Genomic DNA, 113,148 nt, shown 5'->3' with positions numbered 1-113,148 from the left:
CTGCCCTGTAGGCGGGGGTGTCTTCAATTGGAGTTATTATTAAAAGCTTTCCGTCTTTCGTTTTAGTTATCTGAATTCCCAGTCCTCCAAACTCTCCACTTGTCTCTATCTGGAACTCTTTAAGCTGGTCGGGAGTAAACAGGGTGCAGTGTGGGTCTAACTTGTTAAACATTCCCTTAATTGCCCCTTCAAACAGAACTTTTGGGCTCTTCTCCTCTACGTATCTCTCCTTTACAAGCTGGTAGGCTTCCATAAAGAGCCTTATGTATTTCAGTTCACCTTCAGAGGAACTCTGTTTAACTGTGGCGGAGATGGAGCTCTTCCCAACAAGGAAGATGAATAGAAAAAGAGTTAGAAAAAAGATGGCTTTTTTAAACCCTGTTCTCATCTTTTCCTCGCAAGAACTTTTTTAACTTTTTCTTCTATTCCCTTTTCGTTTAATCCGAAGTAGTGGAGGAGCTCCCATCCTTTCCCGGAACGGCCGAAGACGTCTGGAGTTCCCAACCTCTCCATAGGAACGGGACAGTTCTCAACCAAGACTTCTGCCACGGCGGAACCCAATCCCCCTATGATAGAGTGCTCCTCTGCTGTTACAACGGCTCCTGTTTTTGAAGCAGATTTTACTACAAGGTCAACGTCTATCGGTTTAACAGTCGGCATGTGTATCACTTCTACAGATATTCCTTCCCTTTCTAAATTTTCGGCAGCCAAAAGGGCAAAAGAGGTCATAACGCCGTTTGCTATAACAGTTACGTCCTCTCCTTCAACCAAAACATGTCCCTTTCCTACCTCAAATTTGTAGCTCTCGTCAAATATCCTTGGGAACTTCTCCCTTGTTAACCTCACGTAGAAAGGTCCCTTTGTGTATGCAATCTTCCTTATGACCTGTCTTGTTTCTATATCGTCGGCCGGAACGATAACCCTCATGTTAGGGATGTTCCTCATGTTTGCAACGTCTTCCAGAGCCTGGTGGCTCGCTCCATCCTCTCCGACAGTTACCCCTCCGTGGGTGCACACGATTTTCACGTTTAAGTTTGGGTAACAGATAGTCTGTCTAACAGCCTCCCACGCTCTCCCGGTTCCAAATATTGCAAAGGTACTGACGAAGGGAATCTTTCCCGTTGTTGCAAGCCCTGCGGCTGCGTTCATCATATCAATTTCTGCTATTCCAAAGTTGAAAAACCTTTCAGGGAAAACTTTTGCAAACTTTGCAGTCTTCGTTGAGCCCGAAAGGTCTGCGTCTAAAACGACTATCCTTTCATCCTCTCTTCCAAGCTCAACCAAGGTCTCTCCGTAAGCGTCCCTGAGGCTTACTTTCTCCATAACAGTCCTCCTTAAACTGCCTCTCCTAACTCTTTCAATGCCTCTTTCAGTAAATCCGGCGGGAGAGCCTTTCCGTGCCACTCCGCCCTGTTCTCCATAAACGAAACTCCCTTACCTTTAACAGTCTTTGCAACTATCATTGTAGGTTTAAACTTTACTCTGTCTGCTTCATCTAAGGCCTCTTTAATCTCCTTAAAGTCGTGGCCGTTTATCTCAATAACGTGCCAGCCAAAGGCTTTCCACTTCTCAACTGCTGGGTATATGGACATTACCTCATCAACGGGGCCGTCTATCTGAAGGTTGTTGTTATCAAGGATTACGACCAGGTTGTCAAGGTTGTAATGGGAAGCTGCCATGCTTGCTTCCCATACGCTTCCCTCTTGAGCCTCTCCGTCTCCAATCATGCAGTAGACTTTACTGTCGCTCTTATCAAGTTTTAGCCCTAAAGCCATTCCGACGGCTGCCCCGATTCCGTGGCCTAAAGAACCGGTGCTTATCTCTATTCCGGGAGTTTTATGCATGTCTGGATGCCCCTGAAGGTCTCCGTCAATTTTCCTGAACTCGTGGAGCTTCTCAAGTGGAAAATAGCCAGTTCTTGCAAGGACTGAGTAAAGAGCCGGGCAGACGTGACCTTTAGAGAGGACGAACCTGTCCCTCTTCTCCCACTTTGGGTTCTCTGGGTTGTGCCTCATCTTGTAGTAGTAGAGGGTTACTATGATGTCTGCGGCAGACATCGCTCCGCCGGGATGACCGGACTGGGCTTCAGACGTCATCTTCAGTATATCTTTTCTTACTTCCCTTGCTATAGCCCTTAAGGTTACTTCGTCTATTTCTCTACTCCTTTCTAAGAAAAAGGAGGGTTCAAACCTAACCATTTTAAACCTCCAATCTTAAAAGCCTTCTTCCTCTTTGATTTTTTCAACCTCTTTTTCTACCTGTTCTCTGGCGGTTCCGCCCGTTATGTTTCTGCTGTTTATAGAACCTTCAACGCTCATAAGGTTTAAAACGTCCTTGTCAAACTTGTCGGAGAATTTCTTAAACTCGTCAAGGGTTAAGTCTTCAAGGCCTTTACTGTTGTCTAAGCAGTAAGAGACCAACTCTCCAACGATTCTGTGGGCTTCTCTGAAGGGAACGCCCTTCTTTGCAAGGTAGTCTGCAACGTCTGTGGCAAGTGAGAATCCTTTTTTGGCCTGTTCTCTCATCCTTTCCTTTTTAGGTTTCATTCCTTCTACGATGAGGGCGTTAACCTTGAGGGAGAGTTTTACTGTGTCTATGGCGTCAAACAGAGGCTCTTTGTCCTCTTGAAGGTCTCTGTTATACGTGAGAGGAAGGCCTTTTAGAACAGTTAGTATTGCAACTAAATCTCCGTAGACCCTTCCGGTTTTTCCTCTTGTTAGCTCTGAAACGTCGGGGTTTTTCTTCTGGGGCATTATTGAACTTCCGGTGCAGAAGGCGTCGGGGAGCTCTATAAAACCGAACTCCTCCGTTGACCAGAGAACAAGCTCCTCAGAGAGCCTTGATAGGTGCATCATAACCATTGCACAGTTGAAAATCGTTTCTACTACAAAGTCCCTGTCGCTAACTGCATCCATGCTGTTTCTCGTTACTCCGTCAAAGCCAAGAAGCCTTGCTGTAAACTCCCTGTCGAGAGGGTAACTGGTTCCTGCAAGTGCTGCAGAGCCAAGTGGAGAGACGTTTACCCTTTTTAGAGTGTCTTTGAATCGCTCCTCATCCCTCTTAAACATCCAGTAATAGGCTAACATGTGGTGAGAGTAGAGAACTGGCTGGGCTATCTGAAGGTGGGTGTATCCGGGCATAACAACATCTAAGTTCTCCTTTGCCTGTTTCCAGAAGGCCCTTCTGAGGTTTTTGAGGAGCTCCAAAATCTCCTCAATCTCCTTTCTAACGTAGAGCCTTACGTCGGTTACAACCTGATCGTTCCTTGATCTTCCTGTGTGGAGCTTCCCTCCAACGGGACCTACTATCTCCGTTAACCTCTTCTCAACGTTCATGTGGACGTCTTCAAGCTCCCTCTTCCACTCAAACCGGCCGCTCTCAACTTCCTTTAAGGTTTTATTTAAACCCTCTATAATCTTTTGAGCCTCTTCAGGTTTCAGGATTCTCTGTTTTTCAAGCATCTTTACGTGGGCAATGCTACCGGCTATGTCAAACGGGGCTAAACGATTGTCGTAGGAGACAGATTCTGTAAACTCCTCAACCAGCTCGTTCGTGCTTTCTTTAAACCGGCCTCCCCAGAGCTTCTTCTCAGACAACGTTCACCTCCTACTTGCCCAATTCTACCAGTAAAACTATAATTCCCTAAAGTTTTCAAGGAGGAAAATATGCTCGGCAAAGAGGTTAAGGAAGCCCTTACATTTGACGACGTCCTTTTAGTTCCAAACTACTCTGAAGTTCTTCCCACACAGGTAGACGTAAGAACAAAGCTGACGAAGAAGATAACCTTAAACATCCCTATAATGAGTGCTGCAATGGATACAGTTACAGAAGCCGAGCTTGCCATAGCGATTGCCCGTGAAGGGGGTATTGGGATAATTCACAAGAATATGTCAATAGAAGAGCAGGCAGAGGAAGTTGATAGAGTTAAAAGGTCTGAAAGCGGGATGATCGTTAAGCCTGTAACTGTCCGCCCAGACCAGACGATAGCGGAAGCTGAATCATTGATGAAAAAGTATAAGATTTCCGGCCTTCCCGTCGTTGATGAGAAGGGAAAACTCCTTGGAATAATAACCAACAGGGATATTAGGTTCGTTAAGAACTTTAGCAAGAAGATAAGAGAAGTAATGACAAAGGAGAACCTTATAACTGTTCCCGTTGGAACTACTTTAGAAGAAGCTAAGGAGATACTCCACAAGCACAAGATAGAGAAACTTCCCGTCGTTGATGAGAAAGGATACTTGAAGGGCTTAATTACGATAAAGGACATTGAGAAAAGGGAGAAGTACCCCAACGCCTGTAAGGATGAGCTAGGAAGGCTCAGAGTTGGGGCAGCAATTGGAGTTGGACCAGAAGCAATAAGAAGGGCAGAAGCCCTAATTGAAGCTGGAGCAGACGTAATCGTTGTTGATACCGCCCACGGCCACTCTAAGGGAGTTCTTGAGACTGTTGAGAAGCTCAAAGGACTCTTTCCAGAGGTTGACGTCATCGCAGGGAACGTTGCAACCCCTGAAGCAACTGAAGCCCTTATAAAGGCTGGAGCCGATGCCGTAAAGGTAGGAATAGGACCCGGTTCAATATGCACAACTAGAATCGTTGCAGGAGTGGGAGTTCCTCAGCTTACTGCCGTTGCCCAGTGTGCAGAAGTTGCAGACAAGTACGACATCTCGATCATTGCAGACGGTGGTATTAAGTTCTCCGGAGACATTGCAAAGGCTATAGGGGCAGGTGCAAGGGTCGTAATGATTGGAAGCCTCTTTGCAGGAACGAAAGAGGCTCCGGGAGAGGTGATTCTCTACCAGGGAAGGAGTTATAAGGTTTATAGGGGAATGGGCTCACTGGGAGCTATGAAGAAGGGAAGTAAGGACAGATACTTCCAGTCTGACGTTGAGGAGAAGAAGTTGGTTCCCGAAGGCATTGAGGGAATGGTTCCTTACAGGGGACCACTGGCCGATACAATTCATCAACTTGTAGGCGGTTTAAGGGCAGGAATGGGCTACTGCGGTGCTGCAAACATTGAAGAGATGAGAAAGAAGGCAAGGTTCGTTAAGATAACCTCTGCGGGGCTGAAAGAATCCCACGTCCACGACGTTATCATCACAAAAGAGGCTCCTAACTACTGGATTGAGAGGTAAGGGGGGATAACTCCACTCCCCGCAGTTCATTCTCTTATATTGCTTCTACGTCGCGAACTCCGTAGAGGGAAAGAGCTCCCAAGAACTCCTCGTTAAACCTGTGGCGCCACCTGTTCAGTGAAATCTGGAAGTTTGACGGCTTTTTGGGCTTGAAGAGGAGCTCCATTTCGGCCTCTTTGGGAGTTCTGTTTCCCTTTTTCTGGTTGCACTCTGAGCAGCAGGTTACCAAGTTCTCCCAAGTCCACTTTCCGCCCTTGCTCTTTGGAACGATGTGGTCAATGGTGGCTTCGTTGTCCTTAACTGTCTTGCCGCAGTAGGCACAGGTAAAGTTATCCCTGATGAACACGGCCCTTCTGGTTGGGGAGCTCTCCCAGTGGCGAATAAGAACGGGAATTCTTATTACTAAAGGGGCAGGGTAGTCCCGACTTGGAGAGTGTAGAGATACCGTTCTGTAGTGTTCAAGAACTTCACACTTGTTTAGAAGCTCAAGGAGAAAGGCCTTCTTGTGGGAGAAGATAGAAACCGGAAGGTAAGTCTTGTCAAGAACCAGCGTAGGATAGAGAACCAAAGGTGCCTCCTAAAACGGTTCCCCTCTATTTTTGTTTTTTATTTCTTAACATTCAAGTTGTTAACTTTACCTCTCCAGACTTTAACATAGTGTAGAGTTTAGTTCCCAGGTAACTTTCAAACTTCTTCCTCTCCTTTGCCAACCGGATGGCTTCCTTTAAGTAATCCTCTCTTAGTTTAAAGTTTGAGAAATCCTTTCTGTATTTCTTCTGAAGTTTTTCCAGTTTTTCTCTAAACCTCGTTTCAAAGTTCGGTTTTCCGTAGAAGTTTGAAAGCTCCTGAGAGAGTTCCAACAAATCCCTGTAGAGGGAAACCAGCTTCTTCAGTCTCTTCCGCTTTTTCTCTCGGAGCTCCCTGTTTAAAACAGAGCTGAACAGATCGTCTGCCTTCCCCTGGAGGAACAGGTTAAAGAGCTTGTGGTCAGGGATGTTGTGTAGGTATGTAAAGGCATAATGGTGTTTGTAATACCAGGGAGACTTCAGCTTAACAAATAGTGGGAAAGGTTCTCTTTGGGAAAAGTCCTTTAGAACGAACCCTTCTAATCCTTCTACTTTTTCAATTTTTTCCTTTAGCTTTTTTAAATTCCCAACTCTTTTTGGAGGTATTTTAAATCCCATTTCCTTTAGCTCTTCTTCTCTTTCCTCTAATAGATACTTTCCGGTTCTGTTATCCCTTACTTCCGTAAGTATCAGTTTTTCTCTGTCGTATGGAATTACGAGCTGGAACTGGGGTGAGATTAGCTCAAAGATTGGGGTGTAACCTTTGGAAAGGAGTTCCTTAACTGCTCTGTAGAGTTTCGGGTTTTTTAGAAGGAGCTCCTCTCCCTTTTCCGTTTGAGGGTTTGAGAAGGCTTTCTGTGTTAGGAGTTTAACCTCTCCATTTATAAGAACTGGGTGGAGCATTGTTCCGTCAAGCTTTTCACGTGCGATAAAGGTTCTGTTTTTAAGCTTTTCCTCTTCACTTTCCTCAGCCTCTCTTAAGTTGAAGAACTTGTGATAGGGGCGGGAGACAACTTCTCCCGTTTCTTTGCTAAACGTGATTCCTCGAAACTCCCTCTTTAATGGCGTATCAAAAACCGATGGAGCATTGTAACGGTAGGAAACTTTAACTAAATCCCCTTCACTTAAAACTTTAAAGAACCTGTTGTTTTCTACCTCTTTTAGGGCTTTATCTAAAGTGATTTTCAAGACTTAAGGAGCTCCAGAGCTTCTTTCAGGTTTACAGTCCCCTCGTAGAGAGCTTTACCAACAATTGCTCCAACAACGTTTTCTATTTGGGAAAGTTTAACTAAGTCCTCCACTTTTGCAACTCCTCCAGAGGCTATAACGGGGTGGGAAACTGAGAATGCGAACCTCTCAACCTCTTTAAAGTTTGGGCTCGTTAGTGTTCCATCCCTTGAGATGTCTGTATAGACGAATCCCCAAATGTCTAACTGGTCACTCTTTTTGGCAAGCTCAACTGCAGGAATTCCTGAGACTTCTGTCCAGCCCTTGGTCGTTGCTATTCCGTTTTTTGCATCTATTCCAACTATCAACTTACCAGGAAAGGCCTTAACCATCTCCTCAAAGAGTTCGGGTTTCTCAACAACAACTGTTCCGAGGATTACTCTATCAACTCCGGCTTTAAAGAGCTCTTCCAAAGCCTTCATCGTCCTGACGCCGCCGCCAAACTGAACGGGGATGGAGAGCTCCTCAACAATATCCTTAACTATCGGAAGGTTTTTAGGAATTCCCTCAAAGGCTCCATCGAGGTCAACAACGTGGAGGCGGGGAGCTCCCTCTTCCTCCCACATCTTCGCAACTTCAACGGGGTTTTCGTAGTAAACCTTCTCCTGGTCTGCCCTTCCTTGGTAGAGCCTGACGCACTTTCCACCCTTAATATCAACGGCCGGAATTACTTCAAACACGGTTCCTCCCTATCCTTCGGCAAGTGGATCGTTTAAGTAAGCAAAGAGTATTGCCAGAATAAACGGAAGAATAAGGAAAAAGACTTCTTTCATCTAAATTCCTAAAACATCAAACATCGTGTAGAGTCCCGGCTCCTTGCCGGCTACCCACTTTGCGGCAGTCAAAGCTCCCCTTGCAAAGGTCTCTCTGCTGGTTGCCCTGTGGGTGAGCTCTAACCTCTCTCCAAGGGTTGCAAAGTATACCGTGTGGTCTCCTACTACGTCTCCCATCCTTGCAGAGAGGACTCCTATCTCGTCCGGCTTTCTCTCACCTATTATGCCTTTCCTTCCGTAAACCGCAGACTTTTCAAGGTCAACCCCTAAGTTCTCTGCAACTATCTCTGCAAGTTTTACGGCGGTTCCTGAAGGGGCATCTTTCTTGAACCTGTGGTGAATCTCAAATATCTCAACGTCGTATCCCTTATCCTTTAGTGCCTTAGCAGCTTCAGCTACAAGCTTAAAGAGTAAGTTTACTCCAAGGCTCATGTTGGGAGAAAAAACAACTGGAACTTTTTTAGCCGTTTCCTCTATGAGCTTTCTTTGAGTTTCAGATAGTCCGGTTGTTCCGATAACTAAGGCTACTCCTAACTCTTTTGCCTCTTTAAGGAGTTTTTCAGTAGCTTCGGGAGTTGTAAAGTCTATAACTACGTCAGGTTTTTCAGGAATTTCTGAAATTGAAGAGTAGAACTTAACTCCGGGAGAAAACTCCTTTCCTATTAGCTCTGAATCCGGCCTTTCTGTTACTCCGGTTAGCTTAAAGTCTTTATCCTCAAGGGCTAACTTCCCTATTAATCTTCCCATTCTTCCGGCTGCGCCGGTTACCGCCAGCTTTACCATCCCTTACTCCTAACTGAGCTTTTTCTTCTGCTTTATCTCAAACCACTTAACAATGCCGTAGACGATGCCGAGGATGAGAATGAGAGCTCCGATCCCGAGCTTAAACTCTATGGGTTTTCCGTGTTCAAGGGAAACTACTAAAGCTTCCCTGATTGTTGCAGCTAAGGCAACGCTTACAAAGGCTGAAACTGCAAGCTCTCCTCCCAACATAAACTTGATTTCGCTGTTTAGGAGTTCCAACACCGTCCAGAGTATTAGCAGGTCTCCCATTGCAGCTATAAGACTGTGGGCGAGGTCTCCGTGGAAGAAGTGGACTACGTCCATCCCGAAGAGGAAGATAACGAAAATCGCAAGGGACATAAGACCTAATAGTATTGCTATGTCCATAAATACGGCAAACTTCTTGCTGAGCTTTATGGCTGCCCTTTCAACCTTTCCTGCTTCAAAGAAGGTGCGGAGCTCCGCGTCAACGTAGTAAGAAATGAGAACGTCCTCGTTAAGGGCAAGTATCTTCCTTAAAGACCTGTTTAAATCCTCAAGTCTTTCAAAGACTTCCTCTAAAACGAAACCTTCAAGGATTTCAGTCTTTGAAGGGTCGCAAAACTCTTTCTGTTCCTTCTTAAAGTCTTCAAAGAATACTTGTGCTTTATCTGAGAAAAACTGTGCAACTCTTCTACTGCAGAACCTACTGACAAAGTTCATTGCAACGATGATGTAGTGGGGTGGTATTCCCTCCTCAACGTGAACCTTCGCTATTCTCAGAAGGTATAACAGGTATTCAGAGTCGTATCTTCCAGAAAACAGCTTTTCATACCAGATTTTTATTGTCTGTTTTAACCTTTGAAGCTTACTTTCAGGGATGTACTCCTTTACGTCTTCAAACTTCATTAAGTTGTCGTAGAAAGCGTTTGCAAACTCTTCCTTGTAAGGGAGCAAGATGTTTCCTAAAAACCTTAAGTTTTTTATGTCTTTTTCCCTTATCTCAAAGTAGTCTAAGAGCCTTTCTAAGTCTCTGTAGTCAATCCCTAAGTGCATTACAGAACTCCAAACTCTTTTAAGGTTTTCTCAATTACCACCTCTTTCTCGGGGGTTGTCGGACACAAGGGTAGCCGAAACTCCTTCTCCATTCTTCCCATCATAGAGAGGGCGGTTTTAACGGGAATGGGGTTCGTATCTATGAACAACACTTTAGAGAGAGGGTAGAGCTCCCTGTGAATTTTGGAAGCTTTCTCAAAATCTCCAGAGGTGAATGCCTTGTACATCTCTACCATTCTGTTTGGAACGACGTTTGCCGTAACAGAGATTACTCCCTTTGCACCAACAGAAAGGAGAGGGAAGAAAGTTAGGTCGTCTCCCGAGAGGACTTCAATTTTGTCGCCGCACAGGTTGATTATCTCTGTTGTCACGTTTGTGCTTCCCGTTGCCTCTTTGATTGCAACGATGTTGTCTATTTCTGATAGCCTTGCAACTGTTTCAGGGAGCATGTTTACGCCTGTTCTACCGGGGACGTTGTAGAGGACTATCGGGATTGAGACGGCCTCTGCAACTGCTTTAAAGTGTCTGTATAGCCCCTCTTGGTTTGGCTTGTTGTAGTAGGGAGTTATGAGGAGAGCTCCGTCTGCCTTCACCTCTTCTGCAAACTTTGTGAGTCTTATGGCTTCAGATGTTGAGTTTGAACCTGTTCCAGCAATTACCTTAACTCTACCTTTCGCCTGTTCAATCGTTAGGGCTATAACCTCTTCGTGTTCTTCATATGAGAGTGTAGCGCTCTCTCCTGTCGTTCCACAGGGAACGATTCCGTCAACGCCGTTTTCAATGAGGAACTCTATGTGGTTTTTAAGGGCTTCTGTATCAACTTTTCCGTTTTTAAATGGGGTGGGGATTGCAACGTAGATTCCTTCAAACATCGTTCCTCCGTATCCTTTTAAAACCAGGAAGTATAATTCCTACTCCGTATTTTAACTGTTTTTCTGGAGGTATTTTATATGGAAAGGTGGAAAGGCATAATAGAGGAGTTTAGGGAGTTCCTTCCCGTTACAGATAAAACTCCCGTAGTAACCCTTTTAGAAGGTAACACTCCTCTAATAAAGGCAGATAACTTGGCAAAAGAGATTAAGCCGGGGATAGAGCTCTACCTCAAGTTTGAAGGTTTAAACCCGACGGGCTCTTTTAAGGACAGGGGAATGACAATGGCCGTCTCTAAGGCCGTTGAAGAAGGGGCAAAGGCTGTAATCTGTGCCTCTACGGGAAACACTTCTGCATCTGCTGCAGCCTACGCGGCAAAGGCCGGTTTAAAGGCTGTGGTCCTGATTCCTGAAGGGAAAATAGCTTTAGGAAAACTCTCTCAGGCAGTTATGTATGGGGCTGAGGTTATTCAGATAAAAGGAAACTTTGACGACGCTTTAGAGATAGTAAGAGAGATTGGAGCTGAATACCCGATAACTATTGTCAACTCAATAAACCCTTACAGGCTCCAGGGACAGAAGACTGCAGCCTTTGAAATATGCGAGCAGCTGGGGAGAGCTCCCGACTACCACTTTATTCCCGTCGGAAATGCAGGGAACATAACGGCATACTGGATGGGCTACAAGGAATACTACGAGGCCGAGAAGGTTGACTCAAAGCCCAAGATGTGCGGCTGGCAGGCTGCTGGGGCTGCTCCGATAGTTCTCGGCCACCCGGTTGAAAACCCTGAGACCATCGCAACCGCAATAAGGATTGGAAACCCTGCAAGCTGGAAGGGGGCGGTAAACGCTGCAAACGAGTCCGGCGGTTTTATAGACATGGTTACAGACGAGGAGATACTGGAGGCCTACAGGTTAGTTGCCAGAACAGAGGGGATATTCTGTGAGCCTGCCTCTGCGGCTTCTATTGCTGGGGTTATAAAGAGCGTTCGTGAAAAGGGAATGTTTGAGAAGGGAGACGTTGTCGTCTGCACTCTAACGGGGCACGGCCTTAAAGACCCGGATACTGCAATTTCAATGGGAGTTAAGCCGGTAACACTTCCTGCAGACAAAGATGAAATAGTTAAACACTTAGGGTTTTAAAGATGAGGTTAACTGAGATTCCGAAAGGTTTTAAGAGCCTCCTGCCAAACGAAGTTAAGAGAAGGTGGGAGCTCCTAAGGAGCGTTAAAGAGGTCGTTGAAAAGTGGGGATACGAACCGGTTTGGCCTCCGACAATTGAGTTTTTAGAGCTCTTCACCGCAGTTGATAGGAGCACAGAAGAGTTCGCCTTTAAGTTGGTTGACCGGTTTACCGGAAGGTTGATGGCAGTAAGGCCAGACTTTACTCCTCAAGTTGCAAGAATCGTTGCTTCGTCGTTTAAAGACGAGGAACCTCCCTTCCGTTTCTACTACACGGGAAAAGTTTTCAGGGATAGAAACGGAGACAGGGAGACTTACCAGTTTGGGATAGAGTTCCTTGGCGTTAAAGAGGTAGAAGCAGACGCAGAGGTTATTTCTGTAGTTGCAAACATTCTGAAAGAGCTTGGGCTTAAGTCTTTCCAGATAGACATAGGCCATACGGAGTTTTTGGAAGGCGTTATTCAGGAGCTCGGTGTAAAGGATAGGGAGAAGCTCTTAACCCTCTTAAAGCACAAAGATTTTTCTGGGATTGAACTCTTTTCAGAAAGTGAAGGAATAACGGGGGAGGCTAAGGAGAAGCTTTTTTCACTCCTGGAGCTCTACGGCAAAGAGGACGTTTTGGAGAGGGCAGGAGAGCTCTTTAAGAATGAAAAGTCAAGAAAAGCAGTGGAAGAGCTTAAGAGCGTTTACAAGATTCTAAAGAGCTACGGGTTTGAGGAGAGAGTGATATTTGACCTTTCAGAGAAGAGGGGAATGGACTACCACACGGGGATAACCTACGAGGTTTTCCATCCACTCTACGGCTTCTCTTTAGGAATGGGGGGAAGGTACGACCAGCTTACCGGGAAGTTCGGGTTAGAGCTCCCTGCAACGGGAATAGCCCTCAGCGTTGATGCGTTAGAGGAGCTCCTTGAGAAGAAGGGACTTTTAAAGGCTCCTAAAAAGAAGGACTTCTACATAGTTGACCTTAGCCCTGAAAAACACCTTGCCTACGAGGTTGCGAAAGAGCTCAGAGAGAAAGGTTTTTCCATTGCAAGAGACATCGTTAAAAGGGACTATCGGGAGTCTGTAGAGGTTGCGTTTAAGAAAGGGTACAAGTTCGTCTTGGTTCTAAACAGAGAGGAGGAACCTAAAAACCTTCTCTACACTTCACCTGAAGGCTTTTTTAAGCTTGAAGGGAAGGTTGCAGACGCCGTTTTAGAGCTAGTTTCAAGTATTTAGTATTATTCTGCCGCTAACTTTAGACGGAGGCGTTTAATGTCCACTCTTGCGATAGTTGGGACCCAGTGGGGAGACGAAGGAAAGGGAAAAATAGTTGACATCCTCTCTGAGAAGGCCGACTACATCGTTAGGTATCAGGGAGGAAACAACGCAGGTCATACAGTTGTTGTAAACGGAACCAAGTACGTTCTTCACCTCCTCCCGTCTGGAATCCTCCACGATGGAAAGAAGTGTGTTCTCGGAAACGGAATGGTCATAGACCTTGAGTCGCTATGGAACGAGGTTGAGTTCATAAAGAGGGTTGGGAAGAACCCGGAAGGTAGGCTCTTTGTAAGCGAGAGGGCCCACGTCATCTTTCCCTACCACAAGGAGCTTGACGCTGCTTCTGAAAAGTTAAAGGGAGATGGCTCAATAGGAACTACCCTAAAGGGAATTGGGCCTGCATACAGGGACAAGGCCGGAAGGGTAGGAATTAGAATTGCCGACCTTAAGGACGAGGAGACCTTTAAGGAAAAGCTTCGCTGGAACTTGAGGGAGAAGGAGTTAACTCTTAAGCACGTCTATAACTACCTGGTTTCCTTTGACTTTGACGAGGTTTACTCCCACACAATGAGGGTTTACGAAAAGGTTGCAGACTTTGTCTGTGATACGGTTTTTCTCTTAAACAGAGCGATTGATAGGGGAGAAAGGGTTCTCTTTGAGGGAGCTCAGGCGACACTCCTTGACATAGACGTTGGAACTTATCCGTTTGTAACCTCCTCAAACTCTTCAGCCCTTGGAATACCAGCAGGAACGGGAATCAGTCCCAAGAAGATTGATAGGGTCTATGGAATAGCAAAGGCCTATACAACGAGGGTTGGAGGAGGACCTTTTCCGACGGAACTTAAGGACAGCGTTGGGGAGCTCCTCAGGGCCCGCGGCCACGAATACGGTTCAACAACTGGAAGGCCGAGGCGCTGCGGCTGGTTAGACCTGTTTGCCGTTAAGTTCTCTGTTATGGTTAACGACTTAGACGGAGTTATCGTTACAAAACTTGACGTTTTAGATGCCTTTGATGAGATAAAGGTCTGCGTAGGATACGAACTTGACGGGGAGGTGATAGACCGCTTCCCTTCAACTGCTAAAGAGCTCTCAAGGGTTAAGCCTATCTACGAGACCCTCCCCGGCTGGAGGAGTGAGACGACCCACGTTAAGAGGTGGGAAGACCTGCCGAAAGAAGCTCAGAACTTCATAAGGTTTATTGAGGATTACTTAGGAGTTTCCGTTCCGATGGTCTCAACGGGACCTCAGAGGGACGAGACAATTACTTGCTGTGAAGTTTGGTAGCCTCTAAAACCTTAAACTTCCTTCCCATGTCAACTAAAAGCATTAAGGCCTGGGGAGCTTCCCCGGGCTCTAAATACCTCTCTATTCCGTTTTCAAGTAGAAAGGAGCTTTGTGGAGTTAACCTTTTAAATTTGAAACCTACCTTTTCAAGTAAAGAGCTCAAGTAGTCAAAGTCAACGAGAGCCGTTAAATCTGCTTTACCGGGGTATTTTAGGTATTCGTCGGTTAACCGGTTTTTCATAAAAGCTCGGAAGCTCTGCCTTCCTGAAATCTCACGGCACTTTCCGCCGTAGTCAAAGGTAATGAAAAAACCTCTCTTTAGTTTTTGAGAGAGCTCCTTCAGAAACCCTTCCCAACCTGTAAAGAGGCAGTATTCATCTCCTTCCTCTATAGTGCAAGGAATCTTCCCTCTGAACGGGACTAAATCTTCGTATAACTCTCCCCCTTTTTCTTTTATGACCACCTCGTAGAGTTCTCCCCTAATCTTTCTTATTCTCTTAAACGGGAAAGCGTCAAAGAACTCGTTTGAGATTACGATGCCTTCAAATGGAGAAATTTTGTCCAAACTTTTGATCCAGTTAACGCCTGTTAGCCAGTTAGGTTTTTCCCTTACCTCTAAAACTGTGTAGTTTTCGGGGCTTAAAGTTTCAAGGATGTCCTTTGCCAAGAAACCTTTACCGCCGCCGAGCTCCAAAACGTTTAAGGGGAGAGAGAGCTCTTTTCCTATCTTTTTCAGGTAGCTTGCAACCGTTTTCCCGAAGGCATCGGAAACTTCAGGGGCTGTTACAAAGTCCTCTCCCAAGTTTGGGCTCGTTCTTTTTTTTGTGTAGTAGCCCTCTTCTTTGTCGTAAAGGGAGATTTCAACGAATCTATCAAAAGATATATAACCTTTTTCTCCTATCTCGTTAATTATCTTTTCTTTCAGCATACTCTGTAAGTGGCTCCTTCCCTCTTTATAAGTTTTTCAAGCTCAAGTTTTGTGAGAATAACGAAAACTTCACTTGGAGTTTTCCCTGTTATCTGTGAAATTTGATCTGCAGTTAAGGGTCTTTCACAAATGAGGTTGTAAATCTCTTTAAATTCCTCGGGAATTTGTCTCTTATCATCTCTAATCTTTAACTGTGGAACTACCTCAAAAATTTCCTCAAAGTCAGTTAAGGGAGGAGCTCCCTCCTTTATCAGCCTGTTTGTTCCCCTGCTAAAGGGTGAGTCTATACTACCGGGAACGGCTAAAACCTCTTTTCCTTGGTCTAAAGCATAGCTGACGGTTATGAAAGTCCCGCTTTTCTCTGCTGCCTCAACGACTACGACACACTCAGAAAGTCCGCTTACTATTCTGTTTCTTCTGGGGAAGAACTCCTTCTTCGCCCTCGTTCCAAGTGGAAATTCAGAAATAACTGCCCCTCCAGATTCAATGATTTTCTCCGCCAAAGAATTGTTCTCCAGAGGGTAGATAAGGTCAACAGAGCTCCCCAAAACTGCTACGGTATTTCCGCCCCCTGAGAGAGCTCCCCTGTGGGCGGCACTGTCAATTCCGAGGGCAAGTCCACTTACAACCGTTATCCCCCTCTCAGATAAGAACTTTCCGAACCTAAAGGCAACGCTCCTTCCGTAGGAGGAACACCGCCTTGACCCTACGACTGCAACTGCCGGTTTTTCCTTCATCTCCCCCTTAACGTATAGAACTACTGGAGGCTGAGAGATGTCTAAAAGCTTTTTAGGGTAGTTTTTAGAGGTAAATGGAACGATTTTTACGCCTGACTTTTCTGCTTTTTTTACCTCTTCTTCAGCCCGTTTTAACTCCTCTGAGAGTTCTATCTTTTCCTCTCTAATACCTTCCTTTAGAGAGCCGTAGTTATCAATGAGCTTTTTTATCCTTTGGAACCCAAAGCCTTTTTTGAAAAAGAGTGCTAAAGTGAGAAGGAGCTCCATTAAATCAACCTTATGGCAGAGAGTGTTCTCTTGTCGGTTTTCTCCTTTCTGTAGGAGAAGAACCTGTCGTTGTTACACACGGAGCAGAGGTTTAAATCCTCAATTTCCGAAACTCCGGCGGCTTTCAGCTGTATCCTGTTGGCCTCTTTAAGGTCAAACAAGAACTTTCCCCCTTCTAATTCATAGAAGCACCTTTTATACTCTTTTGGAAAGAGTTTATACATGTCTTCCCCTACCTCGTAACAGTTCCTGCAGATTCCAACTCCCAAAATCGCCTTTTTCACCCTTGTAAACCTGTTTATGTAGGAAACTGCGTTGAAAGTTATACCTTTAAGGGTCCCTCTCCAGCCGGCGTGAACTACCCCTACGGCAGTTTCACCTATCAAGAAGATCGGAAGGCAGTCTGCCGTTAGAACTCCAATCCAGATGTTTTTTGTATCGGTTACAAGGCCGTCTGCTACGGGATTTTTTTTTGGAACTGATCCGACGAATACAACGTTTGCCTCATGAACCTGAACGGGAATTACTACTGGAAGTCCGTCTATTTCCTTTATGTCCCTGCCGTTTTGAGGTTTTTCGGATATGAATATTTCGTAGTTCATAGTGGTAGAATTTTAGCATGGCTGTTTTAGTTCTAAAGGTTGAAAAGAGAACAAGAAAAGTGCCTTCTCTTTACTTTCTTAAGCCTTCTGAACAGTTTCTCCTGTTTGAGGAAACGTTTCTTCAGACTCTCAACTCTTTAGACAGGAAAAGGATTACAAACAGAGCTCTCACTGAACTTGTAAACAGAAGGGGCTTGAAAAAGCTAAAAATTTTAAGGAAGGGATTTAAGAGGTTGGACGGAGCTCCCTTAAAAAAACGAAAGGCCGTTTACAACGCCTTTTACAGGGTTTTCCAGAGGCTCCAGTGGGCTCTTAACTCCGGAAGTGAAAAAGAGATTGAGCTTAAGGTTTGGCTCACTTCCTCTTTAGACTACCTGTGTGAACTCGTTGAAATTTTAGAGGAGATGGATGACTGAGGTTTCAAGTAGATGGGTTCTTCAGGAGGTCTTCGTTGACCCTTCTGTGGAAGGGGTCGGTGAGTGCACACTAAACCTCTCTGTTGCCTGTGACGTTTTGGAGAAGAAGGGGAACAGTTATAAAGTTGCCGTGGAGCTCTCCGGCTCTATCGTCGGAGACCGGTTTCAGGTTGCAAACGTTCGGTTTGTTAACGTTTCTGTGGTAAAGGCCAAACCGGGAACGAGAAGGGCAACGGTTCTAAAGAGGGTTGAGAAGGCAAAAGAAAGGGAGTTCTTGTCGTTCCTTCCTCTTTACCTGTTAAAGTCCGGAATCTTCCTGAAGGAAATTCACTATGAGCTGTAGCTGTAGGAAGGGAAAGAGACTCTCCTCAATCAGGAACAGGGAAATAGACGCTTTTTTGAGAACTCTCTCAAAGAACCCCAAAGCCTTTTCACTCCTTTTAGAGGTCGTTAACAGCTTCAGGCCAACAGACTCTCAGAGGGTTAAGGCAGAGAGGGTCTTCTTGGCCGTTAAGGATATGGTTGAGCTCGGGCTTGTAGACTTTTCCTCGGCTGAGAAAGTTCTGAAAGTTCTCCGTTCCTTCTTCCTCTCAGGAGATAGACAGAGGGGAGACCTTTTAGAGGTTTTGGTGTCAAAGCTTGGTCCTTTTGCCTTTGATGGAAGGTATAGAAGGGTCAACCAGTGTAAGGTCTTTAAGAAAAGTAGAAAGCTCTCAGACAAAGAGATTGACGTCGCCTTCTCTGGAAAGGAGGTTTTGGAGCTCCACGAGTGTAAGGCAAATATGGTTCGCCAGTGGAGAGACCCTTTAAGGAGGGGAAAAAGGGGAGGTAAGCTGAAGTTCCTTAACTCACTTTCAGTTGAGTGTAAGGACGGAAAAAAGGTAGTTCCCTGCTGTAGCGGATTAGACGGAGAGTTTGCTTGCCAGTATGTCCATATGGTTTTTAAGTTTTACAACTACCGACGGATTAAGGTTTTTGGAAGGGGGGAGCTCCTTGAAAAGTTCAAGAAAAAGTTCCGTGGCTAATCTGCTGGCTGACAAATAAATTTTCAGTTGAAACTACTTGGAGGCAAAACTTGAAAACGCTCACAGTGGAGTTAAACGACAGCCTTTTTGAACTGTTAGAGACTCTTTCAAGGAAAACAGGAAGTCCAAAAAGGGCAATTTTAGAGAGAGCTCTTCTCCTATACAAGAAGGAGCTTGAAAGACAGGAGATGTTAAAAAACCTTATTGAGTCTGCCGAGGAGCTTTCAAAAGACCCTGAAAACCTTGAAGAAATAAAAGAGCTTGAAGGCACTATAAACGATGGAATTGATTAGAGGTGGCATATACCTTGCCAAACTTAGCCCAACGAAAGGAGCGGAACCGGGGAAAGTTAGACCTGTAGTAATTGTTCAGAGACAGGAGATACTTAACGTTTACCCAACGGTTCTCGTTGCTCCCTTAACTTCAAACCTCAAGGGTAAGTATCCGATGAGGCTTTTCATTAAAGCGAGAGACCGTTTAGAAAAAGACTCTGCAATTATGATTGACCAGTTAAGAGCCATAGATAAAGGAAGGCTAATTCCCGACAGGATAACTTCCCTCTCTCAAGATGAGTTAGAGAAGCTGGAAAGGGCCATCTGTTTCTTCGTTGGAGCCGACCGAGAACTTTTTATCCTGTAAAGGTTAAAATTTCTCCTCAAAACTCCTTAAGGGGCTAACGTGGACACTAAACTACTTGAACTAATTGTTATATTTATCGTTGGATTTACAGTCTCAATGGTCTTTCTCTACTTTGTTTTGAAGAAACTCTAATTTAGGAGAGGTTATGGCCGCTAAGGACATTCACGAAAGTAAGATTCTCATTTTGGACTTTGGCTCCCAGTATACTCAGCTCATTGCAAGGAGGCTGAGGGAGAAGCACGTCTACTGTGAGATTCACCCCTACAACAAGCCGATTGAGAAGATTAAAGAGTTTAAGCCGAAGGGAATAATCCTATCCGGAGGGCCTGCAAGCGTTTACGCTCCAGGTTCTCCAAAAGTAAGTAAGGAAATATTTAACTTGGGAGTTCCTGTCCTCGGCATCTGCTACGGAATGCAGCTGATTACTTACCTCTTTGGAGGAGAAGTAGTTAGGGCAGAGAGACACGAGTATGGGAAGGCGGAGCTCCGTGTTTTAGACAACTCGGACCTCTTCTACGGTCTCCCAGAACGGTTTACTGTCTGGATGAGCCACGGAGACAGAGTTCTGAGAATTCCGGAAGGCTTTGAGCCGATAGCCGAAACGGAAAACGCCCCATACGCAGCAATCAGGAATAGAGAGAGGAAGATATTTGGAGTCCAGTTCCACCCGGAGGTTAAACACACCCAGTACGGAGACAGAATTCTTGAGAACTTTGCAGTGAGAATCTGCGGCTGTGAACAGACCTGGACGATGCACAACTTCATTGAGTATGAGGTAGAGAAGATTAGGAAAACCGTTGGAGACAAGAACGTAATATGTGCCCTCTCCGGAGGAGTTGACTCCTCAGTCGTTGCTGCACTCCTTCACAGGGCAATTGGAGATCAGCTCTACCCGATATTCGTTGATACAGGTCTTTTAAGAAAAGGGGAGAGGGAGACTGTAGAGAGGACTTTTAAAGAGAAGTTCCACATGAAGAACTTTAGGGTAGTTGACGCCTCAGAACTCTTCTTAGAGAGGCTAAAAGGGGTAACAGACCCTGAGAAGAAACGGAAGATAATCGGCCACACTTTCATTGAGGTCTTTGAGGAGGAAGCGAAGAAGATACCAAACGCAGAGTTCTTAGCCCAGGGAACCCTCTACCCAGACGTAATAGAGAGCGTTTCCGTTAAGGGCCCCTCTGCAACGATAAAGTCCCACCACAACGTTGGAGGGCTTCCAGAAAGGCTAAACTTTAAACTCATTGAACCACTAAGGGAGCTCTTTAAGGACGAGGTTAGAGAGCTCGGAAGGGAGCTTGGACTTCCTGAGGAGATAATAAAGAGACAGCCCTTCCCTGGACCAGGCCTTGCTATAAGGATAATTGGAGAAGTTAAGCCGGAATACCTAAAAATACTGAGGGAAGCTGACGCCATAGTCCTTGAGGAGATTAAGAAGGCAGGACTTTACGACAAGATATGGCAGTCCTTTGCCGTATTTCTGCCGATTCAAACAGTCGGAGTTATGGGAGATGTCAGAACTTACGACTACGTTATAGCCGTTAGGGCTGTTGAGAGCACAGACGGGATGACAGCCGACTGGGTAAAGCTTCCCTACGAGCTCCTTGAGAGGATATCAAACAGAATAATCAACGAGGTTGAAGGGGTAAACAGGGTCGTTTACGACATTACATCAAAACCCCCGGGAACGATTGAGTGGGAGTAGAAATGGACGTTTTAGAGAGGATAGAGGAACTAAAAGAGGAGAAGAGGGCCGTTGTCCTTGCCCACTACTACGTTGACGGAGCTCTCCAGGAGGTTGCAGACTTCGTCGGAGATTCACTTGAGCTTGCAAGGAAGGCAAAGGAGGCAGAGGGAGACATTATTGTCTTCTGCGGCGTCTACTTTATGGCAGAGACGGCAAAGATTTTAAACCCTGACAGAAAAGTCCTCATTCCCTACTATAAAGCCGGCTGCCTTATGGCAGATATGGCAATTGCCGAAGAGATAAAGGAGTTCAGGGAGAAAAACCCTGACTACGTGGTTGTTACCTACGTGAACAGCTCTGCCGACGTTAAGGCGGTTTCAGACATCTGCTGCACCTCTGCAAACGCCGTGAGAATCGTTGAGTCCTTAGGCGCTGAGAAAATCCTATTCGTTCCAGACAAGAACCTTGGCTCATTCGTTGCAGAGAAGGTAAAGGGAAAGGAGGTTAAGGTCTGGAATGGATACTGCCCCGTCCATCAGAAACTGACTCTGGAAGAGGCAGTAAGGGTAAAAGAGGAAAACCCAGATGCCGTTTTTGTCGTCCACCCCGAGTGTAGGAAAGAGGTAAGGGACATTGCAGACTTTGTAGGAAGCACCTCGCAAATAGTTAGGTTCGTAAAGGAAACTAAGTCAAAGAAGGTAATAGTTGGAACCGAAAAGGGAACAATCTACCAGCTCAAAAAACTGAGGCCGGACGTTGAGTTTATACCTGCCTACAGCGAGTTTATCTGCGACCAGATGAAGATGATAACGGTTGAGAGACTCCTTAGAGCCCTTGAGAGGGAGCAGTTTGAGGTTCGGGTTAACCCAGAGGTAGCAGAGGGAGCAAGGCAGGCGATTGAGAGAATGCTGGAGGTTAGCTGATGGAGAGGAGAGAGTTTAGAGTTAAGCAGGACATTCTATTCATCGCAGTTCCTCTCATCTTTGATTTTCTTTTCTTTGTCGGAGCTCTCTTCCTCTCCTCACCGTGGAAATGGATACTCGGAGCTTTAGCCCTTATCTTTGCAGGAGTTGTCATCTGGCAGTCAAGACCTTTCCTAAAGAGCTTTGAGCTCCTCTTAACTCCAAAGGGAGTAAAGGTAAAGGACTTTAGAGGGAACACTGTTAGAGAGGTTGACTGGAAAAAGGTAGAGGCGGCTGCTGCAGGATACAAGAAGACCTGGCTCATCTACACCTACAGCTTCTACTTCAGGGTTAAAGGGGACGAAGACGTTCTGTTCGGACTTGTCTCAAGGGAACCGGGACTTACCGGAAAATTCCAGCAGTTTATGAAGGTATTTGTGAGGAAGAGAATTCCCGTTCAGGTTGTTAAGTCTTAAAGGTAAAGGTATATTAAAATCGTGTTGATACTCATTCTCAAGAAGGGGTAGTTAGTTGAAAGAGACATCAACGAGGTTAGTTCTCCACTTTCCCAAGGAGACTTGGGACAAGCCGGTTATATATAAGTTGGTAAAAGACTACGACTTGGTCGTCAACATACTGAGGGCTGAAATTCTCCCAAAGATGGAGGGCTCGGCGGTTGTAGAGCTCCGAGGGGACAGGAAGAAAATAGGAGAGGCGGTTAAGTTCCTACTGAGCCTAAAGATAAAGCTTAAACCCTTAGAGCTTGACATATTCAGGGAAGACGAAAAGTGCGTCCACTGTGGAGCCTGCATAGCCCCCTGTCCGACAAACGCCTTTTACTTAGACCCAAAAACCTACAGGGTTGAATTCAACAAGGACAAGTGCGTGGGCTGCGGCCACTGCATACCCGCATGCCCACTGAGGATAATCTACTCTGCAGAGTTTTAACTACTTTACGGTAAGAACAATTAGCTGAACCATAACTCCAACAAAGAGGGTTAGTGCTAAAACAGGAAGGATTAGGGTTTTTAGGAGCTCTCCCTCCTCCTTTCCTTTAACTCCTACTAAAGCAGCAGCGTTTGTAATCTTTGAAGGAGTTATGGCGCTTGCTATTCCTCCTGCAACTGCATGGGCTCCGTAAATGGCCATAAAGGCGGGAGCTCCAACAGTCGCAACGGTGGCTCCGAACTGTATCTTTGCAAATAGAACGTTTGAGGCCGTCTCACTTCCACCTACAAAGGCTCCAAGCAGCCCTAAGAACGGAGAGACTAACGGGTAGAGAGAACCGAACCAGTCTGCAAGTGTTTTCCCTATGATGTAGTCCATGTTGAGCTGCTTAAACTGAACCATCGGGTGGAGCTTTCCGTTTACAAACTCCATTCCAGACCAGGCCATTATAAAGGCAACAGCGAAGAAGAGAGAGTAGGCGATAAAGGGCTTCCAGACGCTCTTTATCCACGCACTAAATGCCTTCTTGAGCTGCTCTCCCGTTGGCTTTAGAATCGGCAGTGATAGAACTGTTGAAACCAAAATCCAGAAGTAGACGTGGGCAAGGACGTTAAGATCTTCCTTTTTTCCAGCAATTGTAAGAACTTCAAGGTTTCCAGGGAGCTGGGCTAAGAACTTTTTAACTGGAGGGTAGTTCGTTATGAGGGAAAAGGTAAATAGGAGAATCCATGGAGATGCAGCCTTTAAAAATTCTATATCTAACTTTACCTTTTCCTCACTTCTCCTCTTGTAGATGAAGTATGAAACAACCATAGTTAGAAAACCTGAGAAGATACCGATAACTTCCACGGGGACTATTCTCGTAAAGGCTAAAAGTAAAGCCGTTAGAGAGAGAGTAAGCCCTGCAACTGTAGCCCCAAACCAGTTTTTCTTAATGGCTTCCCACTTTCCGACGAAGTAGAGCATCATAAAGGCAAAACCAACGGAGACAACCGGAAGGAAAACGGTTATGTGCTGAGTGAAGCTCCAGATGAAGTGGTCTAAGTCCTTAATCCCGGGAGGGTGAATCCCAAAAGGACCCCATGCAACCTTTGCGGGAAGGGTTATGGGAATAGAGAGGAGCGCAAATGAAGTTAGAGGGTCGTAGCAGAGAACCGATATTGCAACGGCAGCAAGAGGAGTAAAACCTAAGGCTACAAAGACCGGTGGAAAAAGTGCAGGAGTTACGACACCTAAAGACGTTGCAAGTGAACCGAAACCTAAGCCAATAAACAGAGTCTGCTGGACTTTGTCTTTAGTGATTGAAAGAATTGTTTTAACTACCTCATCGAGAGCTTCCGTCTCCCTCATTATGAATATCATCAGCATTGTAAAGGCAACGGCAAACGTAATTGCAAAGGCCTTGACGATACCGTAAACGCTTGCTCCCCAAACAACAGAAAGGGGAGTTTTAAAGTACAGGTAGGCTACAAGGCCTGCGAAAATCCAGCCAACCACAGACATAAAAACGCCAGAGCGGGAAAAGAAGAGCATTCCAAACAGAACCACCAAAATTGGCAGAACCGCCATTAAGAAATCCATCTGACACCCCCTAATTGTTCTAGGAGTAAAACTCTGCAGCCTCTACTAACTTGTGGCCTTCGCCGTGGAGGAGGCTTAGAGCTTTTTCAAAATCATCGTCTGGAACCTTGAAGAAGAGAATTGCCCTGTTTGAGGCACCTGCAAAGGCATAGGTATACTCAACGTCAATTCCATTTTCAGACAGGGTCTTAACAACCCTGTAGAACCCTCCGGGCTTATCCTCAACCTCAACGGCGAAAACTTCTGTTTCGCTTGCGGCAAAACCTTTGGCAGAGAGGACAGCTCTTGCCTTTTCAGGGTTGTTTACGACAAGCCTCAGTATTCCAAACTCAGAGGAGTCTGCTAAGAAGAGAGCTCTTATGTTTACCTCTGCTTCAGCAAGGGCCCTTGCAACGTCTGCAAGCCTTCCCCTCCTGTTTTCTAAGAAGACCGATATCTGCTTAACTCCATACTTTCCTCTCATTCTCTCCTCCTAACCTTCAAGTTGTCTCCTGTCAACAATCCTCTTGGCCTTACCCATACTCCTCTCCAATGTTTTGGGCTCAACTAATTTCACTTTGGCGTTTATGTAGAGGTTGTTTAGGAGCTCCTCCTCAAGCTTCCTTTGAAGCCTCTCCAGTGTTCCAACGCCGTCTCTAAGGATGTTTTCGTCAACTTCAACCCAGACTTCAAGCTTATCTAAAACCCCCTTCTTATCTACAACGATAACGTAGTTTGGAGTAACCCCTTCAACCTTTGCAATAACGTGTTCAACCTGGGACGGGAAGACGTTTACGCCGTTAACGATCAGCATATCGTCAGCCCTTCCCTTTATACTCTCAATGTAGAGAAGAGTCCTACCGCAGGAGCAGGGCTCTCTGTGGATTACAGTTATGTCTTTCGTCCTGTAGCGAATCATAGGAAGTGCCTGTTTCGTCAGGGTCGTTATTACAAGCTCCCCTTCCTCTCCGTCTGGTAAAACTTCTCCGGTTTCCGGGTCTATGACTTCTGGGATGAAATGGTCTTCAAAAATGTGGAGGTTACCGTGCTCACAGCTTGCGGCAACTCCCGGGCCTATGATCTCCGAAAGTCCGTATGCCTCAACGTACTGAATTCCCCACTCCTTTGCAACAGTCTCCTTTAGAGCCTTAGATGCAGGCTCAGCCCCGAAGAAACCTGCCCTCAGCTTAAAGTCTTCCTGAAGGTTGTATCCTTCTTCCCTTGCAACCTCTGCAAGGTGGAGGGCAAAGGAGGGAGTGCAGCAGAGAACCGTCGCTCCAAAGTCTTTCATTAACATTAACTGCCTTTTCGTAAAACCTCCGCTTGCCGGAACAACTGCTGCTCCTATTGCCTCTGCCCCGTAGTGGAATCCCAATCCCCCTGTAAACAGTCCATAACCGTAGGCGTTGTGGACTACGTCTTTCTCGTTAACGTCTGCCATCAGGTACGTTCTAACCATCACTTCAGTCCACACCTTCAGGTCGTGCCTCGTGTAGCCTACAACCGTCGGCTTTCCGGTTGTTCCTGAGGATGAGTGAATCCTGACAACCTGATCCATAGTAACGGCGAAGAGGCCGAAGGGGTAGTTATTCCTAAGGTCTTGCTTCGTGGTAAAGGGAAGTTTCTTTAAGTCATCTAAACTTTTTACGTCTGAAGGTTTTACTCCAGCCTCGTCAAACTTATTCCTGTAGAATGGAACGAGGTGGTAAACCCTCTCAACCGTCTCCTTTAACCTCTTTAGCTGGAGTGCTTGGAGTTCCTCCCTTGGCAAGTAGTCCTTCTCTTTTAAGGACATTCCCTACCTCCCTTTCAAATGAATATGAAAATATTGTATAAAATCTAGATATTATTAGAGGTTTTAAATTTGCTGGAGGAGGGATGTTTCAAAGGAGATTGGAGACTTTAGATAGGGAGCTCCTTGAGAAACTGCAGTTGGATAGGCTGAAGAAAACTGTTTCAAGGATAAAGGAGAAAAACAGAAAATACTGGGAGAAGATCGGAAAACCGGAGCCTTCAGATTTAAAGAGCCTTGAAGATTTAAAGAGCTTTCCCTTCCTTACAAAAGAAGACCTGAGAGAGAACTACCCTTTCGGGCTTGCCTGCGGCGACAAGTGCGAGTTTGTAAGGTTTCAAATGTCCTCCGGAACTACGGGAACGCCTGTAGTCAACCCCTACACCCCTTCAGACGTTGAACAGTGGGCAGAGGTTATGGCAAGGTGCCTCTCTACCGCAGGTCTTAACTATACAGACGTTCTTCAGATTACACCATCGTTTGGTCTCTTTAACGGAGGCTTCGGCTTCCACTACGGGGCTGAGAAGATCGGCTGTTTTGTTGTTCCCATAGGCCCCGGAAGGAGCCTCCTACAGCTGAAGTTCATGAAAGACTTTGGAACTACTGCCCTTGCAGGAATCGCCTCTTACGCAATAAGGCTGATAGAGGTGGCAAGGGAGGAGGGTTTTGACTTCTCAGAAACAAACCTTAGAGTTGGTATCTTCGGCGCAGAGGTCTGGAGTGACGAGATGCGCCGATACGTTGAGAAGGAAATGGGAATAGAGACCTTTGACATTATAGGGATGACTGAAACGGGAGGAGTTGGACTGGGAATAGACTGTAAAGCCCACTCTGGAATCCACGTCTGGGAAGACCACTACATCGTTGAAATTATTGACCCGGAAACGGGAGACGTCCTTCCGGACGGAGAAGAGGGAGAGCTGGTAGTAACGACCCTCACAAGGGAAGGGCTTCCCCTCGTTAGGTACAGAACCAGAGATATAACTAAGGTGGTTTCACGGGAGAGGTGTAACTGTGGAAGGACTCACCTGAGGCTTGACAGGATAAAGGGAAGAACAGACGATATGTTAAAGGTTAAGGGAGTCTGCTTTTACCCGAGGCAGGTTGAAGAGGTGATAATGAAGTACCCCGAAGTCCTTCCTAACTACCAGATAATTATCGGGAAAGTTGAAGGAAAGGACACTGTTGAGGTGGTAATTGAGTCTGAGAGGCAGGACGAGAGCTTAAAGGAGAGGATTGAGGAGGAGATATACAGCCTCTTAGGTCTTCACATAAAGGTAACTCTAAAGAAGAAGGGAGAGATACCAAGGAGCGAAGGTAAGGCCGTTAGGGTCAAAAAGTTCTCTTAGGAGGAGGTGGGGAATTATGAGAAGAGCTCTGTTACTTACAAGCTTAGTTTTAGTTGCATCTTCCGTTTCGCCGTCTCAGGCTTCAGACCCGGAGGTTGAACAGCTGAAGCAGATGATTGAGCAGATGCAGAAAGAGCTCCAGCAGGTAAGGGAAGAGAACAGGGAGCTCCGCCAGGAAGTAAAGGTTTTAAGGAGTAAGTTGGGAGGAGTTCCGACTGTTTCTGCGAAGGGAGCTCCGTCTTTTAAGAGCAAAACCGGTAAGGCCGTTGACTTCTACGGCTACTTCAAGATTGACGCATCCTATTCAGATTCAAAAGCCGTAGGAAAAGACTTTATCCTCTTTGCACTACCTGAAAACTCTGATGGCAAAGTTATAGACAGTTCGTTTCCTTACCTTAAACATAGTAACGACAATGACTTCAACATCAACTTTAAGCACAGCCGTTTCGGTTTCCTGATAAAAACTAAAGAGGGAGACTACAACATACTCGGAAACTTTGAGTTTGATTTCTATGGAACACTTGACGACAACGACAACAACCCCAACCACGCCGGAATCAGAGTAAGGAAGGCCTGGGTTCAGTTCGGAAAAGAGGACTGGAACATTAGAGCTGGTCTTGACTGGATGCTTCTAACCCAACTCTATCCTCATCTTTCAAACTTCCCTTCCGGTGCTATGATGGGTAATATCGGTTACCGTATTCCTCAGATCAGATTCACAAAGCTTTTAAAGTTTGAAGAGAGTAAGTTAACTACACAAGTAGCCCTTGATAAAGTTTGGGGAGACCCTGATCCGACTCTTAAGCCGTGGATAGATACAGGTTCAAACTCTGGAAGACCTGACGTTCAAGGAAGATTAGCTTACGATTTCAGCCTTGGAAGTGTTAAGCTCCACGTTGGAGCTATAGGCCATGTTGGAAAAGAACAGGTTACCCTTTCTAATGGCGATGAGAAAAACCTTGATACTTACTCTTACGGCTTAGAAGGAGCAATTTCTCCGGCAGGATGGCTCACAATATCCGGAAAGCTCTGGAAAGGTAGAAACCTTGGTGGTTGGTATACGGGAGGAGTTGGTCAGGGAGTTCTATACGTATACAGTGGAGGAAAGGTAGATACAAAACTTAAAGGTTATCCTATTAATGCAAAAGAAATTGATGCAAAAGGAGGTTGGGTAGAAGTAACACTTAAACCGAATCCTCAGTGGATTTTCCACTTGGGATACGGAGTAGATAACCCCGACGATGATGACCTTCAGTACAACGGAAAATATCCTGTGTTAGCAAGGTTAAAGAACACTATGTATTACGCCAACGCCTTTTACAGGCTTACCCACTCTTTAGGCTTTATGGGAGAGTACTTAAGGGTTAAGACAGACTACCCGGATACAGATTTTGCGGGGAATAAATACGGAGACGGAACGGTTAACAGGTTCCAGGGTAGCGTTCTCTACTTCTTCTAATTAAGGGAGGGAGCTCCCTCCCTCTACCACTTTACCTAAGGCCTCTTTTCAACCTCTTCACCGAACTGGAGATATTCAAGCTTTGTAAACCCGAAAAACCTTCCTACGAGGTTTGAGATAACGTAGATGAACAGAACAGCCAAAACGATTAAAAGAACTGCTACTAAAACCTTTCCCAACTTTCTCTCCTAATTTGGTTTACCTTCCCCCTGCTCCGCATCCTCCAAAACCTCCGCCAGCTCCGAAGCCGGAGCTCCTCAAATACCTCAATGCCTTCTCAAGGTTTGCCGAGTTTTCGGGATAGGAAGGAAAACAACAATGGGGTTTGGGAAGGTGAGGCTGGTCGGAAAGGAGAGCACGAGTCACAGAAAGAACTATCTTAAAATCTACAAAATTCACTGAAGGAGAGAGATGAAGGTAGTAAACGTTATTGGCGGTGGACTGGCTGGAGTTGAAGCTGCCTACAGGCTGGCTAAAGAGGGAAAAAAGGTAAGGCTTTTTGAGATGAGACCAGAGAAGACAACCCCAGCCCACAAAACCGATAAACTTGCAGAGCTTGTCTGTTCCAACACTCTTGGCGGAATAGACATAACCACTCCGAGAGGCCTTTTAAAGGCAGAAATGGAGAAGTTGGGCTCTTTGGTTGTTGAGGCTGCGAAGAAGACTGCAGTTCCTGCAGGGGGAGCTCTGGCCGTAGACAGGGAAAAGTTTGCAGACTACATAACGGAGAAGATAGAAAGTAATCCAAACGTTAAATTAATCAGGGAAGAGGTTATAGAGCTCCCGAAAGAAGGAATAACCATAGTTGCAACGGGACCTTTAACCTCAGATAGGTTTTCAGAGTTTTTGAGGGAATACTTGGGAGAGGAGGAGCTCCACTTCTACGACGCCATTTCACCAATCGTTTACGCCGATACAATTGACTACTCTAAATGTTTCTGGGGTTCCCGTTACGGTAAGGGAGGAGACGACTACCTTAATTGCCCGATGACTGAAGAAGAGTATGAAAGGTTCTACAACGCCCTTATGGAGGCCGAGAAAGTTCCCCTTAAGGACTTTGAAAAGGCCTGTTACTTTGAAGGTTGTATGCCGATAGAGGAAATGGCCGAGAGGGGAAAGCAGACCCTTCTCTTTGGTCCTCTAAAACCTGTTGGACTAATTGACCCGAGGACGGGGAAACAGCCCTTTGCAGTTGTACAGCTAAGGAAGGAGAACAGAGAGGGAACCCTTTTAAACTTGGTTGGCTTTCAGACAAAGCTCAAGTACCCTGAGCAGAAAAGAGTCTTTAGGCTCATCCCAGGACTTGAGAACGCAGAGTTTGCTCGTTACGGGAGTATCCACAGAAACACCTTTATAAACTCTCCAAAACTCCTTTTGAGGACTTTACAGCTGAAGAAGAACCCAAAAGTTCTCTTTGCAGGGCAGATAACGGGAGTTGAAGGTTACCCCGAATCTGCGGCAACAGGGATTATTGCAGGCCTTAACGCTTCAAGGCTTTTAGATGGAAAGGAGCCAATTTACCCGCCGGAGACTACCATGGTTGGAGCTCTTTTTAAATACATCACAAGTGCAGACCCGAAAACCTTCCAGCCTATGAACGCAAACTTCGGACTTCTTCCTCCCCCTGAAAGGAGAATAAAGGGTAAACTTAACCGTAGAAAATACCTTGCCGAAAGAGCACTGAGGGATTTAGAGAAATGGTTAAGAAAGTTCTCTTGATTCTCTCTTTGATTTCTTATTCAGCTTACGGTGCAACTTATCAGATAAACGTTGTCAAGGAGCAAGTTTCACCTAAACTTGAGAAGAAATTTGTTGTTTACAAGGTAAAGAAAGGAGATACTCTGTTAAAGATAATGAAGTTATTTAAAGTTCCATTTCATCTTCTCTATGAGGTTGTGAAACTGAATAACATAAAAAATCCTGACTTAATATACGTCGGTCAGACTATAAAGCTTCCAGTTGAGAATGGAGCTCCCGTTCTCAAAACTCCCAAAAAAGTTTCTAAAAAATTGAATGAGGAGAGGGAGCTCCAGCTTATTCAACGTTTAGGAGGCAGTGTAAATAGAGACGGATACCTTTTTGTCGGAGATAGGAAGATATCATTTAGAAAAGACCCTCTGGTAACTGTAGGTGGAAGAAGATTTTTAATAGATTTTTCAAACCTTCCGGGAAACGTAAAAAAGTCCCTTTCAGAAGCTGGAATATCGGTTGTTAACAGTGATTCCCTCGGGACGGTTCTTGAGTCTGCTATATCTGCAAACTTCTCATCGGTTCAGAAGAACGGAACCCTTATTATTGGGGAGAACGACATTTTAACCTACCACTACGACTACCTTGCTTACAACCGGTTTACAGGTCAGAGAACTGTGATAAATAGCTCTCCCGATACACCTCCAACGCTGAAGAACTTACTTTTGGCCTACGGAATTGCCGTTGTTGAACCCAGATTTAAAGTTCCCGACGATAGAGAAGGTTGGGGTGAGTTAAAAATCCTTACAGGCGAAGGGCTTGACAAGATATCCCAGCTCATCTACCTGCTGACCGGTAAAAAGGGACAGGAGATTCTGGAAGGAATGGTCTTTCCAGACTTTAAAATAGCCGTTGTTTACGATTACATTACCCCTGAGAAAAGAACCAATTTAGAGCTTCAGGGGTATAAAGTTTTCGTTCTTACAGGGAACTTCCTCAACGATGTGGAGTCAATTCTCTCACTGATTCCTTTGGCAAACAAGTTTGTAAAACTTGTCCTCTATGAGCCGCCGGGGACAAACGGGAAGAGGTCAAAGTTCGTCGTAGAGGGACTTTTAATATCAACTCCTAAGAAAGACTGGTTTATGGTTGACTCCTTTGACAAGTCTGAGGAGATACCCTACCTGAGGTATAGGGGAGTAAACCTAATTGTTTATTAGAAGGCGGGAGCTCCCGCCGAAACTACTCTTTATCTGTAAGTGCCATTACTCCGGGGAGCTCCTTACCTGCAAGGAACTGTAGGAAAGCACCTCCACCCGTTGAGACGTGGTCAACTTCGTGCTCCAGTCCAAGCATCTCAATTGCGGCAACGCTGTCCCCACCGCCTACGATTCTGAGAGCTTCTTTGCGTTCTGCAACTATCTTTCCGATTGCCATCGTTCCGAAGCGGAACTTCTCAAACTCAAAAACTCCCATTGGGCCGTTCCAGAGAATTGTCTTCGCGTCTGATAGAGCCTCTTTAAAGAGTTCAACGGTTGCAGGACCTATGTCTAAGCCCATCATGTCGTCAGGGATTTCCTTGTAGGTGGTAAGTTTCGTATGGGCAGTTGGAGAAAACTCATCTGCGTTGTTGCTGTCAACCGGGATGTAGAACTTAACTCCCTTTTCCTCGGCATCTTTCATAATCCTTTTTGCAGTGTCTATCAGCTCATCTTCAACCAAAGACTTTCCTACGTTATACCCGGCAGCCTTGAGGAAGGTGTAGGCCATACCGCCGCCAACGAGCATCTTGTCAACGATTTTTAAAAGGTTCTCTATAACCTCCAACTTCCCAGAAACTTTTGAGCCACCGATTATGAGGACTAACGGCCTTTCAGGGTTTGCCAGAGCTCTCTCAAGATACTTTATTTCCTTTTCAAGGAGAAATCCTGCAACTGCAAGCTTTACGAACTCTGTAATTCCGTAGGTTGAGGCGTGTTTCCTATGGGCAGTTCCGAAGGCGTCGTTAACGTATATGTCTGCAAGATCTGCAAGTTTTTTAGCAAACTTAGGGTCGTTTTTCGTCTCCTCCGGGTAAAACCTAACGTTTTCAAGGAGGGCTACTTCTCCTGGTTTGAGCTCCTCAACCCCTTTTTTAGCTACTTCCCCGATACAGTCGGGAATAAACTTTACCTCTTTCTCTAAAAGCCTTGAAAGCCTTTCAGCTACAGGTTTTAGGGAGAGTTTCGGATCCCACCCCTTTGGTCTATCTAAGTGGGAACAGAGAACGACTTTCGCCTTATGATCCATCAGGTAATTAATCGTCGGAAGGGCAGCTCTAATCCTCTTGTCGTTTGTGATAACGCCGTCTTCAATTGGAACGTTAAAGTCAACTCTTACAAAAACCTTTTTCCCTTCAAGTTCTTGTGGTGGGACGTCTCTAAGGGTCATCTTCTTAAACATTTTGCTGTAAGGCATCTTCCCGCCACCTCCTTAGAATTTCTTCAACTTTTTCAGGAACCATGTATGTAATCGGTCGGCCAGATTTTAACCTTTCTCTGATTTCGGTTGCACTAATCTCAATTAACCTTCCCCTGTAAAGGGCCACCCTCCAGCCGTTCAGTTTGGTTTTTCCCTTTTTAAACTCCGCAGTAGGAACCTTTACTCCTACTTTCTCTAAAACGGAATCTAAGTTGACTTTTTCACCCGGTCTTGAGACGACTAAAACTTTAGAGAGCTCCAAAATCCTCTTTGGCTTTTTCCACTTTGGGAAGCTCTTAAAAGAGTCCGTTCCCATCATAAAAACGGGCTCTTCTCCGTAGAGTCTGTGGAACTCCTCCAACGTCTCGTATGTGTATGAAATCCCTCCCTTTTTGAGCTCGTAGTCCCAAACTTTAAACCGAGGTTCAGGTTTAACCGCCTCTTTCAGGGCCCTCAGCCGAACTTCTGAAGGAATGAGGAGCTCCCCTTTTAACGGCTGGACGTTTGCCGGAACGAAAATGACTTCTTTAAAACCGAAGTCCTCAAGGACGTCCCTTGCAACAAGGAGGTGTCCAAGGTGAACCGGGTTAAAACTTCCACCAAAGAGGAGTTTCAAGTTTCCCTCCCTGCCGAAATTCTACAATTTCAGCTGGTTAAACTAAAGCCACTGATATAATTTCAAGCTCTAAAACTCCTAAAAGGAGAGACGAGATGGGAATGACGATAACACAGAAGATACTGGCAGACCATGCAGGTAAGAAGGAGGTTTACCCAGGTGAACTTGTTATGTGTAAGGTAGACATAGCCCTTGCAAACGACGTTACAGCCCCAATTGCCATCAAACAGGTTAAAGCCTTAGGCGCTAAGAACGTTTGGGATAGGGAGAGGATAGCCTTAGTTCCAGACCACTTCGTTCCGGCCAAGGACATTAAGGCTGCAGAGCAGGTTAAGATGATGAGGGACTTTGCAAAGGAGTTTGGGATTAAGCACTTCTGGCCGGAAGGAAGGGTTGGTATTGAGCACGCCCTCTTACCTGAGCAAGGAGTTGTGGTTCCTGGAGACGTTGTAATCGGAGCAGACTCCCATACGTGCACCTACGGAGCCCTCGGAGCTTTTTCAACAGGAGTAGGCTCAACGGACATGGCATACGCCTGGCTAACAGGAGAGGTATGGTTCAAAGTTCCCGAGCAGATGAAATTTATCTACTACGGTAAACGCCAAAAGTGGGTAGGTGGTAAGGATATCATTCTCTACGTTATTGGAAAGATAGGGGTTGACGGAGCTCTCTACAAGACGATGGAGCACACAGGAGAGGCCATAAGGGAGCTCCCCATGGACGACAGATTTACGATCTGTAACATGGCTATTGAGGCTGGAGCTAAAAACGGAATCATTGAGCCAGACGAGATAACACTTGAATACGTTAAGGGAAGGGCCAAAAGACCCTACAAGCTCTACAAGTCCGACCCAGATGCCGAATACTCAGAGGTTTACGAGATAGACGTTTCAAAGATTGAGCCTCAAGTTGCATTTCCATACCTTCCTTCAAACACAAGGCCTGTAACAGAGGCAACCCACGTAACAATTGATCAAGTTGTTATCGGTTCCTGCACAAACGGAAGGATTAGCGACTTAAGAATTGCAGCCCAAATCTTGAAAGGGAAGAAGGTAAACCCAAACGTTCGCTGTATCGTTATACCTGCAACTCAGGAAATTTACAGGCAGGCTCTAAAAGAGGGTCTTATTGACATCTTCCTTGACGCAGAATGCGTCGTATCAACTCCAACCTGTGGTCCGTGTCTTGGCGGACACATGGGAATCTTGGCCAAAGGTGAGAGGGCAGTTGCAACGACGAACAGGAACTTTGTAGGCCGTATGGGTCACCCTGAAAGTGAAGTCTACCTTGCTTCACCGGCAGTTGCGGCAGCTTCTGCAATCCTTGGAAGGATTGCCCACCCGGACGAAGTCGTTGGTTCAGATAACTAATTAAGGGGGAGCTCCTTCCCCCTTTCACAACCACCGAGGAAGCCACAATGGATCTGTTTGAAGTTAGAAACTGGTTTGCCCACAACCTCTGCGACTACCTAAGGGAAAAAGAAGAGAAACACCTTCTAAAGTTAAAGGCAGTCGTAGATTCAGTCTTTGAGAGAGAAGGAAATTACTCAGAAAAAGTTTTAGAGGAAGTCGTTTCGGAGTTTCCCCTCTTTAAGGTAGAGGGCAGTTCCTTAAAGTTCTCTCCAGATGATCCAATAACTGAAGAATACGTAAGGGAGAAGGCGAAAAACTACGATGGGTTTTTAAGAGAGCTCCCACCAGACTTTAAACCGGTAGGAGAGGACATAGAGAAAAACGTTAAGATGGCAAGGCTTCTCTTTAAAAAAGGTCTTTACTTTGAAGTCCACGAGATTTTAGAGGAAGTCTGGATGGGGGAGTTTGGGAAAGAGAGGGAGTTCCTTCAGGCACTAATTCAGATAGGGGTCGCCTACTACCACCTTTCAAACTACAACTTTAGAGGGTTTAAGCTCTTGCTTGAGAACGCATTGGAGCTCTTAGAAGGTTACTCTGGAACGGTTTACACGGTTAACGTTGATAAACTAAAAGAGGACATAAAGAGGGCTATGGAGACGGAGGAGTTAATCTCCTTTTAGGATAAATTTTAAATCTGCTCTAAAAACCCTTGAGCCTGTGCTCAAGTTGTAGGAGAGATTAAGAGTTTCTACCGGAAGGGAAGGTTGGAAGAAATAGCTTGCTTTTTAAAGACTACAGAGAGAAGATCGGTGGAGCTCTACCCCTACGAAGTTCCCCAGATAGTCGCTATTCTAACCTCTTTTGTCTTTTCTCCTTACTTAAAATGGGTAAGTAAAAAGGTTAAGTAGTATGGAAGTTTACGTTCTCCTCTTTATTGCAGGTTTAATTGCCGGTTTTTCTGCTGGGCTTTTTGGGATTGGAGGGGGTGTAATTTTAGTTCCCATGTTTAACTATTTCTTCTCTGGCTACTTAGGAGTTCCTGAAGAGGTCGGGTTCAAAATCTCGGTAGCAACGAGTCTTGCAGTAATAACAGTCTCAACCCTCTTTACGTCGGGAGTTCACGTTCTAAGTGGTAAAGTTGATTTAAGGGAGCTCCTTAAACTCCTTCCGTGGATATTTGTAGGTATTCTCTCAGGCGTTCTCTTTTCACACTTTGTTTCTGGATACGTTTTAAAGAAGATATTTGGCCTTTTCCTTCTCCTTTTAAGTATCAAGCTGATTACCGATAAGGGAGGAGCTCCCTCTATATCTCTAAGTGAAGAGCTTCTCATTCCTTTAGTCCTTCTCCTTTCCGCCTTTGCCAGTGCTTTACTTGGAATAGGTGGTGGAGTTGTTGTTAATACGTTTCTCTTCAGCCTTTCTCAGATAGAGACTAAGCGGGTTGTAGTCCTTGCCTCTGTTGTTTCATTTATAAACGCTTTTCTCGGAACTCTTCTCTACATGATCACTCCTGCCCACAAAGTTCTCAGCTGGCAGCTTGGTTACATCTACGTTCCGGCAGCGGTTTTTGTTGCCCTCGGGGGAATTTTAGGCAGTCGGTTTGGCGTGAAGCTCCTCCACAGGATGAACCAGCACCTTCTGAAAAGGCTTTTTGGAGTTCTCTTAATTGTTATAGGCGTAAAAATGGTTTTGAAATAAGGGAAGGAGAACCTTAGAAGGTTCCCCCACCGTGGGAGTGACATTTAACGCAGCTTGAGTCACCGCCGTGTGTAGCTATGTCCTTTGGTAGTCCAAGGTTATTGACACTTGAGTAACTTGAAGTACCGTCGTGGCAAGCTGCACACAGTGATGGAACAGTTGCCCTGTTCGTTTCGTTAGACGAGTCATCGTTTTTAACAGGTAGGTTAACGTAAGCCTTTAGTTCTCCAGAGTTTGAAAGGTCGTAGGTCTTTCCTTTCGCCTCTACTACTCCGCTGTAGCTGAGGTCTTTAAAGAATGCTGTTGTTTGAGGGTCTATTAGGACATACTTTACCTCGGCGGTGTTATCCACCTGTTTTACTGCTTTAACGAGCGTTAAAGTCTCTCCTACTTTTTCAACTATCAGCTTATCATTGTTGCTTCCGTGAGGGTTGTGACAGTCTACACACTCTAAAGCCTCGTGCTTGGTATAGAAGAGGAGTTCCCCGGAAATGTCAATATTCTTAAAGGGTTTATCTCCAGCAGTGAACTCGTTTAAGCCGTGCCAGTTATCTATCCAAGGAGTTGCAATATCTGGAGGCGTTTGAGTAGGAGAAATCTTCGCATCTGCAACGCCGTCTCCGTTCGTGTCGGCCAATTTTTCACCACTTAAAGAACCCCAACCTTTTGAGTGGCAGGTTAGACAGAGGTCTTGAGAGTTTCTTTTAACTGTTCCGCCTATTCTTCCAAAGTCTGTATAGGGCTCTACAATTCCATCCATGTCGGGCTGCCAGTGGCAGACTACGCAGTCAAAGTCGTCAATTCTTCCGTTTCCGTTAAAGTCGTGGAAGTGTTTCCTTTGGGAAGTTCCCCTGTAGAAGTGGAGCCTTTCAAAGTTGTCGTGACAGACTAAGCACTTCCTTTCAACGGGCTGTCCCGCTCCCGTTTTTGTTACTCCGTTTGTTCCGTGGCAGGCAGAGCAGACGAGTATAGAGTTGTTTATTCCAACCTTTTCTACAGCGCTGTTAATTAAACTTTGATACTTGTCTGCCGGCATGTCGGGAGTTGCCATTGTGTGCTTGAAGTTCTGGTGGCAGATTAAACAGTTGCTCTGTCCCCAGCCGTCTTTGTGATTTTCAGGTGTTAGATAGGAAACACTTCTCTTGGCAACGTTTATTCCAAAGTCTCTATAGTGGACGTCGGGTTTTGCCAGTCCTCCACCACCGCCGCCGCAGCTTGCGGTAGTGAGGAGAGTTCCTGCCACAAGTAAAAGCCTTCTCACGGTTCCCTCCACCGATTTGAAAAAAAGAAAATAAACAATTCAAAATCGTATTATACGATTATCCTTTCAGCGTGTAAATCGTAGCCATTCCAAAAAGTAGCGGTCTGTAGCTACCGCCTTTAAAACCGACGCTTTTTGCAATCTCTAAGAGCTCCTCGTAGTGTGGAAAGTTGGCTATGGTCTCGTAGAGGTGTTTTGTAACGTCAGCCTTAGACCTGAGTTTTCCAAGGGGTAGCATCACCCTTTTTAGGAACTGGAGAAATAAGAACCTCAGGGCAAAGTTTTTGGGAATTGAAACCTCTAAGATTCTAACCTCTCCACCCTCTCTTAAAACTCGTCTGATTTCTCTGAGTCCTCCTTCAGGGTCTTCAAAGTGTCTGAGAGCAAGGGAAACAGTAACCGTATCAAAGGTTTTATCCGGAAACGGTGTATTAAGGGCGTCTCCTCTGACCAAATAGAGCTCCGGGTACTTCCTCTTGGCAACTTCAAGCATCGGTAGTGAGTAGTCAAGACCTACAACGATTTCTGCCCTCTTTAAAAGGAGAGCTCCCACATCTCCAGTTCCACAGGCAAGGTCTAAAACCCTTTCCGGTTTCTCTAAACCTTTAACTAGTTCCCTCTGCCACCTTGGGATAATTCCTAAGGAGAGAAACCTTGAGATTGAGTCATACTTGTGGGCAATCTTGTCAAATATCTCAACTCCGACGGGCTTTCTCTCCAAAATAACGACCTCCCAAGGGTTTGAATAACTATTTTAGAATAAGTCAAAACAAACCGGAGAGAGAAATGGTTGTTGTAGGAGTTGATACAGGAGGAACATTTACAGATTTCATATACCTTAAGGATGGAAAGTGGCAGGTCTTAAAAGTTCTCTCAACTCCCAAAAACCCGGCTGAGGCCGTTTTAAAGGGGCTTTCCCAGATTGGAGGAGAGAGGAGGAGGATAACCCATGGAACGACAGTTGCCACAAACGCAGTTTTAGAGAGGAAAGGGGCAAGAACCTCGTTCATAACGAACAGAGGATTTGAAGACCTTTTAGAGATAGGAAGGCAGAACAGGGAGGAGCTCTACTCCTTCAAGGTAAAGAAGGTGAAGCACCTTGTTCCGAGGGAGCTCTCCTTTGGCCTCTCCTGTAGGCTTAACTCAAAGGGAAAGCACGTTGAAACACTGAAAGAGAGAGAGGTTGATGAGTTAGTTGAGAAGTTAAAGGAGCTAAAGGTTGAGTCCGTTGCCGTCTCGTTTCTCTTCTCTTTCTTAAACCCTGCTGACGAACTAAAGGTTAAAGAGAGGCTTGAAAAAGAAGGATTCTTTGTTTCGGTTTCTTCTGAGATTGTTCCAGAGTTTAGAGAATATGAGAGGGCTTCAACAACGGTCGTCAACGCCTTTGTTATGCCGAAAGTTAAGGGATACGTTGATTACTTGGTGAAGAACCTGAAAGAGGGAGACACACTGAGGATTATGCAGTCAAACGGAGGGGTTATCTCTCCGGAAACTGCATCTAAAGAGCCGGTTAGAACCGTCCTTTCTGGGCCTTCAGGAGGGGTCATAGGGGCGTGGAAGGTCGGAAAGTTAGCCGGCTTTGAGAAGCTCATAACCTTTGACATGGGGGGAACGTCAACGGACGTCTCCCTGATAGACGGAAGGCCTAAGCTCTCAGTTGACTCAAAAATTTCAGGCCTACCTGTAAAGGTTCCGGTTATTGAGATTCATACTGTCGGAGCAGGGGGAGGCTCGATAGCCTGGGTTGACAGTGGCGGAGCTCTTCAGGTAGGCCCGGAGAGTTCGGGAGCCGACCCGGGACCTATATGCTACGGCAGAGGGGAGAGGATAACCGTTACAGACGCAAACCTCTTCTTAGGCCGCTTAGACCCCGACCACTTCTTAGGGGGGAAGATGAAAATCTACCCCGAGAGGCTAACTCCCTACTTTAAGGAGATGGCAAAGAGGTTAGGAATAACTCCTTTAGAGCTTGCAGAGGGAATTTTAGAGGTGGCCAACACGAAGATGGCAAAGGCTTTAAGGGTCATATCTGTTGAAAAAGGTTACGCCCCGGAGGAGTTTACCCTTGTTTCGTTTGGAGGTGCCGGGGGAATGCACGCAGCTTACCTTGCGAGGGAGCTCTCTATCCCCAGAGTTCTCGTTCCGAAGAACCCCGGAATACTCTCAGCCCTTGGAATGGTTCTATCAGACGTCGTTAAAGACTACTCTAAGACCGTTATGCTTACAGAAAGAGAGGCAACTAAGGAGAACTTGGAAGAACACTTCAGGGAGCTTGAGGAGAGAGCTCTAAAGGAGATGGAAGGTGAGGAGTTTACAGGAGAGGTTGTCTTAGAAAGGCAGGTTGACGTTAGGTACAAGGGGCAGTCCTTTGAGTTGACGGTTCCATATTCAGAAGGTTTTAAGGAGAGCTTTGAGGAGCTCCACGAGAAAGTTTACGGCTACAGGCACAACAGGGAAGTTGAGGTAGTTAACGTAAGGGTCAGGGCTGTTGGAACGGCCGAAAAACCTACAATTGAGCCTGTGGCTGCCTGTGGAGAGGGTTTCCCGGAGGGAGCTCTCTTGAAGTGTAAAAAGGTCTACTTTGACGGGGAATGGGTAGAAACTCCGGTTTTAGACAGGGAGAAACTCCTTCCCAGCCACTCCTTCAGAGGGCCTGCCCTTATAGTTGAGTACAGCTCAACCATCGTAGTTCCACCCTTTGCCACCGTGAAGGTTGACAGCTACGGAAACCTGCTCTTAGAGGTAGAAAATGGTTAACCCGATAAAGCTTGAGGTTATAAAGAATGCCCTAATCTCGGTTGCAGAGGAGATGGGAGCTGTTCTCCAGAGGACGGCCTTCTCTCCCAACATAAAAGAGAGGAGAGATTTTTCCTGTGCAATATTTGACCGCCACGGCCGTATGATTGCCCAGGCTGCACACATTCCCGTTCACCTCGGCTCAATGCCGATGTCTGTTAGGAGTGTTATTGAAAGGGTAAATCTGAAAGAGGGAGATATGGCCGTCGTTAATGACCCCTTTAGAGGTGGGACACACCTTCCAGACATAACGGTGGTTGCTCCGGTCTACTACGAAGGGAAGCTCCTCTTTTACGTTGCAAACAGAGCCCACCACTCAGACGTCGGAGGTATAACTCCGGGCTCAATGCCCCTCTCTACGAGCCTCTTTCAGGAAGGGTTGGTAATACCTCCTGTTAAGTGCGTTGAGAAAGGTAAGGTTTTAAAAGACTTTCTGAACCTTTTAAAGGCAAACACCAGAACCCCTGAGGAGAGGGAAGGAGACTTTAAAGCCCAAATAATGGCAAACAGGGTGGGGATAAAGAGATTGGAGGAGCTTCTTAAGAAATACTCTCCTGAAGTTTTAGAAGCCTACTCAGAAGCCCTCCTTGACTACTCTGAGAGAATGATGAGAAAGGTAATTTCTGAAATCCCGGACGGAGTTTACCCCTTCGGGGACTTCTTAGACGACGACGGAGCAGGAAACAGGAACGTTAGAATAAGGGTAGTTCTTACGGTGGAAGGCGATAAAGCTCTCGTTGACTTCTCCCCTTCAAGCCCTCAGGTGAGGGGCTGTTTAAACGCAGTAAGGTCAATTGTGGTTTCATCTACTCTCTACGTTTTCAGGTGTTTAGCAGAGGAGAACATTCCAACGAACGAGGGAATACTCAGGCCTATAAAGGTGATAACGAAACCTGGAACGGTGGTTGACGCAGAGTTCCCGGCAGCAGTCTCCGGCGGAAACGTTGAAACGTCTCAGAGGATTACGGACGTCCTCCTTGGAGCTCTCTCTAAGGCCGTCCCAGAAAAGATTCCAGCTGCATCTCAGGGAACTATGAACAACTTGAGTTTTGGAAACGACAGTTTCACATACTACGAAACCGTTGGAGGTGGGGCAGGAGCAGGAAAAGGATTTAACGGTGAAAGTGCCGTTCAGACTCACATGACGAACACCCTAAATACTCCCGTTGAAGCCCTTGAGTTCCAGTTTCCAGTAATGGTTACGGAGTACTCAGTAAGGGAGAACTCAGGAGGAGAGGGAAAGTGGAGAGGAGGAGACGGAATTGTCAGGGAGCTCCTCTTCTTAGAGGAGGTTTACGTTACCGTAGTTTCTGAAAGGAGAACCCACAACCCTTACGGCCTTCAGGGAGGAAAACCCGGAAAGAGAGGAATGAACGTTCTGATTAAACCGACAGGTGAGGAGGTGGAGCTCCCTGCAAAGTTTACAAGGCGCTTCCACCCTGGAGAGAAGTTGAGAATTGAAACCCCCGGAGGCGGCGGTTGGGGAAAAATTTAAGATAGGCTGCCCCGAACTTATGCCCGTGGAGGTTGCTACTGCACCCTGTGAAGTGGGAAGCCCCTTAGTAAGGGAGGAAGTCACCAAATTCTTGAGGTTTCTTTTCTTTTTCAAATAGGATATATTTCCCGTTGAAAACTCACCGGCCAGACTCCGGAAGGGGTGCCCTTTTGGGTTCTTCCGGAGGGTGAAGGCTCGGGAGGAAAAACCTAAACAGGAGGTAGGTATGTCTGAGGAGATGAAAGAGCAGCAGCCTCAGGTAAACCAAGAGGCTCAAGAAGTTCAGCAGGAACAGACTCAAGAGGTTCAGGAGCAGGAAGCCTTCAAGCCCAGGCCTCCAGGCCAAAGGGTAACGATGAAGGAGCTCCTTGAGGCTGGCGTCCACTTCGGCCACCAGAAGGAGCGCTGGAACCCGAAGATGAAGAAGTTCATCTTCACAGAGCGTAACGGCATCCACATCATTGACCTTCAGCAGACCATCAAATACTTTGAGGAGGCCTACGACTACATCGCAGACCTCGTTGCAAACGGCGGAAAAGTCCTCTTCGTCTGCACGAAGAAGCAGGGTCAGGACATTGTAGAGGAAGAGGCAAAGCGCTGCGGAATGTTCTACGTTAACAAGAGGTGGCTCGGCGGAACCCTGACAAACTTCCAAACGATCAGGAAGTCTGTTTACAAGTTAAAGATGCTCAAAAAAATGGAAGAGGAAGGCGTTTTAGAGCAGCTTCCGAAGAAAGAGGCCGTTAAGCTTCGCAGGAAAAAGGAGAAGCTTGAGAAGTACATCGGCGGTATTGAGAACATGAACCGCCTACCGGACGCCCTCTTTATCGTTGACATCGTTAGGGAGGAGAACGCCGTTAGAGAGGCAAGGAAGGCAGGAGTTCCGATCGTCGCCCTGGTTGACACAAACGCAGACCCAGACCTCGTTGACTACCCGATCCCTGCAAACGACGACGCCATCAGAGCTATCAAACTTCTCACCTCAAGGATTGCAGATGCTGTCCTTGAAGGAAAGATGAGGAGAGACGCAATTAAGCTTGCAGAGGGAGAGGAAGCAGCCGAAGAAGAGCTTGACTTCCTTCCAGAAGAGTAAGAAGGAGGAGGAGAAATGGCTGAGATAACGACTCAGATGATAAAGGAGCTCCGTGAGAAAACCGGAGCCGGAATCGTTGACTGTAAGAAAGCCCTTCAGGAGGCCGGAGGAGACATAGAGAAGGCCGTAGAGATACTTAGGAAGAAGGGAGCAGCTAAAGCTGCAAAGAAGGCTGAGAGGGCAACTGCTGAAGGAATCGTAGTCTCTTACATCCACGCAGGTGGAAAGGTGGGAGCTTTAGTTGAGCTCAACTGTGAGACGGACTTCGTTGCAAGGACTGAAGACTTTAAGCAGCTAGGCCACGAGATAGCTATGCAGGTTGCTGCAATGGCTCCTGAGTATGTAAGTAGGGAGGAAGTTCCTGCTGAAGCAGTTGAGAAGGAAAAAGAAATTCTGAAGCAGCAAGCTCTTGCAGAAGGGAAGCCTGAGCACATCGTTGAGAAGATAGTAGAAGGAAGGCTTGCTAAGTTCTTCTCTGAAAAGTGTCTCCTTGAGCAACCCTGGATCAAAGACGACAGCAAGACAATTCAAGAACTTCTCACAGACTACATCACAAAGCTCGGTGAGAACATTAAGGTTAAGCGTTTCTGCCGCTTTGAAGTAGGTAAGTAACCTTTAGGGGGCTCCTGCCCCCTTTTCGTATAATTTTCTAACTCCTTTAAAGAAGGTAAAGATGGGGTTCAAGTATAAGCGCATTCTTCTAAAGCTAAGTGGAGAAGCACTCCAGGGGAATAAACCCTACGGAATTGACCCTGAGTTCCTCCGAAGGCTCGCCCAGGAGATTAAGAAAGTTGTGGACCTTGGAGTTCAAGTTGCCATTGTTATTGGTGGTGGAAACATCTTCAGGGGAGTCTCCGGAGCTACTCAGGGAATGGACAGGGCTACTGCAGACTACATGGGTATGCTTGCAACTGTGATAAACGCCCTTGCACTCCAAGACGCCCTTGAAAAAGAAGGTCTCCATACGAGAGTTCTAACTGCGATAGAGATGAGAGAAATTGCAGAGCCCTACATAAGGAGGAGGGCAATAAGACACCTTGAGAAGGGAAGGGTGGTTATATTTGGAGCCGGAACTGGAAATCCGTTCTTTACCACCGACACAGCTGCTGCTTTAAGGGCTGCTGAGATAAACGCCGACGTTCTTCTCAAAGCTACGAAAGTTGACGGAATCTATACGGCAGACCCGATGAAAGACCAGAATGCCAAGAAACTTGACAAGCTCTCGTATAAGGAAGTAATTACAAATGGTATAAAGGTTATGGACTCTGCCGCCGTTTCCCTGTGTATGGAGAACAACATTCCAATTGTTGTTTTTGACGTCAGAAAACCGGGAAACTTGGAGAAGGTTGTAAAAGGAGAGACAGTAGGATCACTGGTTGAAGGAGAGGGGCTATGATTAACGAGCTGCTGAAAGATGCAGAAAAGAGGATGAAAAAGGCCGTTGAAGTTCTAAAGGGAGAGTTTGCAGGTTTAAGGACTGGGAGAGCTTCTACCGTTTTAGTTGAGGACATAAAGGTTGATTACTACGGCTCCATAATGACGATAAAGCAGATCGCTCAGATCTCTGTTCCCGAGGCTAACCAGATCGTAATCCAGCCTTGGGACGCCTCCGTGGTTCCCAACGTTGAGAAGGCCGTAAGGGAGTCAGATTTAGGAGTTCAGCCTCAGAGGGACGGTAACATCATTAGAATTATCCTTCCGCCGTTAACGGAGGAGAGAAGGAAGGAGCTTGTTAAGAAGGCCGGAAAGTTGGCCGAACAGGCGAGAATTGCAATTAGAAATATTCGTCACGAGATAATGAAAGAGCTTGACAAACTGAAGAAAGAAGGCGGATATTCGGAGGATGACATTAAAAGGGCTAAAGACGAACTCCAGAAAATTACAGATAGATTCGTGAAAGAGGTGGACAACCTCCTCTCTAAGAAAGAGGAGGAAATCCTTACTATCTAAGGAGGTGAGAACTATGGCTCACAAGATTGACCCTGAACTCTGCATTGGCTGTGGCGCATGTGCATCTGTATGTCCAACAAACGCCATCAGCCCAACTGACGACGGAAAATACTACATCAACCCGGACGACTGTATTGACTGTGGTGCATGCGTAGAGGTCTGCCCAACAGATGCAATCTCTGCCGAGTAACTAAGAAGAGGGGGCTTTTGCCCCCATTTAAATTTTAGGGAGAGGGAGATTGTTATTAAACCTTCTTAAAATTAACGATCTCATAATATCTGCTACTAACCTTCACGCAGCTGTTGATTCTTTCCTTAGAGACCATAACTATAGAGTTGCCTTTATAGCGGTAAGTATTGGAAGTAAACTTACATATTCCGTAAGTTTTTTAAGAAACCTTCTTTTAGCTGGTCTTTTCCACGATGTAGGGATTCTACTCTTCAGAGAGAAAAATCAAACGTACCTCTTAAAGAGTGAAACTGCTGAAAACCTGAACGTTCACCTTCATGCTTTTATAGGTTACAAACTCTTAAAGGACTACCCATCCTTTGCAAAGGTTGCAAAGATAATAAGGGATCATCACAGAACATATAAGGAGTTTTTAGAAAATCCTAAGGAAATTACCTTTTCTTCTCAAATTATTTATCTTTCAGACAGAATAGATGTGTTTATGAACACCCAGCTTGAAAAAGGAGTTGATTTATTTAAGGCTGTTGAACTCTTAAAAGAAAAGCTCCTTAAACTAAAAGGTTCTGTGTTTCATCCAAAACTTGTTGATCTGTTTTTACACTTCTTCTTACCTGTAGAAACCTTCTGGTTTGAGCTTTACTTAGAACCAAGCTACTTTAAAGATTCCATTGCGAATTGGTTAAAAAAATTTAGCTTTGCGATAAGCTACAAAGAGTTCCTAAAAATTATAAACCTCTTTGGTTATATCATAGACTTCAAAAGCCCTTTTACAGCAACCCACTCTTCAGGAGTTGCCCAAACTGCCGTTCAACTGGCTTCCTACTTTCAGTTCAGTCCCGCTGAGCTTAGAAAGATGAGAATTGCAGGCTTTCTTCACGATATAGGAAAGCTCTTTATTCCAAAGGCAATCCTTGAAAAGGAAGGTAAACTTACAGAAGCTGAGTTCAACACTATAAAAACACACGTCTACTACACCTACAAGATTCTATCTGAGTTTATTGATGACGGAGAAATAGTTAAGTGGGCCGCCTACCACCATGAGAGGCTTAATGGAAAGGGATATCCCTTTAAGTTAAAAGCTAACCAAATTCCTTTAGGTTCAAGAATAATGGCTGTAGCAGACATCTTTACTGCCCTGACAGAATCCAGACCTTACAAGAAGGCTATGTCCTCTGAAGACGCTTTGAAGCTAATAGTCCAGTTAGCAGAGAAGGGGGAGGTTGACAGGAAAGTTGTAAATGTCCTTAGCGTTCATCTAAAGACTATTAATAAAGGAAGACTGATTTCTCAAGAGAAAGCTCTAAAAGTTTACCAATCCCTTAGAAACGTTGTTTCTGACTTTGAATCTCTTTCAGAACGGCCTCAGCAGCTTTCTTAGGCTCTTCTGCCTGAGTTATCGGCCTTCCAATTACCATGTAGTCAGCTCCAAGTTTCACGGCATCTTTTGGAGTTACAACCCTTTTCTGGTCGTTCCTTACAGCCCAAGTCGGTCTTATCCCCGGAGTAACTGTTATAAAGTCTTCTCCGAGGTTTTCCTTTATGAGGCGAACCTCTTTGGCCGAGCAGACGACTCCGTCTAACCCAGCTTTTTTTGAGAGCTCTGCCAGTCTTAAAACTTCTTCCTTAACGGTACTGTTAATTCCGACGCTTTTTAGGTCGCTTTCGTCCATACTTGTTAGAACTGTCACTGCTATAAGTAGAGGTCTTTTAGCTCCAAGTTTTTCTGAGTATTCCCTGTTAAACTCTGCAACCTGTTTGAGGAACTCGTATCCTCCCAAAGCGTGGACGTTGAACATCCAGACTCCCCCCTCTACTGCCACCCTTGCAGCAGATTTAACGGTGTTTGGAATATCGTGGTATTTGAGGTCTAAAAAGACTTTCTTCCCTCTTTCTGAAATCTTTTTTACAACCTCTATTCCGCACCTTGAGAAGAGCTCCAGTCCAACCTTGTAGTGGTTTATTGTATCTCCTAACAGGTCAACTAAGTTTAGAGCTCTCTCGCAGCTGTCAAAGTCTAAGGCTACTATTACCATCTTAGAGCTCCTCAATCATACAGATGAACGTCGGCTTTACTATAACGTCAAGGTTGTCAATCTCGGCAACTGCCCTGTCTATCTGCTCCTTTTTGGCAGGGTGGGTTGTCATAACTATCGGGACTCCACCCTCAAAGTCAACGTTCTTCTGGAGGGCGCTCTTTATGCTGATCTTCTCCCTTCCCAGTATTTCAGCTATTTTGGCAAGAACTCCGGGTCTGTCAAGGGCTGTAAACCTCAAGTAAAAACTTGAGGTAAACTGGTTTTGAGGTTTAAGTGGGAGCTCCCCTTCTCCTCCTAAAAGGCACTTGGGAACGTCAAACTTGTTTCCGAGGGCAAGGTCAACGATGTCGCTAACAACGGCACTTGCAGTTGGTCTCCTTCCGGCTCCATTACCGTAGTAGAGTGTATCCCCAACGAAGTCCCCCTCTATCAGACAAGCGTTAAATACTCCGTTAACGCTTGAGAGGATGTTCTCCTCAGGAATCATAGCAGGGTGAACCCTTACCTCCAACTCTCCGTCTGTGAATTTAGCTATTGCAAGGAGCTTGACTGAATAGCCAAACTCCTCCTGGGCTACTTCTATATCAAAGGGAGTTAACTCTCTTATTCCCTTAACGAAAACGTTTTCCGTCTTAACCCAGCGGCAGTAGGCAAGGCTTGAGAGGATTGCAATCTTGTGGGCTGCGTCAAACCCGTCAACGTCTAACGTTGGGTCTGCCTCGGCAAACCCAAGTTCCTGAGCCTTCCTTAGAGCTGTTTCAAAGTCAACTCCCCTCTGGCTCATCTCTGTTAGAACGTAGTTTGCAGTTCCGTTTATTATTCCGTATATGGCCTCTATCCTGTTTCCAACGAGCCCTTCCCTTAAAGCCTTAATTACAGGAATCCCTCCGCCAACGCTTGCCTCAAACTTGAGAGAAACTCCGTTTTCTTTCGCCAACAAGAAGAGCTCCCTTCCGTAGTCTGCAAGGAGTGCCTTATTTGCAGTAACTACGTGCCGTTTCCTTTTTAGAGCTCCCTCAACTACCCTCTTTGCAATCCCGGTTCCTCCTATCAGCTCAACGACTGCATCGCAGGGAACTTCAAGGGCTTTTAGGCCGTTGTCGTAAATCTTTTCCTCAGGAACTCCGAGCCCTTTCACTTTTTTTGTATCTCTATCTGCAACGAACGCTATCTCAACGGGTTTCCCTACTCTTTTTTCAATTATCTCGGCGTTTTTAAGAAGGAGCTCTACAACTCCCCCTCCAACCGTTCCGCAGCCGATAATACCGACCTTAAAACTCTCCACAGCCTCCTCCGGCTTAAATCTTGATGTTCCTCAGGCCATACTTCTCAAATGCCCTCTTTATTCCCCTAACGGCCTGTTTTATCCTTAGCTCGTTCTCAACTAAGGCAAACCTTACGTATTTATCTCCATATTCTCCGAAACCGACTCCCGGAGAGACGGCAACTTTACCATCTAATAGGAGCATCTTTGAGAACTCTAGTGAGCCCATAGACTGGAACTTCTCAGGAATCTTTGCCCAGACGAACATCGTTGCCTTGGGCTTCTCAACCTGCCAGCCTATCCTATTTAACCCTTCAACTAACGTGTTCCTTCTGCTCTCGTAGATTTTCCTATACTCCTTAACACAAGACTGGTCACCTTTTAGGGCTATAATTGCAGCTATCTGGATAGGCTGGAACATTCCGTAGTCTAAGTAGCTCTTCATCCTGTAGAGGGCGTGGATTACCTCCTTATTTCCGGCGGCAAAGCCGACCCTCCAGCCGGCCATTGAGTAGGTTTTAGATAAGGAGTAAAACTCAACGGCTACCTCTTTGGCTCCCTTAACCTGAAGGATACTTGGAGGGATGTAACCGTCAAAGGCAATCTCTGCGTAGGCAAGGTCTTGAATTACTATCAAGTTATTTTCCTTAGCAAAGTCAACCACCTTCTCAAAGAACGGAAGGTCAACGGTTGCAGTCGTCGGGTTATGGGGAAAGTTAAGGATTAAGACCTTTGGTCTCGGCCAGCTTTCCTTGTAAGCTTTTACTATAGATTCAAAGAAGGCTTCCGGGTCAAAGCCCTCTTCTGTAAGGATCGGAACGCTCCGGACGTCTCCTCCGGCAATGATAATTGAGTAAGGGTGTATCGGGTAAGCAGGAGTTGGAACGATTGCAACGTCTCCGGGGTTAATAAGGGTAAGTGCAAGGTGGGCAAGTCCTTCCTTTGAACCTATCGTTGTGATTACTTCAGTTTCCGGGTCTAAGGCAACGTTATACTTCCTTTTGTACCAAAGGGCTAACGCTTCCCTCAGCTTGAAAAGACCCTTTGTCTGAGAATACCTATGGTTTTTAGGGTTTTGGGCCGCCTCACAGAGCTTGTCAACTATGTGCTGAGGTGTAGGAAGGTCTGGATTTCCCATTCCGAGGTCAACAATGTCTTCCCCGGCTCTCCTTAACTTCATCTTCAGGTCGTTTACTACAGCAAAAACGTAAGGAGGAAGCCTGTCTATCCTTGCAAACTGAAACTGTGGCATTTCTTAACTCCTGCTTGTAAGTAAGACTAAATTATACAGCCCTTCTGTTAAAATTTGGCTGCACGGGTGAACGGGAAGTCCGGTGAAAGTCCGGCGCTGTCCCCGCAACCGTAAGCAGGGAAAAACCGAGGCCTTTGCCACTGGGGTAGAAAGGTTAACAGCCGCTACCCCGGGAAGGCACTGGCCTAACTAACCCTGCGAGCCGGGAGACCGGCCCGTGCGAAAAACCGACTGCCCTGCGGGGGTTCGGGGCAGGGAGGTGAAGTGAAAAGGGTATTTCTTTGTCTTTTGGCGTTTTTTCTGTTTACCTTGAACAGTTTTGGATTTGACAGAGTTGTTTCCCTCTCTCCGGCACTTACGGACATTGTTGCCTACGTTGGAGCAGGAAATAAGCTAATCGGTGTAACTGTTTTCTGTTCCGGAAAGGTCTGTAAAGGTAAGGAGAGAGTAGGGGGAATCGTAAATCCGAATTTAGAGAAGATATACAGTCTCCACCCTGACTTAATTATCGCTACAACGATGACTCCCAAGAGAGATATTGAAGCCTTAAAGCGTTTAGGGTTAAACGTTTTGGTTTTTAGGCTCGTTTCCCTTGAGGATGTAATTAGTGCTACCGGGAGGTTGGGGGAGCTCCTCGGAGGTGATGAGAAAAAGGGGAGGGAGCTCTTAAGAAGAATAAAAGAGAGAGTTCTCCCCCTCTCCTGGTGTTTAAAGGAAAAGCGCGTTCTGATTGTCATTTCTCTAAAACCCTTATACGTTGCCGGAAAAGAGAGCTACTTAGGTGAAATTTTCTCTTTGGCCGGGGCTCAGGTTGTTCCAGATACGAGCTTTTCTGCTCTGTCTTACGAGTCTTTAGAGGATTTAAACTTAGACCTCGTTATTCTCATCAGCACAGGCAGCTCTCCATTTTTAAAGGGTTTTCACGCCGTTAAGCTCAGGCCTTCAGACAACTTACTCCACCCCAGCCCAAGGGTTTTAGAAGGTATTGGGGAGCTCCGGAGGGCAGTTTGCGGAAAGTAACTCTTTTTATGTTAACGGTTCTTCCGCCCGTTCTTTTTCTTTTTTGGGGCTTCCCTTCAAAAAAACTTGTCCTGTTTTTAAGGCTTCCAGAGCTCTTTCTCTCCTTTGGTTTTGGAGGTTCTTTAGCCGTTGCCGGAGGAGTTTTTCAGGGAGCTCTCAAGAACCCTTTGGCAGAACCCTATACCCTCGGAACCGCTGCAGGAGCAGCTTTAGGAGCAGCCCTATCTTCTGTTTTCGGGTTTCCCCTTGAAGGGGGAGCTCTCTTTGGTGGTTTGTTTTCCGTTCTCCTTATAGTTCTCGCCTTTAGGCTTTTTAGCGACCCCCTTTCTGTTCTCCTCTTCGGAGTAGGCTTAACGGCTTTCTTCTCGGCATTGATTCTCTTCCTATACGCTCTCTTTCCCGTTTATACCCTTCAAGAGGCTCTTCTTTTTACCCTCGGCTACATTTCGCCGGTTGAAGTTACAACGGCCGTTTTTCTGTTCCTCATCTCCCTTATCTTCCTTCTTTTCATTACTATTCGCTCAAGAGCCCTTGACCTTATCTCTTTGGGGGATGAAACCGCCTTCTTTTCAGGCGTTGACCCGAGAAGGGAAAGGTTCCTTTTACTCATTCTCTCCTCTCTGCCGCTTTCACTGTTTGTTGCCTACTGCGGGATTATTGGATTTATTGGAATAGTTGTTCCCCACGCTGTTAGGTTTTTAGGATACAGACAGGGAAAACAGCTTCTTCCCCTCTCCTTTGCCGTTGGAGGAGGGAGTTTAACCCTCTCACACTTAATAGCTAAAGTTCTCCTATACCCTACCGTTCTCCCTGCCGGAGTTGTTACAGCTCTTCTCGGCGTTCCCCTTTTCCTCTACATTTTGTGGAGGTATACCGGTGGTAGAGCTTAGGGAACTATCCTTTAGAGTTCTAAAAAACGTTTCGTTTTCGGTTGAAACGGGAAGAGTTGTTGGAGTTGTTGGGAAAAACGGCGCAGGTAAAACCACCCTTCTTAAGTCTTTGGGAGGTTTTTACCCATACTCAGGAAGCGTGAAGGTTAACGGAGTAGAGGTAAGGGAGCTCCCCCCTTCAGAGAGAGTTAAAACCGTCAACTATCTTCCTCAGGATTTTTACCATCCCTTTCCTTTTACTGTTTATGAGTTTTTAAAGACTACAACTGGGAAAGACGGCAAAAGAATAGATAGAGTCCTAAATAAGCTTGGAATCTTTAGGTTTAAAAATCGGCTGCTTAACTCTTTAAGCGGAGGAGAGAAGGTAAAAGTTCACATCTCAAGGCTCATTTTGATAGATCCGGAAGTTTTCCTTTTAGACGAGCCAGTTGCCTATTTAGACGTTTCTGTTTCCCCGTTTATTGAGAGTTTGGTTAAGGAGCTCTCTGAAAGAGGCAAAACTGTTTTCATTACGTCACACGACCTCAACTTCCTTTACAGCCTCTGCGACTCATTTGTCGGTTTAAAGAACGGAGAGCTCTCCTTCTTTGGAGGGAAAGAGGAGCTCGTTAAAAATGGAAGGAAAGTCTTTGGAGTTGAGCTGAAACGAATCAGCTGTAACGGAGAGACTTTTATAAAAACCGCAAGGAGGTGAAAGGTGAGGAAAGCTTTGCTCTTAACTACTATTTTTGCTCTCTCTCTGCCTGCTTTTTCTCAAGAACCCGAAGTAACAGTTACTGCAACCCGTGTAGAAGTTCCGGTAGAGAACGTCGGAGACGACGTTGACATCATTACCCACCAGCAGATAGAGGAAATGGGATTTACTTCAATTACAGACGTCCTTAAGTACGTAGCTGGGCTTCACTTCTACTCAAACGGCGGCTGGGGAAAGCAGTCAAACGTCTTTATTCAAGGACTTAACGGAAGATACGTTTTAGTTCTCCTTAACGGTGTTCCCGTAAACGACCCATCAACTCCAAGTGGCAAGGCAAACTTTGAGTGGATAGACCTAAACAACGTGGAAAGAATAGAGGTTCTGAAAGGTTCTCAGAGCTCCCTCTACGGCTCTGAAGCTATAGCAGGAGTTATAAACATTATAACTAAAGCTCCTGAGAAGAACCTGTTTAGCCTTAACCTTGAAGGGGGCAAGTATAAAACTTTCAAGGAAAACCTGTATGGAGCTCTCTCCCTCAAAAATGGATTTTTAAGCATCTCAGCCGAGAACTTCAAAACAAACGGCTTTAGTTCTACAAATGAAAAGTCCGGAAACTATACCTACAACCCGGATAACGACCCATTTCATTACACTACAGGAATGGTCTCATTTGGATACTTCCCTTCAGAAAAAGTAAAGCTCTACGGAGACTTTTTGGCAAAAGGAGGGTATACAGACTACGACGCTGGAAACTACCCGGTAAGAACAGACTACGATAGGCTCTTTGCAGACGTTAGGGGAGACATTCTATCCTCAGATAGCCTCTCCTGGCACTTCGTCCTCGGAAACAACAGGGAGAGGAGGGATGATACGTTTGGTTTCTACAACGGCATAACCCGTTATGTTTCAGTTTCTCCAACCTTCTACCTGAACGACTCTACCTTCCTGAAAGGAGGTCTTTCCTACAGGTATGAAAAAGCCAAAGTAAACTCTTATCCGAACGTTGACAACAAAAGCCAGTTTCTTCGTTCAGCTTTCCTTGAAGGGTATACGGAGTTTAAAAACTTAGCCTTCTCTTTAGCCGGAAGGTTTGACGACCACAGCAGGTTCGGAAACCACGGAACCTATAAAGCTTCACTTGCATACAGGATAGACCGAACAGGAACAGTTTTGAAGGGACAGTATGGAACAGGATTTAAAGCTCCGACTCTATCAGAGCTCTACGGTTACTATTCCTCTTTTTACGGAACGACTAAAGGTAACCCAGACCTTGACCCGGAAAAGTCGGAAGGTTGGGACTTAACTTTAAGTCAGAAACTACCAGAAGTTAAAGGGAAACTCTCAGTTACTTACTTTAAGAACAGGTTGTGGAACAGGATTCATACAGTGAGGAATGGATCTACTACAACCTACACGAACACAGGAAGGTTAATTACAGAGGGAGCAGAAGTTAAGGCGGAAGTATCTCCGTTAAACTGGCTGACTCTGTATGGAACTTACACCCACACAAACGTTGTAGGAAAAGAGCAGGATAAAATTAGAATTCCTGAAGACAGCTCTACCTTTGGCTTTAGAGTTAAGTATGGAAAAATCATGTTTAATGGCTGGGCTGAGCACTACAGCTCAAGGAAAGACTACGACTACTCTTCTTGGCCTGCCAAGTTGGTTACTCTTTCTTCATTTACGACCTATAACTGTTACGTTTCTTATTCCCTTAACGAGAGAGTTAAACTCTACGTAAAAGGAGTTAACCTTACAGACAAAGACTACGAGCTTGTCTACGGGTACAACACGATGGGCAGAGCTCTCTTCGCAGGAACGAACTTCTCCTTCTAACGCTCGGGGCTTCTTGCCCCGTTATAATTTTTATATGGGAAATAGAGTTTTAGTTGCCGGAGCTTCCGGTTTTATCGGTTCAAACGTTGTGAAAGTCCTTATTGGCAAGGGATACAAACCTATTTTAACCGCAAGAAACCTTGAAAAACTTAAAAACCTCTTTCCTCAGCTACCTGCCTTTTTGGTTTCTGAAGTTAAAAAGGCCTTCTCTTTAAAGCCCTTTGCCGTTGTAAACTCTGTCGGAATCTTAAAAGAGGAAGGCTCAAGTTACGAAGAAGTTCACGTTGAGTTTACTAAAAAACTGGTAGAGCTCTCAAAGAGAGCCGGAGTTAAGAAGTTTATCCAGATCTCCGCCCTTGGAGTTTCACCAAATGAGAGGAGCCGATACTTTAAGACCAAGTGGGAAGCAGAGGAAATCGTCAGGAAAAGCGGTATTTCCCACGCAATTTTAAGACCTTCAATTGTTTTAGGAGAGGGGCAGAAACTCTACAGCGACTTGAAGGAGCTCTCTAAGTTCTTGCCGATTCTTGGAGCTCCCTGCATGAAAGTCCAGCCTGTCAGGATAGAGAAGGTAGTTGAAACCGTTTTAAGGGCAGTTGAGTGTTCAGTTCAGGGAACGGTAGAGCTCTGCGGAAACGAAGTTGTTACAATGGCAGAGCTCTTTAGGAAGGTTTTAAAAGAGCTGGGAATAAACAGACCTGTAGTTGAAGTCCCAAAGTTCCTACTGTTCCCTCTTGCCCTTTTAAACCTTGGAGGGCTTGACCTTGAACAGTATAGAATGATTAAGGACAACATCTGCGGAGGGAAAAGTGGAGGAGCTCTTTAACATTGCTGAAGCCGTTTTGGAAGGAAAGGAGAGCATAGATAAATTAAAAGAGTTCCCGGAGAAGAAACCTGAAAGGAAAAAGGTAGAAAATCCCTTTAAAAGGTCTGCACTGATTGTTTCGGGAGACAGGGTTAAACACCTGAGAAAGGTTTTTATGAGGCCTGCCGACGTTATCATCTTCAACGTTGAAGATGGAGTAGCAGACAGTAGAAAGCCATTTGCAAGGCTGTTAATCAGGAAACTTCTCTTAAACACAGAGCTTGACGGTTCAAAAGAGGTTGTAATCAGAATTAACCCGATAGATTCTCCACACTTTTACGACGACATAACGGAGCTCCTTCCAGCGGTTCCCCACGCAGTTCGCCTCAGTAAGGTTCGCTCCTCTGTGGAGGTTGCGGCTTTAGACAAAATTATCTCTGCTTTTGAGCTCTCAAAGGGTTTAGAAAAAGGCTTTATAAAAATTCAACTCTCGGTAGAAACTCCACAGGCGGTTGAGGGTTTGTCTGAAATTCTTTCGGTTTCAGAAAGGATTAACGCCGTTTACCTCGGAATTCTTGACCTTTTTGCAGAGCTCTCCCTTCCTCAGAAGTACCAGTCTGAAAAGCTGGGGAAGTTTGTAAGGAGCTCCTTCGTCTTTACGTCAAGAGCCCACGGAGTTTACCCGATAGCTCCAGCCTACCAAGACTACAAGGATCTTGAAGGTTTTGAAAGGGAAGCCCAGTTAGAGAAGGAGATGGGGTTTGCAGGGAAAATGTGCATATCTGTAAGTCAGGTTGAAGTTTCAAACAGGGTTTTTTCCCCTTCCCAAGAAGAGGTTGAGGAGGCCAGGAATATAGTAGAGCTCTATGAAAAGGCTCATTTAGAGGGAAAGGGGGGGATTACCTACAACGGCAAGTTTATAGACCAGCCGATATACCGGGATGCCCTCAACATCCTCCATTTTTCCCGTTATTAAACAGTTTGTCAAGCTTATCCCACAGAGTCCTTACTGCCGGAAGTGGAGTTATATCCTTTCTCCTTACGGCAAAAAAACACCTCTTTATGGATAAACCTTCAACCTTTAGGATTTTCAGTTTTCCGCAGCTAACCTCGTCCTTTACTGAGTATTTGGAGACCAAACCGTAGCCGGCTCCTTTCTTTACCGCTTCTTTAATTGCCGTGTTGCTTCCCAAGTATGCAACAATGTTTAAACTTCTCGGGTCAATTCCCGCTTTTTTAAGCTCTTCTTCAATAGTTCTTCTGGTTCCCGAGTCTGCCTCTCTAAATATTAGGGGAAGTTTGGGGAGCTCTGTTAGCTTTACAGAGTTCTCCCTGTGGTAAGGTGGGGCTATTAAGACGATCTCATCATCGTGAACCTTCTTTGCCTCAAGTTTAGAGTCTCTTACTTCAACACCTACAAATCCTATGTCAAATGAAGGAAGCTGCTCTTTCAGAATTCCTATAACCTTGTTTGAGTCAAATATCTCAACAGTAAAAGTAACTTCAGGGAAAAGATCTCTGAGTTTCCTTAGGATGTGGGGTATTAGGTAATCTCCTGGAATGTTGCTGGCAGCTATGTTTACAGTTCCGATGTAGGGTTTTTTGTCTAAAGAGAGGAGCTCCGCTAAAGCTTCCTCTCTCTTCTTGAGAATTTCAACTGCGTGTCTGTAGAGAATTTTTGCCTCTGTCGTTGGAATTACTCTCCTTCCAACCCTGTCAAAGAGTTTTTTCCCTAAAATGTCTTCAAGGTGCTGAATGTGCGTGCTAACAGTAGGTTGGGAAAGACCCAACTGCTGTGCAGCTTTAGAAAAACTCTGATTTTCAAATACCCTTGCAAAAACTTCAAGCTGTTTAATGTCCATCAGTTACTCTAACCCTAAGATTTTTAAAACTACGTCAACGGTTACAAAGAAGAGAACGCCAGACATGATTATTGAAATCATTGCGCCGAATCCCCATACGATTGGAGAGAGCTTGAGGCTCTTAATGTACCTTACGTAGTATAGGAAAGTTATAAGTGAGAAGATTGCTGCAAGGCCGATTTTAAGCCCGAAGAAATCTTTAAGGTTTAGGACCTTAGAGAAGATGCCTAAAGGTAGGAGTGAAAACATTGTCATCATATAAAGCCCAACGATCGTAGCTCCTATTCCAAGACCTTTTGCAAGGTCGTCGCTGAAGCTTCTGGCCATTTTTCACCTCCGTTAAATGTCTGAATTGATATTCTATCAACTTTTCACTGTTTTCATTCGTAAAGTTTGAGGGTGTTTGAAAACTGCCAAACCGAAGAAAAAAGCCTTTCATATCTGGTATGAGAGTAAAGAGTCTTAACTTAAAAAAGTTCTTAAACTCACAAAACGCTACATGCACCGGAGAGGACAGGCTCTAATTACATATTTATATCCCTTCAAATCCAAAAAGGGAAGACCCAAGAAATACCCTTTAATTGACTTTCCTTGAGGACTTATAGAAGGGATATTTGGAGAGATAAAACAGCTGTTGGTAGTTATGACTGGATTTTTCAAACAGCCTCTCTCTTTTAGATCTTGACCGTTCTAACAACTGTATAATCAAGAGACGGCGGGTCTCTCCAGTCGTCAAGGAACAGCTTCAACCCTTACCTCTGGAGGCTGTTGTGGGAAGAATTGTAGTCCTTATTGACGGAAAGGAGAAAGAGGTTGACTTTAAAGGAAAGAGAATAAGAGTTGACAAACTCCTTGAAACAATGGGTATATTCCCCGAAACTGCCGTTGTTGTGAAGGACGGGGAGCTCCTCTGCGACGACGAACTCTTAAGCGACGGAGACAGGGTAAAAGTTGTTGTAGCAACCTCAAAGGGTTAGAGATGAAGAGGGTAATGGCTTTAGACGTCGGGTTTAAGAAAATAGGGGTTGCCCTTTCAGACCCTTTAAGGCTAACGGCATCTCCCTACAGGGTTATTGAAAGGAAGAGCAACAGGGAGACTTTTGGAGAGCTCCTCTCAATTATTAGAGAAAAGTCGGTTTCAGAGGTAGTTGTCGGAATTCCCATAAACAGCGAAGGCCAGAAGACAAAAATCGGACGGAAGATAGAGAAGTTCGTTGAGAAGTTCAAGAAATTCCTTGAAGAAGAGGGAGTTAACGTTAAATTTCACACAGTAGACGAGTCCTACTCAACCCTTGAGGCAAGAGAAATCCTCTTCTCAACGGGGAAAAAGAGAGAGCTCGTTGACGACGTTGCAGCGGCGGTAATTTTAAGGGAATGGCTTGAGAGGGAGAGATGAGGAGGAAGAAGAGCGTTAAGGAAATTCTTGAAAGGAGGAAGAGAAGAGCCTTTGACCACAGCAACGAGGTTTTAATAGGAAAAGTCGTCGGAGTCCACGGAATAAAGGGAGAGTTAAAGGTTAAGTCTGAGTCTGACGTCTTTGAAAGGCAGATGGAGGTAACTCCTGAGGTTTCACTCTACAGGGGAACGAAACACGAACGTTTAGAGATTGAGGAGATTAAGCCCTACAAGGACATCTACCTGATAAAGTTCAAGGGGATTGAAGATAGGAGCTCCGCCGAGGAGAGGATAGGAGGGGAGCTCTTCATAAAGAAAGAAGAGCAGGTTCCGTTAGAGGAAGGGGAGTTTTACTACCACCAGCTTATGGGTCTAAAAGTGGTTGATGAGAGCGGAAGGGAGATTGGAGTTGTAGACTCAATCTTTGAACAGCCTGCAAGCCACATACTTGAGGTAAAAACTTTGTCAGGTAAAACGGTTCTCATTCCTTTCATTGACCAGTTCGTAAAAGAGATTGACCTAAACAGTGGAAAAATCGTCGTCTCACTCATAGAGGGGATGGAGGATTAGTGAGGATAGACATTCTTACAGTCCTTCCCGGCCTCTTTGAGTGCTTCTTAAGGGAAGGAATTATCGGAAAGGCGGTTTCCTCGAGAAAGGTTGACGTAAACGTCATCAACATAAGGGACTTTGCGACAGACAGACACAGGGTAGTTGACGACGTTCCCTACGGCGGAGGCCCCGGAATGGTCTTAAAGCCGGAGCCGATATTCAGGGCCTACGACCACTTAACGAAAGAGGGAGAGAAACCTTTTGTAATTCTAACCGAACCTTGGGGAGAGACATTCAACCAGGAGATGGCCTTAGAGTTCTCCAAGAAGAAACGCCTCATGATAATCTGCGGCCGATACGAAGGAGTTGACGAAAGAGTTAAAACAATTGTTGACAGAGAAGTTTCCATAGGGGACTACGTTTTAACAGGAGGGGAGCTCCCAGCAATGGTCATAATGGACGCAGTAATAAGGCTCCTTCCGGGGGTATTGGGAAACGAGGAGAGTTTAAGGGCAGACTCGTTTATGGACAGGGGACTTCTCGGCTACCCAAACTACACCCGCCCTGCAGAGTTCAGGGGAATGAAAGTTCCAGAAGTTCTCCTTTCAGGTCACCACAAAAAGATAGAGCTCTGGAGAAAAGAACAGAGCCTTAAGAAAACCCTACAGAGAAAACCGGAGCTGATTGAGAAGCTCAAGAGAGAGGGAAAGCTCTCAAAAGAGGAGCTTGAGATCTTGGAGAGAATAGAGAAAGAGGAACCCGGAGATGAAAACAAATCTTCACAGCTTAGTTAAAAGAGCTGGAAGATAAGTTTGGAGTAAAACACGTAAGTATTTTCGGTTCGTTTGTTAGAGAAGAACAGACAGAAGACAGCGACGTTGACATTTTGGTTTTCTTAATAGAGAAAATATTAAACATATTGAAATAAACTGTGGCGGGAAACTCCCGCCTTTAGATGCCTCAGCCAAAGGCTGTGCAGGAGCTTCCTGAAGAGGATGAAGAATCTCCTCCACCTATTGCACAGGCAGAAATCTTCTTGACCACTTTGTCACTTCCACACTTTGGACACTTAACCTGGTTTACCTGAGATGCAGATATGACAAACTTCTCAAACTCCTCTCCACACTCTGAGCACTTAAACTCGTAAATCGGCATTCTTGCCTCCTTTCTTTGGAATGCAGATGAAAATATAGGAACCTTTCCATCTTTTGAGTAATCCTTAAAGTATAATTTTGAGAACTTGGGAATTGCCATGGCAATTTACGTTTTAATCGTTATTGCCGTTTCTGTCTACGTTCTTTTCAGGGTTTTAAACAGAAACGATTGTGGAAACAGCTGTTCCTTAGAGGTAGAAGATGAAGAGTCTTTCGGAGCTGAGAGAGGAGATAGACAGAGTAGATAGGGAGCTCCTAACCCTCCTCAACAGGAGGGCAAAGCTTGCTCAGGAAGTTGGAGAGATCAAGAGGAAGAAGGGGCTTCCTTTTTACGTTCCCGGAAGGGAAGCAAAAATCCTTGCGAAACTTGAGGAGCTAAACCAGGGACCTCTTCCTCCTGAAAGTATTAGAGCAATCTTCAGGGAGATAATCTCTGCATGCAGGGCCCTTGAAGAGCCGACAAAGGTTGCCTTCTTAGGCCCTCAGGCGACGTTTACCCACTTGGCTGCACTGAAACACTTTGGAACTTCATCAGACTTAAGGCCAAAAGACTCAATAGACGAGGTCTTTGACGAGGTTGAAAAGGGGCGGGTAGATTACGGTGTCGTCCCAATAGAGAACTCCATTGAGGGAATCGTCAACTACACGATAGACATGTTCTTAGACACAGACCTTAAAATCAGCGGAGAGGTTTTCGTTCCCGTCAACCTCCACCTGATGAGTAAAGAGGGAGAACTCTCCTCCGTAAAAAAGGTTTTCTCCCACAGGCATGCCATTGCCCAGGCCAGGAAGTGGCTCTCTGAGAACCTTCCGAACACGGAAGTTGAAGAGGTTTCAAGCACGGCGAAGGCAGCAGAGATTGCAAGCAGAGAGCCTGGAACTGCTGCAATAGCAAGTGAAGCGGCTGCACTCCTCTACGACCTGAATATCCTTGCAAAAAACATTCAGGAGCTCTCCAAGAACTTCACCCGATTCCTGATAATCGGTAAGTCAGACTCTGAGTTTCCCTCCGGAAGGGACAAAACTTCAATTATGTTCAGCACGAGGCACGAGGCGGGAGCTCTCTTTAAAGCCCTCCAGCCTTTTGCAGTTTACGACGTTAACCTCTCTAAAATTGAGTCAAGACCGACGAAGAAGAAACCCTGGGAATACGTGTTTTTCGTTGACCTTGAAGGGCACAGGAAAGAAGAACGGGTGGCAAAAGCCCTCTCTGAGCTTGAAATGGGCTGTAGCTTCTTCAAAATCTTAGGCTCCTACCCGGCCGGATTCAAGGAGTGAGTTATGAGAGAGGCAGAGGTAAACAGGGAGACGAAAGAGACAAACGTTTACATCAGTCTAAACCTTGACGGAACAGGCTCCTATTCTGTAAAAACGGACGTTCCGTTTCTGACGCACATGTTGGAGCTCTTCTCAAAACACTCCCTCATAGACCTAAAAATCGTTGCAACCGGCGACGTTGACGTTGACCACCATCACCTGATTGAAGACGTTGGAATCGTTTTAGGAGAGGCAATAAAGAAAGCTTTAGGGGATAAGAGGGGAATAAACCGCTACGGCCACTTTACACTACCTATGGACGAAGCCCTTATTTCTGTAGCCTTAGACCTATCAGATAGGCCCTATTTCGTATACAACGGGTTTCCAGAGTTTACGAGCCTTATGGGAATTGAGTTTGACCTCTTTAGAGAGTTCTGGAAATCCTTTTCAAACTCTTTAAGGTGCAACCTCCACATAAACTGCTACTATGGGAAAAACCTCCACCACATGGCAGAAGGAACTTTTAAGTGTGTAGCCAGAGCCCTCAGAATGGCCATTGAGGTTGATCCGAGGGTTAAAGGAGTTCCTTCAACCAAGGGAGAGCTCTAACGTTTACACCGTTTTAAGATTTATCATATAAAATTTTTTTAATTCCCGACTTCTGGAGACAGATATGAAAAGGACTCTCCTCGGAAACGAAGCAATAGCTTGGGGATTACTATACGCCGGGGTAGACATGATGACAGCCTACCCGGGAACTCCCAGCTCTGAGATTCTTGAAACCTACCAGAAGATAATTAAAGAAAACAACCTTCCAGCATACGCAGAGTGGTCAACAAATGAAAAGGTAGCCTTTGAAACGGCCTACGCAGGGGCAATAACCCAAAAGAGAACCGCCTGCGGAATGAAGATGGTCGGACTAAACGTGGCTTCAGATGCCCTTATGAGTGCCGCCTACATAGGAAACAGAGGAGGATTTCTTATCATCTCTGCCGACGATCCGGGTTTTTACAGCTCTCAGACTGAACAGGACTCAAGATACTTTGCAAAATTTGCAAGGATTCCGGCTTTAGACCCTTCAGACCCTAAAGATGCCTTCAGGCTTGCAGTTTTAGGGGTTAACATCTCTGAGCAGTTTGAGATACCGGTTCTCCTAAGGCCGGTCTTGAGGGTCTGCCACGGAAGGCAGATTGTAGACGTTCCGGACTTTGAGTTTAAGGGAAGGAAGGGAAATTTTGAGAGGAACATAGAAAGGTGGGCTGCCGTTCCGAGAAGCCCGAGGCTAAAACAGGGCTACGAGCTACTTGAGAAGTTGGAGAGAATTGCAAGGTTTAACTGGGAAGAGTTCCTGAAAGACCAGTTTGAGAAACTTGAAGAGGGGGAGCTCATCATTTTAGCTTCAGGAACCCTCTACAGCTATGCACAGGAAGTTTTAGAGGATACAGGCCTAAAGGCAGACATTGTTAAGGTTGACATGCCGACTCCTCTGCCTGCCGATGAGATGGTTCCATACCTTAAGAGGTATAAAACGGTTTTAGTCCTTGAAGAGACCTACCCGCTGGTTGAGGAACAGATAAGGCACGCCGGAAACATAAGGGGAAAGCTGACTGGAGACGTCTACAGAGTTGACGAAGCTACCCACTCAAGGGTGGCAGAGGCTTTAAAGAGCGTTGGAGCCCTTAAAAAGAACATCTACGTTGGAAAGAATTACGAAGGGGAAGTTCCTCCAAGGATTCCGGCCCTATGCCCCGGCTGTCCCCACAGAACGGTCTTTTACGGAATAAAACGGGTATTTGGAAATAGGGCAATCTACCCTTCAGACATCGGCTGCTACACGTTAGGGCTTAACCAGAAAGCCGTTGATACAGTCCTCTGTATGGGAGCATCAGCAGGTCTTTCCTGCGGGTTCTCAAAAGCGGATACCGAAAAACCGATAGTTGCAACCATCGGAGACTCAACCTTCCTCCACGCAGGAATCCCTCCCCTCATAGATGCCGTAGCAAACAAACATAAGTTCATTCTTGTAATAATGGACAACAGCACAGTTGCTATGACAGGCCTTCAGCCAACACCTGAGAGAATTGGTAACGTAAGTATTCCAAAAATCGTTGAGGGCTGCGGGGTAAAACCGCTGATCCTTAACTACGACGGAACGATAAAGACGACTGTTAAGTTCTTTAAGAAGGTAAAAGAGACATACGAAAAGGCAAACGGCCCCGTTGTAGCCGTCGTAAACGAGTTCTGCACCTTTGATAAGGAAAAGGCCAAACTGCCTGGAAAGTTTGCAAAGGTTGACCAGGATAAGTGTACGGGCTGTGGCCACTGTATAAACGACTTCGGCTGCCCGGCATTTGAGTGGAACGACCAAGGCAAAGTTGAGGTTAATCCGTACTTCTGTGTAGGCTGCGGAGTGTGCCTTGAGGACTTGTGTCCCTTTGAGGCTTTTGTGGAGGATAAAAGATGAGGTATCAGTTAGTTCTAACAGGAGTCGGCGGACAAGGAACGATATTCTTGGTTAAAGTCCTCTCGCAGTGTGCCCTTAATAGGGGAGTTGACTTTATCGGAACTGAAACCCATGGAATGGCTCAGAAAGGCGGAACGGTTATCTCATACATAAAAATCGGAGACTTTAAAGCTCCCCTCGTAGGTGAGGGACAGGCAGACCTACTCTTAGGGCTCTACCCAACGGAGACGCTAAGATTTCTCTACTACTTAAAGCCCAACGGTTTCATCGTAACAAACGTTGAAGGGGAATTTCCGGAGCTCCCCCCGTTCAACGTCGTAAAAGCCCCGGCCTCTCAGCTTGCCGTTGAAGGGAAGATAAACCCTAAGTCTCTCAACGTATTTATGTTAGGGCTTACACTTAAGACCGTTCCTAACTTCCCATTTACAAAAGAGGAAATAGAGAGGGCAATAACGGAAGTTAACCCGCGGTTTGCAGATGCTAACCTTTCTGCCCTTGAGAAGGGATACTCCTACAAAAGCCAGTAGAAAAGGTAAACTGTTGAAACAAGAGAAACCAGAAATGTAAGGGCGAGGAGCTCTCAAATGCGTAGACCTCTGAAACTGCCCGGAGTTCTGTATCTGCAGCAAATATCAAGTCAAACCTCGTTGCCTTAACGGCCATCTCTGGAGGGGTAAGCGTTAAAAGCTGAGCCTTGTCTATGTAGTAAGAGGCTCAAACGAAACCCCTATAACCTTTGAAACTCCGGGAGTTTCCATTGTTACGCCGAAAATTGCGTCTGCAACCTCCATAGTCAGCTTGTTGTGTGTAATGATGATTACCTGGGTATTCAGAGCCATCTGTTTGAGGAGCTCCGTTAACCTCAGCGTGTTTGCGTCGTCTAAGGCTGCGTCAACCTCGTCTAAAACGAGGAACGGAGCAGGCCTTACGGAGTAGAGGGCATAGAGGAAAGTAAGGGCAACCAAAGTCCTCTCTCCGCCGGAAAGTAGGTTAAGGTTTGAGTGGCGTTTACCCGGCGGCTTCACCTCTATCTCAAGGCCGGCTTCAGACAGGTCCTCAGAGGTCAGAATGAGCCTTCCCGTTCCCCCTCCGAAGATTGTCTTTACGGAGCGCTTAAACTCCCTGTTTACGGCTTTAAAGGTTTCAAAGAAGCGCTTCTCAATCTCCTCGTCTAACTTCTTTATGGCCTCCTTTAGGTTCTTTATTGACTCTACAAGGTCTCTCTCTTGCTCTAAGATGAAGCCGTAACGCTCCTTTATCCTCTCATACTCGTCTATTGCAAGCATGTTAACTGCACCAAGCCTACTGATTCTTTCCTTTAGGTTAATTAACTCTCTCTTAAGCTCTTCTTCGTCTTTAACTGTCTCTGCAAGCTGGAGTGCCTCTAAAACTGAACCTTCGGCGTCAACGATTTTCTTAAGGAGCTCCTCCTCCTGAACAGTTAGCTTTGCAAGCTCAATCTCTGAAGACTTTAGTTTCTTAGAAACCTCTGAGAGATGGACGTTCCTCTGCTTTAGCGCCTCCTCCTTGTTCTTTATGAGGGAAGAGAGCTCCCTCCTCTTCTCCTCTAAGTTCTTTAGCTCATCCCTTATGTCGGCTATCGTCTCATCAACTCCGGAGAGGAGCTCCTCTGCCCTTTTAAGCTCCAGCTTTGCCTTCTCAAGTTCCCCCTTTGTCCTTTCAATCCTCCTCTCAGACTCCTCAACTTCCCTCCTCAAAGACTTTAAAGCCCCCTCTTTCGCCCTTACCTTTTCCCTCAGAGAGGAGAGCTTTTCCAGGAGAACAGAACGCTCAGACGAAACCCTGGAAAGCTCCTCCTTTACTTTCTCGTAGAGGCCGTTAAGCTCCTCTTTTTCTGTCTTTAGCTTGTCTATTTGTGAAAGGAGCTCCCCTTTCTCCCCGTTCAGCTCCTCTACCTTACTTTTCAGTATTTCGGAACGCCTCTCAAAAGAGTTAACGCTCTCCTTAGCCCTCTTCTCCCTCTCTATGAGTTCCCCCTTCCTCCTCTCCACCTCAGAGAGTTTCCTCTTAAGTTCTTTCAGTTTAGACTCCCCTTCAAACAGAGCCATCTTTTTCTTTTGGAGCTCCTCCTTTAACTCCTCAACCCTCTCCTCTAAAGACTCAACCTCTTCCCTATAGGGAGTTAGCCTCTCCTTTAGCTCCTCAACCTCAGAGTTGAGCCTCTCAAGGAGCTCCCTCTTCTCCCTTACCTCCCTCTCAAGCTCCAAGAGGGAAGACTCTTTAAACTTTCCGACAGTGCAGCCCCTTGCTGAAAACAGGTTAAAGTCCTCATCTATGAAGACCGAGTCTGGAAACTTTGAGGCAAGAGTTGGAGCTCTCTCCGGAGCGTAGTAGACCTTGTGAAAGATTGCCTTTATCAGGTTCTCAACCCTCGTATCCCTCGGCTTTACAAACTTCTCAACAGGAATCGCCCCTTCAACCTCCGGAGACTCTGGAACTTCCGGAACTTCGGCAAAAAGCAGGTTAACCCTTCCCTTACCCTGAATCCTCTCTTTTATCCAGACTACTTCGTCAACGCTCCTTAAAACGATTCCGGCTCCGTAGGTTGAGAGGTAGTTCTCAACTATCTTCTCCCAGCCCGGCTCAACCTCTATCAGGTTCAAAAGAAGCCCTACGTATCCTTTAACTTTCCCTCTTTGTCCGCTTTCAACAATCTTCTGCTCAACCTTTTTAAGGTTTATTGAAGAGAGGATTCTCTCAGTGTTCTCAATTTCCGTTTTGACCCTTAACGCCTCTCTCCTCTTCTCCTCAAGCTCAGACTCAACCTCTTCTAACCTCTCCCTTGCCTCAGAGAGCTCTGTTCTCTTTATATCAAGGAGTTCCTTTGCCTTCTCAATATCCTCCCTTAAATTTTCAACTTCCCTCTCAACCCTTTCAATCCGAGAGGTATAGTATTCCTTCTCCTTCTCTACCTGTGAGATTTCAGACGGGATTCTCTCCAAAAGAGCTCTCTGGGACTTGAACCTCTCCTCTTCCCTTGCCAAGTCCATCTGGAGCTTGTTTATCTGAGCGCTAACTCCTGAAAGTTTCCTTGAAAGGGAGAGCTCCCTCTCCTCCAACTCCTCCTTCTTTCTCTTTAACTCTTCAATCCTTTCCTTTACCTTCTTTTCTTCCTTTTCAAGCTCTGAGAGTGACTTTAGGAGCTCCGCCTCCTTTTCCTTTAACTCCTTTATTTCAGAGGAAAGGCCCTCAAGAAGTTTCAGTTTTACCTCTCTCTCCCTTTTTCTCTCCTCTATCTCTCCCTTCAGTCTGTCTATCTCTTTCGTTAAGAACTCCCTCTTTACAGAAGCTTCTTTCTTGCTCTTCTCAACCTCTGCAAGCTCCCTTGAGGTTTCCTCAACCTCCCTGTTTAAACGCTCAAGCTCTGAGCGGAGCTCCTCTATTTCAACGGTTAAAAGTGAGACCTCCCTCTCTAAGGAAGCCCTGTCCTCCTGAAAGACCCTGATGCTCCCCTCTAACTTCGCCTTATCCTCCTGAACATTCTTGAGCCGGTATCCCAAGAGTTTCAGCTCAAGCTCCCTCTCTTTTGAACGGAGCTCCTTGAACCTCTTTGCCTTTTCGGCCTGATTCTTAAGAGCCCTAAGGTTCTTTGCAACCTCATCTATTACGTTTTTAGTATTCTCAAGGTTCTGCTGAGCCTCCTGAAGCTGCTTTAGAGTCTCTTCCCTCTTAACCTTAAATGGAGTAATTCCAGCAGCCTCGTCTATGAGAGCTCTCCTCTCCGTCGGCTTCATCCTGAGAACTTTCTCTATCTGACCCTGTTCAAAGAAGGCGTAGTCCCTGTTTGAAAGGCCGAGTTTCAGGAAAACCTCCTGAATGTCCTTCAACCTCACCTTCCTGCCGTTTATGAGAAACTCGCTTTCACCGTCAGACTTTACTTTTCTCGTTATTTCGGTTTCCGGAAAGGTTAAGTCGTCGGAAGAGACAACAACAGAAACCTCAGCATTCTTTGCCGGCCTTCTACCTTCGGCACCTTTAAAAACAACGTCCCGTATTGAATCAGCCCTCATTCCCTTTGCAGAGGTTACGCCAACAACCCACTTTAGGGCGTCAACGATGTTGCTCTTGCCACAGCCGTTTGGCCCAACGATACAGTTAATGCCGTCTACAAACCTTAACTCAGTCTCATCTGCAAAAGACTTAAATCCCCTAAGCCTTAAGCTTTTTATCATCAGACACAACTCCTGAGAAAGTTTCAAACTGTAATGTTAAACTACACGTCAAAATTTAAAAACGGAGAGGCTTCAATGAGAACAGTTCTACTGACCGGCGCGGCAGGTTTTATAGGAAGCTACGTTGCAAAAAAGCTCCTTAATAAGGGCTACAGAGTTGTAGGGGTTGACAACCTGAACGACTACTACGACCCGAGGCTTAAAAAGTTCAGGCTGAAGGAGCTCCAAGAAAACAAAAACTTCACCTTCTACCCCGTTGACATAGAGAACAGAGAGGCCCTGAGGGTAATCTTTCAGGACACAAAACCTGACGGAGTAATAAACCTTGCAGCAAGGGCAGGAGTTCGATACAGCCTGGTTAATCCATTTGTTTACGAAACAACAAACTCACTGGGAACCCTTAACCTCCTTGAGCTTATGAGGGAGTTTGGGATAAACAAGTTCGTTCTTGCCTCAACCTCCTCCCTCTACGCCGGCCAGCCTATGCCCTTTAAGGAAGATCTCCCTGTAAACACCCCAATCTCTCCCTATGCTGCCAGCAAAAAGGCAGCAGAGGTTATGTCTTACACTTACCACTACCTCTACGGGTTTGATGTAACGGTAGTTCGTTACTTCACGGTCTACGGCCCTGCAGGAAGGCCGGATATGTGCATCTTCAGGTTTATAAAGTGGATAGACGAAGGAACCCCCATAACCGTTTACGGAGACGGAACCCAGAGCAGGGACTTTACGTTCGTTGAAGACATTGCAGAGGGAACGGTTAAAGCTTACGAAACGGAAACTGGCTACGAGATAATAAACCTCGGCGGAAACCACCCCCATCAGCTCAAAGAGGTAATCAGTTTAATTGAGGAGTACCTCGGGAAAAAGGCGGAGATAATCTACAAGCCCTTCCACAAGGCAGACCTGAAAGCCACCTGGGCAGACATAACAAAAGCAAAAAAAATACTGAACTGGGAGCCCAAAGTTCCCTTAGAGGAAGGCCTCAAAAGAACCGTTGAGTGGCACGTTGAAAACAGGGACTTCGTTAGAACAATTCCCTTACCTTAATAAAGAGAACACTTAAGACCGTTTGGGCCGTAGAGGAGAGCTCCCCTCTCAAAGTCACCGATTTCCTGTATAGAAGGAAGAACATAAGACTCCGTTAGATAACGACCTTTTCAAGAAGTTCTCCCGGAACAAGAGACATTGCCTTATGGGAAAGTATCTTCTCCCTCTCCTTTATCCCATTTAGGTTTATGAGAACTATCCTGCCGTATCCCCTACCGTAGTAGTTTCCGAAGTCGTAAACGGCCCCCAAAATGGCAAGGAGCTCCCTCCTGACCAAAAGACCATACCTCTCAAGTGCTATCCTAACCTGCCAGTGGATGTTCTCCTCAACAGCGGAGAGCCAATCCCTCTCAAAATTCCCTGTTCTCTCAACCTTTGAAACCGGAATACACAAGTGGTCAAGCTCCTTCCTAATATCTGCGTGCTCATTAGAGTATCCCTTTAAGAAAGCTTTAATAGCTCCACAGTTAACGTGGCCCAAAATGAGAAGAACGGGAGTCTGAAGGTGGTAAACGCCGTAGTCAACAGAGCCTACGCAGTTTTCAATTTGGTTTCCTATGTTCCTTATAACGAACACTCTATCTATCAGCTCCTCTGAAAAAACAGTTGGGTGAACCCTTGAATCTGAACAGGTTATCAGAGTAATCACAGGGTTTTGATCCTTAATGTGGGACTTGAAAAAGTCCTCTCCCTTCCCCAGAACGAAGGAATTGTTATCTTCAAATATCTCTTTTACGACCTTTTCGGGTTCTTCCCGTTTCACCAATTTCCCCTCCCTATATTTTGTTTCTTTTAATCGTAGGGGCAGACTTCTTTTAGAGAAACTCCCCTTAACTTCTCCATGTCTTTTTTAACCACCTGCCAGTTGTCTGCAGCCTTCAGGACCTCTGAAAGGATTCGGCGGAGCTCCCCATTTTCCGGTTCAGACAGAGAAAAGAGAACCTTTGCTCCCTCCCGTTTGTCCTTTACGAAACCGAACTGTTTAAGCTTTGAGAGATGGGTTGAAACGGTGGAAGGGGAGAAGCCCAAAACGGCCGTAATCTGGCACAGGTATGAGGGCTTCTCCTCCAAAATCTTCAGAATTCTTATTCTGGTCTCGTCTGAGAGAACCTTTAAAGCCTCTACAAACTTCTGGCTCTCCATTATTCTCCTAACTTTGCAATGAAAGGCGGTTTAACCCTGTCAACAATCTCTGAAGGTGAAGAGGCAAGAACTTTAACGTTGTCAAATCCTTCAGTTAAAAGGTAGCACATGGCAATTGTTGCTCTGATCTTTCCAGGGCAGAGAGTGCACACCAGCTTGTCTTTCGGAATTTCGTTGAGCCTTTCAGGAAGTTCGTTTAACGGAACATGAATTCCAAAGGCTGTTAAAGGAGTTAAAGCCTGCTCCTCCTTGGTCCTAACGTCAAGTAAGACGGCTTCGTTAGCCTTCCACTTCTCTAAAAACGCGTCAAGAGTAATTTTGGGTTCTTTCTCCAGGAGACCTTTAAGGTCAAGTTGGGATACGAGTTCCTTTAACGTCATCCAAAACCTCCTTAAATAAATTTTAGCAGGAATTTTATTCCGAGAATGAAGAAAATGACCCCCAAAAGCTTTTTAACCTGTTTCGGACTTAAGTAGTGATGAGAAATGTAAGCTCCTAAATAACCTGCAAATATGGCAGGAATTGCCATCCACAGCGTTACGTTCCAGTCAACGCTTCCCATCTTCCAGTATGCAAGGAATCCGGTAAATGAAGAGAAAAGAACTGCAAAAGGAGTTATAGCAACAACTCTTTTGGGATTATAACCAGCCATTATGAAAAGCGGAGACATTATGCCACCCCCTCCAACTCCTAAAAATCCTGAAAGGAAGCCAGAGAGAGCTCCGACAAAGGCCGGGTAGAAAAGGGAGTTTTTCTCTTCAAAAACCTCCTTTTTAGGAATGTAAACCATAATTCCTGCAAAGAAGAGGAAAAGGGTAAAGACGATCCCTACAACTTTCTCGGAGACCAAATAAGAAGAGTAAGCTCCCAAAGGAGAGAAGATGATTGAGGCGGCTATCAGAGGAACTGCAATCCTAAAGTCAATGAGCCTCTTCTTTAAGTTGTGGTAGGAAGCCGCAGACGTTGAGAGAAAGTTTGTAAAAAGGCCTGCAGGCCTTGCAATAGAAAACGGAATACCTAAAAAAACGAGAATAGGAATAAGAACAACTGCAGCTCCAATTCCTCCTAAGGCAAAGACAAAGGAAGCAGCAAACGAAATTAACCCTAATTCCACTCCACTTACCATAGTAGCCTCTAATTTTCGTTAATTAACAAATATATAATACGAAAGTTAGATTTTCAATTCTGGAGGATAATTATGGAAGATAAGTTTGCCTACTGGTACGGAATACCAAGGAACGAAGTAGATTGGAACCCAATTATAGATGAAAGCAGGGGTAGAAGCTTGAAGGCATAAGAAATAAGTGCTAATATTAAAAAATAGAAATTTAGTTGTAGGCCAAAAGAAGGCTGATTTGAAAAAGTTAACAGGCCTCTTAAGGTGGAGTAATCGGCTAACAAAACTTAAGGTGTTGATTTTCAATAATTATCCCCGAGTATATTAGAGTTGTATAATAAACTTAAGCTCAATCCGAGACAATTGACGCCTACATCAGAATTCGTTAAAATTTAGATAAAAGTTGTGTTCTTTGCCATTAGAATATGGCAAAAAGGGTGGGTTTTGAGCGTACCTATAAGGAATTGAAACTTTCTACGTATTCTTCTAATCTAAACTTAAAAATTGTTTTAAGCGTACCTATAAGGAATTGAAACATGAAAACTGTTCCTCCGATAGTCCATTCTTTTATAAGTTTTAAGCGTACCTACAAGGAATTGAAACACAAGCGGAGGAGCAATAGGAGATTCACAAGGCACTTGAGTTTTAAGCGTACCTATGAGGAATTGGGGAAAAAGGAAATTTAGGATAAATTTTTCGTTAATCCTCTCCTTTTCAAAAGATAGATAAAGCGCACGGCGTAAGCCGTTGTGGTATAATTCCAATACGGCGATAACCAAGCCGTAGGTCTTTGTACAAGTGAATAGGCCGGAATGCTAAACTGGAGATTTAGATGAAAATCAAAATAACATTAATACCTAAAAAGGGAATGGGGGTGTTTGAAAATTGCCAAACCGAAGAAAAAGCTTATCCTCTCCGGTATGAGAGTAAAGAGTCTTAACTTCAAAAAAGTTCTTAAACTCACCAAACGCTACATGCACCGGAGAGGACAGGCTCTAATTACATATTTATATCCCTTCAAATCCAAAAAGGGAAGACCCAAGAAATACCCTGACGAAATAATCCTTGCCCTCCTTTTCCTACAGGTAGCCTGGAAACTTTCATTCAGAGAGTTAGAACTTATAGCAGTTCAGCTATTTGGAAGGAAAAACGTCCCAGATTTTTCAACTTATTACTATCGTCTCAAAAACTTCCTCCTCTCCTTTTAATTGACTTCCTTAATTTCCTTTCCCGCAGGCTTTTAGGTAAATATCACAAGGAGATAAAGTTTCTTATAGCTGATGGAACAGGGTTTAAGTATGAAGAGCTTTATCCACTGAAGATTTTAAGAGGACTGGAGATAAAGAAGGTCAGAAGCCACGTTAAAGCAGTAGTTTTGAGCGTTCATCTTGAAAGTAGGAAGAGGTTTGTTCTAACGGCAATTCCTGAGCGAAGTTATGCCTCGGAAGTAAAGGTTGCAGAGAGGATATTTCATTGGCTCTGTGAGAGAGGGTTTATTAGGAGGGTTTTAAAAGGAAAACCTTTTCTTGCAGATAAAGCTTATGACAGTGAGAGATTTATTGAGCTTGTTGAGAGTGTAGGTTAAAGGTAAGGTTAAGGGCGAAGGAACTTGTTGAACCTGATGGTATTTATCGTTCCAGAGGACTTATAGAAGGGATATTTGGAGAGATAAAACAGGCAGTTGGTAGTTATGAGAGGACTAAGAGCTTTCAGATAGCTCAGTTGTTTGTATTAGCTAAGTTTTGTCTGTTCAATCTCTGGGTTCTTTTCTTATTCCTCTGGATTTTTCAAACAGCCTCGGTAGAAGCTTGAAGGTATAAGAAATAAGTGCTAATATTGGAAAATAGAAATTTAGTTATAGGCCAAAAGGAGGCTGATTTGAAAAAGTTAACAGGCCTCTTAACCCTAATAAGCATCCTCTACGGCACCGCCCACGGAATAACCCTTAATCAAGCAGAAAAGCTGGCGGTAAAGAACTACCCTAAACTTAAAGAGCTCCAAGCATTATCTAAGAGTTCCGAAGAGCAGGCAGAAGCCATAAAGAGAGAACGGTTCGGAACTCTTAACATTTTCACCTCTTACACAACCTATAACAAAAACTTGGTCTTAACGCCCCTCTACTACATGCCGAGTCCAAAAAATCTGCCACCATTTGACAGCAGAAAGGCCATTTACGGCATAGACATTACAGTCCCCCTCTACCTTGGTGGAACGATAGAGAAGAGATTTGAAATAGAGAAACTCAATTCAGACTTGTTTAAAACGCTAAAGGAAAATGCAAAATGGCAGATAAAGTTTAACGTTGATTCGGCTTACTTAAGCTATTTAAAGTTAGAAGAGATCAAAAAAGCCCTTAAAGAATATGAAAAGAGCCTTCAAAAGTTAAGGTCAGACGTTGAAGACGGAGTTAAAGCCGGAAAGTTCGCAAGGGTTGACCTGTTAAAGGTTGACTACTCCCTGCAAGACGTAAGGGCAAAGATAAAAGAGGTTGAGAAGAACCAAGAAACGCTGAAAACCGTTCTTGAAACGTTAACAGGAGAAAAGATAGAAAATATTGAACCATACAGAGTTAACTACACTCCGAAAAACTACTCTCTTAACGAACTCTACTCAAAAGCTCTCTCATCAAACAGCTTAATAAAATCAAAGCAGAAAACAGTTTTGATTGCTCAAAAAGGTGTTGAGTTAACAAAAGGAAAATACGGATTAAAGCTTCTTTTAGACGGGAACTATGCCAGAAACTACGGATTTGACTCCGGAGAGAATACAGGAATCGGTTCCATATCTGTAAAGGTTGCTTACCCCATCTTTGAGTGGGGAAGAAAGGGAAGGGAGGTTTTATCAAAGGAGCTCCTCAAAACGGCAAAAGAGAGGGAGCTAAAAGATGCAGAGCTCTCACTGAAGAGGGATCTCTCTAAGGCCATCAACTCCCTTGAGTCAATCCAGTCCGACATAGAGGCTTACAGGACAAAACTTGCCTACGCAGAAGAGGTAGAGAGGATAGAAAGACTTAAATATGAAAGCGGTAAGGGAGACATGGATCACCTTCTCCTTGCAGAAGCCCACAAGTTTTTAACGGAAGCCCAGTTAAAAGGAGCTTACTACAGTTGGGAGATAGAGAAGAGAAGAATTGAAGCTCTACTGGAGGCAGAAAATGAGTAGAACCGTTAAGGCAATCGTAGTAATCCTTATAATAACCGTTATAGGAGTAGCAGTCGGGAAAATTCTCATAAAGAAGAAAAGGGCGGAGCTCCTCTCATTCCCCCCTCCGAAGGTCTACCCTATACCCGTTGAGTATGCCGTTGCAAAGGAGGGGAGTGTAAGGGATACGTTCCACTACGTTGGAGAAGTTCTGCCCTACACGTATGCAAACGTCTCAACGAAAGTTGCCGGAACAGTTCTAAAAATCTACAAGAGAGAGGGAGAACACTTTAGAAGAGGAGAGCTCCTTGCAAAAATAGACTCATCTCAAATTGAAAACACAGTCCTTTCGTTGGAAAGTGAAAAGAGGGCAAAAGAGGAGCTCCTTGAAGGTCTAAAGGCTCAACTCAAAGCCGCAGAAATCGTTGAAAGGAACGCAAAGAAAGAGTATGAAAGGGAAAAGTTCCTCTACGAGAAGGGAGCAGTTCCAAAGGAGGAGGTTGAGAAGTATGAAAACGCATACCATAGAGCTCTCTCTCAGGTAAAAACTCTGAAGTCAAAAATCGGAGAGCTGAAACTTGCCGTTAAGTCAATTGAAGAAAAGAAAAGGGCAGTAGCATCACAGCTTCAGTATACAGAGGTAAGGGCGGTTAAAGACGGAACAGTAGCAAAAGTTCTCCTCTACCCCGGAGACGTTGCAGTTCCGGGAAAGCCGATAATTAGAGTCTTTTACGATTCAGACGGTTTCAGAGTCCTCCTCAACGCACCGCCGGAAGAGGCGAAAGAGATAGAAGTGGGAGCTCCCGCAGAAGTTGAAGGAAAGCCGTTAGGTACCGTCTCAAAAGTCTACCCGGCGGCAGACCCAAGAACTGGACTTTATACAGTAGAGGTAAAACTGAAGGAGCTCAACGGTCTCAAGTCAGCCCAAACCGTTAAAGTTGACCTCAAAGGGAAGAAATACTCAGGAATACTTCTTCCCTACCTATCAATTCTCCACATGAAAGACACAGACTTGGTCTTAAAAATAAAAGGAACACAGGTTATCCCCACCCCTGTAAAAGTCCTAAAGCAAGTTAACCGGTGGGTCGTAGTTTCCGGAAACCTCAAGCCGGGAGAAAAAGTTGTAGTGGGAAGGGAAAGTAAACTCCTTGAAGTTCTGAGAAGAAAGAGCGCCGTCCCTACGGAGGCCTTCAATGGGTAGGATCGTTGACTGGTATGTTAGAAAACCCCACGGCGTCTTGGCCGTTCTCCTTTTCTTCTGCGTAATCGGAATAATAGGTTACTTTAAAATACCCCGTAAGTTCTTCCCCGACGCCAACAGGCCACAAATAGCAGTCGTTACTATAGAGCCCGGAGCTTCAGCTGCAGATGTAGCTTCCCACATAACAAGACCTATTGAACAGAGACTCAAAACCTTAGACCTCGTCAGAACTATTCGTTCAGTTTCAAAAGACGAAGTCTCAGTAGTTACAGTTGAGTTTGAGTATAAAAAGAGGATAGACGCTGCTGCAACAGACGTCTCAAACGAGCTCTCAAAGGTTATTCCTTACCTGCCGAAAGACATTCTACCACCTCAAGTCTATAAAGTAACAGATGCAACTCAGCCGGTAATGGTTCTTGCAGTTTATCCCAAAAAAGGTTCCAACCTATCCCTTGCTCAGGTAAGAGAGCTTGCAGAGAATGAGATAAAAGACGAGCTCCTCAACCTACCACACGTTTCAGACGTTGAAATTTTCGGCGGATATCAGAGGGAGATAAGGGTTTATCCAGACTACCAAGCACTTGCCAAATATAACATCTCCCTATTTCAGCTTGTAAACGCAATAAGAGCAAACAACAAAAACGCCCCTGTAGGCCTCATAATAAACAAGAACGGGCTCGTAGTCCTAAAAATCAGAGATGAAGCAGAGAGAATTGAAGAGATTAGAGACATCTACGTAAAACCGAACGTTCAGGTCAAAGATGTAGCAAAAGTTGAGTGGGGATACAAAGACAGACTCTCTGCTTATCACGGAAACAGCCACAAGGCCATAGGTATCTCCATACTCCGCTCCTCAAAAGGCTACGAGCTGCCGGCAATAGAATCTGTAATGGCCTATCTACCGAAGCTAAAAAAGGAATACCCACAGCTCAACTTTGTCGTATCAGACACTCAGAAGTGGTTGATAGAGCTCTCAAACAAAAACATGCTTGAATCCCTAAGAGATGCAGTAATATTTACTCTTCTTGTAATTTTCCTGTTCCTGGCAAACGTCAGAATGCTCATTGTCTCCTTTTTCTCAGTTCCAATCACATACACAATTACAATCGGCCTAATGTGGCTCTTTGGATTCAACTTCAACATAGTAACCCTAACTGCTGTAATCCTTGCCCTCGGAATGCTTACAGACGACGCAGTTGTTGTCCTTGAAAACATAGAAAGACACTACTTTGAACTGAAAAAAGACATCTGGCAAGCAACAATTGATGGAACAAAAGAAGTCATGCTTGCCGTCTTAAGCGGAACTTACACAACAGTTGCAATGCTCCTCCCCATCGTCTTCATCGGTGGATACGTTCAACACATTCTACGTCCACTCTCCCTAACTCTTATCATTGCCCTCGTCGTCTCCTACTTCGTTGCAGTTACGGCTATTCCAATAACTGCCCCATACATCCTCAAAAAAACTCCGGATAAAAACTGGTTAGAGAGAAAAATCTACGACTACTTCGTAGTAGCCATCGTTTACAGGCTAAGGGACTTTTACGTTTGGCTCACAGACGGAATGCTCAAAAGTTTCTGGCTAAAGCTTGGAGTGATAATTTTCGGCTTCTTTCTCTTCGTTATAACCATGAAAAACGTTATTCCTGTCCTTGGAAGAGACCTCATGCCTCCGATGGATACAGGCATAGTAATCGTAAGGGCAGAGACAGATTCAAACTCCTCTCTTCAGAAAACAGAAGAAGTCCTTACAAAAATGGAGAAAATTGTCTACTCAATGCCCGGGGTAGTGAGAGTTTCTTCAACAATCGGTTCTGAACCTGGCGTTCTTTCATTTGGCAGCGGAAAACCACCCCAGCAAATAGAGATGAAAATACAGTTTATAGACCGCTTCCACAGGAAAAAGACAATATGGCAGATAGAAAATGAACTGAGGGAAAAATTCCACAAACTTCCGGACCTTCGCTACGTAACAATTATGGACTTTGGAGCAACTCCTCTCTCTTCAATCAAAGCAACAGTAGACGAAATGATATACGGCAGAGACCCCAAAATACTCAATCAGATTGGAGAAAAACTGGTTCAACTAATGCACAAAGTCAGAGGAATTACAGACATTTCAAGAACTTGGTATTTAGACAAAAAGGAATTTGTCTTCAAGATTGACTCCAACAAAGCCTCACTCTACGGTCTAACTCCTTTACAGATAGCTCAGTACATAGGTGGATACGTCAAAGGAATCCCGGCTTCTTCCTTTGTAGTCCCCATGGAAAATGGCCTGTTAATCAGAGTTATCCTTCCAAATGACAAAAGAGACTACATAGATAAACTCAAAGACATACCAATCCCAACAAAAAAAGGATTTATTCCTCTTTCATACTTCGTTACAGTAAACCAACATACGACCCAAACAGTAATTACCCACCAAGACCTACTCAATACCCTTGACGTATACGGATACAGAGCAACAGCTCCAACAACTTTCGTCCAAATGCAGACAAACATGTTAGAGAAGAAGTTCCTCAAACTTCCAGCAGGCTACGGCATTTCCCACGAAGGAGAGATAAAACAGATGATGGAAAGTTTCAAAAGGCTCTTCCACTCCCTCATGATTGGAATAATCATCCTTTACTTCTCATTAGTCCCTGCTTTTGAATCTTTCACCTACCCAATATCAATAATCTCAGCAATTCCCTTAGCCCTAATCGGAGCTGCCTTTTCAATGCTCATAGCCCACAAACCTCAGTGCATGCCTTCATTTATGGGAATGATCCTCCTTGCCGGAATAATCGTTAAGAACTCAATCCTTTTAATAGACTTCTTTAAGTGGGCTAAGGAAGAAGGTCAGGAAACGAAAGAGGCCATCCTTAACGCAATAAGAATCAGAACAAGGCCTGTTCTTATGACCGCTTTTGGAACTGCCGTAGGAATGATTCCAATAGCCCTTCAATGGGCTTTAGGACTTGAAAGACTTGCTCCACTGGCAGTTGTAGCAATAGGAGGACTTATCTTTGGAACCTTCATGACCCTCTTCTTTGTTCCCGTTCTCGTATCTCTAATAGAAGACGTAAAACAGTGGTTTAAAACTTGACTTCTCTAAGTACGAGTCTATATCGCCGGAAAGCAAATAGAAAAAGCTGAATAGGAAGTCTCAAGTGATGAACCTCAGTCCTGAGGCTGCCGCCTCGGGATGGGCTCGCGTCCCATCAGGTAGTTGGTGGGGTAACGGCCTACCAAGCCTACGACGGGTAGCCGGCCTGAGAGGGTGGTCGGCCACACCGGGACTGAGACACGGCCCGGACTCCTACGGGAGGCAGCAGTGGGGAATCTTTAGCTGAGTAGAAAAATAAAAGGCTGGTGCCCATAGCGGCGGGGAAACACCCGATCCCATTCCGAACTCGGAAGTTAAGCCCGCCAGCGCCGATGATACTTCCTGCGGGAGCGGGCTTAAAAAATCTAAAGTCGCACTTCACATGTTCGGCTAACAAAATTTAAGACCTTGATTTTCAATAATTATCCTCGACTACATTAGAGTTATATAATAAACTTAAGTTCAATCCGAGACAATTGACGCCTACATCAGAATTTGTTAAAATTTAGATAAAAGTTGTGTTCTTTGCCATTAGAATATGGCAAAAAGGGAGGGTTTTAAGCGTACCTACAAGGAATTGAAACTTGTAGCAGAAGACGGAAAAACCTACACGTTTGACGTTTTAAGCGTACCTACAAGGAATTGAAACTAGCTATTTCAAGTAAACAGTCAAGGGGGAGCTCCCCGTTTTAAGCGTACCTACAAGGAATTGAAACTGGTATCTGGGGTTGCTTCTGTTTTGATAGTTTTTGGTTTTAAGCGTACCTACAAGGAATTGAAACTAATTTCTTCATAACGCTTTCTCGCTTCCTCTGTCGTTTTAAGCGTACCTATAAGGAATTGAAACTATATTTAATTTCAAAGTTAAAAGGAGAGTTATATGTTTTTAGCGTACCTATAAGGAATTGGGAAAAAGGGAATTTAGGATATTCGCTAATCCTCTCCTTTTCAAAGGATAGATAAAGCGCACGGCGTAAGCCGTTGTGGTATAATTCCAATACGGCGATAACCAAGCCGTAGGTCTTTGTACAAGTGAATAGGCCGGGATGCTAAACTGGAGATTTAGATGAAAATCAAAATAACATTAACACCTAAAAAGGGAATGGGGATAATTCTCCCAATACATTACAATTATATTCTACAGTCTTTTATATACAGAAATTTGGAGGAGGTTTACTCTTATTTTCTTCATAACTCTGGTTTCAATTATAAAAAAAGAACATTTAAGTTACTTACTTTTTCCAATATCTTTGGAAGAAAAAGAGTGATTAAACCAGCTAAAAAGATAATTTTTATCGGAAAAATTCACTTTTATATATCTAGTATATTGGATGATATAATGGCTTCTCATATCAAGACTTTAATTAAAAGAAAAAATTTAAGACTTGGAAAAAATGAAGTTGAATTTGAATCGGTTGAACTAATAGAAGAAAGAGTTGATGGAAACGAAATTAGGGTTAAAACTCTTTCTCCAATAACTATACACAGTACAGATAAAAACAAAAAAACAATTTACTTTAATCCTTATCAGGAAAAGTTCTATCAGCTGCTTGTTGAAAACCTCAAAAAGAAATGTAACATCGTTGGCTTAAAAGTTGATTCAAGTAACGTTTCCATAGAACCAGCTGAAGGGGCTTACTTTAAAAAGGTCGTTACTTACTATAAATTAAACTTTGTTATTGAGGCCTGGAAAGGGAAGTTTACTTTGAAAGGTCCAAAGCCGGTTTTAGAAGTCGCACTTTCCTCAGGTTTAGGAGACAGAAACAGTCAGGGTTTTGGAATGGTTTCCGTTAATAATAAATAGAACCAATTAAGAGGATTAAAGCTTGATAGAGGCTATTTACAACCTTGGAAAATTATTAGATGATAAAGATACAAGTATTGATATTCTCGTTGTTGCAGAAATAGAGAAAGGTAAACTTAAAAAGGTTTATACAACTAATGAGTTTGACGTTAAAAAACTGGGATATAAAGAAGTAAATGTTCCTAACCGCTGCAAATCCGATGTTCCGGTTATAAAACTGGAAACTCGGTTTAAAGAAAGAGAAAAGGCAGAAAAAGCTGCTAAAAAGAAGGTAGACTGTTTAAGAAAAATCCTTGATAGGCTTCGGAAGGTAGAACCTACAGTTCCTGAACTAAACGAGGAAACACAGGATAAGCTCCGCCAAGAACTCTCAGACATCCTCTTTAACTCAAACTTCGACAAGGGAAAAAAAATCTTCCTTGCCCTCAAGTTTGACGGCAAGTTTCCCGGGGAAATTCCACACCTAATGAAAACAGTCAAGGAGCTCTCATTTAAGGAAATGGAGTTTGAGGATGGAGTTTGTGCTCTATGCGGCAAAAGGACAAAAGTTTCAGGAATGAAGTTTCCTTTCACGTTTTATACGATTGACAAGCCAGGATACATTTCAGGCTTAACGAAAGAGCTCCACAAAAGAGGCTTCCCCGTGTGTCCTGAGTGTTTAGAGGTAGTGGAAAGAGCGAAAAAAGAGCTGGAAGAACACGAATTTTCTTTGGTAAGGGAAGCTCCAAAGTACTACTTAGTTCCAGACTTTGCACTTAACAGAACACCTGACGTAAACGCTAAAGAGGTTGTAGAGATAATCTACGACTACGACTTTATTAAGAAACGAGAAAAACTAAACCTTTCAACAAAAGAGCTTGAAAGACTTTCGGAAGATAATGAAGATATCTTGTCCATTCTTAAAGAGTTTAACGACTTTATCTCTTTTCATTTTCTATTCATAAAGAAGAACCAGTCTCAGACGCAAATAAAACTCCACATACCTGACGTTTTTCCTTCCAGGATTAGGGAGCTCTTTAGCGTAAAAGAGTTTATTGACAGGAACTTCTACTCAAACTCTGAAAAAGAGTTTACGCTTAAAGTTTTATCTCAGTTATTTCCCAGAACCGGTAAAGACAATTTACCACAGAAAGAGTTCTTAGATTTAATTGACTCAATTTTCAGAAAAATTCCTTACTCTGAAGAGCTCTTGATTAAACATTTACTTCAAGGAATAAGAAATGCCTACTTTAAAGACGTAAGTGAGAAGACAAGAACTCTTCCCTATAGAAGTTTTGACGCACTTACTTCGTACCTTTTTGTTAAAGCAGCCACGGAGGGGGACATGGAAGATTTAAAAAAAGGAAGTATCAGAAACTTAACGGAAAGCCTCCCATTTCTTAAAAAGCCTGAGGAGAAGGGAATATTCCTTCTTGGAGTTCTTACTCAGAGGCTCCTTGATAAGCAAGCATCAGAAAGAGGAGGAGCAGCTCCGTTCCTCAAAAAGCTTAAGGGATTTAGGCTTGACAGGAGAGACTTTGAGGAGCTCCCCCTCAAACTGAGAGGAAAGCTTGAGGAGTACAGTGCATTTAAAGGAACGGAAAGGGAGATTTTTGACGTTGCTATGGAGTACTTCTCCCAGTCAGATAGCTGGAACTTAAACGTTGAGAGGATGAACTTCGTATTTGCCGTAGGGATGGGAATGAAGAATACAGTGTATAACCAAATCTTTGGTGGAGGAATAGATGATAAAGAATAGGAGGGAGTACCTATTTTTCTACGACGTAACCGATGCAAACCCTAACGGAGATCCAATTGACGAAAACAGGCCAAGGATAGACGAGGAAGTTGGTACCTGCTGGGTTACTGACACAAGGCTTAAGAGGATAATAAGAGACGAACTTATGGATATGGGAGAAGAGGTATTCATAAGGCAGGAGAGGAAAGAAGACGGAACACTTAAAACTAAGGAAGAGCTCTTAAAACTCTACAAAAACGGAGATTATGAAGAGATCCTCAACATGTGTATTGACATAAGACTCTTTGGAGGAACGTTTGCAGTTGGCAACAACTCAAAGAGCTATACAGGTCCAGTCCAGTTTAAGTTTGGCCGTTCACTTCACAAAGTGACCGTTAAGCTTATAAGGGGAACGACCATTCTTCCTTCCAGCGAAGATAAAAAGCAGGGGACAATGACAGACTTTTTCATAATTCCTTACGGTTTTTTCTGTTTTTACGGAATTGCCAACGAAAAGGCATCAGAAGATACAAAGCTAACTGACGAAGATCTTGAGAAGATGACAAAGGCTATGTGGTTTGGAGTTAAGGAGTCAACAGACGTAATCTCACGCTCAAAGTTTGGCCACATGCCAAGACTCTTGATTGAGATTACCTACAGAGAAGGAGAAATGTTTCACATCGGAGAACTTAACAAGAGGGTATCAATAGAAAAACCTTCCGGACTTGATGACCTTGCAATAAGGGACGTTGAGGAGTTTAAGCTTAACCTTGCTAAGTTAAAAGATGCCGTTCAGAAAAACAGAGAAAAAATTGAAAGGGTGAGGTTCGCAGTAGACGAGAGGCTAAAGTTCTCAGAGGGTTCTAAACTTGAGGAGGTATTTGAAGGCATACCACTGGAGAGATTCTCATGGTTAGAGACGTAGTTGTTTTTGACATTTGGGGTGAGTTAGGACACTTCAGGAGGTTCTTTACGACCTCCTCCCCTTTAACCTTTTCTTTTCCGCCTCCAACAACTGTTAGAGGAATCGTCGGAGCAATTCTTGGACTAAGTAAAGATAGCTACATTGGCGTTACAAATAACTTAGACGTTGGAGTTTCTCTACTAAACCCGGTAAAGAAACAGAGGTTCGGACTAAACTTCATCAATACAAAAGGAAGCAGTGGTTTTGAACCAACTCTGTTTAAGGATAGAAAGGAAAAAAAGAATAAACCTCCAAGGACTCAGGTTCAAGCTGAGTTTCTGAAGGATCCAAAATTTAGAGTTTTCATATCCGGAGAAAAAAAACTGTTGGAGGAGCTCCTTTCCCTCTTAAAAGATCACAGAACCAACTACACGGTTTCACTGGGTATCTCTGAGTGCATTGCAGACTTCTCACTTATTGGAAAGTTTAGAGCCGTAAAAGTCAATTTAGGAAGTTACGTTAACAGCGTAATACCGGTTGAGAACGTCTTGGACGTTGACTTTAAGCAGGGAAAAGTTATGAAGGAGAGAATTCCTTCTGCCATGAATGAGAATAGGGAAACAGTTGAGTTTAAAGACGTAGTATTCAACCCTGACGGGAAACCTTTAATAGGAGAGTTTAATGAGCTCTGGGAAGTTGAAGAAACGGGAGAGAAGGTCTACCTGTTTACTTTCCCATCCCAATAAGTGCTTAAAGGATCATTTAAAGGGAGTAAGCGAGGAGATAAAGGAAAATTTTCCAATAAAAGACAAAGTTAACTTGGCAGAGCTTACCGGACTCTTCCACGATTTAGGGAAGGCATTACCGGAGTTTCAGAAGTTCATTAAGCTTATCTCTGAAGGAGAAGAGGAAAGGGCAAGAAAGGTAAAAAATAGGGAACACTCTCTCCCGTCTGCCGTTGCTCTATTTTCTTATTTAACCAATGAATTAAAAGTAGAGCCTTTAGAAGCCTTCCTATCTTTTCTTTCCGTTAAGAACCACCACTCATTTCCAAAAGATGCCTTTGAAGAGGAAGTTAACAAGAAGGAGCCCCTCAAATCGGTAGAAAGACTTAAAAAACTTAAAAAAGAAAACCTGAAAGAGATCGGCATTCCAGAAAGAACTTTAGATACCTTAAAAGAAGAGAAAATTCTGGAGAAATTAAGACCTTTTGGAAGGCTAAGAAGGTTCAGGAAACTTTACGGAAAGCCCGAAGATTTCTCTCTCTACGTGCTATTTATGTCTCTATACTCAACTCTTCTTTACTCAGATAGAAAAGATGCCTCTGGAACAAAAATCAATTTTAGAAACAGGATTAACTTTAAAGAAGTAAAGAAAATTATTGACTCAATTCCGCGGAAAAGGGAAATAGATGAACTTAGACAGAGAACAAAAGAAGAAGTCTTATCTAAACCCTTTGATCCGAGTAAGAGAATCTACTCAATAAACTTACCAACTGGTCTTGGAAAAACTTATACTGGTTTTCTATTTGCACTGAAAGTTAAAGAAGAGCTCCAAAAATTAACTCAAAAACCCGTTAGGATAATCTACACACTACCTTTCATCTCTATAATTGACCAAACTTACGAAGCTTTAAAGGAAGTTATTGAAAAAGCTATCGGTTTTTCAGATTCTACATTAATAACGAAACACCACCATTTAACGGAGCTCAGCTACAGAAAAGAAGGGGAGGAGCTCCCCTTTGATCAGGCAAAGATCCTAACTGAGGGATGGGAAAGCGAAGTCATTGTAACAACTATGGTTCAGCTATTTAACTCCCTATTCCCGAAAAACAGAAGTCAGGCTCTAAGGTTTTCAAGGCTCTCTAACTCCGTAGTTATACTTGATGAGATTCAAACGCTCCCGGCAAAGTACTGGATACTGGTTGAAAAACTGATAGGGAAGCTCTCAGAGAAACTTAACTTCTACTTGATCTTCATGACTGCAACAAAGCCTGCCCTCTTTAAAGAACACTATGAACTTGCAGGAAAAAAGTTCTTCGTTAACCTCAAAAGATACGAAGTTGAAATTGAAAAAGAGGAAAAGAACTTAGAGGAGTTCTGTAGTAGCTTGGAGCTAAAGGGGAGCTCCCTCTTTATACTCAACACAGTAAGATCGTCTCAGGAGGTATTTAACCGCGTGTCAGAGCTTACCGGCTGTGAAGTAGAGTACCTCTCAAGGTCAGTAACTCCTTACGAGAGGAGAGAGAGGCTAAAGAGGATAAGGGCAAGAGAGGTTAAATACCTTGTTTCAACCCAAATTGTTGAAGCTGGAGTTGACGTTGACTTTGAATACGTATTGAGGGACTTTGCCCCTTTTGACTCACTGAACCAATCGGCTGGAAGGTGCAACAGAAACATGGAGAGTAGAGGGAATTTTAAAGTTGTAAACCTCATAGACGAGAACGGGAAAAAGTTTTCATCTTACATCTACGACAGAATACTCCTTGAGGCTACAGAAGAGACTTTAAAAAACAAGAAAAAACTAACTGAAGAAGAGTTCCTAAACCTAACTGAAGAGTACTTTAATATTGTAAGAGAAAGGGGTGTAAATAGTAAGAAATCCAAATATATGATTGATTCGGTAAAACTTTTAAGGTTTAGAAATTCACGCAACCCCGAGTTTGGAATTTCAGAGTTTAAACTAATAGAGGAAGACTACGGCACAGAGGTCTTCGTTCAGTTAAACGAAGACGCTTTAAACATCTGGGAAAAAACAAAAGAGCTCGTAGAGAAGTTAAGAAGAGGAAATAGGGAAGTCCTTGAAGAAATCTTCAAAGTTAAACACCTCTTCTACGACTTTGTTGTTAGTGTAAGTGAAAGGGAGCTCCCTCTCCCCTTTGATGAAACGCTCTCACTCTACTTCGTTCCCATTGAAAACTTAAGGGACTTCTACGACAAGAAAGTAGGGCTAAATGTAAGAGGAGCACTATAGAAGATCTCCTAACTGAGGGAGGAAGAGTAATAGGAGAGGTAAAAAAGAGGAAAGATATTACTTGGTTTTACATGAAATTTTTGTCTTAACCTTAAGGTAAATGCTCTCAGAATCTAAACCGACTAACTTCCTCAACTCTTCTTGTTTTCCGTGTTCTACGAACTTATCCGGGATTCCAACGTTTATTACTCTTCCCTCATACCAGGGAGAAAGGAACTCGTCTACGGCTGAACCGAAACCTCCTTTTACAGTATTTTCCTCTACTGTGAAGATAATCGGGAACTTTTGGGCGAGTTTTTTGAGGAACTCCTCGTCCAGCGGTTTAACAAAACGAGCATTAACGACTGAAACGCTTATTTCCTCCTGCTCTAATCTTTTAGCAGCCTCAAGGGCTTGGTAGACAGGCCAGCCGGTTGCAAGGATTACAACGTCTTTTCCCTCCTTTAGAATTTCCCAGCTCCCTACCGGTATCTCCCTTAAAGGTTCCCTTATGGGAACTCCGTATCCCCTTCCCCGGGGGTAGCGAACTGCAAAGGGTTTATTAGACTTAATTGCGGTGTAGAGTAAGTGGCGGAGCTCCTCCTCGTCTTTAGGAGCTGCAACAACCATATTTGGAACTGCCCGCAGGTAGGAAAGGTCAAAGAGGCCGTGGTGTGTAGCTCCGTCCTCTCCAACTATTCCTGCCCTGTCTATGGCGAAAACAACGGGGAGCTCCTGAAGTGCAACGTCGTGGATTATCTGGTCGTAAGCTCTTTGGAGAAAAGTTGAGTAAATGGCAACGACAGGCTTTAGACCCTTCTTTGCAAGGCCTGCCGCAAATGTTACTGCGTGCTGTTCCGCTATTCCAACGTCAAAGTAGCGTTCCGGAAACTTCTCTCTAAACTTATCAAGGCCAGTTCCTGAAGGCATTGCCGCAGTAATTCCAATAACTCTTTCATCTTTTTCTGCTATTTCAATGAGGGTTTTTGAGAAAACCTCTGTATATGTAGGAATTTCTTTCTCTTCCGATTTTTTCTTTTTCGGTGAAATACTGTGATACTTTTCAGGCCTTTCTTCAGCCGGTCTGTAGCCTTTTCCCTTCTTAGTCAAGACGTGGACGAGCGTAGGTCCCTTCATCTTTGAAACGTTCTGAAGCGTGGTTATTAGGGTTGGGATGTCGTGGCCGTCTATGGGTCCAACGTAGCGGAAACCGAGCTCCTCAAAGAGCATTCCAGGAGGGAAAAGGCCTTTAACTATTAAATCTTCTACTCTTTTTAAACCTTTATAGACTTTCTCTCCAAAAATTTTTTTTGTTACCTGCTCTAACCTCTCTTTTGCTTTCCTTAGATTCTCCCCAGTTGTAAGTTTCGTTAAGTAATTTGAGATAGCCCCAATGTTCTTTGAAATTGACATCTCGTTGTCGTTAAGTATTACTATCAGGTCTTCTTTCAGCTGTCCGGCATTGTTTAGCCCTTCGTAGGCCTCTCCTGCTGTGAGAGCTCCATCCCCTACAACTGCAATTACGTAACCATCCTCTCCCCTTAACCGCTTTCCAACCTTTATTCCAAGGGCTGCGGAGATTGAGGTTGAGCTGTGGCCTGTTCCAAAGGCGTCGTAGACACTCTCCTTTATTGACGGAAAACCTGCTATCCCTCCAAGCTGCCTCAACGTGTGGAACTTGTTCTTTCTCCCCGTAAGGATTTTATAGGGGTAGGATTGGTGGCCAACGTCCCATACGATTTCGTCCTTTGGAGGGGAGAAGACCCTTAATAGGGCAATCGTCAGCTCAACGACTCCCAAAGAAGAGGCAAGGTGGCCTCCAGTCTCCTCAACAACGGAGATGATGAACTGGCGAATTTCTTCCGCAAGCTTTTTAAGTTCCTCTTCAGAGAGTTTTTTAACGTCCTCCGGAGTGTTTACTCTATCTAAAACCAAAAACTTCCCTCCAACTTCCAAGTTTAACGGTCAATAGTGAAAATTTAATACTCCCTTTCTACGATAAAACGGGCTATAGCCTCTAAGGGCTCTCTTTTCTCTTCAGGGAAAATCCTTAGGGCTTCAATAGCCTTATCTATCTCCTCCCTTGCCCTCTTCATAGAGCCCTCAATTCCGAAGAATGTAACGAAGGTGACTTTCCCCTTTTCAAGGTCTGAACCAACGTTCTTTCCGAGTTTCTCCTGATCGCCAACAACGTCTAAAACGTCGTCAACTATCTGGAAGGCGAGGCCGATGTGGTCTCCGTACTTTCTAAGAGATTCTACATCTTCAGAGCTCCCTCCGCCGGTAATCCCTCCAGAAACGACAGAGGCGGTTATAAGCCTTCCAGTTTTATGCCTGTGGATAAAGAGGAGCTCCTCCAAAGAAACGTCACTCCTCCCTTCGGCATCCAAGTCGCACTGCTGACCCAAGACCATTCCAAGCATTCCGGAAGCTTTTGAGATTTCAGATATAACCTGAACTTTCCTTTTACAGTCAAAGTTCCAGTCGGCTAAAACCTCAAAAGCCCTGTTTAGAAGGGCATCTCCTGCAAGGATAGCAGTTGCCTCTCCAAACTTCACCCAGGTTGTAGGGTGACCTCTCCTCAAAGTGTCGTTGTCCATTGCTGGTAGGTCGTCGTGGATGAGTGAGTAGGTATGAATCATCTCTATTGCGCATCCGGGAGTTATAGCGTCCTCTAATTTACCTCCGACGACTTCGCAGCCTGCCATGCAGAGAATCGGCCTTAGCCTTTTCCCTCCAACTGTTAAGGAATACTCAACTGCATCGTAGAGTTTCTTTCCGAACTCTGGTTTAGAAGGTAGGAACTTGAGAATTTCCCTATCTATCAGCTCTTTCCTCTCCTTTAGGTAAGCCTTTAAGTCCATACCTCTTCCCTGCCTAAGTGAACTTCTTCTCCTCTCCCTTTAAGAGCCTAACGATGTTGCTGTAGTGTTTAACAACTATAACAGCCGCAGTTAGTGATACAAGTATAAAGGATAGCCCCGACTTCCCCTCAAGAAACTTAAAAAGGAGAGGATAGGAGAGGGCAGCAGTTATTGAAGAGAGTGAAACGTAGCGGGTAAGAAAGAAAACCAAAAGGAAAACAAAGAAGGCAAGAAGTGTTAATTTTGGAGATATGACTAAAAAGGCGCCCAATCCCGTTGCAACCCCTTTGCCGCCTCTAAACTTCATAAAGGGAGAGAAGCAATGTCCTAAAACGGCAAACAGTCCGGAAAGGACTTGATACTCCTCAGGAAAACCTAAGAGCTTAATCGTTAAAACCGGGAGAGCTCCCTTTAGTGCATCAAGGAGAAGGACGAGAGCTCCGTACTTTTTCCCTAAAACCCGTGAGACGTTGGTCGCCCCTATGTTACCACTTCCGTAGTTTCTTACGTCAACCCCCTTCAGCCTGCCGATTACGTAACCAAAGGGAATGGAGCCGAGCAAGAAAGGAAGGAACGTGCAAAGGAAGATGAGCTTTAAGTCCATCTTAAATCTCCTTTAACTCTTTAAAGAAGCTGTAAAAGTAGAGAAACCCGGTGTAGAGAGCGACAAAGGCAGATGTTACGAGGAGGAGCTCCCCGTAGTAGGTAAACCCGGAAAGGAGAAGAACAACAGAAAACATTATCAGAGCCGTTTTCAGCTTTCCACCCTTGGAAGCGGGGATGACAATTCCCCTTGAAGCGGCTATCGCCCTCATTCCCGTTACAGCCTCCTCCCTCCCGACGATGGCTATAACTGAGTAAGGATCGCAAAGCTTAACGTAGGCAAGGGATATCAGAGTTGAAGAAGTTAAAAGCTTATCTGCAATCGGGTCAAGGAGAATCCCAAAACTGGTTACCGTTCCCTGCTTCCTTGCTGTGTAGCCGTCTAAAAAGTCCGTAACGGCTGAGACGATAAAGAAAACTAACGCCCAGCTATAAAACCCCTTAACGATAAATACGACTATAAAGGGAAGGAGAAGAATCCTAAATAGGGTTAAGAAGTTTGGAAGAGTCTTTACCCTTCCCATTAGACTCTCATAGGCATCACTACGTTTTTAAGGTTAGGCTCCTCGTCACTAACTATGAGAACCGGAGTCATCTCCTCTTTGAACTTCATAGTAACCGTTGAACCGTCAAAGGAGCTGATTGACTCAATCATGTGGATAATGTTGAAGTTAATGGTAAAGGGATCACCTGTGTAGTCTACGGGAATTGTAACCATAGCCTCGTCGGGAGATTCACCTTCAACGTTCCTTGCCTGAAGGGTAAGCCTTCCGGATTCAAGGTTAAATGAAACTGCCATAACCTCGTCTTTGTCAAAGATAATTGAGACCTCTTTAAGAGCTGAGAGGAGCTCCTCCCTGTCGGCGTTAACTACCGTCGGGTTGTCCTCGGGAATAACGGCAGTGTAGTCTGGATACTCGCCCTCTATGAGTGAAGTCCACATAACCGTATCGCCGCTACTGAAGTAGAGCTTGTTCCCCTGCTCTGCAACGGAGACCTCCTCACCCTCTCTGAGCACCTTTTTAAGCTCGCTGAAGGATTTTTTCGGAATAATAGCACTCAACCCTTGAGATGGGATAAAAACCTCGTAGAGAGCCAATCTGTGGCCGTCAGTGGCAACTACGTGGAGACGGTCACCAAGGGAACGGAGGAAAACACCCGTTAAAACGTATCTGGCCTCATCTTTACTGGTTGCGTAAGAGACCTTCCTAATTGCCTTATCTATCTCCTCTGACGGAAGGATTATAGGGTAGGAAGAAGGAATCTCTATCTCCGGGAACTCCTCCGGCGGGAGTGTAGCAAGGGAAAACCTTGAGTTAGCAGATTTAACTGTAAGCTTTGAGTCTGAAGTTTCAATGAGTATTTCATCGCCGGTAAGTGATGAAAAGAGCTTTGCAGCCTTGTTTGCATTAACTGTTACCTTCCCTTCTTCCTCAACTTCACACTCAACAACCGTAGAAACTCCTATTTCAAGGTTTGTAGCAGTCAGCCTCAAGACGTTGTCATCTGCCTCAAGCAAAATGTTAGAGAGAATCGGAATTGTTCCCCTTCTGTCGGCTGCAGAGGAAGCCAGTTTGACTGCATCGCGAGCTTTGAGTTTGCTGATCCTAATTTTCATTCTTTCTTCCTCCTTATTAGAGTATATATACAGTAATTACTATATATATACCGTAATAATAATAAGAGCGCACAATTTTTGTGCACTCTGAGTAAAAATCCTTGTGTAACTTTACTTTGAACCGAAAAAGTTATCCACATTATGTGGATAACTCCGGCAATTTTATGTGGATAACTGATGTGGATAACTTTTTTATGTGGATAACTTCTGAGAGCCGTTCTGAGTTATCCACAATTTTTTAGTTATCCACATAACTATCCACATAGTTATCCACAGTAGTGTGGATAACTTGGGCCGATCTTTCTACCGCTTCCTTTATGGCCATTTCCAACTGTTCTACTCTCTCTTTAAGCTCCTCGTCTTCTTTCAGGAGCTCTTCCACCTTCCTAACGGCGTGGATAACCGTAGTGTGGTCGTCCCTCTTAAAGGCCTCTGCTATTTGGGCATAAGGGTAGTTTCCAAGCCTTTTTGCTATGAACATCGCGATCTGTCTTGCAAAAGCTACCTTCTTTTTCCTGCTCGGGCTCTCTAAGAGTTCTACCGTTATTCCGAACTCTTTACTGACCATCTTCTTTATGATTTTCAGTGAAACTTCTTTTATCTTTCTCTCCCTTCTCTTTTCAGGGGTCTCTGCCGAGAAGAGCTCTTTTACCAGCTTCTCGTTTATCGGCCTTCCCTCTAAGGTTGCCTTGGCCTTCAGTTTGACCAGAGCTCCCTCAAGCTGTCTGATGTTTGACTTTATCATCGTTGCAAGGAGCTTTATGACTTTGTCGCTTACCTCTATTCTCTCTTCTTCAGCCTTCCTCTTTAAAATTGCGATCCTCGTTTCAAAGTCCGGCGGCTGAATGTCTGCAATTAACCCCCACTCAAACCTGCTTCTGAGCCTTTCTGTTAGCGTAGGTATATCTTTAGGGGGTCTGTCGCTTGTTAAAACTACCTGTTTCCCTGCGTCGTATAGAGCGTTAAATGTGTGGAAGAACTCTATCTGGGTTCTCTCCTTTCCACCTATAAACTGGATGTCGTCTATCAGGAGAACGTCTACGCTTCTATACTGCTCTCTGAACTTGTGAATGTTGTCGGACTTTAGAGCCTCTATCAGCTGGTTCATAAAGGTTTCCGTAGTTGTATAAACCACTTTTTTTGTTGGATCTTTCTTCAGAATGTAGTTCCCTATTGCCTGCATCAGGTGGGTTTTTCCCAGTCCTACTCCTCCGTAGATGAAGAGGGGGTTGTAGGCTTTACCGGGATTCTCCGCTACTGCCAGGGCGGCTGCGTGGGCAAACTGGTTGCTCGAACCGACTACAAAATTTTCAAAGGTGTATTTCGGGTTGAGGTTTGAGTTTATCTTTGATGGTTCTTGTAGAACTTCTTTTTCTCTCTTTTTCTTCTCTATTATCTGGAAAAGATCGGGCTGTTTAATGTTTTTAACCTCTTCGGGGGAGAGGAGTTCCACCTGAAGCTTTTTCCTAAAGGTCTTCTCTGCTACCTCTTCTAAGAGCTTTAAATACTGCTTTTCAAGAAGGCTCTTTACGACTTTATCCCGGGTTTTGAGCTTTATTTTATCCTCTGAGAGCTCTATGAGCTTAAGGTCTTTAAATAGGTTCTTGTAAAGTCCCGGTTTTACACGCTTCTTTATTTCCCCCAAAAAGGACTTAAACGCTTCAGCCACCCTTTGCCTCCCGGTAGAGCTCTACGTAAGAGTCTACCATTGCAGAAACTGAGAACTTGTTAAGAACAAGCCGAAAGGCGTTTTCCTTTAACTGTTCCTGTAGATTCTCATCTTTAAGTAGCCTTAAAATTCCTTCTGACAACGCTTTGGGGTTTTCCGGGGGAACAAGAATTCCCGTATACCCGTTTTTTACGGCTTCTACAGTTCCTCCAACTTGAGTTGCAACAACGGGAACTTTTAGTGCCATAGCTATCAGGAGGGAGCTCCCCAACCCTTCGTTCTTTGACGGAAGGACGAACAGGTCTAAAGCCTTTGTGTAGTTTGGAACGTCTCTTACGAAGCCGTAAAGGACGAACTTCCCTTTTAATCCCTTTTTCTCAATTAGCTTTTCTAAGTGTTTCCTTAACTTTCCCTCTCCGAAAACGACAAACTTTGCCGAGGGGAGCTCCTTCAAAATCAACTCTGCTGCGGCGATAAAGTTGGGAATGTCTTTCTGCTCCGTTAATGCTGCAAGTGTTCCAATTAGGGGTTTTCCGCCGAGTTTTTCCTTTATTTCCTGAACTTTTTTTAGGTTAAGTTCTCTTTTAACCTCCTTAACGTCTACAGCAGAGGGAATTACAGTTATTTTTCCTCTGATGAAGGGGAGCTCCTTCTCTAAAATTTCCTTAACAGCTTCTGAGATTGCAACAACTCTGTCTGTCAGCCTGTATTTAAGCCTCGTAACGGCGTTCTTCTTTGGTGTATAGTCAACCCGCCTTGTATAAACAATAGGCTTTTTATGGAATTTCTTTGATAGAGCTGAAATAGTGTGTGCCTTTGCAGAGTGGGCGTGGACTATGTCAAACCTTTTTCCTACTACTCCCAATCTTAAGCAGTCTGAGGTTTGGTTTCCTTTTAAGGGAATAACCTCTATTCCCTCTTCTCTACACCTCTTTTCAAGTTCCTCTCCTACTCTACAGCTAACTGCCTGTTTAAATCCCTTTTCCTTTAAACCCTTAACCAGGTAGAGGAGTTGCTGCTCTCCTCCCCGCCAGCCTCTCTCTGTGTCAACGTGTAGAATTCTCATGACTCACCGGATAACTTATTTTCTGTACAGAGTCAAAATTTTGGAGGAGAGATGAGGTTTTCAAGGGCGTTCATCCCTACGAAGAAGGAGAGCCCTGCAGACGCCGAAATTCCCAGCCACAAGCTCCTGATAAGGGCAGGTTTTATAAGGAAGGTAGCCTCTGGCCTTTACGACATACTTCCTCTGGGAGCTCTCGTCATAAGGAAGATTGAGAGGATTGTTAGAGAAGAGATGGACAAGTCAGGGGCTCAGGAGGTAATCCTTCCGATTATGCACCCGGCGGAGCTCTGGATAGAGAGTGGAAGGTGGGACGTTTATGGGAAGGAGATGGTTAAGTTTCAAGACCGCCACGGAAGGGACTACTCATTGGCTCCAACGGCAGAAGAGGTGATAACAGACCTCGTTAGGAAAGAGGTTCGCTCCTACAAAGACCTTCCACTGAACCTCTATCAGATAGGGAGAAAGTTTAGGGATGAGATAAGGCCGAGGTTCGGCCTCATGAGGGCGAGGGAGTTCATAATGAAGGACGCCTACTCCTTCCACGCCTCAGACGAGGACGCAGAGAGGGAATACTGGAACATGTACGAGACCTACAGCCGAATATTTGAGAGGATGGGGCTTGAGTTTAAGGCAGTAGAGGCAGATACAGGAGAGATTGGAGGTAAGTTCTCCCACGAGTTTATGGTCATTGCAGATACGGGGGAAGGAAAGCTCGTTTACTGTGAGAAGTGCGGATACGCTGCAAGCACGGAGAAGGCAGAGCAGCTAAAGCCTGAAGTTCCTGAGAACAGAGAGGAGCTCTTTAAACCTGTTGAGAAAGTTCACACCCCAAACGTTAAGAGGATTGAGGAAGTTTCCCGGTTCTTAGGAGTTCCTCAGGAGAACATTCTGAAACTCCTAATCTACGTTGTTGACGGAGAGCCCGTTGCAGTTGCCATAAGGGGAGACAGGGAAGTTGAAGAGACAAAACTTAAGCAGGTCTTTAGGGGAAAAGATGTCCGCCTTGCAACAGACGAGGAGATAGAGAAGTTTACAGGCCAGCCTAAAGGTTTCCTCTCTCCGATTGGGCTGGGTATACCCGTTTACGCCGATTACTCAGTTATTCCTATGGTTAACTTTGTTGCAGGAGGTGGAGAGAGGGACTACCACCTTAAAAACGTAAACTGGGGAAGGGACTTTGAAGTTGAGGAGTTTATAGATGTTGCAGAAGTTAGAGGAGGAGACCCCTGCCCGAAGTGTGGAGCTCCCCTAACGGAGAAGAGGGGAATTGAGGTTGGTCACATCTTTAAGCTTGGAACGAGGTACAGTGAGGCGATGGGAGCTCTCTTTGTTGACGAAAACGGAGAGGAAAAGCCTATAGTTATGGGTTGTTACGGCATAGGAATAACGAGGGTTATGGCTGCAGCAGTTGAGCAGAACCACGATGAGAACGGAATAATCTGGCCTGTAGAGATTGCCCCCTTTGAGGTTATCGTTATACCTGTAAACGTTAAGAACGAGGAGATTAGGAGCGTTGCAGAGAGGGTTTATAGGGAGCTCCGGTCTGCCGGATTTGACGTTCTTATAGACGACAGAAACGCCCGCCCCGGCTTTAAGTTTAAAGACGCAGACCTTATAGGAATTCCCTATCAAGTAATAGTTGGGAAGAGAGCTTCAGAAGGTATAGTTGAGCTGAAAGAGAGAAAGACCGGAGAAAGAAAGGAAGTTAAAGTTGATGAAGTTTTAGAAACTTTTAAAAAATTAGTTGAGTGACCTCGCTTCTCCTCTAACTTCTTTCCAATCAAAGTGCAGGGTTATGTAGGGGTCAAATTCCTCAAGACAGTCGTATAAAACATCGGCTACTTTATCGGTTAGCTTCCAAGTTTAAGGTAAGTCTGTATAAACGATAAAGCTGATATCGGCTCCACTCTCGGTTTCATTAGAGAGGTCAAGTTTTACGTGCTCTTTTAATTCGGGAATGGACTCTATGCACTCAATTGCTTTTTTGAGCATGTCAAGTTTCGTAGTCAGTTTAATCATGTTTAGGTAGAAATTCCTTTCCTTAAATACTTGTTTTGATGTTTTCCATTTTGTTTGTTGTCTCCCTGAAGTATGGTAGTTTGTAAACGTTTCCTTTCATTCGGTTCTCCGTGCTAATATATTAAACACATCAATTTTAGCTGGTAACGGGCGTTTGATGATAAGCTACGAAAAAGTTGTCTCTTTAGCTCACTTAAGGCCTTGGTCTTTCTCTAAGGTTCAGAAAGCTAAGAAGTGTCAGTATGAGTTCTTCTTCAGATACGTTGAAAGGATTGAACCTCTAACGAGGGCGGACTTTTTAATCCTTGGCAGCGGCGTCCATTTCGTTTTGGAGAACGCCCTTAATACGGTTTTTAAAGAGGGAAGACCTATAAAGAAGGAGCTCCTTTCAGACTTTGCCGTTAGGTTTAAGGAGATGGAGCCGGATGCAGATCTTTCCCAGATAACCCCTTTCTTTCCTAACATCGCTAAGTTTGTGAACGGACAGCTTCGGAGGGTTGAGAGGAGTTCTTTAGTAGCTTCAGAGATTGAGTTGGCAGTTGATAGAGACTTTAACCCGGTTGACTACTCTTCAGAAGACGTTTTCCTGAGGGGGAAGCTTGACTTTATTTTCTCTAAGGAAAACACTCTTTACATCGTTGACCACAAAACCAGTAGGAGCTGGGAGTTTAACAACAAGATTAAGACTCAGCTTCGCTGGTATGCGCTCCTTGCAAGTGGTAAGTTTCCGCAGTTTGAGAGGTTTGCCTTAGAGGTTCACAACGTCAGGTATGGAACTGTAAACAGAGTTATCTTTAACCTAAAAGAGCTTGAGCTTTTTAAGGAGAACCTGATTCCCAAGATTTCCTCTGTTGAGGAGGAGCTCAAGGGAAGGAGTTTTGAGGAGCTCTCTCCTAACCCTTCAGAGTTTAATTGCAGGTGGTGTGAGTATAGGCACATTTGTCCCTTAATAGAGGAAGAAAATGGAGAAGGAAAATAAAGGATCGTTCTTTTCAGAATAACAGAGAGCACAGGCGAAATAGCTGAAACTCTGAAAGAATCTAAAACTGAAAGAGCTCATCGTCTCCAAAGGTGAAGTCGTCTTCAGGTGGGGAGCTCTCTTCCTCAAAGACAGGCGGTTGAACTTCCTCTTCTGCTGTTTTCTCCTCAGAGGTTTCAGTTTTTACAAGGTTAGGATCGGGGTTTTCAAACCTCGTTAGGTCTTTAATGAAGGCAAGCTTAACGGGTCCTGTCGGGCCGTTCCTCTGCTTCGCAATGATAATTTCGGCTATTCCCTCCTCTTCAGGGTCTGGGTTCTTCTTGTAGAACTCCGGCCTGTGGATAAACATAACGATGTCGGCATCTTGCTCAAGTGAACCGGATTCCCGAAGGTCTGAGAGCTGAGGCCTTTTGTCGGCCCTGTGTTCAACCTGTCTGGAGAGCTGAGAGAGAGCTATTACCGGAACGTTTAGCTCTTTTGCTAAGGCCTTTAGCGACCTTGAGATTTCAGAGACTTCCTGCTGACGGCTCTCTGTTCTCTTTATTCCCCTCATAAGCTGGAGGTAGTCAACGACTATTAGGTCTAAGCCCCGTTCACTCTGGAGCCTCCTGGCCTTTGCCCTCATCTCAAGGATTGAGATTCCCGGAGTATCGTCTATGTATAGGGGAGATTGTGAAATCCTGTCTGCTGCCTCTACTAAGAGCTCTATCTCCTGAGGCTTTAAGAATCCGCTCCTTATCCTGTGGAGAGGAACCATTGCGTCCTGGGCTAAGAGCCTCGTTATAAGCTGTTCTTTCGTCATCTCTAATGAGAAGAAGGCAACGGTTTTTCCTTCCTTTACTGCTACGTTGTAGGCAATTGAGAGGGCGAATGCAGTTTTACCCATAGATGGCCTTGCTGCAAGGATTATTAGGTCTGAAGGCTGAAGTCCCGAGGTCATCTGGTCAAGCTGGAAGAAGCCTGTCGGGAGGCCGGTTACCATCTCACGGCGGGTTGCAAGCTCCTCTATCTGGCCAATTATGTTGGGAATAACCTCTCCAACGTGGATGAGTGAGTTTGTTATTCTGTCCTCTGAGAGGGAGAAGACCTCTTTCTCTAGCGTCTCTATCAGGAGGTCTGGGTCTGGGGTCTGTTCTACGAGCTCGTTTATCCTCTTTCCAAGGTCAACTACTTTCCTTAAAAGAGCCTTGTCCTTTACGACTTTACAGGCAGACTCAAACTTATCTTGGCTCTCAAGGGCGTATTCAACCAGCATAGAGAGGTAATCCTCTCCTCCAACCTTTTCAAGGAGTCCTCTTTTCTGGAGCTCGTCCTTGTAGGAGATCTCGTTGAGCTGCTTTTCTGTGTGGCCTTCAGCTATTAGGTCTCTAACGAACCTGAAAAAGTTCCTGTGTTCAGCCTTAAAGAAATCTTCAGGGGAGAGGAGCTCCACTCCCCGAAAGGCAAATGAGGGCTGGACGATTATCGTTCCAAGGACTGAGTACTCGGCCTCAAGGTCAAAGAGCTTCTCGCTCAACGTAAGCCTCCCTCTGCCATTTCAACTGCCCTGAAGAGAGCTCTCGCCTTGTTCAGGGTTTCCTTAGCTTCAAGCTCCGGGATTGAGTCTGCAACGATGCCCGCTCCCGCCTGAACGTAGACTTTGTTCCTCCTTACTATTGCCGTTCTTATCGCAATTGCTGTATCCATGTTTCCGTCAAAGGAGAAGTAGCCGACGGCTCCGGCGTAGACTCCCCTCTCAGAGGGCTCCATCTCGTCTATTATCTCCATTGCCCTTACCTTCGGAGCTCCCGAAACTGTCCCGGCAGGGAAACAAGCCCTTAAAACGTCAAAGGCGTCTCTGTTCTCTTGGAGCTCCCCAACAACGTTTGAAACTATATGCATAACGTGGGAGTACCTCTCTATAACCATAAGGTCTGTAACCTTTACGCTTCCGACTTTTGCAACCCTTCCGACGTCGTTCCTTGCAAGGTCTACAAGCATAATGTGTTCCGCCTTCTCCTTCTCGTCTGAAAGGAGCTCCCTCTCAAGGGCTAAGTCTTCCTCTTTCGTCCTTCCCCTTCTCCTGGTTCCGGCTATCGGCCGCGTCTCAATTAACCCGTTTTCAACCCTTACTAAGACTTCAGGTGATGCTCCAACTATCTGAAAGTCCTTGTAGTCTAAGAAGTACATGTATGGAGAAGGGTTAACGTGGCGGAGAGCTCTGTAGAGGGTAAGAGGGTCTGAGTAGAAGGGCTTTTCAAACCGTCTTGAGAGAACTACCTGAATAATGTCTCCAGCCCTTATGTATTCCTTTGCCCTCTCAACCATCTCCATAAACTCTTTGTCTGGAACGTTTGTCTCCCAATTGGAAGAGGACTTAACTGCCCCAACTTCCGGGAGTTTTGAGGGAGTTTTAAGGAGCTCCTCTATCCTCTCAAGCCTTTCCTTTGCTCTTCTATACTCGTTCTCAACCTCTCCTTTCTCCGTAAAGGCAAAGGAGATGGCCGTTATCAGGTGGTTAACATTGTCAAAGATGACTAACGCCTCTGGAAGTGAGAAGACCATGTCGTATAGGTGAGAGTCTTCCTTGTTTAGGTTAACGTTTACTCTTGGCTCAAAGAACTTAACGGCGTCGTAGGCAAGGTATCCGAAGAAGCCTCCCCACAGTTTTGGAAGGTTTCCCGGGTTGTAGGGTTTTACAGAGTTAAAGACGGACTTAAGGAGCTCCAGCGGGTCTTCAACCTTTTCAACCCTTATCCTTCCCAGCCTGTTGATTTCTCCAAACCTCTCTTTAGACTTTACAGTTATCAGCCTTCCGATTCCAATCACTGAGAACCTTCCCCACTTCTCTCCTCCTTCAACGCTCTCAAGGAGCATGTTTGCCTTGAGCTCCTTTAGTTTGAGGAAGGCAGAAAGTGGAGTATCAAGGTCTGCCAGGAACTGAACAGAGAGTGGAAACAGGTTAAAACCTTTGTTGCTTAGTTCCTTGACTTCGTTTAGAGTTATCATTACTCCAACCCCGTTTGTGTGTGAATAGAACTTATACCAAGTTTGCCTCTCTTTCAGCCTATATTCTCAGTTGAAACTTTTTAAGGAGACATAGTGAAGGTCAGTGAGTTTGACTACCACCTACCGAAAGAGCTGATTGCAAAGTTTCCCGTTGAGCCCAGGGACTCTGCAAAGCTCTTAGTTTTAAACAGGAGAACCGGAGAGATAGAACACAGGATATTTAGAGACATAGTTGACTACCTCAATCCCGGAGACCTTCTTGTCATTAACGACACTAAGGTAATTCCGGCAAGGCTCTTTGGAAGGCTTGAAACTGGTGGAAGGGTAGAGGTTCTTTTAGTCCGTCAGGTTGAGCCAGATCTTTGGGAAGTTATGGCAAGGCCTGCAAGGAAGTTGAAGGAGGGAAAGAGGGTAATTTTTGATGGGGAGCTCTCTGCAACCGTCAAGGGTTACTCTGGAGAGGGAAAGAGGCTTTTAGAGTTTCAGCTAAAAGGTGAAAAAAGCTTTATGGAGAAGCTCTCTGAGATAGGCCATGTTCCACTTCCACCCTACATAGAGAGGGAGGAGAGGCCGGAAGATAGGGTTAAGTACCAAACGGTCTTTGCAAGGAAAGAGGGAGCAGTTGCCGCTCCAACTGCAGGTTTGCACTTTACGGAGGAGCTCCTTCAAAAACTTAAAGATAAGGGCATTATAATAAAACCTGTAACACTACACGTTGGCCCCGGAACCTTTAAGCCTGTTAAGGTTGAGAACGTTGAAGACCACAAGATGGACTACGAAACTTACTCTGTTCCTGAAGAGACCGCCGTGGCGATAGAGGAGGTTAGAAAACGGGGAAGTAGAGTTGTAGCAGTTGGAACTACTGTAGTTAGGACTTTAGAGAGTGCAGCCAGAGATAGGGGAACAGTTGAGCCGGGAGAGGGAAGGACTAACCTGTTCATATACCCAGGCTACAGCTTTAAGGTTGTTGACGCCCTCATTACAAACTTCCACCTTCCCCGGTCAACACTACTGATGCTTGTTAGCGCATTTGCAGGAAAGGAGAGAGTTCTCAATGCTTACAGAGAAGCTGTTAAAAAAGGTTATCGCTTTTACAGTTACGGTGACGCTATGTTTATCTATTAACTCCTTCGCCGGGTATAAGCCGGAGCTCCTCATCTCAAAAAAAACCTCAAGCTACGACTTTGCCGGCGAGGAGATAAAGTTTCGCCTCTATTGGACCATATTCCACGTTGCAGACTCAAAGTCAAAAGTTGTTAGGTTAGATAAGAACAGAATAAAGCTCTGGGGGAAAGTTTCAACTGCTGGAGTTGCCTCTTGGTTTAAGAAGATCTCAGATGAAGGCTACTCAATCTGGAACGAAAAGACCCTGTGTCCCGAGAAGACATACCTCTTCCAGTACGAAGGGCACTACAAAAGGGAAAAGGTCTACACCTACGACTTAAAAAATAGGATTGTTAAGTACGAGAAAGTTCACCCAGATAGTAAGAGAGTTCAGGTTAAATACATAAAAATTCCCTTCATTCCATTTGAAGACATAGCAACTGCCGTTTACTTTTTCAGACGCTACGGAATCTTTGAGGTTGGAAAAGAGACCGTTTTTCCCCTGTTTGCCGGAGGGAAGTTTCAGAACGTTAGCTTTAAAGTAGTTTCAAAAGAAAAAATAGATACTCTCTTCGGGAAGATGGAAGCTTTTAAAGTTATTCCCTCAAACAACCTTTCTCCTGAGGGAGCTTTTCAGAGGAAAGGAAAGGTCGTTTTCTGGTTCTCTGCAGACGAGAGACACTTGCCTTTAAAGGTCGTTGCAGAGGTTGCAATCGGTAACGTAAGTGCCGTTTTAGTTGATGCCAAGGGAAAGGGTTTTGACCTGAGGAAAGACTACGAGAAAAAGAAGAAGAAGAGCCTATTTGAGAAGTTCATAACCGGAGAGTATGGAGGCGAGTAATGGCCTTTAAACCTGAAACTCCTTACCTGACAGTAGACGGAATTATTAACCTTCAGGACGATAAGGGAAAATTTAGAGGAATCGTTCTAATAGAGAGAAAGTATCCGCCTTTAGGGTTTGCAATTCCCGGAGGTTTCGTTGAGGTCGGAGAGACCGTTGAAGAGGCAGTTATCAGGGAGATGAAAGAGGAGACCGGTTTAGACGTTGTTATCTTGAGGCAGTTTAGAGTTTACTCAGATCCTAATAGAGACCCGAGATTTCACACGGTTTCCGTTGTCTTTGAGTGTGTCGCAAAGGGAGAGCCTAAAGGTTCAGACGACGCAAAGGTTGCAAGGGTTTTCGGCTACGACGAGATACCCTTTGAGAAACTCGTTTTTGACCACTCAAAGATTTTAAGAGATTACCTAAACGATGTTAACACCGTTTTTAAGAACAAGGTTTAGGAGGAAAGGTGGGGTTTAAAGCGGTTATACTGGCTGCCGGTAAAGGGACGAGGTTTAAGTCAGACCTTCCGAAAGTTCTCCATAAACTCCTTGGAAAGCCTATGCTCTGGTATGTTGTAAAAGCTGCAAAAGAGGCCGGAGCCGAAGAGGTAGTGATTGTCGTTGGCCACAGAAAAGAGTTAGTTGAGGAGTTTTTAAAACAGGAGTTCCCGGACGTTAAAGTGGCAGTTCAGGAGGAGCAGTTAGGGACGGGACACGCCGTAAAGAGTGCTTCCGGATACTTTAAAAGCTATTCGGGAAAGGTGGTTGTTCTAAACGGAGACGCGCCCCTTGTTAAAAGTGAAGACATTAAGAGACTTGCAGAAACTCCCGGAGATATGGTGGTTTTAACTGTGAGAGCTCCCGACCCAACTGGCTACGGAAGGGTAGTTAGGGACGGAAATGAAGTTCTCTACATAGTAGAGGAGAAAGACGCAACCCCTGAAGAGAAGAAGATAGACGAGGTTAACACCGGAATTTACGCCTTTGACCCTGAAAAGCTCGTTGAAGCCCTTGATGAAATAAAGAACGACAACGCTCAAGGAGAATACTACCTTCCGGATGTTTTAAGGATCTTTAAGGAGAAGGGTTACTCCGTAGTTCCCGTTGAGGCTTTAGACTTTTCCTCTGTTATGGGTGTTAACAACAGGTATGAGCTCTCTATCGCCGAGAGGGTTTTGAGGGATAGGATTATAAAGAAGCTCTCCCTCTCCGGCGTAACCTTCCACAACCCAGATTCTGTCTACATAGAGCCTGAGGTAACTGTCGGAAGGGACACAGAGATATGCGGCCCCGTTTACTTAAGGGGAGAGACAAAGATAGGAGAGAACTGTTACGTAGGGCCTTTCTCAGACATAAAAGACTCTAAAATTGGAAACGGAGTTACAGTTGAGAGCCACTGCTGGATTAGGGGAGCTCTCCTTAAAGACGCCTCGTCAGTCGGTCCGTTTGCGAAGCTAAGACCCGGAACCGTTTTAGACGAAGAAGCAAAAATTGGAACTTTTGTTGAGACGAAGAAAGCTCACTTAGAGAGGGGAGCAAAGGCTAACCACCTTACCTACTTGGGGGACTGCAGGGTAGGAGAGAACACAAACATCGGCGCTGGAACGATAACCTGCAACTATGACGGATTCAACAAGTGGTTTACAGATATAGGGAAAAACGTTTTTGTAGGCAGTAACACCCTCTTTGTCGCTCCCGTAAAGATTGGAGACGGTTCAATAACCGCGGCAGGTTCGGTTATAACGAAAGATGTTCCGGAAAACACACTTGCAATAGCCAGGGCTAAGCAGGTAAATTACGAAGGCAAAGCCGAATCTGTGAGAGAGAAGCTCAGAAAGAGGAAGAATGATGGACATTCTAAGGGAAATAGTTGAGTATAAAAAGAGGGAGCTTTCAGAGAAAAAGCCTAAGTTCAACCTTAACGTCTTAAGGGAAGAGGCAGAAAAGCTTAAAGTTCCATACAGCTTTAAGGAGGCTATTTCTGGAAAAGGAATAAACATTATTGCAGAGGTTAAGAAGGCGTCGCCTTCAAAGGGAGTAATAAAAAAAGATTTCAACCCCGTTGAGATAGCAAAGGCCTACGAGAGAGGCGGAGCTAAGGCCATATCTGTTCTTACAGACGAAAAGTTCTTCCAAGGCTCTCCCTTCTATCTAAGGCAGGTTTCAGAGGCGGTAAAACTCCCAGTCCTTAGAAAAGACTTTATCATAGATGAGTTTCAGATATACGGAGCAAAAGCTCTTGGGGCGTCTTCCTTTCTTCTCATAGTTTCAATCCTTTCAGACTATCAACTTAAAGACTTCATTGACCTTGGAAGAGAGCTTGGAATGGAGCCTTTGGTTGAGACCCACACGGCTGAAGAGGTTGAGAGAGCTCTCAAGGCCGGAGCAGAAATTATAGGAGTGAACAACCGAAACCTTAAAACCTTTACAGTTTCACTCTCAACAACTCTGAACTTGCTACCGTTAATAAAGTCTGAAGGAAAGTTGGCCGTCTCTGAAAGCGGGATTAGAGGAAAACAGGATTTAGTTATGTTAAAGGAAGCGGGAGTTGATTCCTTTTTAATAGGTGAAACCCTAATGAGGAGCGAAAATCCGGAACTCCTTCTAAAGGAGTGGTTGTCTTGAGGAAGTTTACCTCTATTTTCCTTTTAACATTGATGGTTTCTCCAAATGCTCTTGCGGACTGGTATATTCTTCTTCCAAAAAGAAATCCTCCAAAGCAAAATAGAAAAATCCCTAATAATGTTCCTATTCCCAAGCTTAAAGGGAAAAATATAAAGCCTAAACCATACTCTGTTGAAGTTCAGAAAGTCCTTGCTCCGTCTTTCTCTGTTCCTACAAAGGAAGGGAAGATAAAGAAGAAAGACCTTGAAGGGAAAAACGTTGTGATATTTTTTGTTAACTCCTTCTTTTCTCCGTTTACAGAGAGTTTGGTTTCTCGTTTAGAAGAACTTAATGATAAAAAAACTGTCTTTATCGTTGTAAGTGTAAACGATGCCGATTTCTCATCTGTAGAAACATTTAAAAAACTTATGGGTGTAAAGAGAACGATCGTAACGGCAGACAGTTATCTTTTCTACCAGTTTAAGACCAGACTGAAAAAACTGAAAGTTCCATCTGTGGTTTTAATAGACAGGTTCGGCTTTATCAGGTTTTTCTCTCCTGACATAGAAGGAACAAGCGTAGCTCGTATTAGTGAAGAACTTTCGGGAATACTGACTTCCCTAAAAGGATAATTCCATCTATTAAAAGTCAAATATTTTTAGAACGCTCCAGTTGAAATACCTTACAGTGACGTAGGATGCTACAGCCCAGATAAAGTTTTCTCTGCTTGTGAGGCATTACAAACCGGTTGTGTTTTATTCTGTCGTAGAGAACCATCCCGAGGCCTTCTTCAAACTCTTTTTTAGAGATCCACTTCCTTTTGACTACGAGGCGTTTTAGTTATTGGAGGGCAACGGGGCCGTACGCAGTAAGCCCCATTATCAAGAAGGTTTTAGACAGCTGAAGTAGGGAGGGAGCTCCCTTCTCTTCCTTCATCTCAAGTTATATAGCTTTCTGAACTTTTCCGGCCTTGAGACACTTTGTGCAGACCCAGATTTTCTTCTTCTCTCCGTTTACGATTGCCCTAACTTTTTGAAGGTTAGCCTTCTGCTTCTTGCTTGTAACCCTGTGGGAGTGGCTCACGTTGTTGATGAAAATACTTGTCTTTCCGCATATTGCACACTTTGCCATTTCATACCTCCTTACTCAAATTGCAGAGGCAAATTTATCACTGACCGTTAATACTTTCAAGATGAAAAGGAGTTTTGAATATTAGTAGTATTCGCTTTCGTTTTTTAATCTTGATGTTTAATTTCTGATAATATAGAATAAAGTCTACTATGGGAGAAAAACTTAAGAAGGTTCTTTCTTTTAGGTTTTACCTGAAGAAGCTGACGGAGCTCCGTGAGAGCCCCGACGGAGTGGCAAGGGGGCTGGCGGTAGGAGTGTTCATCGGTTTTCTTCCAATCATTGGATTTCAGGTTATTACTGCAGTTGCAGTAGCCCTCTTTACCAGGGCGAGTAAAGTTGCCGCTGCAGTTGGAACCCACGTTACAAACCCTTGGACGACAATCCCGATTCTCATTCTTGACTACTACGTTGGTTGCTTCTTTTTGGGAAGGAAAGCCTGTACCCCCCACATAGATTTCAGCTCCTTTGGAGCTCTCTTAAACTCCGGCAAAGAGATACTCGTTCCCATGTTCGTTGGAGGAGTAATCCTCGGTTCTATATTCTCGGTTCTCTCATACTTTGGTATGAAAAAGCTCCTCAAGAGGAAGGTAGAAGAGGTTAAAGATTACGTTAAGAAACTCCCCGAGAGAAAAGAGGTAGCGAGGGGGGATGTCTGGCAGTAAGTTTGAGGAGCTCCTCTCAGAGCTCTCAGGCCTCACGGTAGAGGACGCAAAAAGAGTTGAGGAGCAGGACAGACAGTTTAAGGCTTTACGGAAACTTTATGAAAAAATAAAAAATCAGGAGCTCTTTCTTAAGTTAACTGTTATAAACGCTCTTCTCTCCTACCAGCTTCAAATGAAGGGAGAGGACTACTGGAAGAGGTTCTCTGAGTTCTTTTCAGAAAAGCCAAAAGTTGAGGCCTTTCCGGAGTTTTTAGGGAAGTTCAACAGGCGTTTCTTAGGTGCAAAACTTAAAAGGTTTGAGAAAGTAAAACTCTGCGTTGAGGAACTCTTTAAGAAATACTCCGTTGAAGACTTTGGAGAAAACCTTAAACTTTTGGTTGACGAGCTCTCAGGCTGTTTGAATCAGAGAAGAGACGCTAAAACCGTAGTTTTTGCTGCGAAGATGTATATGTATGGCTATAGAATCGTTTTCGGAGAAGACCCAAAAGGGCTTGAGGAGATAGACATCCCCCTTGACTCAAGGCTTAAGAAACTCCTTCCGACGGTTGAGGAGTGGAGGGAGCTCTCCCGCCGTTTAGGAATTCCTCCCATTCACTTAGACGCCATTGTCTGGGTTCCTCAGGGAAAAGGTTTAAGTAGGGAAAAAACTTGAAAAAGAGAGTTGCCTTAGTAACGGCCTGCGGAGGGAAGAAGGAGAAAAAGAAGCTCCCGGCAGGGAGACTCTACAGGTCTGCAAGGATAAGGCATCTGTATAGAAGGTCTAAAGAGCTCAGAGTTCCCTTTTTTATCCTGAGTGCAGGTTACGGCCTTATATCGGGAGATGAGGAGATTGAGCCCTACGAAGCGATAATGACGGAAGAGAGGTGCAGGGATCTCCTTCCCACTCTCCTTTCCCGTCTGAAAGACTTTGACGTTATCGTTTATTACAGAGGGGGAGCCCGAAAGGAGTATCTGAACTGTGTAGAGAAAGCGGCTGAGCTCCTTAACAAAGAGTTAATTGTTTTCGGCTACGGTAACATGGGGGATATAGGAAAGGTTGAAGAGGTTATACAGGGGGTCTTAAATGGAACTTAAGCCTATAGATAAAGACCAGATACTTAACATTATAAAGGAAGACCGGGCAAGGGAACAGGCAATTTCAAACATTCTAAGCTCTATTATCTCCTCTTTAGGGGAGAGTCCGGAAATAGACAGAATTATAGATTCCTACTTCAACTTTGTTCCTCTTGTTAGAGAGGTTTTTAACCAAGGCATTTCTGTAAAGGTAGGGAGTAAAAATTACCCCTTAGAAATTAGGAGAGGAGAAAGAGAAGAGATTAGAGAAAATTTCTACAGTAGAGTGCGTGATAAATGGGTTATTGCCGTTGATGAATCTCAGCACTCAGACGACCTGATAATGAGTAAAGATTACTTCTACAGGGGAAGCCTTGCCTTTGGAATGAAAGTTTCAAAGCCTGCTGCCGACAGGGAAAGGATACTTGCAGTTCTCTCCTCTTTCAGAATATCTGAAGACGACGATGTCGTTAAGAGGAAGTTAGACCTTCTTACATACATTCAAAACTTAATAGTTTCCTTCTACGCATCAATTCTCCTTTTAAGTCAGGAAGAGGAGATATACGCTCTCTTTATTGACGGTCCGCTTATAAGGCAGCTCCACTCGTTTCTCTTTGTAACGTTTACTGAAGACGAGCTGAAGAAACTCTTTGCCGTAGACCCATATGTAAGGAAGTTCGTTGGGAACGCTCATTGGCTTGATAGACGTTTAACTTTTGAACTTCTTGAAGAGGGGTTAACCGTTGAAGAACTTGCAAATGGGAAACTCTTAGATCTTATTTTAAAAAGTTCCCTCTATGAACAGTTGAAAAAACAGTTGAAAGAAAGAGTTAACGACTTTAGTCAAGTTCCAGATTTTAAGGAAGCCGTCCTTAATAGGGAAGAGGTTCCTGGTCTGTTTATCTACTTTTTCCTGCTGAGGCTTCTAAATGACCTTTCAAAGAAACACAACTTCCTCGTTTGTGGGGTTGTTAAATCTTCAAGGTCTAAGGAGTTTATAAGGTTCTACTACGCGTTTGCATTTGCAAAGTTAGCCGAGATAGACAAGATGTTTAGGTATAGCGTTTACTCTACGGGGATTTTAGGGGCAGATAGTAGAGGAGAGCTGAAGTTTTTTAAGGACTTTCTTAAGGAAGGGAAAATCCACAGGGAGTTGGAGTCGTTGGGCATCTACGACGACCACCTTCTGACTTTTGTGTTGGACTTTGACCCAGTTACAGCTTACTACACTTCCCCTTTTGAGATAAGACGTTACAGGAGCAGAGAGGCAAACAGGAGGGAAGTTTACGAGGTAGATGAGGAGTATCAGGTCTTCAGAACTCCTGTCGGCAGTGCAAACGATGGCCTTCAGCACTTCTGGTTGGAGGAGGTTCTTCTAAAAGCTCTTCTTCCGCCAGACAAGATTCGTTTTTACATGGCCTACGTTAGAACTTCCGACTTTAAATTTGCCCTCAGAATAGAGTTTCCAGAGTCTTCATTTGATAGGGTAGACGAGCTATGTCAGATGGTTTACCTGTTCAGCTCTGTCTACAGGAACTACGGAATTCCCATTTTCCTCAAGTATGCAGACAATCTGGTTAGGGTTTCTACGGATATGATTAACCAGCTCTCTAAGGGGCTTTTGAGGGAAAGGGTTTTAAGGGAGCTCTTCGGAAAAACCGAAGTTAGTAGAGATGCCCTTGAGATAGTTAAACATCTGATATTTGGAATGAAGAGGGATTTCTACTCCCGTTAATTAGGAGGGGAAGATGGTAGAGGAAATAGGAAAGGTTTTCGGTGAGACTTCAACGGAAAGGTTTTCGTTCGTCTTCTCTCCTCAAAAAGTTAAAAGTTTGAGGAACTTGTTTGTTGTAGTTAAGTCTAAAGACTCAGAAGGAAAGACTTACAAAATTATCGGGAAGGTTGTTGACATTCTAACCGACAATCCGCTCCTCTCACCTGAGAACCTGAAGTTTTTTGTAACTGACGAATACGGTAGAGAGGTTGCAGATTACTTAAGGTCAGATCGGTTCAAGACCTACGTTGCAAGGTGCGAAGTTATAGGGGAGTTTGACGACGAGACCACAGAGATAAGACCACTTAAGAGGCCTGTTGAGACGGGAGCTCCCGTCTTCTTCATAGACAAAGACCTTCTTGAGAAGCTCTTCTTCAGCCCTGAACCTTACAACCTCTTTCCCGGCTTTACGGAGCAGGTGAGGGATGCCCGCTTCTCTTTAGACGGAGATCAGCTAATTACGATGCACTGCGGTATTTTCGGAATGACAGGAATGGGTAAGACGACAACTACGGGAACTCTACTTGAAGAGCTAACGGTTCGGGGTATTAAAAGTATCATTTTTGATCCCCACGGAGACTACGTAAACTTAGGGGTTTTAAAAGACAGCCTTTTTTCAGCTGTTAGTGATGAACTAAAAAACGAGAATTCCCCTTTGGGGAGTTTGGTAAAGTCCTACCAGGAGTTTTTAAAACAGAGGTGGGAAGCCCTCCTTAAAAAAGTTCCTGAACGCTACAAAGAGATTCTAAAGAAGGAGATTGATGAGGAGCTCTCTCCCGAGTCAATCTGTTTTAGGTTAGCCCTCATTTCATCTGTCCTTAAGGGAGAAGTGGCTTTACCTGTTGGGGACATAACGGATGACGTTTTAAGGGAGAGGCTTTTAGCTTTCTCTCGGGAGTTTGACTTTAAGAAGCTCAGGAATGCTGTTCCTCATCAGATTCTTGACAGATTGATTAAACTGAAAATTGAAGGCTACCCGAGCGTTGTTCTTAACAGGTTCTTCAACAAATATTTCGTTATGAACATGATTGAAGCCTACTCTGGAGAGGAGATATCTGAAGCTCAAGGGGGGTTTTATATCGGGTGGCTTGGCAGTTTAGAGGCTAAAATAGAACAAGGCGGGGCTGAAATAAGGGATTTAAAGCTTATAGATTACCTTCTTTCAGAGGCAGATAGACTTGATGATAGAAAATCATCAAAGTATCCTATAAAGCGGCAGCTTGAGAAGGCAAGAATGGTTCTATCGTCTCAGTCTAAGCTTTTCCCCGTCGACTCTTACGAGCTGATTAGAGCCTTCTCTAAAAAGGATGGCTTCCTCTCTTTCGTTTCAAACATCATATTTGACCTTTCGTCTTTAAGTCCTGAAACTGTTCAGAGAGCTCTCCTCTACTCCGTTGTCTATTCGGCATTTCACCTTCACAAGTCTGGGGAGCTCTCCGTCCAAAGGGGAGACTATCCTATTCTGTTCGTTATTGAGGAGGCAAGGGTTTTAATCCCAAGGTCTGGTGCTGAAGATTTAGACCACCCTGCCAGCCAGTTTGCCAGAAACATGGTGAGAAGGGTTGCAACAGAAGGAAGGAAGATGGGGTTGGGGCTGGTAGTTATCTCCCAGAAGCCGGCCTCTGTTGACCCTCTGCCAGTTTCACAGTGTAACACCTTAATACTTCACAGGGTTATAAACCCAGAAGACCTCTCCTTCGTTAAAACCGTTGGTGAGTCTATTTCTCAAGAAGACATTGAGACGCTTAAGGCTGTAGAAAGAGGTGTTTCTATAGTTACAGGAACAGCCCTGAAAACGAGGAGAAGTCTGTTGGTCCGGTTTAGAGACAGGCTCTCTAAAGAGGGTAGAGAACATCCAAGACCGCTGAGGAACTTGTGGAATGGAGCTAAACAGGGAGCAGAGGGCAGTAGTTGAATTTGATCAGGGGGTTCTTCAAGTTGTTGCGGGGCCGGGAACCGGTAAAACTGAAGCCCTTGTAAGTAGAGTCGTTGAGCTTCTAAAGAAGGGAGCTCCCCCCGAATCAATAATGATGGTTACGTTTACTAAGAAGGCTGCAGAGGAGTTTGAGGTAAGGCTTTTGGAAAAGTCTCAGGATAAAGGGGTTGACCCGTTAGGGGTTTACTGTGGAACCCTCCACTCACTTTGCTTTCAAGTTATGGAGGAGTTCGGATACGAGGAGCTCCTAAAGAAGAAGCTAATTGAGGATTTTGGAAAGAGGGTTCTCCTATACGACCTTTTTAGGAATGAGTTTTCAAAGTTCCCCAACTTTTTCTCCTGCTTTTTCGGTAGTGACTGGGAGAGTAAAGAGGAAAGGCAGCTCTTTGGGAAGGTTGAAACTCTCATAGAGAGGGTTTCCCTCTACTCACCCGACCTTGAGAGGATGAAAAGCTCAAAGAACTTGGCAGTAAGGGAGGCTGCTGAAATTTACGAGATCTACCGAAAGTTTTTGGAAGATAACAGTTTTATAGATTTTAACGGAGTAGAGAAGTTATTTCTAAAGTTCCTTAACTCTGAACTTGGAGAGGAGTTTTTAAAGAAAATAGACCACCTCCTTGTAGACGAGTATCAGGACACAAACCCTTTAGATGAGTCCATCTACTTTAAGATAGCTTCCCGTTGTAAAAGCTTTGTTGTTGTTGGAGATGAAGACCAGTCTCTGTTTAGTTTTAGGGGAGCAACTGTTAAAAGCTTCATAAACTTTGAGAGTAGGGTTAATAAAAAACTAAAAAAGCCCGTCAAAAAGGTATTCTTAACGAAAAACTACCGTTCCGTTAAGGATATCGTTGACTTTCTCAACTTTTACATAAGTGAGTTCCCTGAACTAGAAAGGGTTGATGGTAAAAAGGGGCTTGTCCACTGTGGTCCCCGGGGAGAAGGGGCAAGGGTAGGGTATTTGAGGAAAAACAGTAGGGATGAACTCGTTAAAAAAGTTGCCAAAATAATTTTTCTCCTGATGAAAAAGAAAGTCATATCAAAAGTTTCAGACGCCGTTCTCCTTGTTCCTTCTGCAAGGGAGGAGGAGTCCTCTTTTGTTAGGAAATTGAAGGACAAACTTGAGAAAGAGGGAATTAAGGTTTACAACCCAAGGTCGAGGAGTTTCGGTAGAAAAAAGAGAGCCCGTCGCCTTCTAAGGGTTTTAGACTACGTTTTAAACGGCAATGAAAAGTTCCTATTTGGCCTAAACGACGGAGAAAGGAAAGTTTTAAGGAAAATAAAGTCTGACTTTGACTCAGGAAGTACAAACCTCCTTGAAACTTACTACAGGGTAGCTTCCCTTTTGGGATACCTTGACAGTGAAGAGCCTGAGGTTCTCTTTGACATCTCCCACCTTTCAGTTTTCATCTCTCAGCTTCAGGAAGTTTACGGGAGAGAGGAGCTTCCCGATAAATTCTTCTCCGTTTTCGTCCCCTTTGTTGAGACTATTGACGACCCGGAGATTCCGCCGGAGTTCCTCCCTGAAGACCACTTTCCGGTTATGACTATACATCAAGCCAAAGGCCTTGAGTTTCCTGTTGTTTTCGTTGCGGTGGACTGGTTAAAAGAGGAGGAGGTAGAGAAGGTTAACGACCTGATTAGGCCCTTTGTTGACCCGGAAATTGAGGAGCTTCTTCTCCCTTCCGTTGACTTTAATACGGTTAAGAGGAAGCTCTACGTTGCCTACTCAAGGGCCCAGCAGCTCCTCATAATTATTGACGGAAGGGAGAAGGTAAGGGATGAGTATTCTTCTATCTACCCGGGAGGGGACCCTGAAAAAAGAGGGAAGTTCAGAAAGGGTGGAGGAAGCATAAAAGTTGAAAAGCTCTCTTTTGAGGACTTTACAGAAAGGTCTTTAAAGGGGAAGCCTCGTCTCTACTCCTTTACCGGAGACGTTGTCTCTTTCCTCCTCTGTCCAAGGCTATACGGTTATAGGAAGTTCTTCGGTTTTGCCTCCTCATCTGCCGTTCAGGAGTGGTTCGGAACGGCTATCCACAGAACTTTAAGGCAGGTTTACGCATTCTTTAAAAAGAACAAAAGGGTTCCAAACGAAGGTGAGGTAGAGGAAATCTTTAGAGTTGTCCGTTCCTCGCTAAAAGCTGCCGGCGTTTTAGAGCCGGAAGAGGAAAGGGTGGAGAGGGCTCTCTCCATCGTTAAAAGGTTTGTTAAAGTTAAGGGAGGGGAGTTTTACAGCAGAGTTGTGGGAGCGGAGCTCCCCGTTAGCGTAAAGAAGGAGGGTTTCTACCTAAAAGGGGTTATAGATGCCCTCCTAAAGGATGAAGGGGGGGTTGAGATTTGGGACTTTAAGTCTATGAAGAACCCGATGAGGGAGGAGAGGGGGGAGCTCCTTGAAACCTATGAGAAACAGCTGAAGTTCTACAGTATGATGCTCTCAAAGA

At 44.7% G+C, this 113,148-nt stretch carries 111 protein-coding genes, 1 rRNA gene, 1 pseudogene, 1 CRISPR repeat array, 1 riboswitch and 1 other annotated feature (2 of these 116 running past the window's edge); of the genes and pseudogenes, 70 read left to right on the top strand and 43 right to left on the bottom strand.

Going from position 1 to position 113,148, the window contains the following annotated elements; all coding sequences use genetic code 11:
* The 4 genes in view from ACZ424_RS06055 to argH are tightly spaced (at most 15 nt apart) and all read right to left on the bottom strand, a layout consistent with a single transcriptional unit that may run on beyond the window.
* Positions 1 to 388: the 5' portion of a S41 family peptidase gene (locus ACZ424_RS06055; RefSeq protein ID WP_464904085.1), read on the bottom strand. Its footprint begins 914 nt before the window's first position; the window shows 388 of its 1,302 coding nt (coding positions 1-388); the start codon lies at positions 386 to 388; the stop codon falls past the left edge of the window.
* Positions 385 to 1,323 carry a transketolase family protein gene (locus ACZ424_RS06050; RefSeq protein ID WP_464904084.1) on the bottom strand — a complete coding sequence of 313 codons (939 nt, stop codon included), beginning with the start codon at positions 1,321 to 1,323 and terminating at the stop codon, positions 385 to 387. Before ACZ424_RS06050 ends, ACZ424_RS06055 begins: the two co-directional genes overlap by 4 nt.
* Before the next feature lie 11 nt (positions 1,324 to 1,334).
* Complete coding sequence (locus ACZ424_RS06045) at positions 1,335 to 2,198, bottom strand: transketolase (RefSeq protein WP_464904083.1); 864 nt, start codon at positions 2,196 to 2,198, stop codon at positions 1,335 to 1,337.
* 15 nt (positions 2,199 to 2,213) lie between these two features.
* The gene (argH, locus tag ACZ424_RS06040) at positions 2,214 to 3,596 is read right to left on the bottom strand and encodes an argininosuccinate lyase (protein WP_464904082.1); all 1,383 of its coding nucleotides are present in this window, start codon (positions 3,594 to 3,596) and stop codon (positions 2,214 to 2,216) included.
* Positions 3,597 to 3,665: 69 nt separating this feature from the next.
* Between argH and guaB the strand changes: the two genes are divergently transcribed.
* Entirely contained in the window at positions 3,666 to 5,132 is a 1,467-nt protein-coding gene (guaB, locus tag ACZ424_RS06035; protein ID WP_464904081.1) for an IMP dehydrogenase, read from the top strand.
* A gap of 34 nt (positions 5,133 to 5,166) precedes the next feature.
* Here the strand turns inward: guaB and ACZ424_RS06030 are convergent, their stop codons facing one another.
* The 6 genes from ACZ424_RS06030 to dapA all read right to left on the bottom strand — a co-directional run bounded on the left by ACZ424_RS06030 (position 5,167) and on the right by dapA (position 10,388).
* Complete coding sequence (locus ACZ424_RS06030) at positions 5,167 to 5,700, bottom strand: HNH endonuclease (RefSeq protein WP_464904080.1); 534 nt, start codon at positions 5,698 to 5,700, stop codon at positions 5,167 to 5,169.
* 52 nt (positions 5,701 to 5,752) lie between these two features.
* Positions 5,753 to 6,886: an RNA ligase gene (locus ACZ424_RS06025; protein ID WP_464904079.1), complete on the bottom strand. Its 1,134-nt coding sequence runs from the start codon at positions 6,884 to 6,886 to the stop codon at positions 5,753 to 5,755.
* Positions 6,883 to 7,605, bottom strand: a complete 723-nt coding sequence (hisA, locus tag ACZ424_RS06020) for a 1-(5-phosphoribosyl)-5-[(5-phosphoribosylamino)methylideneamino]imidazole-4-carboxamide isomerase (RefSeq protein WP_464904078.1) — start codon at positions 7,603 to 7,605, stop codon at positions 6,883 to 6,885. Before hisA ends, ACZ424_RS06025 begins: the two co-directional genes overlap by 4 nt.
* 93 nt (positions 7,606 to 7,698) lie before the next feature.
* On the bottom strand, positions 7,699 to 8,481 hold the full coding sequence (dapB, locus tag ACZ424_RS06015) for a 4-hydroxy-tetrahydrodipicolinate reductase (protein ID WP_464904077.1): 783 nt from the start codon (positions 8,479 to 8,481) through the stop codon (positions 7,699 to 7,701).
* Positions 8,482 to 8,490: 9 nt separating this feature from the next.
* Positions 8,491 to 9,516, bottom strand: coding sequence for a protoglobin domain-containing protein (locus ACZ424_RS06010; RefSeq protein WP_464904076.1), 1,026 nt, complete (start codon positions 9,514 to 9,516; stop codon positions 8,491 to 8,493).
* The gene (dapA, locus tag ACZ424_RS06005) at positions 9,516 to 10,388 is read right to left on the bottom strand and encodes a 4-hydroxy-tetrahydrodipicolinate synthase (protein ID WP_464904075.1); all 873 of its coding nucleotides are present in this window, start codon (positions 10,386 to 10,388) and stop codon (positions 9,516 to 9,518) included. Before dapA ends, ACZ424_RS06010 begins: the two co-directional genes overlap by 1 nt.
* Before the next feature lie 78 nt (positions 10,389 to 10,466).
* Here dapA and thrC point away from each other — a divergent pair, with 78 nt between their 5' ends.
* From thrC to ACZ424_RS05990, 3 genes are read left to right on the top strand one after another with little or no spacing between them, the layout of a single operon-like run.
* Positions 10,467 to 11,528 (top strand): threonine synthase, encoded by a 1,062-nt coding sequence (gene thrC, locus ACZ424_RS06000; RefSeq protein ID WP_464904074.1) that lies wholly within the window; start codon positions 10,467 to 10,469, stop codon positions 11,526 to 11,528.
* A gap of 2 nt (positions 11,529 to 11,530) precedes the next feature.
* A complete protein-coding gene (hisZ, locus tag ACZ424_RS05995) occupies positions 11,531 to 12,787 on the top strand; it encodes an ATP phosphoribosyltransferase regulatory subunit (RefSeq protein ID WP_464904073.1) in 1,257 nt (418 codons plus the stop codon).
* Positions 12,788 to 12,823: 36 nt separating this feature from the next.
* Positions 12,824 to 14,113 carry an adenylosuccinate synthase gene (locus ACZ424_RS05990; RefSeq protein ID WP_464904072.1) on the top strand — a complete coding sequence of 430 codons (1,290 nt, stop codon included), beginning with the start codon at positions 12,824 to 12,826 and terminating at the stop codon, positions 14,111 to 14,113.
* On the opposite strand, the gene ACZ424_RS05985 is transcribed toward ACZ424_RS05990, so the two are convergent.
* The 3 genes from ACZ424_RS05985 to ACZ424_RS05975 are packed head-to-tail and all read right to left on the bottom strand — an operon-like array spanning position 14,091 to position 16,647.
* A complete protein-coding gene (locus ACZ424_RS05985) occupies positions 14,091 to 15,041 on the bottom strand; it encodes an SAM-dependent methyltransferase (protein WP_464904071.1) in 951 nt (316 codons plus the stop codon). The genes ACZ424_RS05990 and ACZ424_RS05985 overlap by 23 nt on opposite strands.
* Positions 15,035 to 16,045 (bottom strand): DNA-processing protein DprA, encoded by a 1,011-nt coding sequence (gene dprA, locus ACZ424_RS05980; RefSeq protein WP_464904070.1) that lies wholly within the window; start codon positions 16,043 to 16,045, stop codon positions 15,035 to 15,037. Before dprA ends, ACZ424_RS05985 begins: the two co-directional genes overlap by 7 nt.
* Complete coding sequence (locus tag ACZ424_RS05975; RefSeq protein ID WP_464904069.1) at positions 16,045 to 16,647, bottom strand: purine nucleoside phosphorylase YfiH/LACC1 family protein; 603 nt, start codon at positions 16,645 to 16,647, stop codon at positions 16,045 to 16,047. Before ACZ424_RS05975 ends, dprA begins: the two co-directional genes overlap by 1 nt.
* Before the next feature lie 17 nt (positions 16,648 to 16,664).
* Between ACZ424_RS05975 and ACZ424_RS05970 the strand changes: the two genes are divergently transcribed.
* From ACZ424_RS05970 to ACZ424_RS05930, 9 genes are all read left to right on the top strand, one after another.
* On the top strand, positions 16,665 to 17,063 hold the full coding sequence (locus ACZ424_RS05970; RefSeq protein ID WP_464904068.1) for a hypothetical protein: 399 nt from the start codon (positions 16,665 to 16,667) through the stop codon (positions 17,061 to 17,063).
* A complete protein-coding gene (locus tag ACZ424_RS05965; RefSeq protein WP_464904067.1) occupies positions 17,056 to 17,406 on the top strand; it encodes a hypothetical protein in 351 nt (116 codons plus the stop codon). The genes ACZ424_RS05970 and ACZ424_RS05965 overlap by 8 nt, the downstream gene beginning before the upstream one ends.
* The gene (locus ACZ424_RS05960) at positions 17,396 to 18,088 is read left to right on the top strand and encodes a hypothetical protein (protein WP_464904066.1); all 693 of its coding nucleotides are present in this window, start codon (positions 17,396 to 17,398) and stop codon (positions 18,086 to 18,088) included. The genes ACZ424_RS05965 and ACZ424_RS05960 overlap by 11 nt, the downstream gene beginning before the upstream one ends.
* A gap of 50 nt (positions 18,089 to 18,138) precedes the next feature.
* Positions 18,139 to 18,381: a ribbon-helix-helix protein, CopG family gene (locus ACZ424_RS05955; protein ID WP_464904065.1), complete on the top strand. Its 243-nt coding sequence runs from the start codon at positions 18,139 to 18,141 to the stop codon at positions 18,379 to 18,381.
* The gene (locus tag ACZ424_RS05950; protein ID WP_464904064.1) at positions 18,368 to 18,727 is read left to right on the top strand and encodes a type II toxin-antitoxin system PemK/MazF family toxin; all 360 of its coding nucleotides are present in this window, start codon (positions 18,368 to 18,370) and stop codon (positions 18,725 to 18,727) included. Before ACZ424_RS05955 ends, ACZ424_RS05950 begins: the two co-directional genes overlap by 14 nt.
* A 145-nt stretch (positions 18,728 to 18,872) precedes the next feature.
* Positions 18,873 to 20,429, top strand: coding sequence for a glutamine-hydrolyzing GMP synthase (gene guaA / locus ACZ424_RS05945; protein ID WP_464904063.1), 1,557 nt, complete (start codon positions 18,873 to 18,875; stop codon positions 20,427 to 20,429).
* Between the two features lie 2 nt (positions 20,430 to 20,431).
* The gene (gene nadA, locus ACZ424_RS05940) at positions 20,432 to 21,334 is read left to right on the top strand and encodes a quinolinate synthase NadA (RefSeq protein ID WP_464904062.1); all 903 of its coding nucleotides are present in this window, start codon (positions 20,432 to 20,434) and stop codon (positions 21,332 to 21,334) included.
* Positions 21,334 to 21,789 (top strand): hypothetical protein, encoded by a 456-nt coding sequence (locus tag ACZ424_RS05935; protein ID WP_464904061.1) that lies wholly within the window; start codon positions 21,334 to 21,336, stop codon positions 21,787 to 21,789. The genes nadA and ACZ424_RS05935 overlap by 1 nt, the downstream gene beginning before the upstream one ends.
* A gap of 55 nt (positions 21,790 to 21,844) precedes the next feature.
* Entirely contained in the window at positions 21,845 to 22,261 is a 417-nt protein-coding gene (locus tag ACZ424_RS05930) for an NIL domain-containing protein (RefSeq protein ID WP_464904060.1), read from the top strand.
* On the opposite strand, the gene ACZ424_RS05925 is transcribed toward ACZ424_RS05930, so the two are convergent.
* Genes ACZ424_RS05925 through ACZ424_RS05915 form a run of 3 tightly spaced genes read right to left on the bottom strand, consistent with a single transcriptional unit; the run spans position 22,262 to position 25,616 of the window.
* Positions 22,262 to 23,842, bottom strand: a complete 1,581-nt coding sequence (locus tag ACZ424_RS05925) for an L-lactate permease (RefSeq protein ID WP_464904059.1) — start codon at positions 23,840 to 23,842, stop codon at positions 22,262 to 22,264.
* A gap of 19 nt (positions 23,843 to 23,861) precedes the next feature.
* Positions 23,862 to 24,305 (bottom strand): ACT domain-containing protein, encoded by a 444-nt coding sequence (locus ACZ424_RS05920; RefSeq protein WP_464904058.1) that lies wholly within the window; start codon positions 24,303 to 24,305, stop codon positions 23,862 to 23,864.
* 9 nt (positions 24,306 to 24,314) lie between these two features.
* Positions 24,315 to 25,616, bottom strand: a complete 1,302-nt coding sequence (locus ACZ424_RS05915) for a phenylacetate--CoA ligase family protein (RefSeq protein WP_464904057.1) — start codon at positions 25,614 to 25,616, stop codon at positions 24,315 to 24,317.
* An 83-nt stretch (positions 25,617 to 25,699) separates the two neighbouring features.
* On the opposite strand from ACZ424_RS05915, the gene ACZ424_RS05910 reads away from it, so the two are divergent.
* Entirely contained in the window at positions 25,700 to 26,962 is a 1,263-nt protein-coding gene (locus ACZ424_RS05910; RefSeq protein ID WP_464904056.1) for a phenylacetate--CoA ligase family protein, read from the top strand.
* 16 nt (positions 26,963 to 26,978) lie between these two features.
* A complete protein-coding gene (locus ACZ424_RS05905; protein ID WP_464904055.1) occupies positions 26,979 to 28,421 on the top strand; it encodes an FtsB family cell division protein in 1,443 nt (480 codons plus the stop codon).
* 35 nt (positions 28,422 to 28,456) lie between these two features.
* Here ACZ424_RS05905 and ACZ424_RS05900 read toward each other — a convergent pair whose 3' ends face one another.
* A complete protein-coding gene (locus ACZ424_RS05900) occupies positions 28,457 to 28,600 on the bottom strand; it encodes a hypothetical protein (protein ID WP_464904054.1) in 144 nt (47 codons plus the stop codon).
* Between the two features lie 232 nt (positions 28,601 to 28,832).
* On the opposite strand from ACZ424_RS05900, the gene trmFO reads away from it, so the two are divergent.
* Both trmFO and ACZ424_RS05890 read left to right on the top strand, forming a co-directional pair.
* On the top strand, positions 28,833 to 30,140 hold the full coding sequence (trmFO, locus tag ACZ424_RS05895) for an FADH(2)-oxidizing methylenetetrahydrofolate--tRNA-(uracil(54)-C(5))-methyltransferase TrmFO (RefSeq protein ID WP_464904053.1): 1,308 nt from the start codon (positions 28,833 to 28,835) through the stop codon (positions 30,138 to 30,140).
* Positions 30,119 to 31,330, top strand: coding sequence for a LysM peptidoglycan-binding domain-containing protein (locus ACZ424_RS05890; RefSeq protein WP_464904052.1), 1,212 nt, complete (start codon positions 30,119 to 30,121; stop codon positions 31,328 to 31,330). The genes trmFO and ACZ424_RS05890 overlap by 22 nt, the downstream gene beginning before the upstream one ends.
* Positions 31,331 to 31,352: 22 nt before the next feature.
* Here the strand turns inward: ACZ424_RS05890 and ACZ424_RS05885 are convergent, their stop codons facing one another.
* Positions 31,353 to 32,567 (bottom strand): phosphoglycerate kinase, encoded by a 1,215-nt coding sequence (locus tag ACZ424_RS05885; RefSeq protein WP_464904051.1) that lies wholly within the window; start codon positions 32,565 to 32,567, stop codon positions 31,353 to 31,355.
* Positions 32,545 to 33,186 (bottom strand): nicotinate (nicotinamide) nucleotide adenylyltransferase, encoded by a 642-nt coding sequence (nadD, locus tag ACZ424_RS05880; RefSeq protein WP_464904050.1) that lies wholly within the window; start codon positions 33,184 to 33,186, stop codon positions 32,545 to 32,547. Before nadD ends, ACZ424_RS05885 begins: the two co-directional genes overlap by 23 nt.
* A gap of 95 nt (positions 33,187 to 33,281) precedes the next feature.
* On the opposite strand from nadD, the gene leuC reads away from it, so the two are divergent.
* From leuC to ACZ424_RS05860, 4 genes are all read left to right on the top strand, one after another.
* Positions 33,282 to 34,556, top strand: a complete 1,275-nt coding sequence (gene leuC / locus ACZ424_RS05875; RefSeq protein WP_464904049.1) for a 3-isopropylmalate dehydratase large subunit — start codon at positions 33,282 to 33,284, stop codon at positions 34,554 to 34,556.
* A 47-nt stretch (positions 34,557 to 34,603) separates the two neighbouring features.
* Positions 34,604 to 35,218 (top strand): DUF309 domain-containing protein, encoded by a 615-nt coding sequence (locus ACZ424_RS05870; protein WP_464904048.1) that lies wholly within the window; start codon positions 34,604 to 34,606, stop codon positions 35,216 to 35,218.
* Positions 35,219 to 35,302: 84 nt separating this feature from the next.
* Positions 35,303 to 35,446: a divalent-cation tolerance protein CutA gene (cutA, locus tag ACZ424_RS05865; protein ID WP_464904047.1), complete on the top strand. Its 144-nt coding sequence runs from the start codon at positions 35,303 to 35,305 to the stop codon at positions 35,444 to 35,446.
* A 1-nt stretch (position 35,447) separates the two neighbouring features.
* On the top strand, positions 35,448 to 36,236 hold the full coding sequence (locus ACZ424_RS05860; RefSeq protein WP_464904046.1) for a sulfite exporter TauE/SafE family protein: 789 nt from the start codon (positions 35,448 to 35,450) through the stop codon (positions 36,234 to 36,236).
* Between the two features lie 13 nt (positions 36,237 to 36,249).
* Here ACZ424_RS05860 and ACZ424_RS05855 read toward each other — a convergent pair whose 3' ends face one another.
* The gene (locus ACZ424_RS05855; protein WP_464904045.1) at positions 36,250 to 37,497 is read right to left on the bottom strand and encodes a cytochrome c3 family protein; all 1,248 of its coding nucleotides are present in this window, start codon (positions 37,495 to 37,497) and stop codon (positions 36,250 to 36,252) included.
* 58 nt (positions 37,498 to 37,555) lie between these two features.
* On the bottom strand, positions 37,556 to 38,218 hold the full coding sequence (locus tag ACZ424_RS05850; RefSeq protein WP_464904044.1) for a ubiquinone/menaquinone biosynthesis methyltransferase: 663 nt from the start codon (positions 38,216 to 38,218) through the stop codon (positions 37,556 to 37,558).
* 65 nt (positions 38,219 to 38,283) lie between these two features.
* Between ACZ424_RS05850 and ACZ424_RS05845 the strand changes: the two genes are divergently transcribed.
* The 8 genes from ACZ424_RS05845 to ACZ424_RS05810 all read left to right on the top strand — a co-directional run bounded on the left by ACZ424_RS05845 (position 38,284) and on the right by ACZ424_RS05810 (position 46,399).
* Positions 38,284 to 40,254 carry a hydantoinase/oxoprolinase family protein gene (locus tag ACZ424_RS05845; RefSeq protein WP_464904043.1) on the top strand — a complete coding sequence of 657 codons (1,971 nt, stop codon included), beginning with the start codon at positions 38,284 to 38,286 and terminating at the stop codon, positions 40,252 to 40,254.
* A complete protein-coding gene (locus ACZ424_RS05840; protein ID WP_464904042.1) occupies positions 40,247 to 41,788 on the top strand; it encodes a hydantoinase B/oxoprolinase family protein in 1,542 nt (513 codons plus the stop codon). The genes ACZ424_RS05845 and ACZ424_RS05840 overlap by 8 nt, the downstream gene beginning before the upstream one ends.
* Positions 41,789 to 42,143: 355 nt before the next feature.
* On the top strand, positions 42,144 to 42,881 hold the full coding sequence (rpsB, locus tag ACZ424_RS05835; protein ID WP_464905218.1) for a 30S ribosomal protein S2: 738 nt from the start codon (positions 42,144 to 42,146) through the stop codon (positions 42,879 to 42,881).
* A 15-nt stretch (positions 42,882 to 42,896) separates the two neighbouring features.
* Positions 42,897 to 43,493 (top strand): translation elongation factor Ts, encoded by a 597-nt coding sequence (gene tsf / locus ACZ424_RS05830; protein WP_464904041.1) that lies wholly within the window; start codon positions 42,897 to 42,899, stop codon positions 43,491 to 43,493.
* A gap of 61 nt (positions 43,494 to 43,554) precedes the next feature.
* The gene (pyrH, locus tag ACZ424_RS05825) at positions 43,555 to 44,277 is read left to right on the top strand and encodes a UMP kinase (RefSeq protein WP_464904040.1); all 723 of its coding nucleotides are present in this window, start codon (positions 43,555 to 43,557) and stop codon (positions 44,275 to 44,277) included.
* Complete coding sequence (frr, locus tag ACZ424_RS05820) at positions 44,274 to 44,831, top strand: ribosome recycling factor (RefSeq protein WP_464904039.1); 558 nt, start codon at positions 44,274 to 44,276, stop codon at positions 44,829 to 44,831. Before pyrH ends, frr begins: the two co-directional genes overlap by 4 nt.
* Positions 44,832 to 44,844: 13 nt before the next feature.
* The gene (locus ACZ424_RS05815) at positions 44,845 to 45,021 is read left to right on the top strand and encodes an ATP-binding protein (protein WP_464904038.1); all 177 of its coding nucleotides are present in this window, start codon (positions 44,845 to 44,847) and stop codon (positions 45,019 to 45,021) included.
* 49 nt (positions 45,022 to 45,070) lie between these two features.
* Positions 45,071 to 46,399 (top strand): HD-GYP domain-containing protein, encoded by a 1,329-nt coding sequence (locus ACZ424_RS05810; protein WP_464904037.1) that lies wholly within the window; start codon positions 45,071 to 45,073, stop codon positions 46,397 to 46,399.
* Here the strand turns inward: ACZ424_RS05810 and pyrF are convergent.
* Genes pyrF through ACZ424_RS05795 form a run of 3 tightly spaced genes read right to left on the bottom strand, consistent with a single transcriptional unit; the run spans position 46,341 to position 49,573 of the window.
* Positions 46,341 to 47,054, bottom strand: a complete 714-nt coding sequence (gene pyrF / locus ACZ424_RS05805) for an orotidine-5'-phosphate decarboxylase (RefSeq protein WP_464904036.1) — start codon at positions 47,052 to 47,054, stop codon at positions 46,341 to 46,343. The genes ACZ424_RS05810 and pyrF overlap by 59 nt on opposite strands.
* Before the next feature lies 1 nt (position 47,055).
* A complete protein-coding gene (locus ACZ424_RS05800; protein WP_464904035.1) occupies positions 47,056 to 48,342 on the bottom strand; it encodes a homoserine dehydrogenase in 1,287 nt (428 codons plus the stop codon).
* Between the two features lie 13 nt (positions 48,343 to 48,355).
* Complete coding sequence (locus ACZ424_RS05795; RefSeq protein ID WP_464904034.1) at positions 48,356 to 49,573, bottom strand: aminotransferase class I/II-fold pyridoxal phosphate-dependent enzyme; 1,218 nt, start codon at positions 49,571 to 49,573, stop codon at positions 48,356 to 48,358.
* Between the two features lie 47 nt (positions 49,574 to 49,620).
* A riboswitch (cobalamin riboswitch) is annotated at positions 49,621 to 49,806 on the top strand.
* Between the two features lie 31 nt (positions 49,807 to 49,837).
* Between ACZ424_RS05795 and ACZ424_RS05790 the strand changes: the two genes are divergently transcribed.
* The 6 genes from ACZ424_RS05790 to ACZ424_RS05765 are packed head-to-tail and all read left to right on the top strand — an operon-like array spanning position 49,838 to position 55,794.
* Positions 49,838 to 50,593: an ABC transporter substrate-binding protein gene (locus tag ACZ424_RS05790; protein ID WP_464904033.1), complete on the top strand. Its 756-nt coding sequence runs from the start codon at positions 49,838 to 49,840 to the stop codon at positions 50,591 to 50,593.
* Entirely contained in the window at positions 50,581 to 51,483 is a 903-nt protein-coding gene (locus tag ACZ424_RS05785) for a FecCD family ABC transporter permease (protein ID WP_464904032.1), read from the top strand. The genes ACZ424_RS05790 and ACZ424_RS05785 overlap by 13 nt, the downstream gene beginning before the upstream one ends.
* The gene (locus tag ACZ424_RS05780; RefSeq protein ID WP_464904031.1) at positions 51,470 to 52,177 is read left to right on the top strand and encodes an ABC transporter ATP-binding protein; all 708 of its coding nucleotides are present in this window, start codon (positions 51,470 to 51,472) and stop codon (positions 52,175 to 52,177) included. The genes ACZ424_RS05785 and ACZ424_RS05780 overlap by 14 nt, the downstream gene beginning before the upstream one ends.
* A 3-nt stretch (positions 52,178 to 52,180) precedes the next feature.
* Positions 52,181 to 54,013, top strand: a complete 1,833-nt coding sequence (locus ACZ424_RS05775; RefSeq protein WP_464904030.1) for a TonB-dependent receptor plug domain-containing protein — start codon at positions 52,181 to 52,183, stop codon at positions 54,011 to 54,013.
* Between the two features lie 34 nt (positions 54,014 to 54,047).
* Positions 54,048 to 54,839, top strand: coding sequence for an NAD(P)H-binding protein (locus tag ACZ424_RS05770; RefSeq protein WP_464904029.1), 792 nt, complete (start codon positions 54,048 to 54,050; stop codon positions 54,837 to 54,839).
* Complete coding sequence (locus tag ACZ424_RS05765) at positions 54,823 to 55,794, top strand: HpcH/HpaI aldolase/citrate lyase family protein (RefSeq protein ID WP_464904028.1); 972 nt, start codon at positions 54,823 to 54,825, stop codon at positions 55,792 to 55,794. The genes ACZ424_RS05770 and ACZ424_RS05765 overlap by 17 nt, the downstream gene beginning before the upstream one ends.
* Here the strand turns inward: ACZ424_RS05765 and ACZ424_RS05760 are convergent.
* Positions 55,766 to 56,680 (bottom strand): selenium metabolism-associated LysR family transcriptional regulator, encoded by a 915-nt coding sequence (locus ACZ424_RS05760; protein WP_464904027.1) that lies wholly within the window; start codon positions 56,678 to 56,680, stop codon positions 55,766 to 55,768. The two genes, ACZ424_RS05765 and ACZ424_RS05760, sit on opposite strands and share 29 nt — an antisense overlap.
* A gap of 3 nt (positions 56,681 to 56,683) precedes the next feature.
* A complete protein-coding gene (locus ACZ424_RS05755) occupies positions 56,684 to 57,007 on the bottom strand; it encodes a hypothetical protein (protein ID WP_464904026.1) in 324 nt (107 codons plus the stop codon).
* A 443-nt stretch (positions 57,008 to 57,450) separates the two neighbouring features.
* Here ACZ424_RS05755 and ACZ424_RS05750 point away from each other — a divergent pair, with 443 nt between their 5' ends.
* The 5 genes from ACZ424_RS05750 to ACZ424_RS05730 are packed head-to-tail and all read left to right on the top strand — an operon-like array spanning position 57,451 to position 59,555.
* Positions 57,451 to 57,657: a ubiquitin family protein gene (locus tag ACZ424_RS05750; protein ID WP_464904025.1), complete on the top strand. Its 207-nt coding sequence runs from the start codon at positions 57,451 to 57,453 to the stop codon at positions 57,655 to 57,657.
* Between the two features lie 2 nt (positions 57,658 to 57,659).
* Complete coding sequence (gene ruvX, locus ACZ424_RS05745) at positions 57,660 to 58,076, top strand: Holliday junction resolvase RuvX (RefSeq protein ID WP_464904024.1); 417 nt, start codon at positions 57,660 to 57,662, stop codon at positions 58,074 to 58,076.
* Positions 58,073 to 58,645, top strand: a complete 573-nt coding sequence (gene rimM / locus ACZ424_RS05740; protein ID WP_464904023.1) for a ribosome maturation factor RimM — start codon at positions 58,073 to 58,075, stop codon at positions 58,643 to 58,645. Before ruvX ends, rimM begins: the two co-directional genes overlap by 4 nt.
* A complete protein-coding gene (trmD, locus tag ACZ424_RS05735) occupies positions 58,645 to 59,421 on the top strand; it encodes a tRNA (guanosine(37)-N1)-methyltransferase TrmD (RefSeq protein ID WP_464904022.1) in 777 nt (258 codons plus the stop codon). The genes rimM and trmD overlap by 1 nt, the downstream gene beginning before the upstream one ends.
* A 5-nt stretch (positions 59,422 to 59,426) precedes the next feature.
* Positions 59,427 to 59,555 carry a nucleotidyltransferase domain-containing protein gene (locus tag ACZ424_RS05730; RefSeq protein WP_464905217.1) on the top strand — a complete coding sequence of 43 codons (129 nt, stop codon included), beginning with the start codon at positions 59,427 to 59,429 and terminating at the stop codon, positions 59,553 to 59,555.
* Positions 59,556 to 59,587: 32 nt separating this feature from the next.
* Here ACZ424_RS05730 and ACZ424_RS05725 read toward each other — a convergent pair whose 3' ends face one another.
* A complete protein-coding gene (locus ACZ424_RS05725; protein WP_464904021.1) occupies positions 59,588 to 59,782 on the bottom strand; it encodes an FmdB family zinc ribbon protein in 195 nt (64 codons plus the stop codon).
* A gap of 97 nt (positions 59,783 to 59,879) precedes the next feature.
* Here ACZ424_RS05725 and ACZ424_RS05720 point away from each other — a divergent pair, with 97 nt between their 5' ends.
* The 5 genes from ACZ424_RS05720 (at position 59,880) to ACZ424_RS05700 (ending at position 64,029) form a co-directional block, all read left to right on the top strand.
* Positions 59,880 to 60,029: a hypothetical protein gene (locus ACZ424_RS05720; protein WP_464904020.1), complete on the top strand. Its 150-nt coding sequence runs from the start codon at positions 59,880 to 59,882 to the stop codon at positions 60,027 to 60,029.
* Complete coding sequence (gene pheA, locus ACZ424_RS05715) at positions 59,983 to 61,059, top strand: prephenate dehydratase (protein WP_464904019.1); 1,077 nt, start codon at positions 59,983 to 59,985, stop codon at positions 61,057 to 61,059. The genes ACZ424_RS05720 and pheA overlap by 47 nt, the downstream gene beginning before the upstream one ends.
* Before the next feature lie 3 nt (positions 61,060 to 61,062).
* Positions 61,063 to 61,647, top strand: coding sequence for an imidazoleglycerol-phosphate dehydratase HisB (hisB, locus tag ACZ424_RS05710; protein ID WP_464904018.1), 585 nt, complete (start codon positions 61,063 to 61,065; stop codon positions 61,645 to 61,647).
* Between the two features lie 64 nt (positions 61,648 to 61,711).
* Complete coding sequence (locus ACZ424_RS05705; protein WP_464904017.1) at positions 61,712 to 63,502, top strand: thiamine pyrophosphate-dependent enzyme; 1,791 nt, start codon at positions 61,712 to 61,714, stop codon at positions 63,500 to 63,502.
* Positions 63,499 to 64,029, top strand: coding sequence for a 2-oxoacid:acceptor oxidoreductase family protein (locus ACZ424_RS05700; protein ID WP_464904016.1), 531 nt, complete (start codon positions 63,499 to 63,501; stop codon positions 64,027 to 64,029). Before ACZ424_RS05705 ends, ACZ424_RS05700 begins: the two co-directional genes overlap by 4 nt.
* 171 nt (positions 64,030 to 64,200) lie before the next feature.
* Here ACZ424_RS05700 and smc read toward each other — a convergent pair whose 3' ends face one another.
* Positions 64,201 to 67,695 (bottom strand): chromosome segregation protein SMC, encoded by a 3,495-nt coding sequence (smc, locus tag ACZ424_RS05695; protein ID WP_464904015.1) that lies wholly within the window; start codon positions 67,693 to 67,695, stop codon positions 64,201 to 64,203.
* Positions 67,696 to 67,770: 75 nt separating this feature from the next.
* On the opposite strand from smc, the gene ACZ424_RS05690 reads away from it, so the two are divergent.
* Positions 67,771 to 68,745: an SDR family NAD(P)-dependent oxidoreductase gene (locus ACZ424_RS05690; RefSeq protein ID WP_464904014.1), complete on the top strand. Its 975-nt coding sequence runs from the start codon at positions 67,771 to 67,773 to the stop codon at positions 68,743 to 68,745.
* A gap of 94 nt (positions 68,746 to 68,839) precedes the next feature.
* Here the strand turns inward: ACZ424_RS05690 and ACZ424_RS05685 are convergent, their stop codons facing one another.
* The 4 genes from ACZ424_RS05685 to ACZ424_RS05670 are packed head-to-tail and all read right to left on the bottom strand — an operon-like array spanning position 68,840 to position 71,014.
* Positions 68,840 to 69,508: a carbonic anhydrase gene (locus tag ACZ424_RS05685; protein ID WP_464904013.1), complete on the bottom strand. Its 669-nt coding sequence runs from the start codon at positions 69,506 to 69,508 to the stop codon at positions 68,840 to 68,842.
* A 29-nt stretch (positions 69,509 to 69,537) separates the two neighbouring features.
* The gene (locus tag ACZ424_RS05680) at positions 69,538 to 69,888 is read right to left on the bottom strand and encodes an ArsR/SmtB family transcription factor (protein WP_464904012.1); all 351 of its coding nucleotides are present in this window, start codon (positions 69,886 to 69,888) and stop codon (positions 69,538 to 69,540) included.
* Positions 69,888 to 70,268 carry a rhodanese-like domain-containing protein gene (locus tag ACZ424_RS05675; protein ID WP_464904011.1) on the bottom strand — a complete coding sequence of 127 codons (381 nt, stop codon included), beginning with the start codon at positions 70,266 to 70,268 and terminating at the stop codon, positions 69,888 to 69,890. The genes ACZ424_RS05680 and ACZ424_RS05675 overlap by 1 nt, the downstream gene beginning before the upstream one ends.
* 11 nt (positions 70,269 to 70,279) lie before the next feature.
* Positions 70,280 to 71,014 carry a sulfite exporter TauE/SafE family protein gene (locus tag ACZ424_RS05670; protein ID WP_464904010.1) on the bottom strand — a complete coding sequence of 245 codons (735 nt, stop codon included), beginning with the start codon at positions 71,012 to 71,014 and terminating at the stop codon, positions 70,280 to 70,282.
* A gap of 875 nt (positions 71,015 to 71,889) precedes the next feature.
* On the opposite strand from ACZ424_RS05670, the pseudogene ACZ424_RS05665 reads away from it, so the two are divergent.
* The 10 genes and pseudogenes from ACZ424_RS05665 (at position 71,890) to cas3 (ending at position 85,836) form a co-directional block, all read left to right on the top strand.
* Positions 71,890 to 72,817 (top strand): annotated as a pseudogene (locus ACZ424_RS05665) (transposase).
* Between the two features lie 66 nt (positions 72,818 to 72,883).
* The gene (locus ACZ424_RS05660) at positions 72,884 to 74,167 is read left to right on the top strand and encodes a TolC family protein (protein ID WP_464904009.1); all 1,284 of its coding nucleotides are present in this window, start codon (positions 72,884 to 72,886) and stop codon (positions 74,165 to 74,167) included.
* The gene (locus ACZ424_RS05655; RefSeq protein WP_464904008.1) at positions 74,160 to 75,347 is read left to right on the top strand and encodes an efflux RND transporter periplasmic adaptor subunit; all 1,188 of its coding nucleotides are present in this window, start codon (positions 74,160 to 74,162) and stop codon (positions 75,345 to 75,347) included. Before ACZ424_RS05660 ends, ACZ424_RS05655 begins: the two co-directional genes overlap by 8 nt.
* Positions 75,340 to 78,438 (top strand): efflux RND transporter permease subunit, encoded by a 3,099-nt coding sequence (locus ACZ424_RS05650; RefSeq protein WP_464904007.1) that lies wholly within the window; start codon positions 75,340 to 75,342, stop codon positions 78,436 to 78,438. Before ACZ424_RS05655 ends, ACZ424_RS05650 begins: the two co-directional genes overlap by 8 nt.
* Positions 78,434 to 78,697, top strand: a sequence feature (16S ribosomal RNA rRNA prediction is too short). It overlaps the preceding gene by 5 nt.
* Before the next feature lie 5 nt (positions 78,698 to 78,702).
* Positions 78,703 to 78,818: ribosomal RNA gene (gene rrf / locus ACZ424_RS05645) — 5S ribosomal RNA — on the top strand.
* 174 nt (positions 78,819 to 78,992) lie between these two features.
* Positions 78,993 to 79,351: direct repeats of the CRISPR family, unit length 31 nt; unit sequence GTTTTAAGCGTACCTACAAGGAATTGAAACT.
* Positions 79,352 to 79,504: 153 nt separating this feature from the next.
* On the top strand, positions 79,505 to 80,242 hold the full coding sequence (cas6, locus tag ACZ424_RS05640) for a CRISPR-associated endoribonuclease Cas6 (protein WP_464904006.1): 738 nt from the start codon (positions 79,505 to 79,507) through the stop codon (positions 80,240 to 80,242).
* A 22-nt stretch (positions 80,243 to 80,264) separates the two neighbouring features.
* On the top strand, positions 80,265 to 81,980 hold the full coding sequence (locus ACZ424_RS05635; RefSeq protein WP_464904005.1) for a TIGR02556 family CRISPR-associated protein: 1,716 nt from the start codon (positions 80,265 to 80,267) through the stop codon (positions 81,978 to 81,980).
* Positions 81,967 to 82,884 (top strand): type I-B CRISPR-associated protein Cas7/Csh2, encoded by a 918-nt coding sequence (gene cas7b, locus ACZ424_RS05630; RefSeq protein ID WP_464904004.1) that lies wholly within the window; start codon positions 81,967 to 81,969, stop codon positions 82,882 to 82,884. The genes ACZ424_RS05635 and cas7b overlap by 14 nt, the downstream gene beginning before the upstream one ends.
* A complete protein-coding gene (gene cas5b, locus ACZ424_RS05625; protein WP_464904003.1) occupies positions 82,869 to 83,609 on the top strand; it encodes a type I-B CRISPR-associated protein Cas5b in 741 nt (246 codons plus the stop codon). Before cas7b ends, cas5b begins: the two co-directional genes overlap by 16 nt.
* The gene (gene cas3, locus ACZ424_RS05620) at positions 83,545 to 85,836 is read left to right on the top strand and encodes a CRISPR-associated helicase Cas3' (protein WP_464904002.1); all 2,292 of its coding nucleotides are present in this window, start codon (positions 83,545 to 83,547) and stop codon (positions 85,834 to 85,836) included. Before cas5b ends, cas3 begins: the two co-directional genes overlap by 65 nt.
* 57 nt (positions 85,837 to 85,893) lie before the next feature.
* On the opposite strand, the gene dxs is transcribed toward cas3, so the two are convergent.
* From dxs to ACZ424_RS05585, 7 genes are all read right to left on the bottom strand, one after another.
* Positions 85,894 to 87,750, bottom strand: a complete 1,857-nt coding sequence (gene dxs / locus ACZ424_RS05615; protein ID WP_464904001.1) for a 1-deoxy-D-xylulose-5-phosphate synthase — start codon at positions 87,748 to 87,750, stop codon at positions 85,894 to 85,896.
* Positions 87,751 to 87,794: 44 nt separating this feature from the next.
* Positions 87,795 to 88,679 carry a polyprenyl synthetase family protein gene (locus ACZ424_RS05610; RefSeq protein ID WP_464904000.1) on the bottom strand — a complete coding sequence of 295 codons (885 nt, stop codon included), beginning with the start codon at positions 88,677 to 88,679 and terminating at the stop codon, positions 87,795 to 87,797.
* 13 nt (positions 88,680 to 88,692) lie between these two features.
* Positions 88,693 to 89,283: a glycerol-3-phosphate 1-O-acyltransferase PlsY gene (gene plsY, locus ACZ424_RS05605; RefSeq protein WP_464903999.1), complete on the bottom strand. Its 591-nt coding sequence runs from the start codon at positions 89,281 to 89,283 to the stop codon at positions 88,693 to 88,695.
* A gap of 1 nt (position 89,284) precedes the next feature.
* On the bottom strand, positions 89,285 to 89,806 hold the full coding sequence (pgsA, locus tag ACZ424_RS05600) for a CDP-diacylglycerol--glycerol-3-phosphate 3-phosphatidyltransferase (RefSeq protein WP_464903998.1): 522 nt from the start codon (positions 89,804 to 89,806) through the stop codon (positions 89,285 to 89,287).
* Positions 89,806 to 90,900: a DNA polymerase III subunit beta gene (gene dnaN / locus ACZ424_RS05595; protein WP_464903997.1), complete on the bottom strand. Its 1,095-nt coding sequence runs from the start codon at positions 90,898 to 90,900 to the stop codon at positions 89,806 to 89,808. The genes pgsA and dnaN overlap by 1 nt, the downstream gene beginning before the upstream one ends.
* 238 nt (positions 90,901 to 91,138) lie before the next feature.
* Entirely contained in the window at positions 91,139 to 92,569 is a 1,431-nt protein-coding gene (gene dnaA / locus ACZ424_RS05590) for a chromosomal replication initiator protein DnaA (RefSeq protein ID WP_464903996.1), read from the bottom strand.
* Positions 92,562 to 93,635 (bottom strand): glycosyltransferase family 4 protein, encoded by a 1,074-nt coding sequence (locus tag ACZ424_RS05585; protein ID WP_464903995.1) that lies wholly within the window; start codon positions 93,633 to 93,635, stop codon positions 92,562 to 92,564. The genes dnaA and ACZ424_RS05585 overlap by 8 nt, the downstream gene beginning before the upstream one ends.
* A 51-nt stretch (positions 93,636 to 93,686) precedes the next feature.
* Between ACZ424_RS05585 and ACZ424_RS05580 the strand changes: the two genes are divergently transcribed.
* On the top strand, positions 93,687 to 95,387 hold the full coding sequence (locus ACZ424_RS05580; RefSeq protein WP_464903994.1) for a proline--tRNA ligase: 1,701 nt from the start codon (positions 93,687 to 93,689) through the stop codon (positions 95,385 to 95,387).
* 111 nt (positions 95,388 to 95,498) lie between these two features.
* On the opposite strand, the gene ACZ424_RS05575 is transcribed toward ACZ424_RS05580, so the two are convergent.
* Entirely contained in the window at positions 95,499 to 95,654 is a 156-nt protein-coding gene (locus ACZ424_RS05575; RefSeq protein WP_464903993.1) for a hypothetical protein, read from the bottom strand.
* 157 nt (positions 95,655 to 95,811) lie between these two features.
* Here ACZ424_RS05575 and ACZ424_RS05570 point away from each other — a divergent pair, with 157 nt between their 5' ends.
* The gene (locus ACZ424_RS05570; protein ID WP_464903992.1) at positions 95,812 to 96,633 is read left to right on the top strand and encodes a PD-(D/E)XK nuclease family protein; all 822 of its coding nucleotides are present in this window, start codon (positions 95,812 to 95,814) and stop codon (positions 96,631 to 96,633) included.
* A 61-nt stretch (positions 96,634 to 96,694) separates the two neighbouring features.
* Here ACZ424_RS05570 and dnaB read toward each other — a convergent pair whose 3' ends face one another.
* Complete coding sequence (dnaB, locus tag ACZ424_RS05565) at positions 96,695 to 98,149, bottom strand: replicative DNA helicase (RefSeq protein ID WP_464903991.1); 1,455 nt, start codon at positions 98,147 to 98,149, stop codon at positions 96,695 to 96,697.
* Complete coding sequence (trpE, locus tag ACZ424_RS05560; protein WP_464903990.1) at positions 98,146 to 99,621, bottom strand: anthranilate synthase component I; 1,476 nt, start codon at positions 99,619 to 99,621, stop codon at positions 98,146 to 98,148. Before trpE ends, dnaB begins: the two co-directional genes overlap by 4 nt.
* A gap of 93 nt (positions 99,622 to 99,714) precedes the next feature.
* Here trpE and queA point away from each other — a divergent pair, with 93 nt between their 5' ends.
* From queA to ACZ424_RS05530, 6 genes are read left to right on the top strand one after another with little or no spacing between them, the layout of a single operon-like run.
* Positions 99,715 to 100,746, top strand: a complete 1,032-nt coding sequence (gene queA, locus ACZ424_RS05555) for a tRNA preQ1(34) S-adenosylmethionine ribosyltransferase-isomerase QueA (RefSeq protein ID WP_464903989.1) — start codon at positions 99,715 to 99,717, stop codon at positions 100,744 to 100,746.
* Positions 100,676 to 101,566, top strand: coding sequence for a DUF3108 domain-containing protein (locus ACZ424_RS05550; protein ID WP_464903988.1), 891 nt, complete (start codon positions 100,676 to 100,678; stop codon positions 101,564 to 101,566). The genes queA and ACZ424_RS05550 overlap by 71 nt, the downstream gene beginning before the upstream one ends.
* Complete coding sequence (locus ACZ424_RS05545; protein WP_464903987.1) at positions 101,566 to 102,009, top strand: NUDIX domain-containing protein; 444 nt, start codon at positions 101,566 to 101,568, stop codon at positions 102,007 to 102,009. The genes ACZ424_RS05550 and ACZ424_RS05545 overlap by 1 nt, the downstream gene beginning before the upstream one ends.
* 8 nt (positions 102,010 to 102,017) lie before the next feature.
* Positions 102,018 to 103,424 carry a bifunctional UDP-N-acetylglucosamine diphosphorylase/glucosamine-1-phosphate N-acetyltransferase GlmU gene (gene glmU, locus ACZ424_RS05540; protein WP_464903986.1) on the top strand — a complete coding sequence of 469 codons (1,407 nt, stop codon included), beginning with the start codon at positions 102,018 to 102,020 and terminating at the stop codon, positions 103,422 to 103,424.
* Positions 103,399 to 104,175, top strand: a complete 777-nt coding sequence (trpC, locus tag ACZ424_RS05535; protein ID WP_464905216.1) for an indole-3-glycerol phosphate synthase TrpC — start codon at positions 103,399 to 103,401, stop codon at positions 104,173 to 104,175. Before glmU ends, trpC begins: the two co-directional genes overlap by 26 nt.
* Positions 104,172 to 104,786, top strand: a complete 615-nt coding sequence (locus ACZ424_RS05530; RefSeq protein ID WP_464903985.1) for a redoxin domain-containing protein — start codon at positions 104,172 to 104,174, stop codon at positions 104,784 to 104,786. The genes trpC and ACZ424_RS05530 overlap by 4 nt, the downstream gene beginning before the upstream one ends.
* A gap of 310 nt (positions 104,787 to 105,096) precedes the next feature.
* Here ACZ424_RS05530 and rpmB read toward each other — a convergent pair whose 3' ends face one another.
* Entirely contained in the window at positions 105,097 to 105,285 is a 189-nt protein-coding gene (rpmB, locus tag ACZ424_RS05525; RefSeq protein ID WP_464903984.1) for a 50S ribosomal protein L28, read from the bottom strand.
* 149 nt (positions 105,286 to 105,434) lie between these two features.
* On the opposite strand from rpmB, the gene ACZ424_RS05520 reads away from it, so the two are divergent.
* The 6 genes in view from ACZ424_RS05520 to ACZ424_RS05495 are tightly spaced (at most 13 nt apart) and all read left to right on the top strand, a layout consistent with a single transcriptional unit that may run on beyond the window.
* Positions 105,435 to 105,947: a DUF2062 domain-containing protein gene (locus ACZ424_RS05520; RefSeq protein ID WP_464903983.1), complete on the top strand. Its 513-nt coding sequence runs from the start codon at positions 105,435 to 105,437 to the stop codon at positions 105,945 to 105,947.
* Positions 105,934 to 106,599, top strand: coding sequence for an N-glycosylase/DNA lyase (locus ACZ424_RS05515; RefSeq protein WP_464903982.1), 666 nt, complete (start codon positions 105,934 to 105,936; stop codon positions 106,597 to 106,599). Before ACZ424_RS05520 ends, ACZ424_RS05515 begins: the two co-directional genes overlap by 14 nt.
* Entirely contained in the window at positions 106,596 to 107,021 is a 426-nt protein-coding gene (locus tag ACZ424_RS05510; protein WP_464903981.1) for a DUF6884 domain-containing protein, read from the top strand. Before ACZ424_RS05515 ends, ACZ424_RS05510 begins: the two co-directional genes overlap by 4 nt.
* Positions 107,011 to 108,735, top strand: coding sequence for a DNA double-strand break repair nuclease NurA (locus ACZ424_RS05505; protein WP_464903980.1), 1,725 nt, complete (start codon positions 107,011 to 107,013; stop codon positions 108,733 to 108,735). Before ACZ424_RS05510 ends, ACZ424_RS05505 begins: the two co-directional genes overlap by 11 nt.
* 13 nt (positions 108,736 to 108,748) lie before the next feature.
* Positions 108,749 to 110,689, top strand: coding sequence for an ATP-binding protein (locus tag ACZ424_RS05500; RefSeq protein ID WP_464903979.1), 1,941 nt, complete (start codon positions 108,749 to 108,751; stop codon positions 110,687 to 110,689).
* A protein-coding gene (locus ACZ424_RS05495) for a UvrD-helicase domain-containing protein (protein WP_464903978.1) crosses the window boundary here: on the top strand, positions 110,655 to 113,148 show its 5' portion. Its footprint extends 257 nt past the window's final position; 2,494 of the gene's 2,751 nt are visible here — the first part of the coding sequence; its start codon is at positions 110,655 to 110,657; its stop codon lies beyond the right edge, outside the window. Before ACZ424_RS05500 ends, ACZ424_RS05495 begins: the two co-directional genes overlap by 35 nt.

The organism is Thermovibrio ruber, assembly GCF_055380895.1.
Note: the sequence above shows the minus strand (reverse complement) of the source record. Positions and strands in the feature narration are given on the sequence as shown.

Coding starts and splice junctions, on each gene's coding strand:
- ACZ424_RS05505 (WP_464903980.1), top strand. CDS start 107,011: ATGGAACTTAAGCCTATAGATAAAGACCAGATACTTAACATTATAAAG.
- ACZ424_RS05725 (WP_464904021.1), bottom strand. CDS start 59,782: ATGCCGATTTACGAGTTTAAGTGCTCAGAGTGTGGAGAGGAGTTTGAG.
- ACZ424_RS05755 (WP_464904026.1), bottom strand. CDS start 57,007: ATGGCCAGAAGCTTCAGCGACGACCTTGCAAAAGGTCTTGGAATAGGA.
- ACZ424_RS05905 (WP_464904055.1), top strand. CDS start 26,979: ATGAGAAGAGCTCTGTTACTTACAAGCTTAGTTTTAGTTGCATCTTCC.
- ACZ424_RS05985 (WP_464904071.1), bottom strand. CDS start 15,041: ATGCTGAAAGAAAAGATAATTAACGAGATAGGAGAAAAAGGTTATATA.
- ACZ424_RS06010 (WP_464904076.1), bottom strand. CDS start 9,516: ATGCACTTAGGGATTGACTACAGAGACTTAGAAAGGCTCTTAGACTAC.
- ACZ424_RS06050 (WP_464904084.1), bottom strand. CDS start 1,323: ATGGAGAAAGTAAGCCTCAGGGACGCTTACGGAGAGACCTTGGTTGAG.
- ACZ424_RS05910 (WP_464904056.1), top strand. CDS start 25,700: ATGTTTCAAAGGAGATTGGAGACTTTAGATAGGGAGCTCCTTGAGAAA.
- ACZ424_RS05575 (WP_464903993.1), bottom strand. CDS start 95,654: ATGATTAAACTGACTACGAAACTTGACATGCTCAAAAAAGCAATTGAG.
- ACZ424_RS05795 (WP_464904034.1), bottom strand. CDS start 49,573: ATGCCACAGTTTCAGTTTGCAAGGATAGACAGGCTTCCTCCTTACGTT.
- hisB (WP_464904018.1), top strand. CDS start 61,063: ATGAGAGAGGCAGAGGTAAACAGGGAGACGAAAGAGACAAACGTTTAC.
- leuC (WP_464904049.1), top strand. CDS start 33,282: ATGGGAATGACGATAACACAGAAGATACTGGCAGACCATGCAGGTAAG.
- guaB (WP_464904081.1), top strand. CDS start 3,666: ATGCTCGGCAAAGAGGTTAAGGAAGCCCTTACATTTGACGACGTCCTT.
- ACZ424_RS05650 (WP_464904007.1), top strand. CDS start 75,340: ATGGGTAGGATCGTTGACTGGTATGTTAGAAAACCCCACGGCGTCTTG.
- ACZ424_RS05915 (WP_464904057.1), bottom strand. CDS start 25,616: ATGTCCTTAAAAGAGAAGGACTACTTGCCAAGGGAGGAACTCCAAGCA.
- thrC (WP_464904074.1), top strand. CDS start 10,467: ATGGAAAGGTGGAAAGGCATAATAGAGGAGTTTAGGGAGTTCCTTCCC.
- ACZ424_RS05670 (WP_464904010.1), bottom strand. CDS start 71,014: ATGGTAAGTGGAGTGGAATTAGGGTTAATTTCGTTTGCTGCTTCCTTT.
- hisZ (WP_464904073.1), top strand. CDS start 11,531: ATGAGGTTAACTGAGATTCCGAAAGGTTTTAAGAGCCTCCTGCCAAAC.
- pheA (WP_464904019.1), top strand. CDS start 59,983: ATGAAGAGTCTTTCGGAGCTGAGAGAGGAGATAGACAGAGTAGATAGG.
- ACZ424_RS05720 (WP_464904020.1), top strand. CDS start 59,880: ATGGCAATTTACGTTTTAATCGTTATTGCCGTTTCTGTCTACGTTCTT.
- ACZ424_RS05840 (WP_464904042.1), top strand. CDS start 40,247: ATGGTTAACCCGATAAAGCTTGAGGTTATAAAGAATGCCCTAATCTCG.
- ACZ424_RS05700 (WP_464904016.1), top strand. CDS start 63,499: ATGAGGTATCAGTTAGTTCTAACAGGAGTCGGCGGACAAGGAACGATA.
- ACZ424_RS05970 (WP_464904068.1), top strand. CDS start 16,665: ATGGCTGTTTTAGTTCTAAAGGTTGAAAAGAGAACAAGAAAAGTGCCT.
- ACZ424_RS05815 (WP_464904038.1), top strand. CDS start 44,845: ATGGCTCACAAGATTGACCCTGAACTCTGCATTGGCTGTGGCGCATGT.
- rpsB (WP_464905218.1), top strand. CDS start 42,144: ATGAAGGAGCTCCTTGAGGCTGGCGTCCACTTCGGCCACCAGAAGGAG.
- cas7b (WP_464904004.1), top strand. CDS start 81,967: ATGATAAAGAATAGGAGGGAGTACCTATTTTTCTACGACGTAACCGAT.
- cas5b (WP_464904003.1), top strand. CDS start 82,869: ATGGTTAGAGACGTAGTTGTTTTTGACATTTGGGGTGAGTTAGGACAC.
- cas3 (WP_464904002.1), top strand. CDS start 83,545: ATGAGCTCTGGGAAGTTGAAGAAACGGGAGAGAAGGTCTACCTGTTTA.
- ruvX (WP_464904024.1), top strand. CDS start 57,660: ATGAAGAGGGTAATGGCTTTAGACGTCGGGTTTAAGAAAATAGGGGTT.
- guaA (WP_464904063.1), top strand. CDS start 18,873: ATGGCCGCTAAGGACATTCACGAAAGTAAGATTCTCATTTTGGACTTT.
- ACZ424_RS05965 (WP_464904067.1), top strand. CDS start 17,056: ATGACTGAGGTTTCAAGTAGATGGGTTCTTCAGGAGGTCTTCGTTGAC.
- ACZ424_RS05690 (WP_464904014.1), top strand. CDS start 67,771: ATGAGAACAGTTCTACTGACCGGCGCGGCAGGTTTTATAGGAAGCTAC.
- pgsA (WP_464903998.1), bottom strand. CDS start 89,806: ATGGGAAGGGTAAAGACTCTTCCAAACTTCTTAACCCTATTTAGGATT.
- ACZ424_RS05545 (WP_464903987.1), top strand. CDS start 101,566: ATGGCCTTTAAACCTGAAACTCCTTACCTGACAGTAGACGGAATTATT.
- ACZ424_RS05885 (WP_464904051.1), bottom strand. CDS start 32,567: ATGCCTTACAGCAAAATGTTTAAGAAGATGACCCTTAGAGACGTCCCA.
- dnaN (WP_464903997.1), bottom strand. CDS start 90,900: ATGAAAATTAGGATCAGCAAACTCAAAGCTCGCGATGCAGTCAAACTG.
- rimM (WP_464904023.1), top strand. CDS start 58,073: ATGAGGAGGAAGAAGAGCGTTAAGGAAATTCTTGAAAGGAGGAAGAGA.
- ACZ424_RS05960 (WP_464904066.1), top strand. CDS start 17,396: ATGAGCTGTAGCTGTAGGAAGGGAAAGAGACTCTCCTCAATCAGGAAC.
- ACZ424_RS05860 (WP_464904046.1), top strand. CDS start 35,448: ATGGAAGTTTACGTTCTCCTCTTTATTGCAGGTTTAATTGCCGGTTTT.
- ACZ424_RS05705 (WP_464904017.1), top strand. CDS start 61,712: ATGAAAAGGACTCTCCTCGGAAACGAAGCAATAGCTTGGGGATTACTA.
- trpE (WP_464903990.1), bottom strand. CDS start 99,621: ATGATAACTCTAAACGAAGTCAAGGAACTAAGCAACAAAGGTTTTAAC.
- dprA (WP_464904070.1), bottom strand. CDS start 16,045: ATGGAGCTCCTTCTCACTTTAGCACTCTTTTTCAAAAAAGGCTTTGGG.
- ACZ424_RS05935 (WP_464904061.1), top strand. CDS start 21,334: ATGGAGAGGAGAGAGTTTAGAGTTAAGCAGGACATTCTATTCATCGCA.
- ACZ424_RS05975 (WP_464904069.1), bottom strand. CDS start 16,647: ATGAACTACGAAATATTCATATCCGAAAAACCTCAAAACGGCAGGGAC.
- ACZ424_RS05550 (WP_464903988.1), top strand. CDS start 100,676: ATGCTTACAGAGAAGCTGTTAAAAAAGGTTATCGCTTTTACAGTTACG.
- smc (WP_464904015.1), bottom strand. CDS start 67,695: ATGATAAAAAGCTTAAGGCTTAGGGGATTTAAGTCTTTTGCAGATGAG.
- ACZ424_RS05610 (WP_464904000.1), bottom strand. CDS start 88,679: ATGGACTTAAAGGCTTACCTAAAGGAGAGGAAAGAGCTGATAGATAGG.
- dapB (WP_464904077.1), bottom strand. CDS start 8,481: ATGGTAAAGCTGGCGGTAACCGGCGCAGCCGGAAGAATGGGAAGATTA.
- ACZ424_RS05680 (WP_464904012.1), bottom strand. CDS start 69,888: ATGGAGAGCCAGAAGTTTGTAGAGGCTTTAAAGGTTCTCTCAGACGAG.
- trmFO (WP_464904053.1), top strand. CDS start 28,833: ATGAAGGTAGTAAACGTTATTGGCGGTGGACTGGCTGGAGTTGAAGCT.
- ACZ424_RS05925 (WP_464904059.1), bottom strand. CDS start 23,842: ATGGATTTCTTAATGGCGGTTCTGCCAATTTTGGTGGTTCTGTTTGGA.
- ACZ424_RS05570 (WP_464903992.1), top strand. CDS start 95,812: ATGATAAGCTACGAAAAAGTTGTCTCTTTAGCTCACTTAAGGCCTTGG.
- plsY (WP_464903999.1), bottom strand. CDS start 89,283: ATGGACTTAAAGCTCATCTTCCTTTGCACGTTCCTTCCTTTCTTGCTC.
- pyrH (WP_464904040.1), top strand. CDS start 43,555: ATGGGGTTCAAGTATAAGCGCATTCTTCTAAAGCTAAGTGGAGAAGCA.
- ACZ424_RS05655 (WP_464904008.1), top strand. CDS start 74,160: ATGAGTAGAACCGTTAAGGCAATCGTAGTAATCCTTATAATAACCGTT.
- ACZ424_RS06045 (WP_464904083.1), bottom strand. CDS start 2,198: ATGGTTAGGTTTGAACCCTCCTTTTTCTTAGAAAGGAGTAGAGAAATA.
- frr (WP_464904039.1), top strand. CDS start 44,274: ATGATTAACGAGCTGCTGAAAGATGCAGAAAAGAGGATGAAAAAGGCC.
- dapA (WP_464904075.1), bottom strand. CDS start 10,388: ATGTTTGAAGGAATCTACGTTGCAATCCCCACCCCATTTAAAAACGGA.
- ACZ424_RS05760 (WP_464904027.1), bottom strand. CDS start 56,680: ATGGACATTAAACAGCTTGAAGTTTTTGCAAGGGTATTTGAAAATCAG.
- pyrF (WP_464904036.1), bottom strand. CDS start 47,054: ATGGTAATAGTAGCCTTAGACTTTGACAGCTGCGAGAGAGCTCTAAAC.
- ACZ424_RS05990 (WP_464904072.1), top strand. CDS start 12,824: ATGTCCACTCTTGCGATAGTTGGGACCCAGTGGGGAGACGAAGGAAAG.
- ACZ424_RS05920 (WP_464904058.1), bottom strand. CDS start 24,305: ATGAGAGGAAAGTATGGAGTTAAGCAGATATCGGTCTTCTTAGAAAAC.
- ACZ424_RS05890 (WP_464904052.1), top strand. CDS start 30,119: ATGGTTAAGAAAGTTCTCTTGATTCTCTCTTTGATTTCTTATTCAGCT.
- ACZ424_RS05585 (WP_464903995.1), bottom strand. CDS start 93,635: ATGAGAATTCTACACGTTGACACAGAGAGAGGCTGGCGGGGAGGAGAG.
- cas6 (WP_464904006.1), top strand. CDS start 79,505: ATGAAAATCAAAATAACATTAACACCTAAAAAGGGAATGGGGATAATT.
- ACZ424_RS05845 (WP_464904043.1), top strand. CDS start 38,284: ATGGTTGTTGTAGGAGTTGATACAGGAGGAACATTTACAGATTTCATA.
- ACZ424_RS05515 (WP_464903982.1), top strand. CDS start 105,934: ATGTCTGGCAGTAAGTTTGAGGAGCTCCTCTCAGAGCTCTCAGGCCTC.
- tsf (WP_464904041.1), top strand. CDS start 42,897: ATGGCTGAGATAACGACTCAGATGATAAAGGAGCTCCGTGAGAAAACC.
- nadA (WP_464904062.1), top strand. CDS start 20,432: ATGGACGTTTTAGAGAGGATAGAGGAACTAAAAGAGGAGAAGAGGGCC.
- ACZ424_RS05870 (WP_464904048.1), top strand. CDS start 34,604: ATGGATCTGTTTGAAGTTAGAAACTGGTTTGCCCACAACCTCTGCGAC.
- ACZ424_RS05500 (WP_464903979.1), top strand. CDS start 108,749: ATGGTAGAGGAAATAGGAAAGGTTTTCGGTGAGACTTCAACGGAAAGG.
- ACZ424_RS05675 (WP_464904011.1), bottom strand. CDS start 70,268: ATGACGTTAAAGGAACTCGTATCCCAACTTGACCTTAAAGGTCTCCTG.
- rpmB (WP_464903984.1), bottom strand. CDS start 105,285: ATGGCAAAGTGTGCAATATGCGGAAAGACAAGTATTTTCATCAACAAC.
- ACZ424_RS05580 (WP_464903994.1), top strand. CDS start 93,687: ATGAGGTTTTCAAGGGCGTTCATCCCTACGAAGAAGGAGAGCCCTGCA.
- ACZ424_RS05950 (WP_464904064.1), top strand. CDS start 18,368: ATGGAATTGATTAGAGGTGGCATATACCTTGCCAAACTTAGCCCAACG.
- ACZ424_RS05770 (WP_464904029.1), top strand. CDS start 54,048: ATGGGAAATAGAGTTTTAGTTGCCGGAGCTTCCGGTTTTATCGGTTCA.
- ACZ424_RS05520 (WP_464903983.1), top strand. CDS start 105,435: ATGGGAGAAAAACTTAAGAAGGTTCTTTCTTTTAGGTTTTACCTGAAG.
- trpC (WP_464905216.1), top strand. CDS start 103,399: ATGGACATTCTAAGGGAAATAGTTGAGTATAAAAAGAGGGAGCTTTCA.